Origin of the sequence: Balneatrix alpica DSM 16621 (assembly GCF_000619885.1) — a bacterium.
Classification (GTDB): Bacteria; Pseudomonadota; Gammaproteobacteria; order Pseudomonadales; family Balneatricaceae; genus Balneatrix; species Balneatrix alpica.
Genome location: NZ_JHUZ01000011.1, coordinates 1 through 115,343 on the forward strand (window position 1 = coordinate 1; position 115,343 = coordinate 115,343).

Sequence of the window (115,343 nt, forward strand, 5' to 3'; positions counted from 1 at the left end):
TGGCGTCCCATAGGGGGTTCGAACCCCTGTTACCGCCGTGAAAGGGCGGTGTCCTAGGCCACTAGACGAATGGGACATTCCACACCACAACATCAGCAGCGGTGCGGGCGCGTATACTACCCAGGCACCCATACAGGGTCAAGAGGCAGAACAAAAAAAGCTGTATTTGTTTGCGTTACCCCGCCACTCCCACGCAATCCCACGTCTAGACTAGACCCAATTAGCTGGATGCTATAAAAACACCTATGCTTTATTTGATTTCAGGTATATTGGCGCCCTCTCACTTGTACTGTCTCGAAGTATTAAAGGGTGCAATAGCAAAGCCGATAATGGCAAGACACTAGCCCGGAGTGGATTCACAACACATGAATTCCGCGTATATCGCTGTTCTTATAGTACTAGGCGTACTGGCGCTGGTCGCCATGGCAATGATCGGCCAGTCGATTGAGAATGCCAGACAGCGCAAATTACAGCGCATCATTGCCATCAAAGAGCAAATTCGTCATATCTATGCCGCCGTACAACAAACCCCCAAAGGCTTCCTACCTCCGGCTCTGAAACAGACTTTGCTCCAGCTCGCCATCGTGCGTCTAAATGAGCTGATAGTGCTGGAACCCAAAGACCCATTACATAAATCCATGCTAGGGGAATTGAAGTCCGAATTAGAATCTAGCCGGCAAGAGCCTGACGACCTCTCCCCACCTCCAATCTATTCGCAAAAACAAGCTACACAAATTAAGCGCCAGTTCTCCCAACTGAGTCAGACGCTGAAAAACCTTTATGAGCAACGCCTGATCCCTCCGCCGCAAGCACAGGCTCATATGCAAAGCCTAAAGGTCTACAGCAAGCTGATTTCTCTCGACTTAAGCCTGCTAACTGCACAACAGGTGGATACCCGCGGCAATTGGAAGAATGCTCGCCACATGCTGCTGCAATGTCAGCAAGGCTTGCAACAACTCAGCAAGTTTGTTGATGTCAGTGAGCGCCTGAATGGTATTACCGCCCGCATTCAAGAACTCAATGCCAAGCAAGACCGTGAAGTGCAAGCTAAACAAGCAGCTTTAGAGGCCGAGCTGAAAAAAATCGAAGACGAAGAAAATAAATGGCGAGTTAAGCAGGATTATGAGTAAAGCCTTTGCCGGGCACCCCTGTTGTTACCGCTGCACCCTTCCCCTTAGTCACTGCTGTTGCTTAAGCATTGCACTAGCACCAAGCAGCCTGTGTTGGACACTGCTGACGCACCCGCGTGAGTATCTGCGCCTAGACAATACCGGTAAGCTGGCCAAAGTCGTGCTCCGCTCAGGCTGCCAACGCATACGTTGGCAACGGCAAATGCCGCCCCTTCAGCTACCTCAACCAAGCTATCTGATCTTTCCCAATGAGACCGGTCAGCCTCCCCTCACTTTGGAGCAGATTCCATCCCCTGCTGGGATTAACCTGATAGTGCTGGATGCCACCTGGCAAGAAGCACGCAAAATGTTGCGTCAGAGTACCTGGTTACAACGCTTGCCTCGCTTGCAATTAATGCCTGAACAATTATCTCAATTCCGTTTGCGCCGTCATCAGCAAGCAGGCCACCTGTGCACAATAGAGGCAATGGCCCTTGCCCATTTACAATGGTCCGAGCCCATACAGAGTGCAGCTCTACTTAAGCAGCTTGATCGCTTTCAACACCATTATCAGGCTTGGCAGAGCGGCCATCCTCCTGTAAATAACGCCGACGCTTCTTAGCCGTTAAGCGACTTAAATCCACCAGCACCAAACCATCAATGCAGTAACCGAAGTCAGGATCAACCCCAAAATCGAGAAAACGTACCCCACCCGGCTCACATACCTCTGTATATTGTTTGTACAGTGTCGGCACCGTCACACCTAAATGACTCAAGCGCTCCTTAAGCTCAATAAAATCCTCAGCATAGTTATTGCCACTGAATAACTGCTGCAACCAAACCTCATCTTCTACCTTCCCCACAAAAGGCACCTTTGCCTGAGCTAAATATTCAGGATCAGCAAAGTAGACTTGATAAAAGCGTACCAGTAACTGCCGAGCCATCAGCGGATAAGCCTGACTGATACTGACCGGGCCAAACAGATAACGTACCTGTGGATGATGGCGTAAATAGGCCCCCAATCCCTGCCATAGATAATCCAGACTACGCTTGCCCCAGTACTTGGGCTGCACAAAACTACGGCCCAATTCGACCCCTTGCTCGAAATAAGGCTGCATATCAGGTCGATAACGAAACAGTTGTGCTGAGTACAGCGGCTGACCGCTCTGCAATAACTTACTTACCTCTGCCAGCCGATAAGCACCGGCAATCTCCAGATCTTCCTCGTCCCATAACACCAAATGGCGGTAGTAATGATCAAAACTGTCTAAGTCGAGTTTCTGCCCTGTCCCCTCCCCGACCTGACGAAACGCCAGCTCCCGCAAACGGCCAATCTCTTTCATCACCGGCGAGTCCGGCTGATAGTCATAAAGATAAATTTTCTTACCGTCTGCGGTTTGCCCCAGACAAGGCGCCAATGCCAAGGCTTTCTTGACCGCCTGACGCTGCTGTGGATGGGCAATGGTGTTCTCCGTCACAAATAGTGGCTTGCCCTTTTTACCCAGTCGGTAGACATGTTTTTTCACCAGCTTAGCCACCATTTGATTCGGCAAAGGCAAGGCTCGCAGTTGCTCTATGGGGATGGGCTGACCAACACGCACCTGCAATTCCCGGTTACGCTGCGCAAACATCTCATGGGCCAGCAATAAAGTGGAAAGAGGCTTGTACAACATAGATAAGGCATAGAACATCCAGGAATTACGCCCCTGTACATGCACAGGTAACACCGGCGCATTGGCTTTGCGGGCAAACAATAAGAAGCCAGGTTGCCAGCGGCCATCTTTGATGCCATCCCAACTGGCACGAGATACCTCCCCCGCCGGAAAGACAATCACCGCCTCTTCTCGCTGCAGCGCCTGCAACACACGCTGAATGGAACGCTTATGTCCCTGGGCACTCAGATTATCGATCGGTAAAAACAGAGACTGCAGGGGGCTTAAATGGCTGAGTAAGTCATTGGCCAGAATACGCACATCAGCACGCACCTCGCTAACCAGTTTCAGCAACGCCAAGCCATCTAACGAACCCAAAGGGTGATTAGCAACGATGACCACCCGACCAGTGGCAGGAATATTAGCCTTGTCCGCATGGGAGAGACGGTAACTGAAGTTGAAGTACTCCAATACCTTATCGAGGAACTCAAAACCTCGTAGCCCCTGGTGCTGTTGCAGAAAGCGATTAATTTCCCGCTCGTGAATCAAACCACGTAGCAACACCAGTGAAGGCTGCCGCCACCAGCTGGCCGCTTCGTTAAAGTTGGGATACTTCTGCAGCAAAGCCTGCTCGATGTTGAGCATGGTGTCTCCCCCTGGAAATTTCCGGTTGGAGATCACATTAGAAAGTTAAGATGACATTTTAATGGCCGGTCCCCCGAGATAGACCGACCCAAGACTGGGAACTTTACCGCTGATAACCTGACTAACTTTTTACCTTTGCAGCGCAGCCTGTGCTGCAGCACCCCTGTTCTATTCCCCTTCGAAGCATGGATGACCTGGAACAGGGGTCTTTTTTTAGACCATGAAAACGCCGCTGCCCCATCAAGGGGCAGCGTGCTGTCTAAGCAGGCCGTTAAAAAACCGGCGGTAAACGATTGAGCCAGCGACTGGCTTGAAAGCTATCCTGCCCCAAACCCAGCTCACCATGCTGATAGGCTTTCGCAATGCGGCGGATGGCCAAGGCATGTCCTTGTTCTGCTGCTTTCACATACCAATCACACGCCTGCACAGGATCACAGAATAGGTCTTGATCACCTTCTTCCAGCAGTTTACCCCATTGGTATTGCGCTTTAGCTTCACCCGACTCTGCCGCCAGACGCAAAAAACGGGCACCTTCAGCCCGCGCTTGACGCCCCTGCCCACGAAACCATAACCAGTGACCATATTCACTAGCAGCCCTGGCATGACCACGCTCGGCACACCAATGCATCATTCGCAGTGCCAGCGGCCCCTGTTGATAACGTAACAACAGGCGTGCGAGGGGAAAACTCATACGCGCTAACCAAACTGCCATCCTTCTCTCCCCGTTAGGCAACCCGCGGGTCCGGGTTGCCACGAGAATATAAGATACGCTTGACTCGCTAGCGATGAAAGGGATGATGCCGCGGGCTGGGCCGCTGTGGTGGACGGGACTCCGGGTCCATCCCCATCGCCCGGGCAAAGCGCGCCCGCATCCATTCCATTCGCCGCTCCCGCTCTCGGGCACGCCGACGAGCAAGAAAAACTGAGTACTCGATTACCTGTGCCATAGTCTTCTCCCTCGGGTTTTGCCCGTGCTTTGTTTATGATGAGTGCTGAACAGGCGGAGCGAACACTTGCGCCTTAACTTTCTTATGTTGTCTGTATTCGTAAATCCAATGACCGCTGACGCCCTTCCCATCGAATCTGTCATTCCCGAGTTAGTTAGCCAACTCGAACAACACACCCGTGTCATCTTGCAGGCCGCTCCGGGGGCCGGCAAAACTACCCGGGTTCCGCTGGTGCTGATGGCTCAACCCTGGGCGCAAGGACAGCGCATCCTGCTGCTGGAGCCCCGCCGCATTGCCACCAAGCATGCTGCCGCCTATATGGCACAAAGCCTGGGAGAACCCCTGGGACAGCGTATTGGCTTTCGGGTACGCCAGGAAGCTAAGGTCAGTCAGGCAACCCAGGTAGAAGTCATTACTCAAGGGATCTTGATTCGCATGCTGCAGGATGATCCCAGCCTGGAGGGAGTGGCGGCTGTTATCTTCGACGAATTCCATGAACGTAGTCTGGATGCCGACCTGGGGTTTAGCCTCTGCCTGGATGTACAACGCAGCCTGCGGCAAGACTTACGCCTGTTGGTGATGTCCGCCACCCTGGATACCGGCGGCCTGCGTCAATTACTCGGTACAGACTGCCCGATGCTGGAATGCCCAGGTCGCAGCTGGCCGGTCGAAACCCACTATCGACCGGGCTCAACACAGCAATCTCTGGCGGAGCAAGTGCGCCTCTGTGTGCAGGAAGCCTTAGTCGATGCTCAAGGCGACATACTGGTCTTCCTACCTGGCCAAGCCGAAATTCGTCAATGTGAAGCCGCCTTAGCAGACTTAGCGGTGCAGCTAACCCCCTTACACGGTCAGCTTAGCCTGCCCCAGCAACAACAAGCCCTGGCGGCACGACAAGGCAGTCACCCCAAGGTCATCCTCAGCACCAGCATTGCCGAAACCAGCCTCACTATCGATGGGGTCGACACCGTCATTGACAGTGGCTGGCAACGTTTACCCCTGTTTCAGCCGCGGTTAGGCATGACACGTCTGGTTACCCGCCGCTGCAGCCAAGCCAGTGCAGAACAACGACGCGGACGCGCTGGACGCCAAGGCCCCGGCCGCTGCTATCGTTTATGGAGCCGTGAGCAACCCTTAATCCCTCACCAGGATCCGGAAATTCTGCAGGCGGATCTCGCCCCCTTAGTGCTAGAGCTATTAGCCTGGGGGGTCAAACAACCCCAGCAGCTAGACTGGCTTACCCCTCCTCCGGCCGCGGCCTTTGCTCAGGGGCGTCAACTGCTGATGCAGTTAGCCATGTTGGATGAGCAGGGCAGCCTGACAGCATTGGGACAGCAGGCACAACAACTGGGCACGCATCCACGTTTAGCGGTGATGTTGGTACGCAGCCAAGCATTACAGGCGGAGGGCTTAGCTGCCTGTCTGGCAGCGTTGCTTGAAGAAGGCAGCCAGCAAAGCAGTACCGACATCCGCTCAGCCCTACTGCACCCCAGCCCTTTGCAACGGCAGCAGGCACAACGCTGGGCAGACAAACTCGGCGTGAAGCCAGACTGGCATCCCAGCCCAAAGGTAGGAGAGCTACTCGCACTGGCCTTTCCCGAGCGCATTGGTAAAGCACTGGAGCCTGGACGCTGGCAACTCGCCAGTGGCCAACAGGCCTGGATCACTGAACAGGACAGCCTGGCCCGCCAGCCCTGGATTGTGGCCGTAGAAGTAGATGGCAACCCAAGCCGGGTACGGGTTTATCTTGCTGCCAGCCTAGATGAAAGCGCACTGGCACGGCTGTACCCCAGTAGTCAGCAATGGCAACAACGGGTGGAATGGAATGAGCAGGAAGGCCGGTTACAGGCCTGGCAAGAACAAGCCTGGTTAAAACTCTGTCTGGCGCGCAAACCACTGCCACAGATTCCACCACAACTTAAGGTTCCAGCCTTACTCGATGCGATTCGACGTCGAGGTCTCGGTACCTTGCCCTGGCAGGATACTAGCCGCCAACTGCTCGCCAGACTCAAGCTACTCCAAGGCCATCTGCCTGACTGGCCCTGCTGGGATGACGCCAGTCTGCTCGAACAGTTAGAGGATTGGCTGGCCCCCTACTTGCAAGGGATGCATCGTCTACAAGATCTTAACAGCCTGAATCTGCCCGGCCTGCTACTCAACCGCTTAAGTTGGCAACAGCAGCAGCAACTTGAAGAGTGGGCCCCTAGTCATTTTCAAGTACCCAGCGGCTCCCGCATTGCCATCGACTACCAGGCAGACCCTCCTGTGCTGGCAGTCCGCCTACAGGAAGTCTTTGGCCTTGAGCACACCCCCAGTGTCCTCAAAGGTCGGCTACCCCTGTTATTACACCTTCTCTCCCCTGCCCGCCGGCCCATTCAGATCACCCAGGATCTGGTTAGCTTTTGGGCCCAGGGCTACCACCAGGTACGTAAGGATTTAAAAGGGCGCTACCCCAAACACTACTGGCCAGACGACCCCTATCAGGCAGAGGCGATTAGCGGTGTGCGACCACGTCGTTAAAAACGCCTAAGGGCCAGACGATAAAGGCGCCACTGGGGCGCCTTCACGAAGCTATTAACCTGTTGCCACAGGTCGGCCAGGATCCTGGCACCATTCACTCCAGGAGCCCGGATAAAGACGACTGCCACTCAAACCGGCATGTTCCATAGCCAGCAGGTTATGGCATGCCGTGACCCCCGAGCCACAGTAGTGCACCACCTCCTTCGGGCTACGCTCCCCTAGTAATTGCTGCCATTCAGCGCGCAACTGATCGACACTCTTAAAGCGCCCATCGGCTTGCAGATTAAGCTGCAGGGGCCGGTTTAATGCCCCCGGGATATGACCTGCCACCGGATCAAGCGGCTCCACCTCACCACGGAAGCGTTCAGGGGCACGGGCATCCACCAGCATCCAGCGCTGCTCTTTTAGCTGTGCCAAAACTTCCGCTAGGCTCCGTTGGCCCAACAACGCCGCCTGAGGTTGAAAATCACTCTGCACACAGGGAGGGATTTCCTGCTGCTGCGCAGCGGATGCGGTTAACCAGGCTTGCCAGCCGCCATTGAGTACCGCCACCTTGGCATGCCCCAGCGACTTTAACAGCCACCATAGCCGCGCTGCCATCGCGCCCCCCATATCGTCATAGGCCACCACCTGGGTATCCGCACGGATTCCCCATTGCTGTACCCTGTGCAAAAAGTCACTTGGCTGCGGCAAAGGGTGACGACCACTACCTGGAGTTAACGGCCCGGACAAATCCTGATCAAGGTGAGCATAGCGTGCGCCAGGAATATGCCCCTGCTGGTAAGCCCGCCGCCCTGCTTCGGTATCGGTCAGATTAAAGCGGCAATCCAGGATGCACCAATCCTCATGCTGCAGATGGGCCTGCAGGGTACTCACATCAATCAGGGTATGGGGGTTCATCTCACACCTCCGCCAACCAAGCCTGGACTAATTCCAGCTTCAGTTTCAGCGCCTTCTTGTCCTTCTTGCTGGCCGCTTCCAGCTCCTGCTGCAGCAGCTCCTGCAGTTGCTCCAGGGTTAAGCCCTGCTGTTGCTGACGCACTCGCAGCTCAGCGCCAGCCTCCGCTTTGGCCTGTTCTTCACGCTGACGGGCAATCTCTTGCGCCCGGGCTTTACCCGCTTCCAGCTTCTCCAGCTCCTCTTCACTCAACTCTTTTTTACTGTCCCGGGTTTGCTCGCTGTGCTGACGCAACTGACGATTGAAGGCCTGTAAACCCACCGCCTCACGTACCTGCTCCAGGAAGGGAGTCGCAATAGCACGGGCTTTTTCCGCTCCCTGTAACAACACCTCCTCCAAATAAGCCTGATCAGCCATCAAGCGCTGGTACTCCTGACGTGGCCCACGTAGCTGTGCGTCAAGGAATTCAAACAACTCCTGCTTCAGGCTGCCCCAGGCAATGCCTTCGGCAAAACGCTGACGCATCTGCTCACGTTCCGCCTGGCTGGCAAAGGCAGCGTAAATTTCATACAGGGTGCTGCTATCCGGATCTTTAGGTTCACCCGGTTCACGGGAGTCGGTTTTAATCTGGGCAACCAGTTTGCGTAGCTCATCCGCTTCACAAAACAGTGGAATCGTATTGTTGTAGCTCTTGCTCATCTTGCGGCCATCCAGGCCCGAGAGCACCGCGACCTCATCACTCACCACCGCCTCAGGCAGGGTAAAGAGGGGGGCATAGGTGTGATTGAAACGCCCGGCAATATCACGAGCCATTTCGATGTGCTGAATTTGATCCTTACCCACCGGGATTTGCTCAGCGTTAAACATCAGGATGTCCGCCGCCATCAGAATCGGGTAGGAGAACAGCCCCATGGTCACCCCATCATCCTGATCTTCTTTGCCAGCCTGGGTGTTGTCATCGACGGAGGCTTTATAGGCATGGGCACGATTCATCAGCCCTTTGCCGGTCATGCAGGTGAGGATCCAGGTGAGCTGCGGAATCTCAGGAATATCAGACTGACGATAAAAGGTCGCTACCTTAGGATCCAATCCCAACGCTAACCAGGTGGCAGCAATTTCCTGACGCGAGCGAAATACCCGTTCAGGCTCGTGGCATTTAATCAGCGCATGGTAATCCGCCAGAAAATAAAAGGAGTGCACATCCTGATTACGGCTGGCATCAATAGCCGGGCGAATCGCCCCCACATAGTTACCAAGGTGGGGGGTGCCTGTAGTGGTAATACCGGTCAGAACACGAGTCTTCTTAGTCATCCTGTCACTCTGCAGACAAAGAGGCGAATAGGTAAAACGGGCTAACGCAATACACACTCAGCATATTGCGAAGGCAGCCGAGCTTGGCAAAAAGTCGTTAAGCCTTGGCGTTGTTCCGGCTTTTTGGCAAGCTTGCCCATGGTTTAAACGCGCCCAGGCTACTCTTATAGCCAGACCCACTTCGCTCGTTCATTGGTTTATTGCTTCGGGGCTGGCAGAGTAGCACACTCGGGCAGCTGGCGAGAAATGCCCTTAGTCAACAATAGGACGCTCCGCTCATGGACACCGCACAACTGGCTTCATTGATACTGACAGCACTAGCCTTAGTACTTCTGATTTGGATTAGCCTGAAAAGCCGTCCGGGCTCTCCCAAGGAATGGTTAGCCACTCTGGCAACTTGGTTGCTCGCCCTGGTGATAGGACTGGTCGCCTATAGCGCCTTGCAACTGCTACTCGATAGCCAGGGTAAAAGCCTGCCGGATCTTGCCATCCCGGTGGTGATCATCGCCGCCGCCCGTTTGAGCCTGCGCTGGGCACCACTGTGGGTCAATAAACCCAAGCTGTAACCCCCTTTGCTTTGCCACTAAGCGTCCCCAAATAAGTAGCGAGCATCGCCACGAAAAACCGTCATCGCTGGTTGTATAAGTTCACCAACAATGGCGCTTAATCGGCGGTAATGCTCGCTATCCTACGTAAGGCATCGGAATGCAATCCTGACCTTTTAACGGGAGGCAAAATGGACACTACCCCTCACACGCTGAGTACACTCTTTGCCCAGCTTGGACTCGACTCCAGCAGCCAGGCCATCAATCAATTCATTCGTCAGCAAGGCCCACTACCAGATGATCTGCCACTGGAACAAGCAAGTTGCTGGAACCCTGCCCAAGCACGTTTTATCCAGGAAGCCCTGGCGCAAGACTCCGATTGGAGTGAAGTAGTCGATGAGCTCAATGTATTAATGCGTCGTCGCCATTAAGCGCTATCAAGTCACCTGAGAGAAGCCTGTCCACTGGCTTCTCTCAACACTGCCAGCCCCTTCTGAGTGCTGACGCAGCCTTACCCTGGCCTCCACTTAACACTCTAGGTAGACTGCTGCTTCACTCAGATGGAGCCCTGTTATGCTTGCTGTGATTTCACCTGCCAAAACCCTGGATTTCGAGACACCGGCTCACACAGCCCATTGCAGTCAACCAGACTTTCTTAACGAAGCCAGTGACCTGATTGAGCAACTACGCCCCCTCACCCCCGCACAACTGAGCCAGTTAATGAGCCTGAGCGACAAGCTCGCTGCTCTCAATGTCGCCCGTTATGCCAACTGGCAACTGCCCTTTACTCCAGCCAATGCCAAACAGGCCGTATTGGCATTTAAAGGAGACGTTTATCAGGGATTGGATGCCGCCACGCTAAATGAGGAGGAGCTTGCCTATGCGCAGCAACACTTGCTGATACTGTCCGGGCTCTATGGCTTGCTACGCCCCTTGGACTTAATCCAGCCCTACCGACTGGAGATGGGAACCGCCTTTGCCAATTCCCGTGGCAAAGATCTTTATGCCTTCTGGGGCAAGCGTCTGACCGAGGCCCTGAACCAGCGTCTGCAACAGCAGGAGCAACAGGTCCTGATCAACCTGGCTTCCAATGAATACTTTAAAGCCATCCAGCCTAAACAACTGCAGGGGCGTTTAATCACCCCCGTCTTTAAGGATCGCAAAAACGGCCAGTACAAAATCATCAGCTTCTACGCGAAAAAAGCCCGCGGGCTGATGTGCCGTTATCTGATTGAGCAACGTCCTGACCGGGTCGAAGCCCTGCAAGACTTCAATTACCAGGGTTACTACTTTAGCCGTCAAGATTCCCAGGGGGATACCTGGACCTTCCTGCGGGAAGAGCAAGACTCATAGCTCCACCCCCATGGCCAAAAAACAACAGCCCCGCTTAGCGGGGCTGTTGTTGATTTCTAGCTGGTGAGCTTAACAGCAAGCCGATCTCAGTGCTGCTGAATCCCTTCGATCTGCCAGGCACCCTGGGCATTATCCAAAGGCTTGCTCAGATGCCACACTTCACTGAACTCTGTCGTTGGCCCCTGTTGCTCTTCACGTACCCAGCCGGAGAACTGCAGGCTGACCACCGCCATGCCATTGACCTCCTGGTAGTTGATCAGATCCACCATCACGGACTCAACATCGGTATGTTGGGGACCGGCTAAAGCCTCACGCTCGGCTTTCAACTGAGCAAACAGCTCCGGGGTCATGTAGTCCGCCAGGGTGGCATAGTCTGCCTGATCCCAAGCACGCTGCAGCTGACGGAAGTGGTTACGCGCCTCTTCCAGGAAAGCGTCTTTTTTAAACCAAGCCGGGGTTTGGATATCAGTGGCCAGCTCGGCCATCAGACCTTGCTCCCCATTACCAAAATGGCCAGCACGCATGGCAGGGCTACTCTGGGGTTCAGGCGTAGCAGGCTGCTGATAGGGCTGAGCGGCCCCCGCGCCAGCATAAGCAGGCTGAGCTTGTTGCGCCGCCGCTGCCTTACGCTTAAACAGGCGGAACAGCACAAAAGCAATCACGGCGATAATCAGAATATCCATCAAGCCGATACCGTCGAAAGCCCCACCGAAGAACAGTGCTCCCAACAAACCACCCGCCAGCAGTCCCCCCAGCATACCGCCCATCAAACCGGACTTTTTCGGTGCTGCAGTAGCGGTGTTAGTCGGAGCAGCGGTCGGCTGGCTGGCTTGTTTCGGTGCATAGGTCGGCTTCGCCGGAGCAGAGTAGCTCTTACCAAAACTTTTGCCGCCACCAAGTTTGGCTGCCTCCACAGGTTGCAGACCCAATGTCAGCAGCAAGCACAGGCTGGAAAACAGGGTTACAAGCGCACGCATGTATTTTTTCTCCTCAAGCGTTGATCGCACCAATATAGGGCCAGCCCTGGCCAATAAAAGTTACGGTTGGTTTCAGCACCTCGCGATCCTCTGCCAATTCACTAGCGCTCATGCAAGCTGTCCTGGCGATACTTCAGCAGCGGCGACAGGAAATACTCTATCACCCGGCGCTGACCGAGATGAATTTCTGCGCTCAGGCTCATCCCCGCTGCCAGCGGTAACCATTGCTGATCCGCATTGATGCCGGTTTGCAGAAGCTGTATCCGAGCGGGGTAAACCAAACCATAGCGTTCGTCCTCACTGGCATCCTGGGCGATTGATTGCACCCGCGCCTCAACCAGACCGTACTTGGTAAAGTTGTAGCTATCGACCTTCAGTTTGACACTTTGCCCCTCGCTAACGAAGCCACGGTCCTGATTGCGAATCCACACCTGAGCCTCCAGCTCCGCCGCCTGGGGAACAATCTCAAGTAGCACCTGGGCTGGACTGACGACCCCACCCAGCGTGAATACCTGCAGATTCTGCACCGTACCTGCCAGAGGTGCCACTAACCGATAGTGGGCCAGGCGCTGCTGCAATTGCTGCCACTGCCGTTGCAGGCTTTGATATTCGGTGCTGCTTTGCTGCAGCTTGGCCAAAGCCTGGCTACGCTGCTCATGGATTAAAGCTTGGCGTCCGGCCTCATTGGCTGCCTGAGCGGCCTGCAACTGCTGTAAACGGGTCGCACTGGCCGCCAGCCCCTGTTCCAACTCCACTTGCTGCTGACGCGCCTGCAACCATTGGCTGCGGGCGGCCAGCTGCTGTTGTTGCAGCTTCTGGTAAGCCGCCACCTGCTCATTCACCAGCTCCAACAGGCGCCGATAGCGTTGCTGCTCCAACAACTCCTGCTGATATTGGCCCTGCAAACGCAGGGCTTCCTGTTGATGGCGCGCCAGGGTGGCCTCATAGCCCTGACGTTGTTGCACTAACTGGTAATAATGCTGCTGCTGTTGCGCCTGACTCGGCCCCTGTAAACCCGCAGGAACTCCTGGCCAATGCCAGTGTTGCAGCTCAATCTCCGCTCCCTGACTAAGCCAGCTCACCCAAGCCTGCTGCCGCGCCTGCTCCAGATAGGCCTGTTGCCAGAGCAATGCCAAACGTTGCTGTTCCAACACAAGTTCATCGCTGTCCAACTGCAGCAACAGCTGTCCAGCCTGCACCTGCTGTCCCTCCTTCACCCCAATTTCCACTACCTTGGCGCTGACTAGGGACTGAATCTGCTGCACCCCCTGGCTCACCCGAATCTGCCCAGGTGCCTGGGCATAGATATCCAGCCTGCCCCACCAGGCCCACAGCAGGATCAGGGTAAAAATCACCATCAGAGTCCACATCAAGCCACGTCCAAGTGGCGAAGGCGGGCGCCGCTCCAGCTCCAGCGCGGCGGGTAAAAAGGCATAAATCTCCTCCTCACTCAGGCCCTGCCGCTGCCGCCCACTGAGAATCAGCCGAGGCTTCATGCCAAGCCCTCCGCGACAGGAGGAGCAGACCACTCCGGCTGCTGATAGGCATACAGACGGGCATAGTAGCCCTGACTGGCCAGCAACTGAGCATGGGAACCCTGCTCGACTAAGCGCCCCTGTTCCAGCACCAGGATACGACTGGCCTGGCGCACGGTGGACAGGCGGTGGGCAATAATGAATACCGTACGCCCCCGGCAGATTTGTGCCATGTTGTCCTGGATTAAACGCTCACTTTCATAATCCAGAGCGCTGGTTGCCTCATCCAGAATCAGGATGCGGGGGTTGCCAATCAGCGCCCGCGCCAGGGCTAGTCGTTGACGTTGGCCACCGGACAGACTGGCCCCCTGCTCCCCCACCTGGGTGTCATAGCCCTCGGGCAACTGGCAGATAAACTCATGGGCGCCAGCCAGCTTGGCCGCCTCCATCACTAACTCCAGGGGTAAACTGGGATCGGCCAGGGCGATGTTGTCCTTGATACTGGCGTTGAACAGACGATTTTCCTGCAACACCACACCAATCTGACGCCGTAGCCAGGCAGGCTGCAGCTGGCTGATATCCTGCCCATCCAGCAGAATACGGCCAGACTCCGGCAGATACAGGCGTTGAATCAAGCGCGCCAGGGTACTCTTACCTGAGCCTGAGCGGCCGACAATGCCTATCACTTCTCCCGCCTTGACCCTAAGGCTAAAGTCCTGCAATGCCAGAGGGCGATCCGGGCTGTAACGGAAGTTCAGCTCACTAAACTCCAACTGTCCCAACATCTGTCGCGGCACCGCTTTATTCGCTTGCAGGCTGGGCTCGCAGGGGGTGTTGAGAATGTCCCCCAGCCGCTTGACCGCAATCCCCGCCTGCTGAAAGTCCTGCCATAGCTGCACCAGCTTTAGAATGGGATTACTGATTTGTCCGGCCAGCATATTAAAGGCAATCAGCTGGCCAATACTGAGTTCGCCCCCCATCACCAGCCGGGCGCCCTGCCAGAGGATCAGAACCGTCACCACTTTATTGATCAGCAACGCACTCTGGCTGGCAATATTGCCCAGGTTGGCTGCCTTAAAAGAAGCGCTGACATAGGCGGCCAGTTTTTCCTCCCAACGCTTCTGCACCAGTGGTTCCACCGCCAGGCTTTTTAAGGTCTCAATTCCCGCCACACTCTCAGTGAGAAAAGCCTGGCTGGCAGCGCCATGCAAAAATTTGTTATCCAAGCGTTTGCGCAGCAACGGTGTGATATACACGGACAACAACAGATAGGCCGGGATTGAACCCGCCACAATCAAGGTCAGAGTCGGGCTATAGACATACATCACCGCAAAAAAGACCAGGGTGAAGAACAGGTCTATCACCAAGGTCAACGCTGAGCTGGTCAGGAAATGACGAATGCTATCGAGCTCACGCACCCGGGCCACGGTGCTACCAATCTGCCTGGCCTGAAAATAGGCGATGGGCAAATGCAGCAAGTGTTGAAACAGCTGGGCCCCCAGGGTGACATCGACTCGGTTGGTGGTATGGCTGAATAAGTATGTGCGCAGCCCGCCCAGCACCACCTCAAACAGCGATAGCAACAACAGCCCCAATGCCAACACATCCAGGGTGGTCAGGCCCTGATGCACCAGTACCTTATCCACCATCACCTGAAAGAACAGTGGCGTCAGCAGGGCAAACAGCTGCAAAAAGAAGGAGGCCACCAGCACCTCTGCCAAAGGGCGGCGATACTTTAGCAAAGCCGGCACAAACCACCCCAGACCAAAGCGCCCTTCCGCTCCGGCTAGCCAGGCGCGTCGACTCAGCAATAGCACCTGCCCCGTCCAGATTTGTTCCAACTCCGCTTGATTCAGGGTATGGCTGACCGGCAGTAACGGATCTTTCAGCAGTACCCTATCCTCACCACAACGGGCCAGAATCAGATAACGCCCATCCTGACAGGGTAGGATCGCCGGCAGGCTGAGTTTGGCCAAATCCTGCCAAGCGGCCCGAACCAGGCGGGCTCGCAGTTTCAAGCGTTTAGCCGCAGCTAAGAGGTCTGCCTGACTGGCCTGCGCCGAGCCTAGGCCACAGTGGTGCTGCAAACTTGGCAGGTCCGCCGCCACCTGATGATAGCGGGCCACCAATACCAGTGCCGCCAAGCCAGAATCCGGCTGACCCGCAGGCGATGAAGAGGTCATGGAGCCACCTTGTTGTTATTGTTGGAGGCTCCTGAAACTACTGAGAATGGCTCTTATTGCTCAAGGTAAAAAACGGTCAATTTATCCCTTGGGCTGAGTCATATTGTTAGTCTTACGCTGGGCCCAGTGGTGGGCCACCCAGCGCCATACATAACCACTGGCTCCCTCATAACCATCCCGTACATAGCGCAGCACGTTGTAGTTACAGGCAGTCCACTGCATCAGATTAGCCACCTGTAGCTGCCCACAGAACAGCAGCTGATCACCCTCCTGCAACAGGGTCAGCTCCCCCGGTAACAGCTTGTAGGTATTGCCACGTTTGAGCATCAACGGAAAAGCCCGCAGGGTTTTGCTACGATCGCGGGGGTCTTTGTAAAACAGGTTCAGTTTGACCTCTTGCCCTTCCTGCAAGGCCAGCCAGAGTGCGGGACTCTCCTCCTCCGTGACCGTTAGCGACCAGCTCTCCAGCTCATTGTCCCCTACGGTTTCACGCATCCGATTCACCAGGGTATGGGCCCAAACATCATCCCGTCCCTCCAACTGCTGTAAAAACTCCACCAGCAACGGCGTTTTGATCAACAGCATGATCTTATTGGCGATGATGCGGCTGGGCTCCATCACGTAGTCTGTCTTGGCGGCTTTAAACACCATGGAGTTGGCGGTTTGATTCTGCCGTGCCACCGTAATCAACTTGGCATTAAGTTGACGAGCCGTGAGGATAATCGACAGGTTATTCGCATCACTGGCGGTACCGGCAACAATGCCAACGGCATAGTCAGCCCCTGCCTCCTGTAGGGTGACCGCCTCGGTGCCCAGTCCCAGGATCATATTGTCGGTCTGGCCAAATTTGGCCGAGTCCTCGTCCACCACCACCATATCCACATCCATTGCCTGCAGATGGCGGTGTAATGCCTGACCAAAACGACCATAACCACAGATCACCCAGGTACCCTGAGTCGGGCGGGTCATCGCCAGGGCAGAACGGTGACGAGGGTTGACCAGCCAGTCGTATACCAGGTGCTTATATGGCGCTTGCAAGGCCATCGCCAGGTACTCAGCAAAGGACTCGAAGGGATCGACGATGTGCTCGGTACCAAAGGAGGCCAGGTTATCGCTAATACTGCGCGACTCCGCTCGGCTGATAACCACCACCTCCGGTGCCAGCAATTTGGAGGCGATAGCAATAGCGAGGTTGATTTCATCGTCATCGGTCAAGGCCAACACACCGATGCAGTGGGGGTGCAGCAAACCCGCATCCTGTAATACCTCAGGCTCGGCGGCATTTTCACACAGGCCCGGCACCGGCATGGGTAGCGTATCGGTTTCCAGGGTCTGAATCGGGCTGAGGTTAGCATCCACCACCACCGCCTGAATTCCCCGCTGTGTGAGCTTCGACACCAGCAGCTGGCCGGTCGTGCCATAACCGCAAACCAGATAGAACGGCTCCTGAATAGCGGCCACTGCCCGGCGAAAGCGCTGACGTTTAAGTAGACGAAGAAAGCCTGGGTCCTGTAACACCGTCAACATGGTGCCAATGCCATACAACCAGGCAATGACCGTGCCGTAGATCGTAAAGGTGGCCCAAAAACGCTGCCCATCGGTAAAGGCATAGGGAATCTCACCAAAACCGATGGTGGAGCCCATAAAGCTGACGAAATAAAACGCATGGAAAAAGCCCATGCGCCAGGGCTGCCCCTGATCATCCTGCCCTGGAATTAACACAAACCCCAGAATAGAGATGGAATACACCACGATCAGCGTGATCAGCGGCCATCGCAGCCGCCGCAACACCACATAGAAAACCGAATTAAGTGGATTCAACGGCGCACCATTACAGTTTCAACCATCAATAAGATGACCGAAGTCAGGTTGGCCAGCAGGGCGCCTGCTGCCATCGACACCACACTGGCGGTCACTTCCGATGTCATCCCCACCTCGGTTACATAGAGGGCAAAGCCCCAGATCAAGGCGGCTATCACCAGCTGCAAGTCGGCCACCAGGCTGGTTGCCAGCAACACCGCCCCAATATGAGTGCGGTCACCAAACTTCAGCACCGTGGCAATCAGGCTCACCACGATGGCGGCAAACAACTCATAAGCATTGTGGTGCGTAGGGTCGGTAATTTCCCCCAGCACAAAACCAAAGTTGAGGGTCAACGCCAATACGATAAAAAAGGCAAAAACGACTTTTTCCCGATTCATTCTTTGCTTCCTAACCAAGCTGATGGTCTGTCTATGCTCATCATGGCTATAGACACACTCCCGATCCCTCGCCAGTATAACCCCAGGCCGTGGCGAAACCGCTAGCGCCGATAACGCCATTTCTTACTCAGGCCCTGCGCTCTTACTTTCAGGCCTTTACCCTTTTATTTGCGGTGTCACCGCATCAGCCAGGAGGAAGCCTGCATGACCGCCCCCGCTTCGGCACTTATTCAACAATTGCTGACCCGTCTACAACAACTTCAACCCGATACGCTGCTCCATATTAGTCCCACTCCCCATGCCGAACTGGCCACGGCACTGGCTAACCAGGGCGCAGATTATCAACAAGTCAGTGCCGAGCAATTACTCCACGCCCCCCAACAAATTGCCCCTGCCACCCTGGTACTGGTCAGTGAAAGCCTGGAACAACTGCCACCAAGCCAGGGTCGACAGCTACTCGGTTTACTGCGCAACTACCATGCTCGCCACCTCTGGGTACTCTATCGCCCCACCGCCAATCCTTGGGTAGCAACGGACTTCTATGCCTTGGCACTGCAACAGGAGGCCGAGTTCAGCAGCGAACAGGGTTCACTGTTTTGGTACAGCTACGATGTCCACACTTACAACCATGTCCGCAGCTGGAATAATCCAAAAAACTGGGCCAATCCACAAAATTGGGGCAAGTACTGGTGGTGACCTCAAGCCTCGGCTTAGCTACCATAGCGCTTTTATTCGATAGCCCTTTATCGAGGGTTCCTTGCCGGTTCCTTATCGATAACATTCAGGTACTCTCATGAGCCAAGCGCGTAATCAACGCTATATGAAAATTGCCTCTGCCTGCCTGCAGGCACTGAAAGAGGTCGCTCCTGGCGAAAGCCGGGAAAAACAAATTCAACGTGTCTATGCAGCCATTGATGAGGCCTTCCAGGCTGCCAATCAAGACTACGCTCAACAACTCACCCAAAGTTTGGTCGTGCTGGAACAAATTGCCCGTTTAGGTGATGACGAACTGCATAAAGCACGTGAGCTGGCACGCGCTGCACTCCCCCAGCGGCACTAATCCATGGCTGGACGCCTGAGTCAGGGCAACCTGTATCAACAGACTGGCTTACCCGCGCCCCAAGCCTTGGGGCGCCCGCTAGAGGCCAGCTATAATCTCAGCCCTTACCAATGGCTGGCCTTGCAGACTGCCACAGACACTTTGGTCGCGGCACACTGGGGGCTCGCGCCATCTTGGATCAAAAATCTACGCCAGGCACCCTTTACCGCACGCAAAGAATCCCTGGCGGATAACGCTCTTTTTCAGCAACCACTACAACAACAGCGCGGTTTATTACCCCTGCAGGGCTATTACGACTGGCTCCATGCCAAGGGTAAGCGCTGGCCAGTATTTATCAGCAGTCCAGAGCACCCTGTACTTTATGCCGCGGCACTGTGGCAATGGTATCGGCTGGCCGATGTCGCCTATCTCACCTGCGCCCTCATCAGCGTGCCGGCCAACCCTTTTCTCGGTCAGTTTAGTCAGCGTATGCCCGCTTTACTGGATCCCACCGAGCATAGCCGTTGGCTAGCAGCCGACACCCCCGTTGAGCAGTGCCTGGCCCTACTGCAACCCTACTCTGCTACCCTGCAAGCATGGCAGGTTGACCCGCAAGTGAACTCTCACCACTTTCAAGGGTCTAGATGTATCGTCCCCCAGGGACGAGTCTTCATTGGTTAACCTTGCGTTGCGCAAAGGAGGCGTATGCACACTTTAGCCCGTTTTGCCGTTACCCTGTTGTGGCTGCTTAGCCTTAATGCACTGGCTGCCCCCATCAAACAAAGCCCAAACGATAACCGCAGTTATCACAACCTCACCCTGGCTAATGGCCTGCAGGTTCTGTTGATTAGCGACCCCGCCACCGACAAGAGTGCAGCGGCAGTCGATGTTAGCGTTGGCAGTGCCGATGAACCGGACGCCCTGCCTGGCCTGGCACACTTTTTAGAGCATATGTTGTTTCTCGGCACTGACCGTTACCCTCAAGCCGGAGAATATCAAAGCTTTATCAGCCGTAATGGCGGTAACCACAATGCCTATACCGCCTTCACCCATACTAATTACTTTTTCGATATTGACCCTCCCCAGCTCTACCCTGCTCTACAACGCTTTGCCCGCTTTTTTATTGCTCCGACTCTTGATCCAACTTACATTGAGCGCGAAGTCAAAGCCGTTGATTCCGAGTACAAAGCCAAAATCCGTGAAGACGGCCGTCGTCTGTATGAAACCCAACGCCTAACCTACAATCCGGCCCATCCCGCCAGCCGCTTTAGCGTAGGCAGCCTGGATACCCTTAAAGATCAACCCCAGCTCAGCCTGCAGCAGGCACTGCAGGATTTTTATCAGCAGCATTATCGTAGTGAGCGGATGCGCTTAGTCATCCTCGGCCGCGAGCCCCTTGAACAGCTCAGCCAGTGGGCCAGCGAACTCTTTGCCGAAGTCCCCCAGCAACAACAACCTTATAACCGCAGCCTGCCTCCTCTTTATCTACAGCAGCAACTGCCACAGTTTTTGCAACTGCGCCCTTTGAAGCAAACCCGCAACCTGATCATCAGCTTTCCTTTACCATCACAACTCAAACAAGAGGCCAACAAGCCCCTGCAATATATTGCTGCACTGCTGGGTGACGAAGGCCCTGGCAGCCTGCTGGAAGTGTTTAAACAACAAGGCTGGGCTACCTCACTCAGTGCCGGGGCCGGCTACTATGAAGAGGACGCCAGCACCCTGCAATTGAGCCTCGAACTCACTCCCGCCGGCGTCCAGGCTCAGCCACAGCTATTGGGGTTAATCTTTGCCTATATCGATCTCATTAAACGCGAAGGGGTCGAAGCCTGGCGCTATCAGCAGTATCAGCAGCTGGCTGAAATTGACTTCCGCTTCCAGGAACGCACGCCTCCCATGCACTGGGTCAGCTACCTCGCCCGCAAGCTACACGACACTGAGGCAGAGGATATTCTCTATCGACCCTATCAATTCGCCGGTTTCCAAGCAGCTGAGATTCACGCCTTATTGCAACAGCTGCGTCCCGAGCAGGCCAGTGTGCTGCTGATGGCGCCAGAAGCCATCACTGAACAACAGAGTGAGTGGTATCAAGTCGACTACCAGCTACAACACAAGGCTCAGCTCGACATCAGCACAGAGACAGCACTCAACAGTCAATTAGCTCTGCCTGCGGCTAACCCCTATATTCCCAACGACTTTACCCTTGTCACGGGCAGCAGTGATGAAAAGCCGCGCCTGCTACAGCAGCAGCCAGGCTTTCAGCTATGGCATGCCAGCCAAACGCGCTTTGGTGCCCCTAAAGCTGATCTCTACCTCAGTTTGCGCTCGCCGATCGCCAATGCCAGTCCGCGCCATACCCTGCTGACTGAGTTAATGATTCGTAGCATCAAAGATCACCTTAATGATCAGATTTACCCTGCATTGGAGGCCGGCCAGGAGGTCAATTTCTATCGTCACCTACGCGGGGCCACCCTCAAAATATCCGGCTATCACGATAAGCAGCCACTTCTGCTTGGCACGCTGCTCAGTCAGATGACCACACAACCGAGGGATGCTCGCCGCTTTTTACGGATTAAAAAGGGGCTGCAGGAAGACCTGCTCAATGCTTATCAGCAAGCCCCTTATCAGCGCGCACTTGGCAGCTTGAGCAGTCAGCTATTGCCGAACAACTGGGATGAAGGGCAATTGCTGGCGGTACTGGCGGAACTGAATCTCAGCGACTTGCATGACTTTATTCCCCAATGGTGGCAAGCCCTGGATGTATTAATGCTCAGCCATGGCAATCTGACGGCGGAACAAGCACAAAGTTTAGCCGGGCAAGTACAGCAACATCTGCTCAACCGGAGTCAGGCTGTTACGGTGCCTCGTGCACAGTTACGGCAATTATCACCCGGGCATGACGAACTCATTGTGCAATACAGCCCTCATGCGGACTTAGGTGTGAGCTGGTACTGGCAAGGACAGGATGACAGCATCGAGAGCCAGGCCCGCCTGGCTCTCCTGGCACAATTGCTGGAGGCACCTTTCTATACCGAGATCCGCACCGAGCAACAGTTAGGCTACATTGCTTTTGCCTCTGCCTTCCCACTGCTTGATCACCCAGGGTTGAGCTTTACCCTACAAAGCCCTAATGCCAGCCCAGAGCAGGTTAATCAGGCTTTTCGTGGATTTTTGCAGCAGTTTCAGCAGCAGTTGCAGCGTCTGCGGGCAGAGGATCTACGCCCCTATCAGCAGGCTCTGATCAGCACCCTGCTGACACCCGCTACTCAGTTAGGCGAATTAAGTGAAGAATATTGGCGGGAGCTGGATCGTCAGGCCTACGACTTCTCCAGTCGCGAGAAGCTTGCCGAAGCGATTGCCAAGCTGACTCCGGCAGAGTTACGCCACACTCTGGCGCAACTGTTGGCAGCGAATCAGCAGCGCCTCATCAGGGTCGAGGTGCGGCCACAATCGTAGTGGGATAGAGGATCGCCTTAGTCGATTTCGGCCCCGCCGCAATCACTAAGGCCTCCTCCGTAGCCACGCTATTTGGCTTCATTTTTGCCGCTGCAGGGATCAATAGTGCTTCTGTCGGCGCCTGCTTCCTCACCGATGCCGCAATGATCGCAGCAGCCTCTGCTTCAACAGGCAGCGAGCGTGCAGCGGCAATCACCACCGCTTGCTCACTTACGGACGTTTTAGCCGGTGCTGCAGGTATCAACACGGCCTCTGGCTGAGGACTGACCAAGCTCTGCACTGCGACTACAGCAGCCTGTCCGGCTTGGCTGCCAACACTAGGCTCAGCGATCTCCGCTTGCACGAGAATCGGCCAACATAAAAGCAGGCCAGTTGCCGTCCTGCAGGTATTGCTCCAGCTGCTCTGCATACTTTGCTAATGCCTCCTGTAGCTCAACCGCCAACTCATTGCTGTCGGCCAGCTGTTGTAACTGCTGGCGAAAATCCTGCAGGGTTAAGGCTTCGGCTCGCCCATCCAGCAAACGCTCACGACAGTGAGCTAGCCATTGACTCTGCTCTTGTTGATCCAGGCTGGCCGGATAATTGCGTCCGCGATACCGAAACAGCATCTCTTCCAGCCGCCCATCTTGAAACGGCCAACTCTGTTTAAGCTGACTCACCTCGCTCACGATAATCTGCTGCAGTATGCGCCGATCAGAATCCGGTAAAAAACCACCTGAGTACAACAGCAGATCCGGATCGCTTGGCCGCTCCAGCTCACTCGCCTGTTGATAAAGCTGTTGTAGCTTGGGCTGCCAAAGCTGCCGATGCTGACGCAGCCAGGCAAGATTATCCTTTAACTCAGCTTCATCCAGTTGCAGTCGGCTAAGAATGCTCTTATTCACGCCTAATAACATAGGGCTACGGTTGATATGCAGGCTTTTCAAGCCCGGACGCAACTCATCTTCAGCCAACTGATCCTTCGGGGTGTATAGTCGGCGGCGCAGCTCATCCACCTCCAGCTCAGCTAACATGGCAGCCGGCTGACTCAAATCCCATAACACTACAGCATTATTGTTGCCAGGCTGGGGCAGCAGCGGCACCACGACAGCACTGTGCAAACGGCTACCGGGAAAACGCCCCGAGACATGCAATAACGGCTTCAGCGCACGATAGTCAATCATCGCTAATACCTGCTGTTTTTGCCGTAATGCCAAGCAATAAGCAAAAAGCTCAGGCTGACGTTCTTTCACCAACTTGGCCAACCCGAGCGTCGCCCACACATCGCTCAAGGCATCGTGTGCATGGCTATGTTCAATACCATTAGCGGCGCTTAAGCGTTCCAGGCGAAAACTGGTTTGCCCATCCTGTTGCGGCCAGTTGAGGGTGTCAGGCTTTAACACATGCACCAGACGTAACATATCCAGCACATCCCAACGTGAGCAGCCCTGACTCCACTCCCGCCGATAAGGATCACGCAGATTGCGATACAAACTATGGCGCGTCACTTCATCATCGAAACGCAACGAGTTATAGCCCACACCGCAGGTGCCCGGCTGGCCTAACTCTTGCTCAACCCGGGCAATAAACTCTGCTTCAGGCAAACCCTGTATCCATGCCTGTTGAGGAGTAATACCAGTAATGGCGCAGGCTTGTGGCTGAGGTAAGTAATCCAGCGCAGGCTGGCAATACCACACTACCGGTTCGGCGATAGGGTTTAATTCCGCATCGGTACGCACCCCAGCAAACTGGGCAGGACGATCACGGGCAGGGTCGATACCAAAACTCTCATAGTCATGCCAAAAAAAGCTAAACTCAGCCATGTTTCCTCATCTCGCTCATCCCTACCTGGCCATCACTATTCCGCAAAAGCGGCACCTTATCAAACTTTCCGCCTATGCCAAACAAGGGTACAATGATGCCCCCTTGAACTTGGTGGCCGAATGCACCGGCAGCGCACCAGGTCTTCCTTTTCGCCTACTCGGTTGCAGTTTGAAGCTTATGTTCGCGCGTTTTTTTCGACCCAAATGGCAGCACGCCAAAGCAGAAGTACGCCTGCAGGCCGTTCAACGGCTGAATCCCGAAGCAAGCGCCGATCAGCAAATCCTAGTTGAACTCGCTCGCGGTGATAGTGCCGGTACCGTACGCGGGGCAGCGATTGAGCGCCTTACCCAGCCTCAGGCACTATTGCCTATTGTGCGGGGTGAACAGGATCCGTCCATCCGTCAACTGGCCCTACGCCAGCTGGCAAAAACCCTCAGTCAAAGTGAGTCCCCTGATAGCCAACTGCTTGAGCAAATCACCCAACAGGACTTACTAGTGCATTTGGCACTGCATGCCCATAGTAACCCCTTGCGTCAGCAAGCCTTAAGTAAGCTACAGGAAGATCAGGATCTCCTTACCCTAGCTTGCAGTACCTTGCCAATAGAACTGCGAGTTCAGGCAGCCGAACGCATCCAGGGCCGTGAGGCCATTGAGCAACTACTTAGAGAGACCCAGAACAACAAGCGTCTGCAACGCTTAGCTCGGGATAAGCTCACTCGTTTAAAAGAAGCAGAGAAAGCCCAGCAGCAACTGCAGCAGCAAGCTGACAACCTATGCCAGAGCCTTGCTAGCCTGAGCCGTACTCAGTGGTTCCCTCACTATGGCGCCAAGTTGGAAGGACTTAAGCAACAGTGGCAGCAACTTCCTGCCGAGGCACTGGCCAGCAACTGGCAGGAGCGTTTTCAGCAGTTAGTTGCAGCATGCGAACAGCAAATTCTTGCGCAGCAGGCGGCAGAAACCGCCCGACTGGCCGAACAGCAGGCTGCCGCCGCTGCACAACAGGCCCGGGAACAACAACAGCAAGCCCAACATGCCTTCTACCAGCAGCTAAGCGCCCTGACAGAGTTGGATCAGCCACAATTGGCTGAGTGGCAACAGCGCTATCTACAACTCAGCACGGCCTGGCAGGAGTTGCAAACCGAGCCCGCCGAGCCCGAGTCGCTACGCCAAATCGCGCTCGCACTTGAGCACTGGCAACAATACTTACATCTGCAAGAGGCGCTGGCCGCTGCGCTGCAGCAGCCTGAAGTCGATACCCTGCTGCAGTTACGCAAACAACTGCAATGGCCGACCAAGCTGGCGCAGCCTGCTCTGCTGCAACAACTCGAGCAGCACCTGCAGCAACTCCAACAGCAACAGCGCCAGGCCCGTCAGCAACAGCGTCAGGGACAACAGCAACTTGAAGCCAAGCTGGAACAGATGGCACGCCACCTCCAGGCCGGGCGCAGTAAAGCCGCCAGCCGTATTGGTCAACAACTGCAACAACAACTCAGCGAGGGTGAATCCTTTCCCCTTGCTCTGCAACACCGTTTGCAGCAGCTTCAGCAGAAGCTACAGGAACTACTGGATTGGCAAGGCTTTGCTTTAGTACCGAAAAAGCAGGAACTAATCGCTGCGATGCAGGCACTGGCAAGCCAGCCACAGGAACCAGCACAGCAATTGCAACGTATCCGCCAGCTCAATCAAGAGTGGAAAGCCCTGGGCTCTGATCCTTCTCCCCAGGCGCAAACTCTGTGGCAGGCATTCCGTGAAGCAAGCGATGCGGCCTACGCTCCTTGCCAAGAATATGTACAGCAGCGTGAGCAACAAAAGCACGCTAACCTCAGTATTCGCCAACAACTGTGCGAGCAATTACAACAGTTTTTAAGCAGTGACCAACCTGCACAGGCGAGCTTGGAGTTCCTCGAGCAACTGCGCCAAACTGCACGTAACCAGTGGCAACAAGCGACTCCGGTAGACAAGGAAGCCGCTGCCCAGTGCCAGCAGCAGTTTGACCAACTGATGGATCAGTTATCGCAGCAGATCAACGCTGGCAAGCGTGACATTGAGCAAGCTAAAACTGAACTGCTAGCGGCAGCGGAAGCCTTGCTCGACTGGGAGGATGTACAAGCAGCCACTCAGGAAGCCAAAAACATTCAACAGCGCTGGAGAGAACTCGGCCAGGGACGCCGACGCCAGGAGCAAGCACTCTGGGCCCGCTTCCGCCAGTGCTGTGACCAACTGTTTGCCAAGCGCGATGAAGTGCGCCAACAACGCCGCCAAGAGCGCCAGGCCCAGCAGGATCAAGAAAGCCAAGAAGCCATCCAGTTACTTAAGCAGCTACAACAACTCCAGCAGCAAAGCAGCCTGAGTGAAGAACGCCTAAACGAGTGCTTAAGCCGTTGGCAACAATTGCCAAAGCGTTTACAGCAACAACATAGCGAGGCCGCTGATTTAATTCAGCAGCTGCAACAACAACTGGTCAAAGCAAGCTATCAACCTTTACTGCAAGCCTTAGAGCAAGCCTACGCAGTCCTGCCTCAGCTGGAACGTCTAGAATGTGGCGAAGAGCCGGACGCAACGCTGACACAGGATGCTCTCCCCGAAGCGCTGCTATCCCGCTACCTAAGCGCCCGTGAAGGCCATAGCGAATTACGCATGCAGATGCAGCAGCAAGAACACCGCCTGCTTTGTATTCGCATGGAATTGTTGGCGGGCGTTGACAGCCCTGCACAAGATCAGAACTTACGCATGCAATATCAACTTGCACGCCTGCAAGACTCAATGGAACAGGGTCATAAGGATACCACTCCGCTCTGCGTACAAATGTGGGAACTGGAATTGGAATGGTTAGCTGCCGGCCCCTGTGCCGATGACAGCCTTCCAAAGCGCTTCCAACAGGCACTCAGCATTGCCCGCCAGCGCTATTAAAAGCCATCTACCCAGTAACGATCCAGTAACGAAAAAGGGGCCACATCATGGCCCCTTTTTATCTCTGTCCAGCCCGCTTAGAACATGTGCTGGCCGCCATTGATGGCAATGTTAGAACCTGTGATATAGCCAGAGTGATCACTACAGAGGAAGCTCACTACCTGGCCAATCTCTTCTGGTGTCCCCAAACGACCGACAGGAATGTCAGCAACAATTTTCTCCAAGATTTCAGGAGCAATTTTTGCAACCATCGGCGTCATCACGTAACCAGGAGAGACGGTATTCACCGTCACCCCCTTACGCGCAACTTCCTGGGCCAACGCTTTGGTAAAGCCATGAATCCCTGCTTTAGCGGCAGAGTAATTTGCCTGACCAAACTGTCCTTTCTGCGCATTCACAGAAGAGATATTAACGATACGCCCCCAACCGTTTTCGATCATGGAGTTGATCACCAGGCGGGTCATATGGAACATGGAGTCAAGGTTAGCAGTCAGCACTTCATTCCACTGCTCCCAACTCATCTTGCGGAATTGGCCGTCACGGGTAATCCCCGCGTTATTGATCAGAATATCGACATCCCGTCCTGATACCTCACGAATCTCCTGAATACAGCGCTCACAAGATTCGTAGCTGGTCACATCACCGTAGGCAACATCGATATCAAAGCCCAGCTCACGCTGCTCCTGCTGCCAAGCTTTCGCTTTCTCGTGATTTCCCCCGCTGTTATAGCCTGCAAATACATGGTAACCCTGGCGTGCCAACTCCTGACAAATAGCACTACCAATGCCCCCTGTCCCCCCGGTAACTAACGCGACTTTTTTAGTCATGCCCTTTTCTCCTTTTTCGTCCGTTATTGGATGTTGTAGCAAACGCGGCAGCGCTCACTCCCTTTCTTGGGCTTGTTTTAATCGTTGTTGTTATAGCAAGGCATTATTATAGTTTTACTACTAATGTAGCCGATCCAGAGAATTACGAAAGCACCTTGTCAGTCTCGTCCCGAGACCCTATTCGCTAGGTCAATGGATCATAAATAGCATAAGCGCCTTGGCTTGTATTTTGCTTACTTTGTCGTACCCTGAACATTCGCCTTTGTAAGCACGCTTTGACGGAGTATTAGATATGGATTTTGCCTCCCTGTTAGGCATTATCTCAGGCTTAGCCCTGATCGTTTCCGCAATCTACCTGGGTGGTGACTTTAATATTTTCATCAATATTCCCGGCTTAATGATTGTGGTCGGCGGCACCATTGCTGCCACCCTACTGACTTTTCAGTTCAAGGATGTGCTGTCCGCTTTTCGCGGTGCTTTCATTGTTTTCAGCCAAGATCGCACCAAACCCCAGGAAATGATCCACACCATGCTGGAACTGAGCAAAGTCAGCCACCGTAATGGTTTGTTGGCTTTAGCTAATGTTGAGACCGACTCCAAATTTCTTAAACGTGCCTGCAATCTGATTGCCGATGCGGCCACCGAAGACTTTATCCGTCTTACTCTGCAAACCGAAATTGACTCTCTCATGGCACGTCACTACGTTGTGCAGGACATCTTTCGCAAGATGGCAGGCTATGCCCCAGCCTTCGGCATGCTCGGCACCTTGATTGGCTTGGTACAAATGTTGGCACAACTGGATGATCCCGACAGCATTGGCCCCGCAATGGCGGTTGCCCTGTTGACGACTTTTTATGGTTCAGTTATGAGCACCATGTTCTTCCTACCCATCGCAGGCAAGCTGAAAGCCCGTACTCTGCTGGAAGTACAAAACCTGGAAATTATTCGGGAAGGTGCCATTAGCATTCTGGCCAACGACAACTATTTGAATGTCTATGAGCGGCTGTCCTCCTATATTCCCGAAGCTCAGCGTCAGCCTATCAATTTCAATAAGAGCAGCTAGCCATGTCCAAACGCGACCTGATGGAAGAAGAGGAAAGCCAGGGCTGGCTGGCTACCTACGCAGATTTAATGAGTCTGCTGCTGGTATTCTTTATTTTACTGTTCTCCATCTCCACCATTCAGATCGAACGCTTTAAGGAGGTCTTTACCTCGGTGCGCTTTAGCCTCACTCAGGCAGGCAGCACTAATGCCATTATAGAGCTGCCACACGAGGCTCCCACGGAGCGTAAACCCATTCAGAAAGAAGATGTCATCCTGCCACAAACCCAGGAAAACCCTGAGATTCAGGCAGTGATGCAAGAACTGTCAGAGATTATCAGCACCCCTGAGCTCTCTAAAGAAGTGAAGGTGGTACAACAGGATGATCGTCTGCATATTCGCGTTAATGGCCATGCGTTGTTTGAGCCCGGCTCGACCGACCTGTCCTACGAAGCAGATCCAATTCTGGAGGCGCTGGTAAAAGTTTTCTCGCAACATCCGGAGTTCCAAATCAATATCCAAGGGCATACGGATAATCAACCCATCTTCACCGATAAGTTCCCCTCCAACTGGGAATTGTCCGCTGTCCGCGCCACCACCGTACTGCGCTATTTTGCCTATGAAGGATTAGATGCAAAACGCTTTAGCGCCACTGGTTTTGCCGACTCACGCCCCCTTACGACCAACCAAACTCCGGAGGGACGCGCAGAAAATCGCCGTGTAGAGTTTGTTCTTGAACGAATTCGGGCCCAGTGACCATGTTTACCTATAACGAACCAGAAGAGCAGCGGCGCCGCCATTATCGAGTGCTGATTCGCCCGGGGGATGAGCTTAACCTGCGTATTGCCGATGAGCGGCTACAACTGCGAGATATTTCAGCGGGTGGATGCTCCTTTCGCCAACCGGCGGTTATCCCTTTGCGTCAGGGACAGCGCATTAAAGCCAGGATCAGCAGCAAGCGGCACCCAGACCTGGAGCTCAAATTGGAGCTGGAGTTATGCCGCCTGCAACAAGGGTATTGGCACGCTCGCATCCTCACCAGCAATGGCAAAGACTTTAACTTGCTATGTGCACTATTAAACGAAGTGCAGCAAGAGCATATTCGCCACGACCAACAGCATTCGAACTCACCCAACTAACGCCCGATACGTCTAACGACGATAGGGACACAGGCACAAAAAAGCCCCGACAAGCGGGGCATTTTTGTGTGTCTCTGGCATTTCGCTTACGGCAGCATAAAACCACGGATAGCGAAGAAGATAAAAGCAGCCAACAGCGCAGAAACAGGAACAGTAATGATCCAGGCTGCCACAATTTTGTAAATTGCAGAGCGCTTCACCAACTCCCGCTTAGTCGCCTTTTTCAGCCCTTTGATTTCCTTCTTATTCAGCAAAGAGTCACCAGACTGAGCTTTCAGCTCACGCAGCATTTGTTTCTTTTCACGCACATCCGCCTGTTCAAAACGCTGCAAGAAGGCATCAACATCCTCCTGGCTAGCATCCTGGTGATGCAAGTGAATCTCACGGACCATATCTTCGTAAGAAGTTTTCAAATACTCACGTAAGAAGCCCACGCCAAACACTGCACCCACAGCAATATGAGTGGAGCTAACAGGCAGGCCTAGCTTACTCGCTACAATGACGGTCAAAGCAGCAGACAATGCGATACAGTAAGCTCGCATCTTATCCAGCTCAGTGATCTCGCTTCCTACGGTTTTGATCAGCTTAGGACCGTAGAGCGCCAGCCCCACAGAAATACCTAGCGCACCAATCAACATCACCCAAAGGGGAATTCCAGCCTTTTCAGTGATGGCACCATGTAACAATGCCTCATTGATCGCCGCTAATGGACCAATCGCATTAGCAACATCGTTTGCACCGTGAGCAAAGCTGAGTAGCGCAGCAGCAAAAATCAACGGGATATTAAACAAGTTATTTATGCTGTCTTTATTGTTGGCCATTTTGCTGGAGGCCTTACGGATCATCGGACGTACCAGCATAAAAATGATCCCTGCCAGCACAGCACCAATAATCAATGCCTGACCAAAATCCAACTTGATTAGATTCTTTGTGCCCTTCAACAGCAGATAGCTGCCAAATGCCCAAGCCATCACCGTAACCAACACAGGCACCATGGTATTAGCAGCCGCCAACATATCTGCCTTATAGGTAATGGTACGCTTGATCAGGTAGAGGAAAGCCGCAGCAATCACACCGCCAAGCACGGGGGAAATCACCCAGCTGGCCGCAATGCCACCCATTTGGCTCCAGTTTGCTACTTCCATACCACCAGCAGCCACCCCTGCACCCAACACACCACCAACAATAGAGTGGGTGGTAGAGACCGGAGCACCAATAGCTGTGGCCAAGTTCAGCCACAGAGCACCTGCTAACAAGGCTGCCATCATGGCCCATACAAACAGATTCACATCACCAATTTTGCTCGGTTGGATGATGCCATTCTTAATGGTGCTAACGACTTCACCACCAGCAATTAAGGCGCCTGCAGCTTCAAAAATCGCGGCGATCAGAATCGCGCCTACCATGCTCAGGGCTTTGGAGCCCACAGCAGGGCCAACATTGTTTGCCACATCGTTGGCACCGATATTCAGTGCCATATAAGCACCAAACACCGAGGCGACGATCAACAAGCCACTATGGCTGGCGATCTCTGCTGCCTGTCCCTTGGCAACAAAATAAACTAACAGAACAAAGAGTACTGCCGCGCCTAGGCGCATGAGTTCTCTGGATAGACTATTCGTCGATTTCACAATAGTGCTTGGAGATTCCATGCAGTCGTTTCCTATGCATGTTGATCGGGACACTCCAGTCATCAAAGCGTAAAAAGCTTGTCATGCTGAAGTCACACGGCGGCACATTGTACACGTTTGCCCCCGCATAGGCTATGCGGGGGCGGGGGGAGAAAATCGCGTTTTTACTCAATGACCAAGAAGGATTTTCTGTATATCTTTCAATGCCTTGGCTTCTAATTGGCGTACACGCTCAGAAGAAATATCGTAGCGATCGGCCAACTCTTGCAGCGACATTTTATTATCGGTCAACCAGCGCGATACGATGATGTCACGGCTGCGCGGCTCCAAGGTCGCAAGAGCATTCGCCAGTGCTTTAGAGCTTTCTTTGCAGCTACGTTCTTCAGTGAACATCCGCTCTGGACTGAACTCACTGCTCTCCAGACTGCGTACTGTATCACCGTCAAAACCATCGTCATCTCGCCCTTCGTCGAACTCGACATAGCTCATGTCTTTGCCTTTCAGACGTAGCTCCATCTCCTTCACCGCTTCACGGGAAACCCCTAAGCGTTCGGCAATATCATCGACTTCTGCTTCTGACAGAGACACGCCCTTAAACTCTGCGCGGAGTTTGAAGAACAGTTTGTGCTGCTCTTTATTGGTCGCCACATTCATGATGCGCGAGTGCTTAATCACATATTTGTGAATCTCCGCACGAATCCAGTAAGCCGCAAAGGTCGACAGACGGATGTTACGGTCAGGATCATGACCTTTTAGCGCCTTCATAAGCCCTGCCGTGCCTTCCTGAATCAAGTCAGCGATAGGAAGACCATAACCACGATAGGAGTATGCGATCCAAATCACGCTTTTCAGGTTCGCTAACACCAGCTTTTCAATGCTTTCTTTATCATTGAGCTTGCTACGGCGACTCAGCTCTAACTCTTCCGCCTTAGACAATGACTTAATCGCATTGGCTTTGTGAATGAAATGGTGAATATCGCGCCCCGGGGAAAAAATTGATGTACCCATGTCGCACCTCCTCCCAGCGTCAGCTCTTGATTGATGAGCTTGCGCCTGCTTATTGTCGTGGTACTGATTGCAGACCGACTACCCTCTGGTCTTAGTCTGTATTCAGCAAGTTCCGGGCCAGTTTTTTGTTATTACCCGATTCCTTTGTCTTGATACTCCAGATCTTCTCTTTTGGATCAACATCCACCTAAGAAGTTCCTACAGTATTCAGGACCGGCTTGAGTATCAGCTTAGCGCACAACTGGGATAAGTGTCACAAATGTCACGTCAAAAAATGACGTTTTTCGACCAAAGACGGCAGGCTTCTTGCAAAAAAGCATTCGCATTTTGCAAAAAGCAAAGTGCAATCAGCGACTTTTTGCAGATTGCAAAGGGATAAAAACGAGAATATCTATCATTTCGTAACCCGCTGCGCTTGCACTCCGGCGACCAAACCCAGCAGGATAAACGCCCCACCAATAGCATGGTAAAACTCAAAAGCTTCGCCCAGCAGCCACGTCGCTAATACGCTACCAAAAACAGGCATCAAGAAAATAAATAGGCTGGCAATCCCTGGACCGAGCATGGCAACGCCATGATTCCAGAACAGATAAGCCAAAACAGAAGGAAAAATCCCCGTATACAGAATGACCCCCACACTCCCCCAGTGTACTTGCATCAACTGGCCCTGGCCCCACTCCCATAGAAACATCAGCGCTAGCCATGGCAATCCCAGCCATACCATAACCCCCAGCAGCACCAAAGGAGGTAGCAGCAAAGACCGCTTACGTAGCAGTACTGAATACAGCGCCCAACACCCTACGGCCAAGAGCATCCATAAATCCCCTTGAGTAAAGGCCAACTGGGTTAGCACCTGTACATCACCTCTGGAGATCACCAACAGCATACCAGCTGCACCGAGCAACATACCCAGCCACTGTAGTGGTAAAGGACGACTGCCCAGGATCACCCATGCCATCAGCAAAGTGCTGAGCGGGATAAGGGTATTCATTAAGCTAGTATTGATCGCTGTTGTGGTTTGCACCGCAACATACAGAATTGTGTTGTAAGCCGTAACGCTGAGAATGGAGAGCAGCAACAACCATGGCCATTGCTGACGAATCTGCGGCCAGTGCTGCTTTGCTCCTGACCAAGCAAGGGGTAATAAAATCAGCGCGGCGGTTGTCCAACGCCAAAACGCAAGTGTAAGAGGGGGAATATCACCAACAACGGCGCGTCCAACAATCGCATTCACCGCCCAAAACAAGGTCGTCAGTGTCAACCCTGCCACCGCCATTCCATAGCCCTTGGACATCAAACCTCCTCAACCGGCCAGGGTTTTAACCATCTCTAAATAACGTACGTCCAGGGTTTTACGCTTTGTTGCTAGCTCCTGCAAGGGGACTACGACTACTTGATTATCCCGCACCCCCAACATAATCCGATCATGTCCGGCCAAAAGATAACGAACCGCTTGTTCACCTAGCATCGAAGCCAGCACCCTATCATGACCGGTGGGCCGCCCTCCTCGCTGAATATGCCCCAACACACAGACACGTGAAGGATAACCGCTACCCGCCAGACGCTCGGCTAGTTGATAAGAGTTACCTTCTTTTGGCCCTTCGGCGACCACCAGAATGCTGGAACGTTTACCACGCTGACGGGAAGCCGCCAAGCGCGCTACCAGATCGGCATAATCCAGTGGCTGCTCAGGTGAAATAACGCCCTCTGCTCCCCCTGCCAAGGCCACCTGAACCGCAATGAACCCAGTGTTTCGGCCCATTACCTCCACCAGGAAGAGTCGATCAAGGGCATCAGCCGTATCACGAATACGGTCAATCGCCTCTAACGCTGTATTCACAGCCGTATCAAAGCCGATCGTATCTTCCGTACCCCAAATGTCATTATCGATGGTGCCTGGTAAGCCTATTACCTTGATTCCCTGCTCCTGGGCCAACAGATGTGCCCCCGTGAGCGAACCATCCCCACCTATCACCACTAATGCATCCACCCCCAACTCACGCAAATACTCTGCTGCCTGAGCACGTCCAGCTGGATGACGAAAGTCTTCGCAGCGGCCCGTCTTCAAAAGGGTGCCACCACGCTGAATGATATTACCGACAGAGGCCATATCCAGACTAAGGGCTTCTCGCTCAAACAGACCAATATAACCATGCTGAATACCGATCACCTCTACTCCAGCCGCAAGTGCAGTACGCGTTACTGCACGTACAGCCGCATTCATCCCTGGCGCATCGCCTCCACTCGTTAACACCGCAATACGTTGCAGGTTGGTATTTTGTGCCAGTGCCTGTAATCGCCACATTGTTGCTCACCCTTCCCCTGCTGACTCTTACCGCTGGAAACCTAAACTTTGGCATCACCGCCTAAAAACAGTGACACACGCAAAGCTTCTCACTATACACTCTTACCCCATTAAGCAAGGCGCCCATATGGCAGCCTTAACTAGCTTCCTTATTCGTTTTGCAAGAGTACGCCGGATGAGTCACTCAGGTCACCCCCTCCCCTCGCAACCACTATGGAGCTTAGTTGATGGACAGCCCCAGGCCGCTCCAGCAGCTGAACACCTAGCTCAGCACCGCAGCCTTTTAGTCTCGGTGCCAGGAGCCTTTACCCCAACTTGCCACAATCGACATCTGCCCGCTTTGGCAGCAGCCTGGCCAGACCTGCAAGCGGCTGGCATCACGCAACTCTTTTGCATGGCCGCAAACGATGCCTTTGTGATGCAGGCCTGGTTAACCAGTCTCGACTTAGGCATTCCCATCCAGGGCCTATCTGACCCTGATGCTCAATTTGCCGAGGCGCTTGGTCTCGCCAGTGATGCGAGCCAACGAGGTATGGGCAAACGCGGTAAACGTTTCTGCTTATTGGTTGAACAAGGCTTGATACGCCACACCTGGATAGACGAGCCAGGTCAATTTGTACAAACCCATCCAGATACTATTCTGCAGTGGCTTCAGACCCATCAGAACCAGCTCACCTGACTCCAATCCAGTCGCCACAACCGCCCCCAACTGTTTGCACTGGGGGCCTCATGCGCCATCAATAAAGTGGCCAACAGCAGCAGTAAAGATGCCCCTGGCTGAGTAAAATCAGTCAGCTTTGCCGCACTGCCCCAAGAGCTTTTTAAACGTGCCCCCATTAAATCCACGCTATAACACTCATCCAGCAGCAGATGAATACTAGCGCCAAGCCAGATGAAGGCAGCGACACCCCAGGCAACCTTTGCGCCTGTATTAAGCCAGATATAGCTAAGCCACAAGCCAAGCAAGGCAAAGAAAGCATTGGCCAGCCATGAGTGCAATATGCCTCGATGCACTGTAAAACCAGCAAACACCCACAAACCTAGGTAGCGCACCAGCACAAAGCCAAGTGCCGCCAATAACCAAAGGCTGAGAATCCCCAACTGGCTACTACCGCCAACAATAATCAAACAGGCGGCCACCACCCCTAAACCGGAAAAGAGCCACTCCAAGGCAATCGAGTTATCTGAGTCGATATCCGGTAGTAAACCTGCCACACTGCCTACCACCCAATAACCCAAGGCTTCAGTAACACTCGCTTCATCTAAACTGATAAGCGCTGTGCTGGCTAACCCACTCACCAGCGTCGCCCCTAACAAATGTGTTTTAAAATCTGCCATAGAACCCTATACATATTGCGACATGGAAAAATGCTATGCCTTTGATTTACCTGATTTTATTCCTAGTGGTCGCTGCCTGGCTATGGCAAACACTAAGACGACTGCCGCCACAACAGCGCAGAAAGCGTATTGGGTTGGTTTTACTAAGCCTGCTTGGCGCCCTCGTCGTTGTTCTCGCCCTAACCGGGCGTCTGCCCCTGATATCTGCTGCCATTGGCGTGGTGCTACCCTGGCTTGCCCGTTTCTGGCCAACCTTGCTGAAATGGCTATTTGTCTCCTGGCGTAAACGTCAACAGACCAACCGTCTGATTCAATTACAGCATGATGCCAACAGTGGCGAGTTGCGAGGGATGATTCTGCACGGCCCCTGGCAAGGCCGTGAGCTGGCCAGCCTAAATCGGGATGAGTTCGCGACCTTACTACAACAATGCCAACAGCAAGATCCATTAAGTGCTGCACTGATGCGCCAATGGTGGCATCTGCAACATGGACAGGCCTGGGATCAGCCTCCCCCCGGCCAGGCCTCTAGCCAAATGGATGAAGAGCAAGCCCGTGCCATTCTCGGCTTGGGGACTGACTGGACCGTTGAGCAAGTAGAGCAGGCCTACAAGCGCCTGATTGGACGCCTACATCCCGACAAAGGAGGGAGCGACTGGCTAGCCAGTCGCATTAACGAAGCCCGCGATTGGCTCATCCAGCATTCAAAACGACGATAGTTCATCAGGGTTCGTGTAACGCTTACGTCGCTGCGCCTCTTGCTGCTCTTTCGTCAGCACCTTAGCTTTCGGCAGGACACCACTCGTCTCAGGAGCAGGACGGCGAAACTCATTTAAGTAATAACTTAAAAGCTGTGGGCACGTGCCTTGTCGCACCTTGCCCACCTGCCCATAATTTTTCGCTTTGATGTACTCGCCCAATGCTGACTCATCCACCAGGACCCACTCACGTATCTGAGTCACATCCGCTAGCAGCTTTTTCGCTGTCAGAGCGCCATCTTTAAGCACGCATTCACTCAAACGGTTAATTTGCTCCAGATAGCCTTGGCGTTCTGCCAACTCTATCTGAGCATCGGCTACGCCTGTATAGAGCTTTGCTACGGCTAGCAAGGTGTCACGTAAACGGGTGCGTTCATGACCATACCAGGTTAGCCGAATCTGTCGCTCCACCTGATCATCCAAACCATTTCTATTGATATCCTGACCGGCTAACGCCACTGAATCAGGGAGGTCGGATTCTGTCTGTACAGACACGCCAGGCAAATCTTTGAGCTCCTCAATGGATATAAGCTGCTCTGCCTCAGTCTTAATCGGAGCCCAACAAAGCATCATAAGTGTGATAACTGCGCTATACCTCACCGGGTGACCTCTATCAGGAGCAGATGGATAAGATTAAGATAACGCCTATGCACGCAGATACCCAATCCCCAACGGCAGGATATTTTGTCGTTGACCGCAATGGCAGCATTCTGACGTGGTCAGAGGAGCTAACGCTGATTACAGCACGCGAAGCATCCTTGTGCCTTGGTCAACGTCTCACCGCTTTATGGCCTGACTTGCTCCAGGCTCCTGGCTGGCAGCTTCCCTTTAACACCCTGGCTTACTATCCCCTCGCGCAACTTAACACTCTCACTTTCAAGCGCAGCGCCTTGGGACAAAATAACTGGCTGATTCGCATACAGACTGGTGCCCGCAAATTACCAGAATGGTTTGACCTGCCCCTCGCCGCTGCTTTGATTAGCTGTCAAGGTGAGCTACTGCAAGCCAATCCAGCCTTCCATCAATTAGCAGACAATATTGGCAGTCCTGCTCTACAGCTACTGCCGGAACAGTTGCCCAGCATAGATGCATTGGCCTCACAGCAAGACCGCATTCTTGGTAGCCACACCCTTCGCTGGGTGATCTTCCCCAATCCCCCGCATTTACTAGGCTTTGTAATAGACATCAGTGAGCACAGCTTCTATCGTCATCTGCTTGAGCACTCGGTGGATGGCATCTACCAAACCAGCCGCTCGGGCCAAGTGCTCTATGCCAATCAAGCACTTCTGGATCTCTTTGGCTTCAGTTCACTGGAAGATATGCAGTCACGCATTCATCATGTTGCCCAGGATTTATACATCAATCCGGAAGATCGGCAGCGCTTCGTTTCTCTGTTAGAACAGCGAGGCTTGGTCAAAGCCTTTGACTGCCAAATGCGTACCTACAATGGCCGTTTGATCTGGCTGCGGCAAAATGCCCGTGTCATCCGCGACAAACATGGCCAAGTGGAGCACATTGTCGGCACCATTGCTGATATCAGTGAACAGAAACAAGCTGAACTCGCCTTGCGTTATGCAGAAGAAGAGTTCCGTTCTCTCTATGAAAATGCGGTGGCAGGATTATTCCGCTCCTCTCTGAAAGGCTACTTTCTCAGCGTCAATCCAGCGATGGCAAAGATGTTGGGGTTCAGCTCCCCTTTAATGTGTATCCGCCACTACACCAACCTCGCCAAACAACTGTATGTGCAACCCGACCAACGGCGTGAAATGTTACGTAAGCTGGCTAAAAACCAGGATGTACGTCAGCTTGAAGTAGAGATTTATCGAGTCGACGGTACGCCGATCTGGATTCAACAAAATGTCCGACTGGTTCGTAATAGCGAAGGAAAACCGCAGTATATTGAAGGCTCTGCCATTGACATCACAACCAGCCGCCACGCGCAGGAATATATCTATCGCCTGGCCCATCACGACAGCCTGACCCAGCTGCATAACCGCTTAGCCTTTAGCCAGAAGCTGGAACAACTCCTGAGAGAATATAAACCTCAACAGCATACGGGGTTCTACCTGCTTATGCTGGATCTGGATAACTTTAAAGATATTAACGATACCCAGGGTCATGCCTTTGGCGACCAACTGCTACAAGTGATCGCCAGCCGCCTGCAGAGTCTCAACCCAACGCCACTACAAATTGCCCGTCTGGGTGGTGATGAGTTTGCCTTGCTGGTTCCGGCCAATATTCAGTCGATTGAAGACTTCTGTCAGCACCTGCTCGATCAGATCCATCAACCGTTACAGCTCGGCGGCCAAACGCTGATGATTAGCGCCAGTATTGGCATCACCCGCTTCCCGCTGGAAGAACATGATGACAGCAGCCTAGGCAACCTACCTCAGCTATTGCTACGACGGGCAGACTTAGCGCTCTACCGTGCCAAAGATGCAGGGCGTAATGGCTACTGCCTGTTTAATCGACAGCTGGAAGAGCAAACCCTTGCCCTCAAACAACTAGAGCGTGATCTGCAGCAGGCACTCCAGGACGACGACCAACTATTTTTAGTCTTTCAACCGCTAGTTAATGTTCACAATGGCCAACTCAATGGCGTCGAAGCACTTCTACGCTGGCAACACCCAGAGCTCGGCTTGGTCTCTCCCGCCCACTTTATCCCAGTAGCAGAGCAATCAGGCCAAGGCTTAGCACTGGATACCTGGGTACTGGAGCAAGCCTGTCGGCAAATACAGCACTGGCAGGAACGGGGGATTCCCCTTTGCATTAGCGTCAACCTGTCCGCACTGCAGTTCTCTAGCATGGATATTTGCCATCAAGTTGAACAACTGCTGCAAACTTACGATATCGACCCTCGCTATCTCGCCTTGGAGATTACCGAGAGCATGGCCATTGCCAACCCCCACAGTGCAACCCGAGTACTCCAGGAGCTACGCCGGCTAAAAGTGAATGTCATCCTGGACGACTTCGGTACCGGTTATTCCTCTCTTAGTTACCTACAAGATTTGCCCGTCACTAAAGTCAAATTGGATCGCACTTTTATTGCTGGCATTACCCAAGATCGCCGCCAACATGCCTTGGTCGCGTCGGTCGTCAATCTTGTTCACAGCCTTAACCTGCAACTGAATGTGGAAGGTGTTGAGCAAGAGACTCAGTTCCTCACGCTACAAAAACTACGGGTAGATGAAGTACAAGGCTTTTTGTTTAGCAAACCCTGTACCGCTAAAGACTTAGAGCATCACTGGTTAGCAAGCGATGGCTGGCAACCCTGCGCGCTGGCTTCACGACTGGGTATTAACGCCACCCTATCTCTGCCGCTGTCTGAGCACCCATAACCACCTGTTGTAAAGAGCGCGGGATGACTGCTTGCCGCTCCCCCAGCGCTATACGCCCAGCCATTATTTCCGCAGCAGGTTGGGGGTAGAGTGGCTGCTGCATGGCATTGGCATAACCCACAGGAAAAAGTGGCAGCAAGCTCTGAGGGTCATACTTATCCGTCGCACCCAGGGTATGCAGTAACTCATGTACCAACACGACAACATTACTGCCATGCATATCTGAACTGGCAAAACCATGCACCACTCCCATACCAACCCCTTTTAGACCATAGGAATGGGGTACTTGAGAGTGTTGTTTTGGGTCAACCAATAATAGATACATGCGAATGTCCGCCCCCTTGGCCTCGGAACCATGCCAAAACTGCCACCAGCGTAAACGCAAACTCCAGCTCATGACTGCCAATGGGGATTGGGAATCGGGGGCTGGGGGAGGGAGTACCCTTAACGGCTCACCCAAGCGGAAACGCACTGGCAACCAAGCCGACCCTCCTTTGTACTGCTGCCATGCCTGACTAAAAAACGCTTCCCCCGGCTGCCAAGGCAGAGCAGACAACTGCTTGATATATGCCTCAGCCGCCTCACTTTGATCCAGATTAAAAGGATGGATCTGCACCCATACCGGTCGCTGCCACTGCTGTAGGCGATAAAGCTGCCAGTAACTCCCCGACCACACCACCAACAATAGAATCAAGAGAAACGATATCCGTAGCAGTCGCCCTAAGCTCATAGGTTATTTTTCATCCACATCTGGCCATTTAAAACAAAGTTGTCTATTATCTTGATCACCCTAACATCCCCAACTTTTCATCCCCCGCTGCAAATCGGGGGATTTTCTTTTCCGCCCTTAGCAAGAAGATGATTATTTTAATCACCTCTCTCGCCAACAAGTTTCAAATAAAACTTTATCACTCTTCATTTTTAGCCCACCTCAAGCATTGACCTTTCCAGCAAACACCCTTAGGTTTTTGACAGGCTTCACAAGAGCCCAATGTCTTTGCAGTAGCGGCCTATCCGGCCTGACACATAACAACAACAAAGCGGTGATCCCGCTTAAGGACACGACATGAGCGTTTTCTCTCATTCCGATTTTGCCGGGCATGAACAAGTCGTTTTTTGCCACGATCGCCACAGCGGTCTACGCGCCATCATTGCTATACACAACACTAAGTTAGGCCCTGCACTGGGCGGTTGTCGCATGTACGCCTACCCCAGCGAGGCCGATGCCCTTACCGATGTGCTAAGGCTTTCAGAGGGGATGAGTTACAAATCGGCTCTAGCGGGACTTCCCCTCGGCGGAGGCAAATCCGTCATTATTGGTGATCCCAAAACCGCCAAAACCCCCGAACTGTTACAGGCCTTTGGTCGAGCATTGGAGCAACTCGGCGGACGCTATATCACCGCAGAAGACTCCGGCACCAGCGTAGCGGATATGGCCACGATTGCCAGCCAAACTCGCCATGTGGTTGGTCACATGAGCGAACACGGCAGCCATGGCGACCCTTCCCCCAGCACTGCGTATGGCACTTTTGTCGGCCTACGCTACGCCGTACAGCGACACCTGCAGCGCGACTCTCTGCAAGGGGTAAAGGTGGCAATCCAAGGCTTAGGTAACGTCGGCATGCGTTTAGCTCGCCTACTACACGAAGCCGGCGCCGAACTGTGGGTCACAGATGTAGACAGCACACGCCTGCAACAGGCCCATCAAACCTTTGGCGCCAAACTAGTTGATCTGCAGCAAATACACGCCTGCCCAGTCGATGTCTTTGCGCCTTGTGCGCTTGGCGGCGCAATCAACCCTCACACATTGGAACAGCTACAAGCCAAGGTGATTGCTGGTGCTGCAAACAATCAACTTGCTCAAGCAGAGCTAGGCCAGACATTGCATCAACGAGGGATTCTGTATGCACCGGATTACGTTATTAATGCCGGGGGCATCATCGATGTGTGCTACCAGCATCAAGGCCACTATGATGCTGGCAAAGTGCGTACTCATGTTGAGCAGATTGAGCACACCCTCAAACATATCTTCGATCTGTCTGAGCAGCAGCAACGCCCCACCAATTTAGTGGCCGATGAGCTGGCTAAAGCCAAAGTGCTCGGCTAAGCCCACTACAACGTAGTCTATTCTCAGGGCCAAGCCACGCTTGGCCCACCCTCCCTGCTCTGCGACAATAGCGCCTGCCACCGTGAGCCGAGCCCTATTGCTATGAATTTGATCCTGCTACAGCCTAGCGACTTTATTGCCAGCCAGCGTGTCCGCTTACAGGGACGCCGCTTGCAGCACGTACTCGAGGTACACCAGGCAGAGCTGGGGCAACGCTTGCAGGTTGGTTTAATCAATGGCCCAACGGGCTTAGGCACCGTGCTCAGCCTCAACCACGACTCGCTAGAGCTCGAGGTTGAGCTCAATACCCCTGCCTTGCCGCCACTACCCTTGACCCTGATACTGGCATTACCGCGCCCAAAAATGTTGAAACGCATCCTGCAACACTGTACCAGCCTGGGAGTACAGCGCTTGGTTTTGCTCAACGCCTACAAGGTAGAAAAAAGCTATTGGCAGACTCCCATCCTAGAAGCAGCTTCAGTGCAGGAACAAATGATCCTAGGTCTAGAGCAGGCGCGTACAACCTTCCTTCCCGAAGTCATGCTTCGTAAGCGCTTTAAACCCTTTGTAGAAGATGAGCTGGCCACCCTAGCAGCAGACAGTCAAAAATTGGTTGCCCATCCTTATACTGAACATGCTTGCCCAGCCAACCTGCAACAAGCATGCACTTTGGCAGTGGGACCAGAAGGCGGGTTCATTAACTATGAGGTTGAAAAGCTGCAAGAACAGGGGTTTCAGGCAGTGCACCTAGGCCCGCGTATTCTCCGCGTTGAGACTGCTGTCCCCGTCCTTATCAGTAAACTCTATTACTGATTAAACCTGGGCCAACAAACGAGACTCCTGCACTTCCCGCAGTACCGGATGCATCGACAGCAACCCTAATTGCGCCATATCCGGCTGATGGGCTGCACGGCCAGATGAAGAAGATTGAGGGCGGTGCTCTAACCAGCTCAACATCATTCCCCACACTCCCGCCTGCCCCTGCTGCAACGCTTGTCCTAACGCCTCTGCCACGGGAGCGGTATAGCCCTGCAAGGCATCAACCGGCTCTTCTGCTTGCTCCTGTGGAGGAGCTTTGTGCAGTTCCTGCGCTTGGTTTTGCCACATCGCCAACAGCCAAGCGAACTGCGCCCCACTCCCCTGCTGCAGTGCTTTGCCCAGGGTACGCTCTGCTGCTTCTACACGAGATAATGCGATAGGGTTTAAATTCGCCATCTAGCCCTTGCCAAGCTGATTCAAGTTCCTATGATTATCGGCCTCAACCCGTCAGGCTTAAGGGATACTTATGCACAAACCTCGCCCCAGCCGCCCACGCCCCAGCCCCTACATCACCCCCGCTGGAGAACAAGCACTACGAGCCGAACTCCATCACCTCTGGCGCGTCAAACGCCCTCAGGTAACCCAAGCCGTGGCTGAAGCAGCTGCGCTGGGAGACCGTTCAGAAAACGCGGAATACATCTATGGCAAAAAAATGCTGCGGGAAATTGATCGACGAGTGCGCTTTCTACAAAAGCGTCTGGATGAGCTCACAGTGGTACGGAAACTTCCGGATGATCAAGAGCGCATTTTTTTCGGCGCCTGGGTCGAGCTGGAAGACCAACATGGCACGAGCTATCGCTATCGCTTAGTAGGCCCAGACGAGGCCGATACCAACCAGGGACTTATCTCAATCGACGCACCTTTGGCTCGCCAATTACTGAAAAAAACTTATGGCGACCGCATTCGCATGGGACAGGAAGACAATCTCAAAATTTATGAAGTCGTCGACATCGAATATCAGCCCCTGGAATAAGGGGCCAACTCTCTCAACATGAGAAAACCTAACCGCTAAAAAGCAAAAAACCGGCTAAGCCGGCTGGAATTCTCACTTGATGATGGTGGGTCGTGTAGGATTCGAACCTACGACCAATTGGTTAAAAGCCAACTGCTCTACCGACTGAGCTAACGACCCAAAGCGAGGTAATCAAATTGTTTAGACTGGTGGGTCGTGTAGGATTCGAACCTACGACCAATTGGTTAAAAGCCAACTGCTCTACCGACTGAGCTAACGACCCATGGCTCCTCGAGCTGGACTCGAACCAGCGACCAACGGATTAACAGTCCGCTGCTCTACCGACTGAGCTATCGAGGAACACTTCTCTCGAAATGGCGGAGGAAGTGAGATTCGAACTCACGGTGGGTTTCCCCACGGCGGTTTTCAAGACCGCTGCCTTAAACCACTCGGCCATCCCTCCGGTTTCGAGGCGTGCATAATAATGGTTTTTTTTCCCGAGTCAACTACTTAAGCCACTGAATCTTAAAAAAATTAACATCGCCAACCGAGATAATCGCTTAGTAGTTGCTGTAACTGCGGAACTTTCAACGGTTTTTCAATGAAGCCATTCATTTTGGCGGCTTTACAGAGCTTGCGCACTTCCGGCGAGTCCGTTGCCGTCAGCGCAATAATTGGAGCCCGAGTCAGGGCAGACAGACGCATCGCATTCGCGGCTTCCGCCCCCCCCATTACCGGCATTTCCAAATCCATCAGCACCATTTCCACCCGGTTTTGCCGCAGCGCTTCCAATGCAGCCTCGCCATGCTCGGCGACAATAACCTGCACCCCCAAGCTCTTTAGCATCTTGGCGTAAAGCAAACGGTTGGTCTGATTATCTTCCACCAGCAATATACTTGGCATAATTGAGCACACATCTATTGAGTGAATTCGGCCTCTAACCAACTTGTAAGAGCAAAAAAGCAGCTGCACCATACAACCACTTGATGATGACGGCAAAGGGTAAACAAATGGCAGCCAATTCACCCTCCTGGCAAGCAGTAATCGAACACATGAATGCAGACCACGCAGACGCACTCCTGGCCTATGCCCAGCACTACGGCCAACGCCCCCAGGCTCAGCAGGCCACGTTGATTAATATGGACCTTGAGCACCTGGAACTCCTGGTGGATGGAGAAAAACTCCGCATCCACCTCATAGCGCCTCTTGCCAGTCTGAGCGATGCACGTCCGGTACTGGTCAAAATGGCCATTGAGGCACGCTCCGCACTTAACGAACAGCACGTGGAAAAGCACGTTCAGCAATAGAGACGTTAAGCATTTTGCTCTATAGTGTCGGCCTCATTGCAGACAGGAAATTACCGTGGCTATCCGTCAACTGACCCTGCATGCCTTTCACAAGGCTGAAGATGGCGAAACCCGCCTGATGCCTAGACAGGCTCCCATTCCTGCCACCCCCGCGGTGGAACATTTAATCTCTGATCTCAATCGTCAGTTACTGAGCAAAGCCGGTCGCCATTACGGCTGCTTTCAAAAAGACTCCGAGCTTTATCCTTTCTCGCGTTGGCTGCAGGAACACCACCAAGGCGGTCTGGAATTTATGCCGCTGACCTTTCAGGCCGTGACACTTTTCAAGCGTGAGCTGGATCAAAGCGAACAGGCTATTCAGGGCTATTTGTTATTTGCCCGCTACGACCAGCCTACCAGCGAGCACTTTCTAGTTGCTCTGCTGCAACAAGCTGAGGCAGTGACCGTTAATGACGAGCTGGAGTTGACTCCATCTCAGTATTTAGACCTGGGCAAGATTCAACTTGCTGCCAGTATTGATCTGAATGCCTGGCAAGAGGGCTCTCAGCGCTATATCTGTTTTATCCAAGGACGCAGCCAACGCCGACTCGCCGAGCACTTTGGCCATTTTATTGGCTGCCTGCCTTCTGTTGATCGGGAGGAGCAGACCGAGCAGCTGCTTGAACAGGTCACCAAGTACTCCCAACAATTGCCAGAACCTCAACAACTAGCCAGCCGTGCAGCAGTTTATGAGTATTGCCTTGAGCAGGAAAAACTGGCGGAGCCCGTCCGCATTGATGAGCTGGCCAAAATCATCAGCCCTCAAACTCCGGACGATTTCACCGACTTTGTAGCTAACCAGCCACAGCCGCTACCGGAAGAAATACTGCCGGAACGGCAGGCACTACGCCAACTGATCCGCTTCAGTGGACGCAGTAGTGAACTGATGCTGAACTTTGCGGCCGAGCGCCTGGGTAAAGACATCCATTACGACCGCCACACCGATACCCTGACCATTCAAGGCTTACCCGAGGCACTGCGCCATCAATTACTACGCGCCCTCGCCAGCCCCGCACGAGACGAGTAATGATGAAGTATCTCACCCTGGTGCGTCACGCCAAATCCTGCTGGAAGAATCCGCTTCTAAAGGATCATCAGCGCCCACTTAATCGCCGTGGAGCCGAGGACGCCCCCAGGGTGGGACGTCATATTGCAGAACAAATAAGCCAGGGAATGCTGCCCAGCGTTGACCTTATTCTACATAGCGATGCTCTGCGCACCTGTGCCACCGCCAAGCTTTTAGCCAATGAGCTGGGCCTACTGCCACAACAGCTACTGGCCTCTCCAGCCCTATACGAGTGCAACGGTGAAACACTGCTGAATCATATCCGCTTGACACAAAACAGCATCCAACACCTGCTCGTGGTTGGTCACAACCCAGGATTGATGGAGTGCTATGAAGAACTCTCTGACTTTCGCCGGGACAAATTTCCCACCGGGGCCGTTCTGCACCTCGCCTTGCCACTCTTAGAAGACTGGCAACAACTGCAATCGGGCCAAGCCGAGGTGCGGCAGTTTATCCGCCCTAAATCGCTACCATGATCAGTGATCCGTTTTTTTATCTTTGTGCCATTCCCGCCGTCATTCTTTTTGGTATTGCCAAAGGTGGCTTTGGCGGCACCCTCTCTATCGTTGCCGTGCCCTTGATGGCACTCGCAGTACCGCCAGTGGTGGCCGCCAGCATCCTACTGCCGATTCTGTGCGTCATGGACATTCTTGCTGTGCGCGCCTTCTGGCAACACTGGCACTGGCCAAACCTACGGGTTCTGCTTCCCGCCGCCCTGCTCGGCATTCTGCTTGGCACCCTGAGTTTTCGCTATTTCAGCGAAGGCCAGATTCGCATACTGATTGGCGCCATTGCTGTTGCTTTTGTACTGCACTATTGGTTGAAACCCCAACAAAGCCCAGCCTCACCAGTCAAACCCTGGAGCGGCCGTTTGTGGGGAGCAGTTGCAGGCTTCACCAGTTTTGGTATCCATGCCGGCGGCCCACCCCTGAGCATCTACCTGCTACCACAGCGCTTGCCACCCAAACTCTACATGGGCACCTGCGCAATCTTCTTCATGGTGGTGAACTACACCAAGCTGATTCCTTACTTTTGGCTAGGTCAGCTTACCAGCACCAATCTAATGACCTCGCTGGTGCTACTTCCTCTTGCCCCGCTGGGTATCCGCTTGGGCTATTGGCTACTGCACCGCATTGACCCGCAGTGGTTTTATCGCATTATCTACTTCTTTCTGTTGTTAACGGGCTGCAAACTGCTCTACGAAGGATGGCTCTCATGGTAAAGGACTCCCTCCAGCTCTATCTGGATACCCTGGTTTTCACCGCAGACATCGTCACCCCTATCTTCATCCTGGTTTTTCTTGGTGCACTACTAAGGCGCCTTGCCATCGTCGACGATGCATTTGTTGGCACAGCTTCCAAGCTGGTATTTAATCTCACCCTACCGGTGTTGGTGTTCATGAGCATCAACAAAACCGATATCGCCGCTGTCCTTAATCCTGGCACCCTGATCTTCACTGGCATCGCCATTCTGTTGCTCTTTGTGCTGCTATGGTTCATCACTGGCCTTACAGGCATGGTGGCAGCAGATCGAGGTGCTTTTATCCAAGGCAGCTTTCGTAGCAACTACGGCATCATTGGTCTCGCTGTAAGTTTCAATTTATTTGGCACACCAGGGCTGGCCCACGCCTCCTTACTGCTTGCCTTGGTCATCCCGTTATTTAACGTCCTTTCTATTGTTGCCCTCTCCTTGGGGCAACATCAGCAAGACACACCTGGGCCCGGCATTTTTAAGAGCATTCTGACCAATCCTTTAATTATTGCCGTACTCCTGGCCTTGCCCTTAGCCTGGTTAGATATTCATCCTCATGCCCTGCTACAGAAATCCGCCAACTATATCGCCAGCATGACGCTCCCCCTGGCCCTACTAACCATTGGCGCATCTTTAAAACTCAAAGAGTTAAGAGCATGTTCAGGTCTAGCCCTACACGCTTCCGCGTTTAAATTGGTGTGGATGCCACTGCTTTGCCTGCCAGTTGCCTATTGGATAGGCTTTAGCGGAGAGGATATGACGATGCTTTTTGTCTTACTTGGCTGCCCGACTGCCGCCGCCAGCTTTGTTATGGCACGAGCCATGGGAGCCAATGCGACACTAGCAGCCAGCATTATCTTAGTCACTACGTTGGGATCTGTTGCCAGCCTAAGTACAGGTATTTATCTGTTCAAACTGTGGCAGTGGATTTAAAGCAGGAGAAATAAAAAGAAAGGAGATGATGAACTGACCTTAGGCGGCCAGTTCAGCAAGGGACTTGTCGAGTGCCTCGACAGCCTTCATTTCCAGTGCGTTCAAACGCAGCTGCTCGTTACATTTACTGATCATATAGCGGCGCTCTAAACGATCTAACACAGACAGGTAATCACGCTCGCTTTTAGGCAGACGGCTTTCCAGATGAAGAGCCTTTACACGACGGCCGAGTTCGAGTGCATGGTGCACCGGGGTTTCGACTTGGATATGCATAGTGGTACCTCCTTTATGTATCCTCGGTCTATCCTTGGCCCATTCTTAACCAATGGGTCAAATCTGAATATAACACGCTTTCTATTAATGTCGACACTTTTATCTGCGATGAGTCATTAGCAAATCTGATGTGGCGACCCTCGCTTTACCAGTAATCTAAGGGCTCCCTGTGAAGATTCAATGACACTCAGAGCACATTATGGATAAGGACTATCGTGACGGTACTTTCTTTGCCCTGGCCGCCTTCGGCTTTTGGGGGCTAGTACCCATTTTTTTTAAGCAACTCGCCAGCGTAGGCCCATGGGAAATCCTTGCCGACCGGGTGTTCTGGTCATTTATTCTGCTTATGCTATGGCTGGCCGTAAAAAGCCAATGGCTCGAAATCAAAGCCGCTTTAACCGACCCTAAACAGCGCCTACTGCTGTTTTGCTCGGCCTGCGTTATCGCCGCCAACTGGGTAATCTTCATCTGGGCCGTCAATGCCGGCCGCATCCTTGAAACCAGTCTGGGCTACTACATCAACCCCTTGCTCAATATCGTGCTAGGCATGGTGTTTTTCCAAGAGCGGCTACGCCCTCTGCAATGGCTGGCCGTGGCCCTCGCCGTAATCGGCGTCAGCTATCAGGTGATTGAACTGGGTCATCTACCCTGGGTATCTCTGGCCCTGGCCTTCAGCTTTGGTATCTATGGCTTGCTACGCAAGAAGACGACTGTCAGTGCCGTTGCAGGTCTGAGCGTAGAGACCCTTCTGCTTAGTCCCTTGGCCCTGCTGTATTTAGCCTGGCTGGGTTGGCGCGGCGATTGGGGCTTCAGCGACACCGATCACTGGCTCAACTTTTTACTGATCAGCACAGGCTTGGTGACTACTCTGCCACTGCTATGGTTCACAGCGGCAGCGCGACGTCTCCCGCTGTCTACCCTTGGCTTTTGGCAGTACTTAGGACCGACACTCTCGATGCTGATCGCCGTCTGGGTGTATGAAGAAACCTTTGGCCCCGCGCGCCAGGTCACCTTTATCATTATCTGGATTGCCTTGGCGATCTTTACCCTCGACAGCTGGCGTTACGCCAGCCAGCAACGTCGTATCCGGCGACAGCAACTCGCCGCCCTATCAGCAGAGGGATAACATGCAATGAAGTGGCCTTGGCAAGCGCCTCACCCGGATGAGTGGCAACAATGGCTCAGCAGCGATGATCTGAACAGCCTCAAAGCGCAACAGCGTCATCTATCATCGCCTTGGCAACCCCAGGGACTAGGCTTGCAAGCACTGACATTGCTGGCTCAAACTTGCAGCCAGTGGCTGTTGCATCATTACCCTCCCAGCTCAACTGAGTGGCCGGACATTGCTCGCCATTGCTTAAGCTTACCCCAGGCTGTACAGCCTTTAAGTTGGCTCCTTGAGGCGGGATTGGATGCCAATCTGGTTCTGGAGGGCATGCCACTTTGCCACCACTGCCTGGCGCAACAGCCAGCAGAGCGCTGGGCATTGTTATTAAACCGCCTACAACAATATGGGGCAGACTTACAAGCCAAGACAACCACTGGAGAAGACTTACTCAGTCAGGTACTCAAGCAGGACCAACGCGACTGTATTCGTCTGTTGATTGAAGCAGGTTGCCCTATTAACGAAGTCAGTGGAGCCAACCCTGAGGCTCTCGCCCTGGCCAAACGTTGTCAGGAGGATATTCGGGTACGCCGCTTGATGCTTGGGCAACCCTGAGTTACCCGCTTACGTTCTTAATCAGGTGCAGGATACAAAAAGGGGCGTCTGTGCGCCCCTTTATCTTCCTAGCGACAAGAGCAGGTGTTATCCACGCCCTAAGCGCAGGCGCTCATACTCTATTTTGGGACAACGATCCATCACCACTCGCAAACCAGCCTCTTCTGCTTTTGCGGCCGCTTCTTCATTGACGACGTCTAATTGCATCCACACCACTCGCGCGCCGATCTCAATGGCCTGTTCGACGACTTCCATCACCGTCTCTGAGCGGCGGAATATATCCACCATGTCCACCGGCTCACCGATATCTGCCAAGCTGGCAAATACCTCCTCGCCTAAGATTTCCTTACCCGCTTCATTCGGATTTACCGGTATAACCCGGTACCCCTTATGCAGCAGATACTTCATGACTGTGTAGCTGGGACGCTCCGGGTTTGGGCTAGCCCCTACCAAAGCAATAACACTGACCTCTTCCAGAATATCGCGGATTTCTTCATCTGCGTATTTCAGGCTGGCTACCGCGCCCGTCATGGGGACTCTCTCCTATTATGTCTCACTCGTTGTCGGGTTGAATGTGATGCGTACTGCAGACCGGACAGGCTGGGTCCCTACGTAACTTAAGCTTGCGCCAGTCCATCGTATTGGCATCCAACAGCAATAAATGGCCCGCCAGGGAAGCTCCCTGGCCAGCCAAAATTTTCAGGGTTTCCGTGGCTTGCACACTGCCAATCAACCCCACCACGGGGGCAAGCACGCCACTTTCAGAGCAGCTCAACTGCTCGTCATCCCCTATTTTGTATAAACATTGATAGCAAGGCTCGCCCGCTTTTGCCAGAAACACGCTCACTTGGCCTTCCATGCGGATCGCCGCTCCCGAAACCAAGGGGGTTCCTGCTGCCATGCAAGCCGCATTAAGGGCAAAACGAGTAGTAAAGTTATCGCTACAATCCACCACCACCTGCGCCTTGGCCACTTCAGCCTGGAGAGCCTCTGCAGTTAAGCGCTCAGCGCGGGTATGAATACGCACTTGGCTATTTATCTCACGCAGCGCCTGGGCCGCAGATGCGACTTTAGTCTCACCCACACGTGCCTCGGTATGCAGCACCTGACGCTGTAAGTTGCTCAGCTCAACCTGGTCATCATCCACCAGCACCAGCTCACCCACTCCGGCCGCCGCCAAATACAAGGCCACCGGACAACCCAACCCACCTAAACCAATGATGAGTACCCGTGCGGCGCAAATACGCTCCTGCCCTTCCACATCAATATTGGGCAACATGATCTGACGGCTATAACGCAGTAGCTGCTGATCAGTAAGTTCCTGCATGCCAACACCCTCCACTTACCCGTTCATGACCGGCCAGATCACACCAACTCTGCACCTGGACAAAGCCCGCCTGCTGCAATAAGGCCCGTACCGCGCCAGCCTGCTGCCAGCCATGCTCCAGCAGCAACCATCCCTGCTGCTGCAAATAACCAGGAGCCTGCTCAACCAGGGCCCGAAGATCCGCCAATCCCTGTTCTGCCGCAACCAAGGCAGTGCTGGGCTCAAAACGCACATCACCCTGCTGCAAATGAGGGTCATCCGCATCAATGTAAGGTGGATTACTGACAATCAGAGCGAACTGACCCTGCACTTGATCAAACCAGTGGCTCCGATAAAAACGTACCGGCAAGTTCAAGCGCTCAGCATTACGTTGGGCCAAGGCCACTGCCGACTCTTGCCAATCCACTCCCTGCACCTGCCAGGCTGGACGCTCGCTGGCTAAAGCCAACGCGATTGCCCCTGTTCCAGTCCCCAAATCCAGCACAGCGCCATGTGGCTCAGGCAGCGTGAGGGATAATGCCACCTCAACCAGGCGTTCCGTATCCGGACGAGGAATCAGGGTACAGGGCGCAACCTCTAATGGCAGCGACCAAAACTCCCGCCAACCCAATAAGTAAGCCACAGGCTCACCCTGACGACGCCTGCTAATCCAGTGCTGATAACGCAGCCAGTCCGCCTCCGTCAAAGTCTGTTCCGGGAAGGCAAATAAACGTGAGGCTGCCACCTGGGCAGCCTCCTGCAATAACAAACGGGCATCCACTGCAGGAGACTCACCACCTTGCAGTTGCTGAGTTCCCCAGTGTAGCGCCTCAGCCAAACTAGGCATTATTGCTCCGCCAGGGCAGCAAGTTGCTCGGCCTGATACTCATGCACCAAAGGCTCCAGCAACGGGCGCAAATCGCCGTTCACAATTTCGTCCAAACGATACAGCGTCAGGTTAATGCGATGATCGGTTACACGCCCCTGGGGATAGTTATAGGTGCGAATTCGCTCCGAGCGATCACCACTCCCCACCAAGAGGCGACGCTGATCCGCCTGCTCATTAGCCTGCTTGTCCACCGCTTGCTGTTTCAAACGCGAGGCCAGCAGCGACATCGCCTTCGCGCGGTTTTTGTGTTGCGAGCGTTCATCCTGACACTCCACCACTAGGCCGCTGGGTATATGGGTAATACGGATAGCCGATTCTGTCTTGTTAACGTGCTGACCACCTGCCCCCGAGGCGCGGTAGGTATCGACGCGCAAATCCGCGGGATTGATATCCACATCCCCGACTTCAGCCACCTCAGGCAAAATAGCCACCGTACAGGCTGAGGTATGTATACGCCCCTGAGACTCTGTAGCAGGCACCCGCTGCACCCGATGGGCGCCGGACTCAAACTTAAGCTGGCCATAGACATTCTGTCCCGCTACCCGCGCAATCACTTCTTTAAAGCCACCGTGTTCGCCTTCATTGGCACTCACCAACTCCACCTGCCAGCCCTGAGTTTCGGCATAGCGGCTATACATGCGGAACAGATCCCCCGCAAAAATAGCGGCTTCATCACCACCGGTACCGGCACGTACTTCCAGGAAAATATTCCGGCTGTCATTGGGGTCTTTCGGCAAGAGCAGTTTCTGCAGGCTGACCTCCAACTCCCCTAACTGCTGCTGGGCCAGAGCATATTCCTCTTCAGCCAGCTCACGGAGCTCAGGATCACTGTCTTTTAACATCTGCTGGGCGGTGCTGGCATCCTCCTGCACCTGGGTGTAGCGCTTAAACTCAGCTACCACCTGCTCCAGCTCGGCATACTCCTTGGAGTACTGGCGGAAACGCTGCTGATCAGCGATAACATCCGCCTCTCCCAGCAACATGCCCAACTCCTCAAAACGCTCTTGCAAGCCTTCGAGTTTGGCTAAGATTGACGCTTTCAGCATAGATTTTTATTCAGACTTGGAAGGTTTATCAGCCAGTGCATACAGATGTTGTGCTGCCAGCAGAATCTCTGCCTGGCCCTCTGCACTGGCTTTTTTGAGTTGCACACTCGGCGTGTGTATCAGTTTATTGGTCAGCCCGCGGGCTAACTGGGTCAATACTTGCTGGGGATCCTGCCCCCGTTCTAATAGGCGTAATGCCTTCGCCAGCTCTTGTTCACTCAGCGACTCAGCCTGGCGACGTATCGCTTTCAGGGTATCCACCGCATCCCGGGCCCTTAGCTGTTCTAAAAACAGCTCAGCACCCTGCATTACCAGTACTTCAGCCTCGGAGGCTGCGTCACGGCGTGCCTGCACCCCCTGCTCAACCACCTGCTGCAGATCATCCACGGTATAGAGATAGACATCTTCCAGCTCGGCGACTTCCGGCTCAATATCGCGGGGAACCGCAATATCCACCATAAACATGGGCCGGTAACGCCGCTTCTTCAGCGCCCGCTCCACCGCGCCCTTGCCCAACACCGGCAAAGGGCTGGCAGTTGAAGCAATAATAATATCGGCCTGGGGCAACACTTCCGCCAGATCCGTCAGAGGCACCGCCTGCCCACCGAGCTGCTGGGCCAAATGCTGGCCACGGCTCAGGGTACGGTTGGCTACCGTAATCTGGGTAATACCCGCCTCACGTAAATGGCGCCCCACTAACTCAATCGTCTCCCCGGCCCCAATGAGCAGAGCCTGATTTTCACTGAGATTAGAAAAAATACGCTGGGCCAGATTCACCGCTGCATAAGCGACCGATACAGGGTTCTCCCCGATAGCCGTCTGACTACGCACTTGCTTGGCGACATTAAAGGATTGCTGAAACCAGCGACTCATTTGGCTCCCCAAAGAGCCGGCATCCTGCGCCTGGGCAAAGGCGGTCTTCAACTGCCCTAAAATTTGTGGCTCGCCCAACACCAAGGAGTCCAGGCCGCAAGCCACACGCATCATATGACGCACCGCATCCCGATCCCAATGGACGTAGACCGAACGCTGTAACTGTTCAAAACTCACTTGATGGTAATCAGCCAGCCATTGCAACACTTGGCGGCTATCGCGGAAGGGGGTGACGCCATAGATTTCAGTACGGTTACAGGTAGAGAGAATGGCGGCTTCGCTCAACGCGCCCTGCATGCGCACCTGAGCCAATGCATAAGACAGTTCCTCTGTGCCAAACGCCAGTTTCTCGCGCACGTCCACAGGGGCGGTCTTATGATTGATACCCAATGCCATTAATGCCATAGACTGCTGCATACCGCAGGTTACCACTCTCACCTAAACCGTAGAGCCGGTTACACTCTACTACAAAACCTATTTGCCCCTTGCTGCCCCGAGAAGCATGGAGCAATATAAGGACTTCAAGCCCTTGAGGGCGACGTTATTGTAACCAACCCGCCCTATCCAAAACAGACTTCATGCCAAGATCCGCTGCCTTTATTGCGTTAACCCTGACATTAATCAGTGGTTGTGCCAACCTGGAACGCACCCCCAGCCACCGTGCAGATGCACAGTCCCTGGCTGAACCTCGGCTGTATTCGCTGCTCGTGGCCGAGTTGGCAACCCAACGTAACCAGCCCGACCTTGCCCATCAACACTATCAGCAACTGGCCAAGCAATTGCGCCGCCCGGAACTAGCCGAACGCGCCACCTACCTGGCCCAATACCTGGAACTTGAACAAGATGTCCTCGACAACGCCAAGCTCTGGCTGGAGCTAGATAACCAAGCACTGGAAGGCGCACAGATTTTACTGGATGCCCACCTGCGCCAACACCAGTTTGCCGAAGCCCTGGCCCTACTGAAAGGTTTTGATTGGCGGGCAGATACCAATCTATTTCTGCAGCTTCTGGCGCGCACTGAACAGCTCAAACCACCACAAACTGAGCTGATGGACAGTCAGCTGGAACAGTTACTACCCAGTGACAATCCTTACTACTACCTGACCAAAGCCCTGCTAGCGCGCCAAGAGTTACGCTGGCAAGGCGCCCACCAGGCGCTGGATCAAGCACTCCAGCTTGAACCTGGCCTAGAACATGGTTTGCTACTAAAAGCTGATACCCTGCTGCGCCAAGGTGCCTATGCCGAGGCTGAACGTTTTATTCGCAGCACCCTCAAGCGTCAGCCCAACACCCAATTGATGGACATGCTGGCCCGCTCACTGCTGGCTGATAACCGCCCCCAGGCGGCGGCAACAGCACTACAGGAGCTGATCAAGCTACAACCCGATAATCTTGAAGCCCGCTTTATGCTGGGGCGTACCTACCTGCAACTGAAGGACTACCCCAAGGCCAAGGCACGCTTCATGGAACTATGGGAGATGCTGCCCGACCGCTCCCCCATCGCCTTTTACCTTGGTTACCTGGCGGAACAGCAAAACCAAACATTTGAAGCCATGCGTTATTACCGTGAGGTGCAGCGCGGCGATGAAGTCCCCGCCGCCAAGGCACGCCTCCTGCAACTGATGCAGCAACAGCAGCAGGGCGATGATATCCCCGATATGCTCAACCAAGCCCGCAGCCAAGCGCCGGAGCACCGTGTCCAGCTTTATCTGTTAGAAGGCGACTGGCTGCGCAACCAAGCACGTTATCAGGATGCACGCGATCTGATGGGGCGCGCCCTCAATGAAGAACCCAACAACCTGGAACTCCTCTACTTCCGCGCCATGTTAGGGGACAAAGATGGCAATCTTGAGGCCATGCTGCGCGACCTGCGCACCCTGGTACAGCTACAGCCTGACAATGCCCAGATGCTCAATGCCCTCGGCTACACCCTGACCGATCGCACCGATCAGCATCAAGAGGCTCTGACCCTCCTACAACGCGCCCATGAGCTAGAACCACAAGACCCCGCCATTCTCGACAGCCTGGGCTGGGCCTATCACAACCTCAAACGCCCACAAGAAGCCCTCCCTTATCTGGAAGCCGCCTACCAAGCCTTTCCCGATCCGGAAGTAGCTTACCACTATGGCGTGGTCCTGCTGGAGCTACAGCAGAGCGAGCAGGCTCTGCAAGTGTGGCATAAGGCGCTTGAGCAACAGCCAGATTACCAACCCATTTTGCAAGCCCTGAAAGCCTACCATGCACAACCTTAAATATTTGGCCCTGGCCTTTGCCCTGCTATTTCTCAGCGCCTGTAGCCAACTGCCCCAACGCCAGCTACAGCCTGCGCCGCAACTCCCCTGGCGAGTAGCCCTGCAAGAGTTAGCCCACTGGCAGTTAGAGGGCAAAGCCGGGCTGCAATCAAAGCAAAGCTATAACAGCCTGACCCTGACCTGGCTGCAGCAAGCCTATGCCTACCAGGTGCAAATCAGCGGCCCGCTGGGGCAAGGGCAAATGCAGATTGAAGGCACCCCAGAATTAATGCTGCTCAGCAGCCCCGAAGGGCGTTTTGTCTCGGAAGATCCTGCCGCTCTGCTCCTGGAGCGTACCGGCTGGCCACTACCGATTAACGAACTGCCCCACTGGGTCAAAGGCCTAGCCGCACCTGGCGGCCAGCTGCTCGGACAAACTTTTGACGAACAAGGACGCCTGCTCAGCCTGGAACAAAACGGCTGGCAGATTGAGTATCAGGACTATCTGCAAGTTGACCAATTATGGCTACCGCGCAAACTCCAACTGCGCCGCGATGACTGGCAACTCAAACTGGTGATCAAGGACTGGCAACTTGCCAATCCGAGCTGATCATTTGACAACCACGACCACAATGTGGAAAATCTGCCGCGCTTTTTCAGGGGGTATGGCCACGCGATGTTCAGTCAAAATGCAGAGTTTTCTCTGCCCGAACAGGCCAAGGTTTCCACATCCTGCCAGCGTGAAGGTAGCAGCGTGTCTAAATTAATGGTCTTTACCGGGAACGCACACCCGGAACTCGCCCGTAAAGTTGTTGACCAGCTGTGTCTCCCCCTCGGAGATGCCGATGTTGGCCAATTTAGCGACGGCGAAATTGCCGTGCAAATCAATGAAAACGTTCGGGGTAAGGACTGCTTTATTATTCAGCCCACCTGCGCCCCCACTAACGACAATCTGATGGAAGTGATCCTGATGGCCGACGCCCTGCGCCGCGCCTCTGCTCAGCGTATCACCGCCGTTGTTCCCTACTTCGGCTATGCCCGCCAGGATCGCCGCCCCCGCTCTGCCCGTGTTCCTATCAGCGCCAAAGTGGTTGCCGATATGATGGCCGGTGCAGGCATTGACCGGGTGCTGACCGTTGACCTGCATGCTGAACAGATTCAAGGTTTCTTCGACATTCCGGTGGATAACGTTTTTGGCTCCCCGGTACTGATCGAACACATCCAGCGGCAAAACTATGACCACCCCATCGTGGTCTCTCCCGATGTCGGGGGCGTAGTCCGTGCTCGCGCCGTTGCCAAACAGCTGGATACTGACCTGGCCATCATCGACAAGCGCCGCGAAAAGGCCAATGTTGCCCAGGTCATGCACATTATCGGTGACGTACGTGGCCGCACCTGCATCCTGGTGGATGACATGTGTGATACCGCCGGCACCCTGTGCAAAGCCGCTGCCGCCTTGAAAGATCATGGCGCCAAACGCGTACTGGCCTATGCCACTCACCCCGTGCTATCAGGCCCGGCTGTCGACAACATCACCAACTCCGTACTGGATAAACTGGTAGTCACCGACACCATCCCCCTGACCAAAGCCGCTGCTGCCTGCGAGAAAATTGAACAGCTAACCCTGTCCAATATGCTCGCCGAAGCCGTGCGCCGGGTATGCAACGAAGAATCCATCAGCGCCATGTTCCGCTAAGCGGAGCCTGACGCCGGATAGGGCAGCTGCCCTAGATAATCTGGCCCAATACCAGATTAAACGACAGCCAGACACTGGTCGCGGTGCGCTGGCTGTTTAGTTATTTTACTGAGGAAAAAATATGAGCAATTTCACTCTGAATGCCAAAATCCGCGAAGTAGCAGGGAAAGGTGCGAGCCGCCGCCTGCGTCGCGAAGCCGACACCGTTCCTGCCGTTGTATACGGCGGCAACGCTGAGCCTGCCCGTCTGGCCATCGACCACGACGAGCTGCTGCACCTGTCCGAAGACAACCAGTTCTTCTCTAGCCTGATCAACCTGAATGTTGATGGTAAAGAAGAGCAAGTCATCATCAAGGACCTGCAGCGTCACCCCGCCAAGCCCGTACTGCTGCACGCTGACTTCCAGCGCGTAAGCGCCGATCGCAAGATCAGCATCAAAGTACCTGTGCGCTTCGTTAACGAAGCTGCCAGCCCCGCTGCCAAGCAGGGTGGTAAGGTGTTCACTCTGGTGAACGAAGTGAAGGTTCTGTGTCTGCCCTCCAAGCTGCCTGAGTTCGTTGAGTGCGACCTGAGCGAAGTACAGCTGGGTCAAAACCTGTACCTGTCCAGCATCAAAGTGCCTGAAGGCGTTGAAGTTGCTGCACTGCGTCTGGGTAAAGACCACGACCAGGCCATCGCTCGCGTTGTAGCTAAGCGTAAGTAAGTTACAGGCTTATGAGCGAGCCGGTTCAGCTGATCGTTGGCCTGGGTAACCCAGGCTCACAATACGCCCGAACCCGGCACAATGCAGGCGCCGACTTCGTGTCGGCGCTTGCGTCTTTGTGCCACTGTGACCTGCGTGCCGAAAGCCGCTTCCATGGCCTCTACGGCAAAGCCAACTGGCACGGTCACACCCTGCACCTGCTGATCCCCACCACCTACATGAACCTAAGCGGCCAAGCCGTACAGGCCGTGAGCAACTTCTTCAAGCTCAAGGTGGATAACCTACTCGTCGTTCATGATGAGCTCGACCTGCCACCCGGCCAGGCGCGCTTTAAGAAAGGCGGTGGCCACGGCGGTCATAACGGGCTGAAAGACATCATCAACAAACTGGGTGGCGCCCGCGAGTTTCACCGCTTACGCCTTGGCATTGGTCATCCCGGTGATGCCAACAAGGTTGCCGGTTTTGTCTTAACCAAAGCCCCCAGCCAAGAATTCGACCTAACCGAACGCGCTAGCGAAGAGGCCCTTGCCTGCTTACCTCTGGCCCTGGCCGGAGACTGGCCGCGCGCCATGAACCGCCTGCATGCGTTCAAACCTGAAGCCTAGTACGTCAACAGGAAACTATTATGGGATTTAACTGCGGCATCGTTGGCCTGCCCAACGTCGGCAAATCTACCCTGTTCAACGCTTTGACCAAATCTGGCATTGCCGCCGAGAACTTCCCGTTCTGCACCATTGAGCCCAATGCTGGTGTCGTGGCGATGCCCGATCCCCGCCTGGACGCGCTGGCCGCTATCGTCAACCCCAAGCGGGTTGTCCCCACCACCATGGAATTCGTCGACATTGCTGGTCTGGTGGAAGGCGCCTCCCGCGGTGAAGGCCTGGGCAACAAATTCCTGGCTAACATCCGCGAAACCGATGCTATCGCCCACGTGGTGCGCTGCTTTGAAGACGACAACGTGATTCACGTCTCCAACAGCGTCAATCCCAAGCGCGATATCGAAGTTATCGACCTGGAACTGATTTTTGCCGACATGGAAAGCTGCGAGAAGCAACTGCAGCGCCTGGTTCGGGCAGCCAAGGGCGGTGACAAAGAAGCCCTAGCCCAAAAAGCCCTGCTGGAAAAACTGATCCCCCACTTCCAGGAAGGCAAGCCAGCCCGCAGCCTGCTGAAAAACCTCGGCGATGATGAACGCGCCCTGGCCCGTCACTTCCACCTGCTGACCAGCAAGCCAGTGATGTACATCGCCAACGTCAGCGAAGAAGGCTTTGAAAACAACCCGCACCTGGATGCCGTTAAAGCCATTGCCGCCGAAGAAGGCGCCATTGTGGTGCCGGTGTGCAACAAGATTGAAGCTGAAATTGCCGAGCTGGACGACGAAGAAGAGAAAATGATGTTCCTCGAGTCCATGGGTATGGAAGAGCCAGGCCTGAACCGCGTGATTCGTGCCGGTTACTCACTACTCAACCTGCAAACCTACTTCACTGCCGGGGTGCAGGAAGTACGTGCCTGGACCGTACGCATTGGTGCCACCGCTCCCCAAGCGGCAGCAGTCATCCACACCGACTTCGAAAAAGGCTTTATCCGTGCCGAAGTCATCGCCTATGACGACTTTATCAAGTTCAAAGGCGAACAAGGCGCGAAAGAAGCCGGTAAATGGCGTCTGGAAGGCAAAGAGTACATCGTCAAAGACGGCGATGTAATGCACTTCCGTTTTAACGTCTAAGCTCACGCCTAGACACAAAGCCCCTTGAGGTACGCTTCAAGGGGCTTTTTCTTTTCCGCCTCCCCTCAATCACACTATACCCAAGATGCACACAGCGTCTCAGCTTGTGCCAGCACCAGCTGGGCGGCCTCTTCTTGCTGATCTGGCGGGTATTTGTATTTGCGCAAAATACGCTTCACCAGCAAACGCAATTTGGCCCGCACGCTGTCGCGATTACTCCAGTCCACCGTGACATTTTGCCTCAGGCTGTCGGTGAGTTCATGGGCGATTTTCGCCAAGATCTCGTCCCCGAGCTCACGCACTGAAGCCTCGTTGTTGGCCAGGGCGTCGTAAAAAGCCAGTTCGTCATCATTGAGCCCTAGCTTCTCGCCGCGCTGACTGGCAGCGGCGAACTTTTTCGCCATTTCGATCAGCTCTTCGATGACTTGAGCCGTTTCGATAGAGCGGTTCTGATAGCGCTTAATCACGCTATCGAGCAGCTCGGAGAACTTCTTCTCTTGCGCTAGGTTGCTGGCGAACTTGCTCTTAATCTCGCCTTCTAACAGCCTTTCCAGCAGCTCTACGGCAAGGTTTTTCTCTGGTAGATTGCGCACTTCGGCAAGAAAGTCGTCATCCAGCAGGCCGATATTAGGCTTATCCAACCCCACGGCGGCAAACACATCCACCACGTCGCCCGATACCACGGCATTGCCGATGATCTGGCGGATGGCCAGCTCGCGCTCTTCATCGGTTTTCTTCTTTGCGCTGATGTCGCGCTTAGTGAGCATGACCTTGATGGCTTGAAAAAAAGCCACCTCTTCACGCACGGCTTTCGCTTCATCCAAGGTGCAGCACAGGGTGAACGCCTTGCTCATGGCCAAGGCATTATCGGCAAAGCGTTTTTTGCCTTCTTTAACCCCCAGCACATGGTTAGCGGCACCGGCCAAAAGCTTGTGCCCACCTGTCAGGAATTCGCTGTAATCGAAGCCATGCAACAAACCGCGCAACACATCGAGCTTCTCCTCCAGCACCGCATAAGCCTCATGGGCATCCACCGTGGGCCTGCCTCGACCTTTGCTGGCTGTGTACTCTTTCAGCGCTGCTTTTAGCTCGTTAGCAATACCGATGTAGTCCACCACCAAGCCGCCCTGCTTGTCTTTAAACACGCGGTTCACCCGGGCAATGGCCTGCATTAAGTTGTGGCCCTTCATGGGCTTGTCGACATACAGGGTATGCACACAAGGCGCGTCAAAACCGGTCAGCCACATGTCGCGCACAATCACTAATTGCAATGGGTCTTGCGGGTCTTTAAAGCGCTTCTCTAGGCGCTTCTTCACTTGGCTGGGGTAAATGTGCGGGCGTAGCAAGGCCTTATCTGAGGCACTGCCGGTCATAACGATTTTTACCGCGCCCTTCTCCGGGTCTACGTCATGCCAGTCTGGCCGCAGGGCGATGATCTCGTTGTACAAGTGCACACAGATTTCGCGGCTCATCGCCACCACCATGGCCTTGCCGCTTTGCGCCTGGTTACGTTCCTCAAAGTGCCTCACCAGGTCAGCCGCAACGCTTTTAATCCTTGGCTCAGCCCCAACCACTTTTTCCAGCGCGGCCCAGCGCGACTTCAGGCGCGACTGCTGGTCTTCTTCCTCATCCTCGGCCAGCTCATCGACCTCCTCGTCGATATGCGCCAGCTCTGCGTCTTTGAGCGACAACTTAGCCAAGCGTGACTCGTAGTAGATGGCCACAGTGGCGCCATCTTCCTTGGCCTGCTGCATGTCGTAGACGTGGATGTAATCACCGAACACCGCACGGGTATCGCGGTCTTCGCTGGATACCGGCGTGCCGGTAAAGGCCACGAAGGTGGCGTTGGGCAAGGCATCACGCAGGTGCTGGGCATAGCCCACCTGATAGCGGGCACTGGCCTCGGCCACCTTTAGGTCCGGCACTTTCAATGAAGCACTAAAGCCATATTGCGTGCGGTGCGCTTCGTCAGCCACCACCACAATATTCGAGCGCTGCGACAACACCGGAAAGGTGTCCTCGTCTTCACCGGGCATAAACTTCTGAATGGTTGTAAACACAATGCCGCCACTAGGGCGATTAGCCAGCTTCTCGCGCAAGTCGCCACGCGTAGCGACCTGCACCGGCTGCTCGCGCAGCAAATCCTGCGACAGCGAGAACACCCCAAACAGCTGGCCATCCAGATCATTGCGATCGGTAATCACCACGATGGTCGGGTTCTCCATCGCTGCTTCCTGCATCACCCGCGCAGCAAAGCAGGTCATGGTGATACTCTTGCCCGAGCCTTGGGTATGCCAAACCACCCCGCCCTTGTGACTACCGCCAGGGCGCGAAGCATTCACTACCTGCCCAATAGCCGCTCGCACCGCGTGAAATTGGTGATAACCGGCAATCTTCTTCACCAGCCGGCCGTCATCTTCAAACAACACAAAATAACGCAGGTAATCGAGCAAAATGGCCGGCTGCAGCACCCCACGCACCAGCGTCTCCAACTCGTTGAACTCACCCAGCGGATCAACCGTTACGCCGTCGATAGTGCGCCAACGGGCAAAGCGCTCAATATCCGCCGACAGCGAGCCCATACGCGCCTCACTGCCATCACTGATCACCAGAATCTCGTTGTAGTGGAAAACGTCTGGAATCTGCTCTTTATAGGTTTGAATCTGATCAAACGCCTTGATCAAATCCGCATGCACATCAGCCGGATTTTTTAGCTCTAACAGCACCAGCGGCAGACCGTTAACGAACAAAATAATGTCCGGCCGACGAGTATGTTTGGGCCCCTGAATGCTGAACTGATTCACCGCCAGCCACTCGTTAGCACGTCCATCTGCCCAGTCGATCAAGCGCACAAAGTCGCCTCGGGTTTCACCGTCTTTCTGGTACTGCACCGGCACACCGCTCACTAATAAGCGATGAAATAAACGGTTGGCCGACAGCTGCACTGGCAGGCCTAAATCGACCACCTGTTTGAGCGCATCCTCACGAGCAGCCAAAGGCACACTGGGGTTTAAACGCTCGACAGCCCTGCGCAAGCGCCCAATCAACAACACATCACGATAACTTGCCCGCTCGGGGCTATCGCCATCATGGGCAATATCAGGCCCATAGAGGTGCGTATAGCCCAGCTCTGCAAGCCAGCCGAGGGTTTCTTGTTCCAGTTGGTCTTCTGTCATTATTCGTCTGCCTTACCTGGCTATGGCTGTTTCATAAGCTTGATCGCTTACTTGTACGGTTACTTGAGCGGTACGGGTGAAAGACAATGGAATATCGGCGACACCAGCACCCATCAGTTGGTCATTCTCTAAATCAAAAGGTAAGGCCCAAAGCTTCATGCCCTGGCCATAATCAAACACCGGTAATGCTTCTTCCAGCCCTGACCAATACGGATATATCAGCACCAGCCCCGGCACCTGGTCGCCTCTTCGGTATTTGTACCCATAGGCAAACAGCTGATAGAAATCGCTTTGACTGAGGTCGTAGTTCTTATCGGGTTTACCGGCATCAATGCGTTTCCACTTGGTGTCCAGAATCCAGCGCTGTTTTCCCCAATCGATCAGCAGATCAGGCTTCAAACAGAACATCCGCCCCTTGCCATGCTCACAGAGATACTCGCGATTGGCTTGGCTAGTTAGCTTTGCTGTCGGCAGTAACTGCTTATGCAACCAACCTTCAACATATTTTTCAAAGAGCTTTTCCATCGGGAACAACAAGCTCATACCGCGCCACGCACCACTCACAGCGATCGGCATCCACTGATTGAGGATCAGCTCGCACCAAGGCTTAATCGGCTGGTAATGCGCCATTAGCCTATCGCGACTCCAGGCGCGTAGGTCTTGGTTAACCTGCCGACTGACGGGTACTTCCGTCAGCATGGCACGCAGTTCATTGGCCAAGCGCCAGTTGGCGGCATCCTGTGTGCTGTTCGCCACTGTTTCCAGCGCCAGCTTGAGCAAGCGATTCTCAGCACGATCTGGGGTAAACACATCATGGCGAAGCTGAAAGTGATGCTGGCGCCCCGGCGGCTGGCGCATCTGCGCCACCACATTGAGCTGGCCGTGCAGAAAGCGCTGTTCTTCCTCGATACGTTGGTAGTCGAAGCGCACCCCGCGCTTCACTAACAAGTCCAGCTCGGCGAGAAACTGTCCCATCACCCACTCACTGAGGGGTGCATCAAACAGCTCTAGACTGGCCAGCGATGCTTCGCGCGGCTTAAGCTGCAAGGCGCTCTGAATCAATTTACGCAGCAACTGGCGGCTCTTGGCCTTAGCCTTACAATCGCCCTTCTCATAGTGCTTAGGCAGAATTTCCAGCCGCGTGCCACAGGGTGTTTCCAACACGCCCACATAGGAATCCCACTTCAGCGCACGCCGTCCTTCTACTTGCAGCAGCGTAACGCCGTTTCGGCTGAAGCTGGCGCTCAATTCACACAGCCACTCGAAGGCACTGTCGCTAATCTGCACACAGTCGAGATCACCCGGCTCAACCTCCGCCGTGGTCAGTCGGGCGTATTCACGCACGGTGACAAATGCGCTCACGCATTCGCCTCCTCTGGCTCCTTGACGGGCCCCTCTGCCTTGCCGTGCACGGCGATAACACCGGCATATGCAGAAACTCGCTGGAACGCCGCCGCATTGATCCGCCAAACCCCACCTTGCGCAGGCACGCTGATGTTGCCAAACAAAGCATCCACATCCTGCTTATCCTGCTCCACGAAACGGTCGGCCGCAGCCTTGCGGTGGTCATTAAGCACCCACTGGATTCGTTGCCAATCCTCGAAGAAATACTCCTGCAGCAGCGGCAGTATCTGATTGCGGAATATCACCTCCAGCTGCTGCAACGAGTCTCCACTCTTGAGTGACATGAAATAGGCATGCCCGAGGCAATGATCACGATCGAGCAGCACCTCGATACGCTGGTTCATCACCGCCAAAAGCTGACCAATGTCGATGCCCTCCACCACCACGCCATTGAGCAAAGAGGGATTGGGCATCATTTCCTCGAAGACAAAGCGGCGACGCAAGGCAATATCCAACCCAGCCAACGAGCGATCAGCCGTGTTCATCGTACCGATCAGATAAACATTATCCGGCACACTGAAACGCTCTTTGGAGTACGGCAAGCTGACCGACAGCGCCTCTGCAGCACCCTCGCGCTTTGAAGCCTCTATCAACGTAATCAGCTCACCGAATATGCGCGAAACATTGCCCCGATTGATCTCATCGATCACCAACACATAGGGCTTTTTCTCATCTGCCGACTTCTCTTCCGCCCCCTTATCCAACCGGCTTCGCAGATAATCCGCAATGCCGCGTACATAACTTTCGCAGTACACTGAGGCAGGCTTTTCACCGCGTAAAAAAGCGCGCACATGCTCGATATTGGCGGGCAGCTCTAAGCCACTTTCCGAGGCTTGCGGCGAACAGGTGAATGTCCCATTGCCCGCTCGATAGCGCACCTCAAAGGCCTTACCACGCACCGTAGTTAGCGTAACGGGCGCCTCACTGACCTCTTCAATAAACACATTGAGCACATCGTCTTCTGTCTGCTCGCCGTCTTGGTGACGAGCGTCATCACACAACAACTTAAAAACGCCAGGCTCAACTTTATAATTCAGCTGTCCACCTTCCGAAACCGCCCGCAAACCTTCTACAAAGTCTTCATAGCTGAAGCTTTGATGAAAGGTGACAAAGCGCACTCGGCCATCCAACGCCAATTGATCGAACGCTTTCTTTTTGGCTTCTCGGCTAGTGTTCACTAACGCCTCAGGCTCCAAAATCTTCAGGGTTTCATCCACAACCGAGAATGTTTTCCCTGTGCCCGGCGGGCCAAAAAGAATCTGATTCAACGGAGTATTCTTAGCGGCCACAGTGACATCTTCCTCTTCTTGCGCTTCACGCGTTTCTGCCTTCGCTCCCTTTAACGCCTCTAACAGCTGCCACATCGCAATGTTGTTTGGCAGCACGGCCGCGCCATCTATGTCAGCCAAGCGCATACACGCCATGATTTGCTCATTCAGCCCACACCAACCTGAGCTGTCGACAGCCACAGCTAACTGGAACTGCTCATTCAAGCCACGTAAAAGCCGCTGACAATCATCTGATTTGAGTAAGGTGGTGAAACGTTCCGGGGCAAACGCAGCAAATACCCGATTAATCATCGCAGGGCGATTGGTGCTGAATTGTTTTTTCTCAACGCCTACACTCCAGTCCCGCATCACTTGCGCATAGGTCTGCGCCGTCGGCGCGGCCATGATGCCTTGCGTAATCTCCCTCACAGCCGCTTGCTGGGCCTGCATTTCATCTTTAGAGAACAAGCCAAGTGGCAAACTGGAAACCCCGTTTTCACGCTCCAGCCACAAACGCGTTAACGCCACCTGATCTAAGGGTTTCTCACCACTGCGCAGCGCCTTAGCCAGCGCAGTAATGTCTTGATAAATCGCCAACCAATGTGGGCAAGACTCTTTGCTGTCTGCCGTACTCCAAGCCACGTACTGTTTTAAACTGTGCTGTCCCTCGCCTGCCTGCCAAAGCAGCTCCAGCCGGGCCGCGATGGCCGGGGTAATCTCGACGCCCGAGCTCTGAGGGTTCCAGCGCTGCGTAGGCATAGCCTTGTTGAGCAGCAACATCGGCAACAAGCCGCGGGCACAGTCGGGCCGATGCTCATCGATGCGAAAGCGGATGTAGTTACGCGTTTTGCTCGCGTCCTTCCAGTCGGGCCCGTCATGCGCCCCCTCCGTCACCAGGCCGCGCGCTACGATGCCCCGTGGCTCCTGCCCCAACCGCACCAGATAAACCACATCCCCCGGTTGCGGCTGTTTCGAATGGCAGCTCCAATCAATCTCCTGCCCCAATTCAACACCGGCGTCTCCACCCAGCTTGAAATGCGCCGGGTTCCACGTCAGCAGGTAGCTTGGCTGCCCCGGCTGCACGTCCTGTTCGGACTCGGGCTTGGACGGGCGCAATCCCAGCTCCTCGTTGTACAGCCCACGCATAAATCCATAGGGGCTAAGACCCGGCACCGACTCGCAGGCGAGCAAGTAGTACTCGCGCAGCTTCAGCATGCGCGCCACGGGTTGGTTGCGACGAGGAATGTCCTGTTCCGGGCAGCCTAGCTGCTGCAAGTAGTGGCCCAAATGATCGGAGGATGAAATGGGCAACGTACTGGCGGGGTAATAGCAGGACAGCAGGCGCAGCTTGCGTCCTGCACCGACCGTGACACGTGGCTCTACCCCGGCGCGGCGGTAAATTTCCTTGTCGTCATCCACCCAGAGCAGATCGGCAGGATCGGTTGAAGCGATGGTGCTTTGGATGCTCAGCGTGTAGCGCAGCGCCTCTTCATCACCGAGATCCAGTAGGCGGCGATTCTTGTACAGGCTGCCATCCTCCTGAAAATACAGGAGATGGCCCTTGGCGGTGCCGGGCATATAGCGACCTAGCACCGGCACCAGCCCGCGCTCGATCCACCAGCAGAACGAAGCCCCGTCACCCTTGCCCACACAGTATTCATCTAGCGTCAACTGGTTGAGGCGACTCAGGGGGAAGGCTTGCAGAAAATCCCGGTACTCTTGGGAATCCTCGGTGCGCTTTTGAGCAGCAGCGCCTTGCGCCTTCAGGTAGTCCACCAGCCGGGAGAAATCAGCGTTAACACTCAGGCTCATACCGCCTCCTCAATCAGCCCCTCGGCCTCAGGCAAGCGCAGTTGACCAGAGATCAGGCGGGGTAAGAGGGTGTCACGGAGTTGGGTGAGGGTTTGTATCTGCACCCGATTTGCAAGCACTGTTTGATGTGTTGCATCAGCAACATCGGAAAATCGATCAATCATGGCTTTAGGGGGCATAACCACCTTGATAGATCGAAGGTAGCTGACAGGCCTTGCGATTGAGGGAACACCTACCTGGGAGGTATTCGCTAAAAGCTGATGTTGGCCTTGTACTGAGCGAAAGTAGTAAGTGATCCACTCTGGCCGCATTTTTTGCTTATCGCATCGGAGGAAAAACTGTCGCTGCGAAAGCACGTATCGATCGAACCGCGCATGTCTATGTAGCAAAGCTACCTGCCCGATACTGCCCGCGTGAGTAAAAATCACATCACCTTCGAAAACACACGAATTGGATAGCTTTTCCGCATGGCTGTCAGTAATGAAGTTAAAGGTCGAGTCTTCTACAAGTGTCTGCCGGAGGTGTTGTCCACTAATCACAGGGACGCCCTCATTCACGAAGGTTTCGACTTTAATATTCGAGCCAAAAGGCCCCATTCCAACCTTCTCAGAAAAATCTTCAACACTACTGTGCTGCCACCCCTTTGGCACCAAGCCCAGCTCGGACTCTTCGAAGCTGTCGGGGAACAGGGCGGCGGTGGTGGCGTCCATGGCCTCAGGTGCTCGCCCTTCGGCCTTGGCGCGCACGGGGTCGAAATCGACGAACCAGGATTTGAACAACGCCTGGGCGATGGCTTCCAGGGTGGCGTTGGTTTCGCGTAGCAGGGTAATGCGGTCGTCGAGCGTCTCCAAAAAGTCAGCAATCCGCTTCTGCTCTTGAACTGGTGGCAGCAAAATTTCGTGACGCTTCAATTGCCCAAGATTGAAACCTGGTACCGAGCTACCGATGCCATTTTCGAGAATTTCATTTTGCTTAGCGGGTCCAGAGAACACGTAATAGATGAAGCGATTGTCCGCTTTGGCGGGATCAATCGTTAGTTTCATCTGCTTGTTCGAAACGATGTAACTGTCGAATTTCGAGCGACTATCGATCAGACCAACCTGGTTGATGGTGCCCCAGCACGTGAAGACAAGATCACCACGCTTTGCCACAGATCGCTGAAACTCACTTGCCTTCTCATGCGAGACAAAGGCCAAATCAGCATCAATGAGCCTTGTAGATGTATCTGCGCTCAGGTTCGATCCGCGAATGACAGGCACACCTGAATCGACGAAATACTTCGCGCTGATAGCCGATCCAAATGGACCAGTCGCTAGCGCTGTAGAAAAGGGTGCCGCGATCTCCTCGACTCTTGCTAAACGCCACTCAGAACTCATACCCCAGCCCCCCCAGCTTCTGCCGAATCAACTGATCGAGCTCTGCGCCCTTCTGCATTTGCTCACCCAACTGCTGGGTCAGCCGCTGCATCTTCTCGGCAAAGGCTTCGTCATCATCCTCCACCTCTTCGGCACCGACATAGCGGCCCGGCGTCAGCACATGACCATGCTCGGCAATTTCCGCGAGGGTGACGCTGCGGCAGAAGCCGGGGATATCGGCGTATTCGCCAACCTGCCCGTCTTCGGTCGCTCCCGGCATCCTGCCTTCCGCGACACTGGCACTTCCCTGTGCGACGTCCAACGACTCACCACGCCAGGCGGCGACGGTCTGGGCGATGCGTTCAATATCGGCATCGCTCAGTTCGATCTGCACCCGGCTAACGCGGGTGCCGAGCTTGCGCGCATCAATAAACAGCACCTGGCCGCTGCGGTCGATACCGGCGCGGCTCAGGGCATGGCGCTTGTCCTTGGCGAGGAACCATAGGCAGGCGGGAATCTGGGTATTGAAGAACAGCTGGCCGGGCAAGGCGACCATCACTTCCACCACATCGGCCTCGACCATGGCGCGACGAATCTCGCCTTCGCTGTTCTGGCTGGAGCTCATCGAGCCGTTGGCCAGCACGATGCCGGCACGGCCATTGGGCTTTAAGTGGTAGAGCATATGTTGCAGCCAGGCATAGTTGGCGTTGCCCTGCGGTGGCGTGCCATAGACCCAGCGCGGGTCGCCGTCCAGGCTACCGTGCCACCAGTCGCTGATATTGAACGGCGGGTTGGCCAGGATGAAATCAGCGCGCAGATCACTGTGCTGGTTACGCACAAAGGTGTCGGCTGGCTCTTTTCCTAAGTTGAAGTCGATGCCACGAATGGCCAGGTTCATCGCCGCCAAACGCCAGGTGGTGGGGTTGGACTCCTGACCATAGATGGACACATCGCCCAGCTTGCCGCCGTGGGCCTCGATAAATTTTTCGCTCTGCACAAACATGCCGCCGGAACCGCAGCAGGGGTCGTACACCTTGCCATGGTGGGGGTTGAGCACCGCCACCAGGGTTTTGACGATGCTGGCCGGGGTATAGAACTGCCCGCCCTTTTTGCCTTCGGCGCTGGCGAACTGGCCGAGAAAGTATTCGTACACTTGGCCGAGCAAGTCGCGGGCTTTGTGGGTGTCGTCACCAAAGCCGATGGTGGAGATCAAATCCACCAGCTCGCCCAGCTTGCCGTCCGGCAACTGCGCGCGGGCATAGCGCTTGTCGAGGATGTTCTTCAGCCGAGGGTTTTCTGCCTCGATGGTTGCCAGGGCATCGTCGATGCGCTTGCCGATATCCGCCTGCTTGGCAGCGGCGCGAATGGACTCCCAGCGCGCCACTTCCGGCACCCAGAACACGTTGACCTCGCGGTAGTAGTCGCGGTCTTCCAGCTCGGCATTCAGCGCTTCTGGGTCGTCATCACCCAGGTAATAGTCGTCGTTTTCGTCGGTGAGCTTGCGCGCAAGCTCCACGCGGCGGCCAGCGAAACTGTCGGAGATGTACTTGAGGAAGATCAGCCCCAGCACGATGTGCTTGTACTCGGCGGCGTCCATATTGGCGCGCAGCTTGTCGGCGGTGGCCCAGAGGGTTTTCTTCATATCCTCGATGCCAGTGGCCGCACTGCTGCTGGCTTTGCCAGCCTTGGCGGTTGGTTTAGCCGCCGCTGCCTCGCCGGGCAATACGCGCCGCACCGCACCGCCACGGCCCCGGCCTTTTTTGAGCAGGCCTTGGGCTAACAGGGCTTCACGGGCGCTTTCAAAGTCGGCCTCGCTAAGGCCAGGCTGGCTGCTTTGCAGGGCACTGAACAAGGCTTGGTTGCCCATGCTGCTGCCATCTTCGGGCAGCGCTGCTAACAGCGCTTGCGACACATCATTCATCAACAATATCTCCACTCGCCTGTAGCGCCGCTACAGGCTTTAGCTAAAGAGTGCTGACAAGGAGTCTGGTTGGGATTGGCTAGCAAGACGCACCTTGCGGCGCTGCGGTCTGGTGGGCCATCCCTGGATACTACGACCTGCCATTTTGCGATGTTCGTCACCTTAGCCATTGGCATCGCCCAGGTAAACCCAGCACCAGTGTTTTTTCTCCCTGCTGCTTGCTCTGTTGAAAGTGGCTGCTGCTTTATATTATCCAAGGCATGGATTTAGCCAAGATATGCAAGCCTCCAAACGCACACGCAGAGCAACACCGACCTTGCTGGCGTGTTGTTGGAGCTTTACCCCACCTTTACAGAGTTTTTACCCTGGCCTGACAGCCTGCCGCATCCGGCTTAGCTAAGCTTGTTTTATCCAGCGGCAACTTTAGCAAGGTAGAAATAATGACGGACAGCGCACTCGCCCTGCAGCGTTTTGGTTATGGTTTACGCTTGGGGCAAACAGGCCCCAGCGGCGCTGATCAAGCCGATTACTGGCTACAGCAGCTGCGTTAATGCCGCGTTTATTCCCAGGCTAAGCATGCTCCTTAACTAAGGCTTTCATTTCTTGCTTTAGCCAGAGTAAAGCCGGCTGCCGCTCCTGCAGTGGGTGCCAAACGCAGTTAAGGTGATAAGGCGGCACGGACTCCGGCAACTGCAGGTATTGCAGCGGCCAATAGCCCGCTAACATGGCGGCCACCTTGCTTGGCAGCACTAATAAGTGATCGGTTTGGCTGACAATCGCCGCAGCCGACATATAGCTCTGGCTGTTAACCGAGATATTGCGGGCCAAGCCCTGACTATGCAGATAGCGATCCAGGCTAGCCTGGGAGGTGCCCAGGGGGGAATGAAACACATGGGGCATCTCGATCAATTGCTGCAAGTCCAAGCGATCCTGTTGCAGCAGCCCTTGCCGTACCAGACCGGCCAGGGGTTCTTCCAGCCAAGTTTCTTTACCCAGGTAGCCAGGCACCTGCATGTATTCATCAAACCCCAGCACCAGGTCGATCTCCCCCGTGGCCAGGGCCTCCTCCGGTAAGCGATCACGCAGGATACTGATTTCAATGTGCACATCAGGAGCTTGACTGCGCAGGCGTTTAATCAGCGGGGGAATCAACACACACTCAACATAATCCGTGGTGCAAAGAACAAAGCGCCGTTTGGAATGGACTGGATCAAAATCCTCCTCATCCAACAGTTGCTGCTCAAGCAGCAATAACGCCTGCCGCACCCCCGGATGCAAACGCTGGGCGCGCGGGGTGGGTAACATGCCTTGCGGGGTCCGCACCAGCAGAGGATCATTGAAAAATTGACGCAGTCGCCCCAAGGCATGACTCATCGCCGGCTGGCTGATAAACAGTGCCTCAGCCGCACGTGTCACACTGCCCTGGGTCATCAGGGCGTCAAACGCCAGTAATAGGTTGAGATCGAGCTGGTGTAGCTTCATCCATATTCACCTCATTTATGAGCCAATCCATCCTATTCATTTGATGGATAGGGATGCAAGCCTCTACACTAGCGCCCTATAAATAGACGTTGCCTTGTGCAACCCACCCGACTTGTTCGGCAGCTTGCCTGCCCAGGGAGAAAAGCATGACTCGTAAAGTGAAGGTCGCCGCCACTCAGATGGCTTGCAGTTGGGATATTCCGGCCAATATCGCCCGTGCCGAAAAGCTGGTACGTGAAGCGGCTGCCCAGGGCGCGCAGATCATCCTGATTCAGGAGCTGTTCGAAACCCCCTACTTCTGCATCGATCAAAGCCCAGAGCACTTTGAACTGGCCCAGGTATTTGAAGAAAGCGAGCTGATTGCTCACTTTGCTGACTTGGCAGCGGAGCTGGAAGTGGTGCTACCGATTTCCTTCTTCGAGCGTCGCGGCAATGCCCACTACAACTCGCTGGTGGTGATTGATGCCGATGGCACCATTGGCGAAGTTTACCGTAAGACCCATATTCCCAATGGCCCGGCTTACCAGGAGAAGCAATTCTTCACCCCTGGCGATAGCGGCTTTATCGTCTGGGAAACCCGCTATGCCGATATCGGCGTTGGTATCTGTTGGGACCAGTGGTTCCCGGAAACCGCCCGCAGCCTGGCATTACTGGGTGCTGAGTTGATTTTCTTCCCCACGGCGATTGGCTCCGAGCCCGCTTACCCGGAAATCGACTCTCAGCCACACTGGACCCGTGTGCAACAGGGCCATGCCGCCGCCAACCTGGTGCCGGTGATTGCCTCCAACCGCATCGGTACCGAGGCCAGCAAGCATATCGACGGTCTGGAAATGACCTTCTACGGTTCTTCTTTTATCGCTGATCAAACCGGTGCCTTGGTTGCCCAAGCCGACAAAACCAGCGAGTGCGTACTGGTACACGAATTTGACCTGGATGCCATTCGCAAACAGCGTCAGGCCTGGGGCTTGTTCCGCGACCGCCGTCCGGAAATGTATGATGCCCTGCTGACCTCCGATGGCGAAACCCGCTGGTAAGTGACTCTTGTGACCAGGGCCGATGGCTCTGGATAAGGACAGAATATGAGTAGCACTCCTACTACACCGCAAGCCGATGGCTTCAGCATGCCGGCAGAATGGGCTGCGCAGCAGGCTGTCTGGATGCTCTGGCCCTATCGCCCAGATAACTGGCGTAATCAGGGCTTGCCCGCCCAACAGACCTTTGCCCAGGTCGCTGCCGCTATTAGCGCCGTCACCCCTGTGTGGATGGGTGTTCCCGCTGCCCATATGGAGCAGGCGCGCGCCATCATGCCCGCTGGGGTCAAGCTGGTGAGTATTGAAAGCGACGATTGCTGGGCGCGGGACACCGGCCCCACGGTGGTGACCCACTCCTCCGGTGAATGCCGTGGCATTGACTGGGGCTTTAATGCCTGGGGCGGCCATCAAGGTGGCCTTTATGCCCCCTGGGACAAAGATGAGCGCGTTGCCCAGCAGATGCTGGCCGCGCACGGCTTTGCCCGTTATCAGGCGCCCTTGATTCTGGAAGGCGGCTCTATCCATGTTGATGGCGAAGGCACCTGTCTCACCACCGCTGAGTGCCTGCTCAATCCCAATCGCAATCCGCACCTGAATAAGGAACAGATTGAAGACTATCTGCGCAGCTACCTCAATGTCAGCCAGTTCATCTGGTTAGATGAAGGGGTCTACATGGATGAGACTGACGGCCATATCGATAATATGTGCTGTTTTGCTCGCCCCGGTGAGGTCATTCTGCATTGGACCGATGATGAGCAAGACCCTCAGTACCCACGCTCCCAGGCGGCCTATCAGGTGTTATCGCAAGCCAAGGATGCCCAGGGTCGCTCGCTGAAAATCTGGAAGATGCCACAACCCGGTCCTCTATACTGCACAGAAGCGGAAGCTCAGGGAGTGGAAGTGGGCACTGGTGTGCCCCGCCGGGCGGGTGAACGCCTAGCCGGCTCCTACGTCAACTTCCTGATCACCAATGGCCGGATCGTGTTCCCCTTGCTGGACCCGGCTACCGATGACCAGGCTGCGGCGCTGCTACAGGAAATTTTTCCTGAGTATGAGATTGTCGGTGTCCCTGCACGGGAGATTCTGTTAGGGGGCGGCAATATCCATTGCATCACCCAACAGATTCCGGCTTAAGCCTGCTATCTATTACCCCCGCTCTGCGGGGGTAATTATTTGCATGATTCGATAGTACAGAAGCAATTGACAACCCAGGAAAGACAAGGAATAATTCGCGGCCTCGAATCGCTCCAGGGCGTTTGGATCAAGCTTTTAATCAGCCAATCCAACACTAGCTCCTGACAGCAAAACAGAAATAAAGACTTTGATTTTCTTAAAATTTCTGTATAATTCGGGGCGTTTTTGCAGGGGTGTAGCCAAGCGGTAAGGCAGCGGGTTTTGATCCCGTCATGCGTAGGTTCGAATCCTTCCACCCCTGCCATCGGCAATGTAGCTCAGCCGGTTAGAGCGACGCACTCATAATGCGTAGGTCACTGGTTCGACTCCAGTCATTGCCACCATGTAACAGGGGTGTAGCCAAGCGGTAAGGCAGCGGGTTTTGATCCCGTCATGCGTAGGTTCGAATCCTTCCACCCCTGCCATCGGCAATGTAGCTCAGTCGGTTAGAGCGACGCACTCATAATGCGTAGGTCACTGGTTCGATTCCAGTCATTGCCACCATAACAGGGGTGTAGCCAAGCGGTAAGGCAGCGGGTTTTGATCCCGTCATGCGTAGGTTCGAATCCTTCCACCCCTGCCACATGCTCCCTCTTATCTTCGCTTAATATTCTCCAAGCAAAACACTGCAAATAGTCCTTGCTATCTTCCAGCATGACTCACTGATTTCTGCTTCCTTTTCATCTGCAGACCTCCCTGTCCGCTTATCCTACAGCGCAAAGACTACTTATCCTTAGCTGGGAAAGGCATCCCCGGGAAAGGCGTCACCTTTGACTCCCCATCACGAATCTTGCTCACCCCCAGCTGCGCTACTTCATCAATACGAATCACCGCATGCAGTGGGATATAGCTACGCTTCACCTCAGCAAACTCCGCCTTGAGTTTCTCTTCCGCCGGATCAACCAATACTTGGCTGCGCTCACCAAAGACAAATTCCTCCACCTCCAGGAATCCCCAAAGGTCACTCTGCCCCACCGAACGAGCAAAGAGTTCATAAACCTTATCCTGGTTATGGAAAATCACCCGATATACCGCTTTTTTACTCATAGCCTTTCTTACTTCACCAACCTGGGTTTGCAGCCTACTACTGCTTAGGCGCGCATTATACGCCCCGGCCTGCAAGCGGTCAGCGTGCTATTTTTTGCCCACCAGGATGGCTATAATGGCCGGCTTAGTATTTAGCCAGCCCCATGGGGTGTCAGAGAGTTCATGTCCAAGAAGGTTTTTATTCAGACCCACGGTTGTCAGATGAATGAATATGACTCTTCACGCATGCTAGACCTGCTGCGGGAAAGTCATCATATGGAAGTCACTGATAACCCCGAGGAAGCAGACCTACTGCTGCTCAACACCTGCTCGATCCGTGAGAAAGCGCAAGACAAGGTGTTCCATCAGCTGGGGCGCTGGAGAAAACTCAAGGAGAAGAATCCAGAGCTATTAATCGGTGTGGGGGGGTGTGTCGCCAGCCAGGAAGGGGACGCCATCCGTCAGCGCGCGCCCTACGTTAACCTGGTGTTTGGCCCCCAGACTCTGCACCGTTTACCCGAGATGGTTGATGCCAGCCTCAAATACCAAGAAGCCCAGGTAGATATCAGCTTCCCTGAGATCGAAAAGTTTGACCGCCTTCCTGCCCCGCGGGTAGAGGGTGCGGAAGCCTTTGTATCGATCATGGAAGGCTGCAGCAAATACTGCACCTTCTGCGTCGTACCCTATACCCGTGGTGAAGAAGTCAGCCGCCCGGTAGAGGATGTGCTCAGTGAAATTATTCACCTGGCCGAACAAGGGGTACGTGAAGTCAACCTGCTAGGCCAGAATGTCAACGCCTATCGCGGCCAAACCGCCGATGGCGACACTGCCGATCTGGCAGAGCTGCTGCACTATGTGGCGGCCATTGAGGGCATCGACCGGATTCGCTACACCACCTCTCATCCGGTTGAGTTCTCCGACAGCTTGATTGAGGCCTATGCCGAGATTCCGGAGTTGGTCAGTCATCTGCACCTGCCGGTTCAAAGTGGTTCCGACCGTATTCTGGCGCTGATGAAGCGCGGCCATACCGCCCTTGAGTACAAATCCAAGATTCGTCGCCTGCGTAAAGTCCGCCCCGATATTTCCATTTCTTCTGACTTTATCATCGGCTTCCCCGGCGAAACCGAAGCAGACTTTGAAGCCACGATGAACCTGATCCAGGAGATCGGCTTCGATGCTTCCTTCAGCTTCGTCTATAGTCGCCGCCCTGGCACACCAGCATCGGATTACCCGGATGATGTCCCCGAAGAAGTGAAAAAGCAGCGCCTGAACATTCTGCAGAGTCGTATTACCCAACAGGCGATGCAGATCAGCCGTCGCATGGTGGATAGCACCCAGCGTATTCTGGTTAGCGGCTACAGCAAAAAGGATCCCGGTCAACTGCAGGGGCGCACCGAGAATAACCGCGTGGTTAACTTCCGCTGTGACAACCCTGACCTGATCGGCAAATTTGCCGAAGTACGTATTGTCTCAGCCTACGCCAACTCCTTGCTTGGCGAGCTGATCAGCTCCGAGCTGGATGTACGCCACTAACGCCATTCACGGTCTGGGTCTCCTTTCTACCCAGACCGTACTCGCTTTAGGCACAAGGAATCCCATCGTTGACTAGTGAACTCCACGCCACCACCAGCCTGCACCTGGAGCCAGAGCAGGCGGAATACCTGGCCAATCTCTGTGGTCAGTTTGACGAACACTTGCGTCTGATTGAGCGCCGCCTGAATCTGACCATTCATAATCGCGCCTTTCATTTCCAACTCTCGGGTGGCGAACCGGCCAGCCTGGTTGCTGCCGAGCACATGCTCCGCCAGCTCTATCGGGAAGCAGCCAACGGCACCCAGATCACCGCTGATCTAGTGCATCTCTATCTGCAGGAAACCGGCATTGAAGCCCAGGTGCTGTCAGACAAAGTCATGCCGGATGGTGAGCATGAAGAGGTGGTGATCCGCACCCGCAAGGCGTTGATCAAACCCCGTGGCGAAAATCAAAAAGGCTATGTCAAAGCGATTCGCAGCCACGACATCAACTTTGGCATTGGTCCAGCCGGTACTGGTAAAACCTATCTGGCGGTAGCCTGTGCCGTGGATGCCCTGGAGCGGGAAGAAATCAGTCGTATCCTGCTGGTACGCCCAGCGGTGGAAGCAGGGGAAAAGCTCGGCTTCCTGCCGGGAGATCTGGCCCAGAAGATCGATCCTTATCTGCGTCCGCTCTATGATGCCCTCTATGAAATGCTGGGCTTTGAAAAGGTTGCCAAACTGATTGAGCGCAATGTGATTGAGGTCGCCCCCCTAGCCTATATGCGTGGCCGTACCCTCAACCACTCCTTTGTCATCCTTGATGAAAGCCAAAATACCACCCGCGAGCAGATGAAGATGTTCCTGACCCGTATCGGTTTTGGCTCCACCGCGGTGATCACCGGTGACATCACCCAGGTCGACCTGCCCAAAGGCACTCCCTCGGGCCTACGCCATGTGTTGGATGTGCTGGATGGGGTCAAAGGCATCTCGATTACCCACTTCAAATCCAAGGATGTGGTGCGTCACCCCTTGGTACAGCGCATTGTCGAGGCCTATGACCGCTTCGAGCAAGCCAATAATGGTGGTCAATAATGGAACTCTTCCTTGACCTGCAACTGGCCTGCGAAGCGGACAACCTCCCCACACAGGCTGACTTTGAGCGTTGGTGTGAGCAGGTGCTGGCGGAGCGCCTGGATGAAGCCGAGCTGACTATTCGTCTGGTAGAGGTGGAAGAAAGCCAAGCACTAAACCGCGATTATCGCGGGAAAGACAAGCCGACTAACGTCTTGTCTTTCCCATTTGAAGCCCCACCTGGGGTTGAGTTATCTTTACTTGGAGACTTGGTCATCTGTGCCGAAGTGGTGGCTGCCGAAGCCGCCGAGCAGGGCAAGCCCCTCGCTCACCACTGGGCGCACATGGTGATTCATGGCCTCCTGCATCTGCTAGGCTACGATCATATTGACGAGCAAGAAGCAGAACAGATGGAGGGACTGGAACGAGCCATCCTGGCTCAGTTGGATATCCCAGATCCCTATGCTTTGGACGAGTAGCGAGACTCTATATGCAAGAAGACCGATCGGGGAGTAGTAAGTCCTGGTTGGAACGTCTGGCGCAAGCCTTTAGTGATGACGATCCCCGGGACAGAAGCGAACTGCTCGAAATCCTCCGCAATGCCACCCGAGCACAACTGATTGACCATGACGCCCTGCAGATTATTGAAGGCGCCATGCGAGTGGGTGACATGCAAGTGAGGGAAATTATGATTCCACGCTCCAAGATCACCGTCGTGAATATTGACGAATCTTGGCAGCAATTCCTGCCACGTATCATTGAAACCGCCCACTCCCGTTACCCGGTCATTGGCGAAAACCTCAATGATCTGCGCGGCATCCTACTAGCCAAAGACCTGCTCAAGTGCCTGCTGGATGGCGGCCTGGATAATCTCAACCTTGAGTCTATCCTGCGCCCCGTGACGGTGGTACCGGAAAGCAAGCGTCTGAATGTGCTACTCAAAGAGTTTCAAGATAGCCGCCATCACATGGCAATGGTCGTGGATGAGTACGGCAGCACCGCCGGTCTTATCACCATTGAAGATGTGCTAGAGCAAATCGTTGGTGACATCGAAGACGAGCATGATGCGGAAGATCCAGAAGAAGCGCACATCAAGTCGATCGGTAACGCCCAGTTTATCGTCCGCGCCCTGACCCCCATTGAAGACTTCAATGAATTCTTCAAGGTCGAGTTTGCCGATGATGAATACGACACTATCGGTGGTCTGGTCACCCAAACCTTTGGCCGCATGCCACAACGGGATGAGACCGTCACCATCGAGGATTTCACCTTTAAGGTACTGAGCGCGGACAATCGCCGTATCCGCCTCTTGCAAGTGTCCCCTCCCAAGCCTTAAGGTGTGAAGCGCCCGGGCTCCATGTAGCCCGGGTACGGTGACCGGAAGGTTCCGTTCAGGCATTCACCCGGTATGGATAACCCTATGCATCCGACCCTGCACCAGCGCCTGCAAGGCCCTCAGGGCGCCCTTCTCTGTCTGTTAGCGGGCCTCATTTACCCCCTGGCTTTTGCTCCCTTTAGCCTCTGGCCTCTGGCCTTTATTAGCCCCATGTTACTGCTAGCCGCCCTGGTGGCCAGCCCCAGCCCTCGCCATAGTGCTCTGCGCGGCTGGTTATTTGGCCTCGGGGTGTTTGGCTTTGGTACCTCCTGGGTCTGGATCAGCATGACCCGCTATGGCGGCACTCCCCCTGCCCTGGCCACCCTGCTCACAGCATTATTCTCAATGGCAATGGCCTTGTTTTTTACCCTCTCCACCTGGCTATTCCATCGCTTACGCGGCCAACGCCTGCTGTATTTGAGCTTTCCTGCCATCTGGGTCGGTCAGGAAGTCTTACGCTCTTATCTGTTTGGCGGCTTTCCCTGGTTGCTCAGTGGCTATGCCCTACTGGATACCTGGTGGCAGGGCTGGGCTCCGGTGGTGGGCATCTATGGCCTGGGCCTGATTACCAGCCTGGCGGCGGTGACACTGTATTACTGGGCGCGTGCCCCCCGGCAGCAACTCAGCTCCTTATTGTGGCTACTCCCCCTGGCACTCTCGGGCCTGGCCCTGCAACAAGTCAGCTGGACCAGCCCCAGCAGCAAGCATCCTTTACCGGTGCGTCTGGTACAGGGCAACGTCGATCAACAGATCAAATGGAATGAAGAACAGTTACTGCCCACCCTGGAGCACTATGAACAGCTGACCCGGCAGAACTGGCAACAGCCGCGCTTGGTGGTCTGGCCGGAGACCGCGGTACCTGCCCTGCTCAACAGTATTTATCCACGCCTGGAACCTTTTGCCGGCCAGCTCTATCAGCGCCATAGTGCGCTGATTACGGGAGTCCCCACCCGCAGCGAAACAGAAGGCGAACGGCGTTTCCATAACAGTCTGGTAGTGCTGGGCGAAGGCTTAGGGCTGTACCATAAGCGCCACCTGGTACCCTTTGGCGAGTACGTGCCGCTGGAACAATGGTTGCGTGGGGTGATTGCCTTCTTTGACTTACCGATGTCCGCCTTCAGTGCCGGAGCCCCTCAGCAGCCACCGCTAGAAGCAATGGGCTATCAGATTGGCGCCAGTATCTGCTATGAAGTGGCCTACCCGCGTCTGATGCGTCAGAGCGCCCTCAGCGCGGACCTGTTGCTGACCGTGAGCAATGACACCTGGTTCGGCGACTCCTTAGCCCGCTATCAACATTTGCAGATTGCCCGTATGCGCGCCCTGGAAAGTGGCCGTCCGCTGATTCGCGCCACTAACGACGGCCTCACCGCGGTGATTGATCACCAGGGTCAAATCGGCGCCCAGCTCGCGCCCTTCAGTCCCGGCATTCTTGATGCGGTGATTGAGCCCCGGGCGGGGTTAACCCCCTACATTCGCTGGGGCGACTGGCCAATCTGGGCCCTTGCCACCCTGTTATTGCTGCTGAGTCGCTGGCCTCGCCGCCCGCGCACTTAACCGTCACAAACCATAAAAAACGCCACAAAAAAGCCCGACCTCAAGAGGTCGGGCTCAACATGGCACCCTGATCAACAGAGTTCATTGCAACGACAAATCCCAGCACCTGCAACTATCAGCAGGGATGCTTACGCAGCAGCGGCTCACACACAGCCCCATCGGGTAGAAAGAGATGGGCATGCTGGAGATCAATACCGATACGGTAGCTCTCCCCTTCCTGCACACTCGCATTTCCCGAACGGCGCACGGTCAAACCGGCCTCACAGCCGGGAGCATCCAGATAAATCAGGGTCTGATCACCTAAGCGCTCCACCACATTAACCTGCCCCGACAGGCTGTACTCCGAAGCCTCCAGGCTAACAAAGTGCTCGGGGCGCAAGCCCAGTAGCGCAGCCCCACCTTGACTTAAGTGGCTGCCATCCACTGCTAACGGCAGAATCTGTCCATCCGGCAGGCGCACCTGCACACCACCAGCATCAATCTTCTCCACCTGCACCTGGATAAAGTTCATCATCGGCGAGCCAATAAAGCCGGCAACAAAACGATTGGCGGGATAGTGATACAGCTCCAGCGGCTTGCCCACCTGGGCAATACGTCCACTATCCAGCACCACGATCTTATCCGCCATGGTCATCGCTTCCACCTGATCATGGGTGACATAGATCATGGTGGCCTGCAGTCGCTTATGCAGCTTGGCAATCTCGATCCGCATCTGTACCCGCAGGGCCGCATCCAGGTTAGACAGCGGCTCATCAAACAGAAATACCTGGGGTTCCCGCACCATGGTGCGACCAATGGCCACCCGCTGCCGTTGACCACCGGATAAGTCCTTGGGTTTTCGGGCCAGCAAGTGGGTCAGTTGCAGAATCTCCGCCGCCTGTTGCACCCGTTGGTCAATCTCCGCCTGCTTGACCTTGGCCAGCTTCAAACCAAAAGCCATGTTCTCCGCCACGCTCAGGTGCGGATAAAGCGCGTAAGACTGAAACACCATCCCCACCGAGCGCTCCATTGGCGGCTTATCGTTCACCCGTTCGCTGCCGATATAAAGATCGCCGGAGGTGATATCTTCCAGTCCGGCAATCACCCGAAGCAGGGTGGATTTGCCACAGCCAGAAGGCCCAACAAAGACCACAAACTCACCCTGCTCAATCTCCAGATTAATGTCCTTAGAGATAGGGATCCCGTTGTAGCTCTTGCAGATATTCTTCAGTCTTACACTCGCCATCTTGTTCTCACTTCTTATCTTGGCGCCAGGCTAAGGCGTGTTATTCGGCCAGGCTAACAATGGCCACCCCAAATGCAGGCAGGTTAAGCTGCTGTCCCTGCAATTTGCCCGTCACACAGGCCGGCAAATCAGAGAGGTTGCTCACTGCTTGGGTTAACGCCCAAGTCTGTTCCTGCTCGGTAAAGTTCAACGCCACCAGCAAGCGCTGGCCAGCCCCTGCGCGCTGATACAGCAAGCAGCCCTCGGGAGCCGCCAGGAACTGAATACCACCCTGAATCAGGGCGGGCTGTTGACGCCGCCAGGCCAGAAAATCGCGGTAGGCATTTAACACCGAATCCGCCACCTGATCCTGCTGATCCACCGCCAACTCCAGATGTGAACTCACCACTGGCAACCAGGGCTCTGCCTGGGAAAAGCCGGCATGGGGTTGATTAGCCTGCCAAGGCATTGGTGTGCGGCAACCATCCCGCCCTTTAAATTCCGGCCAGAAACGAATGCCGTAGGGATCCACCAGCTGATCAAAGCTCAACTCGGCTTCCGGCAACGCCAACTCCTCTCCCTGATACAGACAAACACTGCCGCGCAGGGTAAGTAATAACTGCATAAAGAGTTTGGCTTGAGCGGGATTCGCCGAGTTCAGTCCCCAGCGGCTCATCACCCGTACCACATCGTGGTTACCGCTTGACCAGCAGGGCCAACCATCCCCCAACCCCGCTTCAATGGTTTCGATGGTATGGCGAATAAAGGCCGGACTGCATTGCTCGGTAAGGAAATCAAAGGAATAAGCCATATGCAGCTTATCGCCCCCAGAGGTGTACTCCGCCATGGTGCGCAGGGAGAAGTCACAACCAATCTCTCCCACCGTGGTACTACCGGGGAACTCATCCATCAGTGCCCGCACTTGCTGCAGGAAGCCGATGTTCTCCGGCTGTGTCTTGTCATAAAGATGGCGTTGATAACCATAAGGATTATCAGGGCGCACACCGATGGCACCACTGCGGATCTCCTCATTGGCCGGATTCGAACGCAACAACTTGTCGTGGAAGAAGAAGTTAGCGGTATCCAAACGGAAACCATCCACCCCTCGCTCCAGCCAGAAGCGCATCACATCCAGCATCGCCTCCACCACCTGCGGGTTATGGAAGTTCAAATCCGGCTGACTGGAGAGAAAGTTATGCAGGTAATACTGCTTGCGACGGCTATCCCAGCTCCAGGCCGAGCCGCCAAACACTGACAACCAGTTATTCGGTGGCGTGCCATCGGCCTGAGGATCGGCCCACACATACCAGTCCGCCTTGGGGTTATCACGACTGCTACGGCTTTGCTCAAACCAGGGATGCTGATCTGAGGTGTGACTCAACACCTGATCAATCACCACCTTCAGGCCACGCTGATGGGCCTGTTGCACCAGGTTATCGAAATCCGCCAGGGTGCCGAACAGGGGGTCAATATCCTTGTAATTGGAAACGTCATAGCCAAAATCGCGCATGGGCGAGGTAAAGATCGGCGAGATCCAGATGGCATCCACGTTCAGCCCGGCGATGTAATCGAGCTTAGCGGTAATACCGGGCAAATCCCCCACACCGTCGTTGTTTGCGTCCATAAAAGAGCGTGGATAGATCTGGTAGATCACCCCACCACGCCACCAGTCAAGGTTAGCCTTATCCATAATAGAACCCAGTTATCATGCTTGTGTGGCGTCATCATGAGCCAGTACGAGGCGCCTCACATCCTCCCGAGCCAAAGCAGGTTTGGGCGTAGGGGGGTGGAGGGCACGGGGGGCGTAGAGGGGCGTAGCAGCCCCTACTCCCCCTGAATTTTACTGAGCAGATCGCGCGCCAGGGCAATCGCCTCGCTGCGCTGAGTGATATTAAGCTTCTGATACAGACTGCGAATATGCGTTTTGATAGTGGTGGCAGCCACCTTGAGATGGTCGGCAATTTGCTCGTTACTGAGCCCGGTGTGGATCAGACTCAACACCTGCCATTCCCGCCGGGTTAAGGGTGAGGTGCGAATCAGCTCCGGTACGTCCGGACGGTTGATAATGTCCTGAATCACCGCCTCATCCAGATTAATTCGAATCGCCCGACTAAAGTCCCGCTGCTGCTGAGCCTGCTGCACCAAACGCTCGGCACGGTGGCGCGCCAGCTCATCCAGGTTGCCCTGCTGCAGCAAGGCTTTGAGCAGCATAATCAAGGGTTTACCCATCCGCAGGAAGCTGCCGAGGGCACCGGTTTGTGAGGCTAACTGCAAGGCTTCGGCCAGGTAGGCCAAGGCCGCTTCACGGCGATCCTGCTGCCAGGCACACTGGGCCTGGTAAATCAGATTGCGATTTTGATCCATCAGCAGCCCCTTTTGCTCAGCTTGGGCCTGAATCTGCTCCAATAGCTGCTGGGCTTCGCTCAATCGTCCCAGGCTTAAACAAGCCCTTACCCGATTGCGGGCATTACACTGGGTAAAGTGATTGACCGCCTCCTCCGCCAAAGGCGGCGCCAGGGTTAACCAATGGGAGATAGCATCCTGATCCTGCACCGCTTCCCAGTAACTCAGCAGGGTGGCATGGGCATTGGCAGTCCAGTCACTGTGATACTCACCGCTGGCCAGCATACGCTGGATTTTCTCCACATAGTCGGCACAGATCGCCTGCTTGCCACGGCTCTGGGCAATCTTGCCCAAGAGGGCATAGTTTTGCAGAAACCAGTGTTCCTCACGCCCTTCCATAATCTCCATCGCCCGCAGGGTGGCCTGCTCGGCGGTATCCAGGTTTTGCCATTCCCACAATACCTGGGCACGAATGCGATAAATAAACTCCAGGATCGGTAAGCGCTGAACCTGATGTTCCTGAGCATAGCTCAGTGCTTTTTCCTGCAGGTTATAGGCTTTTTGCAGGAAGCCTTTGGCGATCTGAATTTCAGATTGCTGAGCCAGGGTCCAGAGCACAATCTGGTGAGCATCCTGGCTGCGGGCCAGCTGCTCGGCTTCCTCCATACGCTGACGTGCTTCCTCCAGCTCACCACGGACAAAGGCCGCTTCCCCCAGCACTGAACAGGCCGCCGTACGTGAAGAACGCATATGCTCTGGTTGTTGTGCCAGGGCGCGGGTAGCGAGTTTGATGGCTTGTTCGGTGTGGCCCTGATTCATCGCCACCTGGGCCCGCACCGCACTGAATTCGGCCTCGATACTCTCCCACTCCTCAGGCGAACAGCGCTGCTTCAAGCTCTGCTCGCCACGTTTGAGGAGTACCTCCACATCATCGAAGTGATACTGGGCCTGCAGGCTCCAGGCCTGCAATAACGTCAAAATAGGGGTGGCAGCGATCTGCTCCGGCGCCAGGGCATCAAGGCAGCCCTGCAGCACTTTAAACTCCGCCTGACGATAAAAGTGCCGCCCCCAGCTCAACAGCAGCTGCAAAATCCGCTCGGAGTCCTGGGCCGCTACCGCATGGCGGGCTGCCTCCTCTGGCACCCCCTGTACCAACCAGGCATCCGCCGCCCGTTGATGCAACCAGCGCAGACGCTCTCCCCCCAGGTGATGCAACTGATGCTGGAGAAAGTTGGCAAAGATCTGCTGGTAGCGGTACCACTGCCGTGCATTATCTAAAGGACGAATAAACAGCCCCAGGCGCTCCACCTGTTCCAGCTGACTCTGGCCAAAACGTCCTTCACTGACCTGACTCACCATGCTGGCATTAAAACGATCCAGCAAACCGGTGCAGAGTAGGAAGTCCCGTAGCTCCTCCCCCAGGCCGGCAAAGGCTTCTTCCTCAAGAAAGTCACGGATATAGCTATTGCCCAGGCTTAACTGCTCGGAAAAGGCATCGAAGCCCGCTTTAGTGGGAGCGCTCTGCACTGCCAATTGCAGTGCCGCCGGCCAGCCCTCAACCCGACGGTTTAGACGCTGAATCTGCTCACGGCTCAACTCATAGGGCAGACGCTGTTGGAAAAACTCCTGCGCCTCCTCATTGCTAAAAGCCAGGGTGGTCGCATCAATCTCCAACAGCTGACCATGCACCCGCAGTTGAGCAATGCCGATCGGCGGCAAGGTACGGCTAGCTATCGCCAAGGTTAAGGCCGGGGGACGATGCTTAAGCAGGAAGCGAATGCTCTGATGAATCGCCTCTGCCTGAATCAGATGGTAGTCATCCAACACCAACAGAACCGGATTACGTAAACCTGCCAGCTCATTGAAGGCATGGGTAAAAAGTTCCTCCAGGCTGGCAAAACGACGCTGGTGTGCCAGCTCCAGGGTAACCGGCAAACCCTGACCACAGGCCTGGTGCAGACTGGAAAGTAAGTAAAGACCAAAGCGCTCAGCGTCATTATCGCTCTGGTCCAGGCTATACCAAGCGACTGGGTGATCCTGTTGGTCAGCCCAGCCCGCCAACAGGGTGGTTTTACCCGAACCCGCCGGCGCCCGCACCAGAATCAGGGCGTGATGCCCCAACTCCGCTTGCAGGATGTCATCAAAGCGGGTCCGCCATAACCAGTCATTGTGCAGTTCCGGCAGCTGAATTTTAGCCGGGATGAGTAACGCTTCAGGCACCCTTTCACTCCAGTTATCCCCAGGGGAGGTCCTGAGTATAGCCCTGTCCGCCGGGTAACTACCACGGGCCTGGGCCTGCAGTGCCTGACCAATAAAACTGGCGCTGGGCGAGACGGCTTCCGTCTGCCTAGGCCAAACGGAAGCGCCTGGCTTGTTCACGGAGTAACTCCACTCGTTGGGCCAACTGTTGGCCTTCGCTTAGGTAACTTTGCGCCTGCTGACGGATTCCGCCGATGCGCTCGCTCAGGTTGTGGATACTGTGGTCAATGTTATTAGCAGCCTGTTGTTGCTCGCGGGAGCCCTGGGCAATGGCCTGGTTGCCTTCACTAATGCGGGCTACCGCGGCACTGATATGAGCCAACGCCTCGCTGGCCTGTTCCGCCTGAGTTCGCCCCTGTAACGCCAACTTGCGACTGCTATTAATGGCTTCGGCCGCTGCTTGGGCATCCTGTTGCAGACTCTGCACCATCTGCTGGATTTCCTCGGTGGAGCCTCCCGTACGCTGAGCCAGGCCACGCACCTCATCAGCCACCACGGCAAAGCCACGCCCCTGCTCACCGGCTCTGGCGGCTTCAATCGCCGCATTGAGGGCCAACAGGTTGGTTTGCTCGGAAATACCGCGAATCACATCCAGCACCGAACCGATCGACTGGGAGCGCTGCGCCAGGCGCTGCATCACTTCGCTGGCGGCATCCACCTGGGCCGCCATATTGAGCATCGCTTCCACACTGGCACGAATAATCGCCGCCCCCTGCTCAGTCGCGCTGCTGGCCTGCTCGGCACTCGCCAGGCAATGCTGGCCCTGATCGGCGATCACCTGGGAGGTAGCACTGAGTTGACCACTGGCGCTGGCGACCTGCTCGACTTCAGCATCCTGGGCCTGAACCAGCTGACCTATCCGCTCCCCCGCCGCCACACTGTGACGGGCGCCCTCACCCAGCTCCTCGGCCAGCCGCTGCAAGGTCTCAATGATGCTGGCAAAGCTGTCCTGCATTTGATTAAACGCCCCCGCCATTTGCCCCAGCTCATCCCGCCGCGATACCGGCATGCGCAGGCCCAGGTGTTGCTCGGCACTACTGCGCTGTAACACCGCAGCGAAGGCTCGCAGCGGCTGCATCACCATCCGATTCAGCAAGGCTCCCAAGGCGAGTGCCAGAACCAGAGCGATCACTCCCGCTGCCACGAGCCAGCCCAATCCTTGCTGCAGCAGAGTGCGCACCTGCAAACTCAGCTGAGCCACCTGCTCACTGGCCTGCAGGGCCTGCTGCAAACGTTGGTCGAGGCGCTGGCGCGCCTGTTCCGCCTCTTGCCCAAGGCGCTCACGCAGGCTGAGCAGTTGTTGCTGCATCAACTGCGCCTGCTCCCTCGCCCCGGTCAACAGGGAGGCCCCCAGAGAAGAGCCCTTGCGGGAGAACTCCAGCGCCTTAGGCATCATCTGCTGATACTGACTCAAGGGCTGCGCCAGCGTCTGCAGATCAGCCGCCAATTCAGGCTGCAACAGGGCCTGTTGCCACTCCTGTTGCAAGGCAGCGAGCTGCGCATTACCCGCCTCTTCCGACTCCAGCAAGCTGGTCAGGCCGGCATCCAGATGCAGTGCCAACATGGTGGACAAACGGGTTTGCAGTGACTGCACCAAGGCTAACTGCCCCTGCAATTGCTGCTGGCGTTGCAACGCCTGGGTCTGCTCACCTAGCGCCTGCTGCTGCAGCATGACCTGGCGCTCCTGACTCTGGGCTGCGGCGCCAATGCTGTGCTGCAACCCGCCCTGGCTCAGCAACAGCAGCAGGATCAACAAGACAAAGACCAGGCTCAGGCCCCAGATTTTGGCGGCGAGGGAAGCCCTGACCTGCTGCCTGGGCAGCAAGCCGAATTGAGCGGATGACATAGGGGGAACTCCGTTAGCCTTTGACACCACCAGCGGTCAAACCACTGACTATCCACTTCTGGCAGTAGAGGAATATCAACGTAATCGGCAAACCAGAGAGCACCGCCGCCGCGGCAAAGTCGCCCCAGAGATAATTCTGTTTATAGAGATATTGCTTGGCTCCCACCGCCAGGGTGAGCTTGTCGACATCGTGGAGCAGCACCGATGCGATCGGGTACTCGGTGATGGTACCGATAAAGGCCAGGATAAAGACCACCGCCAGAATCGGCACCGACAGGGGTAGCAGTATGTAGAGGAAAGCCTGCCAGGTGGTGGCGCCATCGACAATCGCCGCCTCCTCCAACGAACCATCGATGCTTTCAAAGTACCCCTTGATGGTCCAGATATGCAGGGCTACTCCCCCCAGAGAGGCCAACACCAGAGCACCATGGGTATTCACCCCCAACCAGCTGACATACTGCCCCAGCTGATCAAACAGGGCATAGATCGCCACCAGCGACAACACCGGCGGAAACATCTGAAAGATCAGCATGCCATTAAGCAGCAGGCTTTTACGGGCAAAACGCATGCGGGCAAACGCATAGGCCGCCGTGGTGGAGAGCAGCAGAATAAAGACCGAGGAGATAAAGGCGACCTTCACCGAGTTCCACAACCATAACAGCACTGGAAAAGGTGGCTGGGCTACGCTGCCATCGGCATAGGTATAGGGAAAGCCCAGCGCCAACGCCCAGTGCTCCAAGGATGGATTCTCCGGCAGCAGGCTGCCGGTGGCGAAGTTACCGGTGCGAAAGGAGATGGAAATCACCATCAACAACGGAAACAGAATCAAGGCGATAAACCCGAGCAGGCCCAGGTGGGATAGCCAGACCCGATACTTCACAGAGCGGGGTTGTACCATTGCCATCTTATTGAGACTCCCTGGTTAAACTTGGACTTTGCTGATTTTCAGATTAAGCAGCGCCAAGGCGCCCACTAACAGGAAAATCAGGGTGGAAATCGCCGCCGCTAAGCCAAAGTCCTGGCCGGAATCCTGGAAGGCAATGCGATAGGTGTAACTCACCAGCAAATCCGTCATGCCGGCGGGGGTGGTCGCGCCGATAATGTCGGGACTGCCTTCGGTCAGCAGGGCAATCAAGACAAAGTTATTGAAGTTGTAGGCAAAGCTGGCGATCAGCAACGGCGTCAGCGGTTTGATAATCAACGGCAGGGTAATCTTGAACAGATTATCCAGCGGGCCGGCGCCATCCATCGCCGAGGCTTCATACAAATCCTGTGGGATCGCCTGCAACAGCCCCATGCACAACAGCATCATGTAGGGATAACCGAGCCAGGTGTTGACGATGATAATCATGCTACGGGCCAGGGTCGGGTCACTAAACCAGTCAGGGCGCAGGCCAAACAACCCCGATAGCAGCATGTTGATCTCGCCAAAGTTCTGATTGAACAAGCCCTTGAATACCAGAATGGAAATAAAAGCAGGTACGGCATAGGGCAGAATCAACATCACCCGATAGAAGCCTTTGCCACGGATCAGCTCCCACTGCATCAAACTGGCCAGGGTCAGCCCCACCGCCAAGGTGAAGAGTACCGTCAGGGTGGAGAACATCAGGGTCCAGACAAAAATCTGCAAAAAAGGCTCGCGAATACTGGTATCCGTCACCACTTTGACAAAGTTACGCCAGCCCACATTGACGGCAAAGCCCGGCGCCACCGTGCTGCCATCTGCCTTCTGGTAAAAACCCAACTCGAAGTTAGGGCTGAGTACCTCACCGGTCTGCTGATTTTGCAGACGACCATCCTCCAGCAGGGTATAAAGCGCTGAGACCTCGGCAAAACTGCGCAGGCCATTCATCTGCAGCTGACGCTCAGCCAACTGCAATCGCAGACTCTGGAGTTCTTTTTTACGGGCGATGATATCGCGGATCGCCAGAGGAGCCTGGGGTTGCAGGCTGCTTTGCTGTAGCTGCAAAGTGAGGGGGGCCTCTGTTTCCAACGGCAGCTTAAAGGTCGGGCTTTGATAACGCTGGCCATCCACATCGCTCAGTACCAGCTGATAGTGCTCACCCTGCTGATAGAGTTCAAAGCCCAGACTGGCGCCCTGGGTGTAAGTTTGGCTCAGGTGATATTTTTGTACGCGCTCCAGATCCAGCAGGTTACTGGCACTGTAGTTGGTAAAGCCGATACCGATGGTGTACAGCAGCGGGAAGATAATAAACACCAACATCCCGGCAATCGCCGGAAAGACATAGCGGTGTGCATAGAGCTTTGGATGCACAAACACCCAGGTTGCTCCACCTACCACTACCAACACCAGCACGGCAAAGGCCAACTGCTGCTGGGCATACAGCGCCACCACCAGATAGAGGGCAAATAGGTTAACCAGCGCCAGGCTGAGCATTTTGGTCACTGAACGGGCAGGCGCTTGTAAGCGGGCCGGCAGTAAGGAAAAGGGATTCAGGGTCGCAATCATGGCAGCTAATCAGGTGAAGGCAAACAACAAGGGGAGCCCGGGGCTCCCCCACCAGCATTAGCGGGCAATCCGCTTCGCGGCATCCTGCAGCGCATCTTCCACTGACTGACGGCCACTGGTCAGGTTTTTCAAGGCCGGCTCCATGGCTGCCCAGAACGCGCCCATTTCAGGAACGTTCGGCATTAACTGCCCGGCCTCAGCATTGGCAAAGGTGGCGGCAATATTGGCGTCTGCGGCTAACTCCTGCATGAATTCTTTATGCGCCACCGCCCCCAGGGGAACGTTGTCGTTAATGGTTTTCAAACCATCCAGGGTCAACATGTACTTTTCGATAAACTCCACTGCCAAGTCTTTGTTAGGACTGGACGCGTTTAACGCCGCTGCCAGTACCCCGGTAAAGGCCTGTCCTGGCTTGCCATTAATAGAGGGGATCGGCGCGACACCGAAGTTAATGCCGCTCTTCTTCAGGTTACTCCAGGCCCAGGGGCCGTTGATCACCATTGCCACCTCACCCTTATTGATCGCCGCATCCATCACGCCATAATCAGCGCCCTTGGGCATCACCCCCTCTTCAATCAAGCGCGACAGCATCTGTGCTCCCTGCAACGCACCTTCATTGGCGACGCCGGTATCTTTCACGTCATAGCCGCTATCGGTTTGCTTGAAAGCATAGCCACCATTGGCAGAGAGCAGGCCCCAGCTGAAGTAGGTATTGTTGTAATCCCACAGGATGGCACTCTTGCCCTGGGCTTTCAGGGTTTGGTCGAGGGCAAAAATATCTTCAAACGAACTGGGCGGAGTGCTGATCAGGTCTTTGTTATAAATCAGACCCACCGCCTCCACTGCGATCGGATAACCATAGGTTTTACCGTTGATACTCACCGCATCCCAAGTAAAGTCGGCGACGGCACTTTTTACCTCAGCACTGGGTTCAACCGGGGAGATCAGACCACTGGCCACCCACTCACCAAAACGGTCATGGGCCCAGATAAAGATGTCAGGACCATTGCCAGTGGCGGCGGCCTGCTGGAACTTATCGGTGACCTTGTCGGGGTGCTCAACTTGCACAGGGATACCGGTTTCTGCGGTGAACTTCTCACCCACTTTGGCCAGGCCGTCATAACCCTTGTCACCACCAATCCAGATCACCAGCTTGCCTTCTTCAATAGCAGCCTGTGCCTGAGTGGCAAAACCCATTCCTAACATCACGCCTAGCGCCAAGGGCGCAAGTACCATCTTCTTCATTGCATCAAGCCTCTGCGTTGTTCTTTTGTTGAGGTGTACAGGATGCTTTGTCCCGTGATAGCGATGATCACTAAAGGCGTCTGCCCAAGCATCCTCCCCTGCCGCAGGGGATGGGGCGTAACCCCTGGGGCGTAGGGGGAGGAGTAAAACCCTACCCAATTGCGCCTGCCACAACGCCTGACTCTGTGTTTGACTGAGGCCGTTAGCAGCCAGCCTAAGGCTTCTTAATCCATTTACCCAAGCCATTTTTAACCCGACTCTAGCCATCACAGGAGACAGTATGCCCACGCCCTTTCCCCGCCTGACTCTGTGCAGCTTACTGCTTTGCCTACCCGGAATCAGCTTTGCTCTTGATCCCGCCTGTCAGCCCTGGCAAGGCGAGCAACTGCGTATCGAGGTGGCCGACACCTTTGCCGAAGGCAGTTGGGTCAGAGACTTTTACTCCGGCCAGCGCCTGCAGGTCAATCAAGGGGCAGTCAGCCTGGTGCCCTCCGCCAGCGGCATCGTACTACTGGAGCAGGATAGTCCCCCCGCCCCCTGGTTCGACTGGCGTAATGCCAGTGTCTATTTTGTGATGACAGACCGCTTTTATAACGGCAATCCTGACAACGATCAGAGCTATGGCCGCCGTGGCGATGGACAACAGGAAATCGGCACCTTTCATGGCGGCGACCTGGCTGGCTTAACCGCCAAACTCGATTATTTGCAGAGCCTTGGCATCCAGGCACTGTGGATCAGCTCACCGCTGGAACAAATCCATGGCTGGGTGGGGGGTGGCGATAAGGGGAACTTCCCCCACTATGCTTACCATGGCTACTACCCCCTCGACTTTACCCGCCTGGATGCCAATATGGGCCAGCCCGATGAGCTGCGTGCGCTGGTAGAGGGTGCCCATCAGCGCGGTATCCGCGTGCTCTTCGATGTGGTGATGAACCACAGTGGCTATGCCACGCTGGCGGACATGCAAAGCTTCAATATTGGTGGCTTACGTAAAGGAATGGAAAAGTATCTGCCCCCACGCTGGAGTGACTGGCAGCCTGAGCCCTGGGACAACTGGCATGGCTATCACGCTCTTATAGATTACGACCATCCGAATTGGCAACGCTGGTGGGGCAAAGACTGGGTACGGGCTGGTATTGCCGATTACGACACCCCGCCCAGCATCGGGGTGGATGAGTTGCAAGGCTCCCTCAGCTTTTTACCTGACTTTAAAACAGAGAGCCCTCAGCCGGTCGCATTGCCGGCATTTTTGCAGCACAAAGAGGACAGCGCAGCCAAACCCCTGGCAGACGCCCGGGTACGGGACTACCTCATTCACTGGTTAAGCCAATGGGTTCGAGACTATGGCTTGGATGGCTTTCGCGTCGACACCGCCCGTCATGTGGAGCTAAGCAGCTGGCAAGCCCTTAAACAACAAGCCAGTCAGGCAAAAGAAGAAGCCAAGGACGGCTTAGCCGGCCCCTTCTGGATGGTGGGCGAAGTCTTTGGCGCCGGCCCCGAGCAAAACGCCTATCATCAACATGGCTTTGATGCGCTGATTAACTTTGAGTTTCAAGCTAAGGCCCTCGCCGCCAGCCACTGTTTGGCCGAACTGGACTCCCTCTATCAGGACTATGCCCAGCGCTTTGCCTCAGGCCATAACGCTTTAAGCTATGCATCCTCCCACGATACTCAACTTTTTACCCAAGCCAGCCAGGGAGACCTAAAGCTACAACAGGGCTTAGCCAACGCCCTGCTGCTCAGCCCCGGTGCCGTACAGATTTATTACGGCGATGAGAGTGCACGCCTGTTCGGTGCCACCGGCTCGGATCCCTACCAGGGCACACGTTCCGACATGAACTGGGATGACTTACAGCAACCCGCCTACCAGGCCCTGCTACAACACTGGCAACGCCTGGGGCAATTCCGGCAACGCCACCCGGCTATTGGTGCTGGTCAACACCGCCGCCTGAGCCAGGTGCCCTATGTCTTTAGCCGTGAACTAACAGAAGACGGCCGGCAGGACAAAGTCATCATTGCCTGGTTAAAGCGTTAAGGACATTGGCTGTTTAATGGGGCAACAGCTGCCCCGGTCCAGAAACGACTACGCCCCCAACAGGGGGCGTAGAGCACAAATGGCTAAGCATGTAGCCTAGTTAAACAGGTCCTCACCGGAGAGACCTTGGCGCTCAACGATATCTCTCAACTTGCGCAGCGCTTCAACCTGGATTTGTCGCACCCGCTCGCGGGTTAAGCCAATTTCTTTACCGACTTCTTCCAGCGTGCTCATCTCATAACCACGCAGCCCAAAACGCCGAGCCAGGACTTCACTCTGCTTTTCCGGTAACAGGGATAACCAGTCTTCAATCGAGCCATTTAAATCCTGCTGTTGCAGCCAGGACTCAGGATCAGCCGCCTCTTGATCAGCCAGGGTCTCCAACAGAGGCTTATCCGAATCTGGAGCCAGGGTGGTATCCACCGAGGTAACCTTTTCATTCAAGCCCAGCATTCGCTCTACGTCCTCAACCGGACGCTCCAGCTTAATGGCAATTTCTTCGGCGGTAGGCTCATGGTCCAGTTGGTGAGCAAGCTCCCGCGCCGTACGCAGGTAGATGTTAAGCTCTTTGACCACATGGATAGGTAAGCGAATAGTGCGGGTCTGATTCATAATTGCCCGTTCGATTGTTTGCCGTATCCACCAGGTTGCATAAGTGGAAAAACGAAAACCTCGTTCGGGATCAAACTTCTCGACTGCACGAATCAGGCCTAAGTTGCCTTCTTCGATCAAGTCCAATAAGGAGAGGCCGCGATTCAAATAGCGCCGGGCAATTTTCACCACTAAGCGCAAATTGGATTCAATCATGCGCTTACGTGAAGCTTCATCGCCCCGTAAGGCTCGGCGGGCAAAATACACTTCCTCTTCTGCCGTTAGCAGCGGAGCAAAGCCTATTTCATTCAGATACAGCTGGGTAGCATCCAACTGACGTTTATGATTACGGGAGGCACTGAGTTCAGGCGGTAAACCTAAACCGGTATATTCCTCTTCTTCCGTTTCTTCAGCTTGTTCTGTTAGAGCTTCCAACTCAAATTCTTGGACGTCCATCATGTCCATCTCCAGATCTTTTTCGATCATGGGCTGTCACCTAAGTGTTGTTATTATTATGGCCAGCTTGTTCTTAGCGCTTGAGCTTTTATGCTCCTTTAACGTCTGGGCAAATACTGCAGCGGATTCACTGGCTGCCCATCGCGTCTGATCTCGAAATACAGCTTGCCTTGTCCTGCTTCGGCTTGCCCCATTTCGGCGATCTGTTGTCCCGCTTTCACCTGCTGCTGTTCTTTGACCAGTATGCGGTGATTGTGAGCGTAAGCGCTAAGGAACTCCTGATTATGGTTGATAATCACCAAATTAACATAACCACGCAGGCCATTACCAGCGTAAACCACCACCCCATCGGCAGCTGCTTTCACTGGATCCCCTTGTTTACCTGCAATATTTATACCCTTATCGCTATTACGATTTGGTGAAAAAGTATTCAAGACTTTTCCCGATGCAGGCCATTGCCACTGCACACTACCAGTCGCCACAGGTGTGCTCGACTTCGCCGCAGTTTTACGACTACTGCTTGTATTGGCTGCCTCCTGGCGTGAGCTCGCTGCTTTACTGTTCGTGTTAGCAGTCGTGGTGGCTCGGCTAGCGGTGCGACTCGCCGGGGCATTTGCCCCTCCCTGGTGCAGTTGCAAACGCTGACCGGCATAGATGGTATAAGAAGGCGCTTTAATGCCGTTGACTTGCGCTAACTGGCGATAGTCCAGGCCATAACGATAAGCAATAGAAAAAAGCGTTTCACCTTTTGCTACCACATGTTCACGCGCCTGGATAATTTCCACCTTACGCTGGGGCGTTGCCCCGAGATCCTGAACCGGGGCTTGAAAGCTAGAGGTTGAACACCCCTGCAACAATGCCAATCCGCCACCCACCAGCATCAACTGCCAACGCATCTTAATGCACTCGCTTGTTCGCCACCCAGGCGATGATCACTACCACCAACATTCCCACTGCAAATGCGAGGGAAACCTGCCCAAACATCGCCACCTGCCCTGTCATGCTTTCATACACACCAGGCAGCACATTGTCCTGCAGCAAGGGCAAGGATTGCCCATGCTCATCAATACGATAAACCCGCGTCACTTTCCACGGCCAAACCTTACCTAACGCCCCCAGCATAAAGCCTGTCAGCATCGCTAAAGTCACAGCGCGATGGGTATGCAATAACCAATGTAATAATCGAGAAAAAGCTAATAGCCCAACAATACAACCTGCAGCAAAAACCATCAGCGTGTCTAATTGCAGTTGTTTAACCGCATGAATAACAGGTTGATAAAGCCCCAGCAATAACAGTAAAAAGCTCCCGGATATGCCAGGCAAAATCATGGCGCAAATCGCAATAGCACCACCAATAAATAGTGTGACAGGCGTTGCCTCCAAATGAATGGCAATACCCTGAGTAGCCAACCAGCCAATAAGAATACCGAGTAATAGTCCGGCATAGGTATCCCGTTGCCAATGCGAGACCTGACGACTGACCAACCAACTGGAGGCCAACACCAAGCCCATAAAGAAACTCCAAAGAATGGCGGGATAATGCTCTAGCACCCAGCTAATCCCTTTTGCCAAGGTAAACACGCTGGTTAAGATGCCGGCTAATAGGGTCAAGAGAAACGTTAAATTAGCTTCTTGCCAGGTTGCACGCCAACCCTGCTTAGGTAATGACCAAAGTAAGCGTGGATGAAGATTTCTCAGAGTGAGAATAAGCTCATCATAAATACCAGAAATAAATGCAATCGTGCCGCCGGATACGCCGGGGACAATATCTGCTGCCCCCATTGCCATCCCTTTGACAAATAGCAGCAGACGCTGAGTCCAGGTTGAGATCATGGTTTAACTAACGTTGTAAGCCTTTAACCAGAGGCACGAAACGCACGGCCTCCAACACTTCTTCCTGTATTTGCCCATCGACCTTGGTGTAACGATGCAACACCTGAGCCTCTTGCGGCCCTAGTGGAATCACCAGGCGCCCTCCCTCGGCCAGTTGTTCAAACAACTCTGGCGGAACGCGCTCAGGAGAGGCCGTCACCAAAATACCATCGTAGGGTCCCTTATCCGGCCAACCCATACCGCCATCTGCATGACGCAAAAAGACGTTATAAATCTTCAGTGCATTGAGACGGTGACGGGCACGATCATGGAGCGGACGAATGCGCTCCAGACTATATACATGCTCTACCAATTGCGCCAGCACCGCCGTTTGATAGCCAGAGCCGGTGCCTATTTCCAGCACTTTACCTAAGCGCCGTCCTTCGACTAAGCGCTCAGTCATGCGAGCAACAACATATGGCTGAGAGATCGTCTGCTGATAGCCTATTGGCAAAGCAGTATCCTCATAAGCGCGGTGAGCCAGGGCCTCGTCGACAAAGAAATGGCGTGGCAGGGTGCGGATCGCATCTAACACTTCCCAATTGCGAATATCCTGCTCAATCAAGCGGGTTACCATACGCTCACGGGTGCGTGCCGACGTCATACCTATACCGTCCAGCTGATGCTCTATCACAGGCTCATTCTCACCTCTTCTGTTGCTGCCCTAAGGATTATGCAAGAAAGGGCTGCTGCTGCACAGTGCAGAGTTCACGGATCACCGCAGTAGCAAAGCTGCCACGGGCCAAACTGAAGCTCATTGACAGGCTATCCGCGTCCAGTTGCCAGCTTAATTGCTGAGGAATACTCACCAGCGCACGCCGCTCCTGTTTCAAGCCTGCATCCAGCAGTCCCTGTAACCAAGCTGAATATTGCTGGCAAATGGCGGTCTCTAAGGCGAAAACCGCCCCCTCACTTTGACTATTACCACTACCAGGCAAGGGTGCGGTGGGATAAATATCAAGCTGCTGATTACGACTAATCACACTGTCATCTAACTCAGCAACAGCAAAAATACTTTGGGTACCGGCCAGCATGGCCACATCACCTACTTGCAACTGCTGCCAACTACCCTGGCGCACTCGCTCAGCCAAAATCTGATTAAACAAGTAACTACGCACAGCGGAGAGTACCAGCCCACGCTTATGTCGCGATAAGCGGGTTAACTCACCGGCAAACAGGGGGGTTGCCAGGCTAAGGTTGTATCCATCCCGGCCAAAGCGCTGCTCGCCAAAATAATTAGGCACGCCATGCTGTAATTGAGCCAAACGCTGCTGCAAAGTTGAGAGGTCACCCTGTAACTCGCGTAAGCAGATGTGGAAACGATTACCTTTGTGCACGCCTCGCTTCAGTTTGCGCGGGTGACGATGTTGGCGCAGCACCTTTAATTCAGGCCGCTCAAGTAGTGCTAACTCAGGATCGGCTTTACCAGGCAGGTGCAGGCTAAACCACTGCCGGGTGACGGCGTGCTTATCTTTTAAACCAGAGAAGCCGATGGCATGAAAAGGCAAATGTGCCCATTTCCCCAGGCATTTGACTACTTCATCAGTGTTCAAGCCGGTTTTTTCGATATACAACCAAAGATGCTCGCCCTGACCTTCAGGCTCAAAGTCGAGCCATTCTTCGACCACAAAATCAGCAGCACTGGATTTTAACTGTGCCTGGGCACAGGGCCCTCCCCAGGCATAAGGCCAATTTAAATCAATCATGAGGGGGGCTGGGTTCCACTAAGAGAAAATAGGTTTCATCCTGGCGCACCATCCCTAGCTCACTACGGGCACGCTCTTCAATCGCTGCCATCCCTTGTTTAAGATCGGCGACCTCTGCTTCCAGCAGACGATTACGCTGTGCCAAGCGTTCATTGAGCGCTTGTTGCTCGGCAATTGCTTGCTGCAACTGCCAATTGGCAGTCAGGCCACCTTCACCCCACCAGAGGCGATACTGCAACCCTGCCAAAATAACTAACACCACCAACAAAACTTTATTCATAGCGCTGGATTCACGACTGGGTGACCAGGGACAAAAGGGGGAGCCACGCTCCCCCTTTGATTCATCCGCTAGCTCACACTAGCAGGATAAGTATGACCAAATACGGTCAGAACTTGTGGATCCGTCAAACTTACGCCTGACCTTTGATCTCAACACGCCCACGGTATACCGCTTTGCTACCTAGCTCTTCCTCGATCCGCAGCAGGCGGTTGTACTTAGCCACACGGTCTGAGCGGCACAGAGAGCCAGTTTTGATTTGACCTGCCGCTGTTCCCACCGCCAAGTCAGCAATAGTGGTATCTTCGGTTTCACCAGAGCGATGCGAAATCACCGCGGTGTAGCCAGCATCCTTGGCCATTTTGATCGCATCCAAGGTCTCAGACAGCGAACCAATCTGGTTGAACTTGATCAGAATGGAGTTACCGATACCCTTTTCGATTCCTTCTTTCAGGATCTTGGTATTAGTCACAAACAGGTCATCGCCCACCAACTGTACACGCTCACCCGCCAGTTTGGTCAGGGTTGCCCAGCCGGCCCAATCAGACTCATCCATACCGTCTTCGATGGAAACGATGGGATACTTCTGGCTCAGCTCATTCAGGTAGGCCGCAAAACCAGCAGAGTCAAATACCTTGCCCTCGCCAGCCAAGTTGTACTGGCCTTCCTTATAGAACTCGGAAGAGGCGCAATCCAGTGCCAGGGTGACATCTTCACCCAGCTTGTAGCCCGCACGCGCGATCGCTTCCTGGATCACCACCAGAGCCTCCTCGTTGGAACCCAGGTTAGGCGCAAAGCCACCTTCATCACCAACGGCGGTATTCAGACCACGCTCTGACAATACCTTTTTCAGCGAGTGGAAAATCTCTGCTCCACAGCGCAGGGCCTCAGCAAAGCTACTCACGCCGACAGGCTGAACCATAAACTCTTGGATATCGACGTTATTATCCGCGTGCTCACCACCATTGAGGATGTTCATCATCGGCACCGGCATGGAGAACTGACCAGGAGTGCCATTGATTTCAGCAATGTGTTGATACAGAGGAATCTTTTTCGCTACCGCAGCGGCCTTCGCACAAGCCAGAGATACTGCCAGAATAGCGTTCGCACCCAGCTTGGATTTGTTCTCAGTACCATCCAGCGCCAACATAATGTTGTCGATTTCACGCTGGTTAGTCGCATCTTTACCCAGCAGGGCCTGACGGATTTCCGTGTTTACGGCAGCAACGGCCTTTAACACCCCTTTGCCCAGGTAACGGCTTTTATCACCATCACGCAGCTCCAGGGCTTCACGGGAACCAGTTGAGGCTCCAGAGGGGGCGCAAGCGCTACCAAAAGCCCCACAGGCCAGCACTACATCGGCCTCAACGGTGGGGTTGCCACGGGAATCCAGTACTTCGCGGGCTTTGATGTCAACGATTTGGGACATACCAATCTTTGCTCCGTTTAGAGTCGTTATTCGCTTGCACCCCAGGGTGCAAACCCTTACTTACTGCTTACCAGCCTGGCGCAGTGCAGCTTGGATAAAGCCAGTGAAGAGCGGGTGACCATCACGGGGGGTCGAAGTAAATTCCGGGTGGAATTGACAGGCGACAAACCAGGGATGATCAGGCACTTCAACCACTTCAACCAAGGCACCGTCCATTGAACGGCCAGTGATTTGCAGACCAGCTTGGGTCAGGTCTTCCAGGTATCCGTTGTTAAATTCGTAGCGATGACGGTGACGCTCAATAATCACCTCATTGCCATAGCAGGCTTGCACACGTGAGTCAGCGGACAGGCGACATTCCTGTGCACCTAAGCGCATGGTGCCACCCAGGTCTGATGTCTCGGTACGCTTGACGACATCACCTTCAGGGGTGGTCCATTCCGTGATCAAAGCGATCACCGGGTTCTCACACTGGCGCTGAAACTCTGTACTGTTAGCGTTGTTCAAGCCTGCCACGTTACGGGCATATTCGATCACCGCTACCTGCATACCCAGGCAAATGCCCAGGTAAGGAATCTTGTTAGTGCGGGCATATTCGACGGTTTTGATCTTACCTTCGACGCCACGCTCACCAAAGCCCCCCGGAACCAGAATCGCCGCCACGTCCTTCAGGCAATCGGTGCCTTCCCGCTCGACCTGTTCGGAGTCCACATAGCGGATGTTGACCTTGGTGTTGGTATGCAGACCCGCGTGCTTAATCGCTTCAATCAGCGACTTGTAAGCATCCAGCAGATCCATGTACTTGCCCACCATAGCGATAGTCACTTCGCCGGCAGGTTTCTGCTCACGCTCAACCACCCAATCCCACTCACGCAGATCTGCAGCCTCTGCCTGTAAGCGGAACTTGTCCACCACGATTTGATCCAGCCCCTGCTCATGCAGCATGCGTGGAATCGCGTAGATACTCTTCGCATCTGGCAGACTAATGACCGCACGTTCTTCCACGTTGGTGAAGAGGGCAATCTTGCGACGCTCAGGCGCCTGAATAGACACTTCTGAACGGCATACCAGGATATCGGGCTGAATACCGATAGAACGAAGTTCTTTAACCGAGTGCTGAGTCGGCTTGGTTTTGGTTTCACCTGCCGTAGCAATGTAGGGCACCAGGGTCAGGTGCATAAACAGCGCCCGCTCACTGCCTAACTCCACCCGCAGCTGACGAACAGCCTCAAGGAAGGGCAGCGACTCGATATCCCCCACCGTACCGCCGATTTCCACCAAGGCCACGTCCGCGCCCTGGGCGCCTTCGACCACTCGACGTTTAATTTCATCGGTAATATGGGGAATCACCTGTACGGTACCACCCAGGTAATCACCACGACGCTCTTTGCGCAGCACGTGCTCATAGACACGGCCTGTGGTGAAGTTATTGTTCTGGGTCATCCGGGTGCGGATAAAGCGCTCATAGTGGCCAAGATCGAGATCAGTCTCCGCACCGTCATCGGTAACGAAAACTTCCCCGTGCTGGAAGGGACTCATGGTCCCGGGATCCACGTTGATGTATGGATCCAGTTTCAGCATGGTCACCTTGAGACCCCGGGCTTCCAGAATCGCGGCCAAAGAGGCGGAGGCAATGCCTTTCCCCAATGAGGACACGACGCCGCCCGTGACGAAAATATAGCGCGTCATTGAAAACCTGTAGCTTGCGTTTTTTGGGAATAGAGGAAGACGACGATGTCATCAAGATGGGCTGTCAGCTTACCAGAAAGGCTTCGCCCCAACAACGCAAGATCACATCAATCTCCATTCCAATTCACATCCAGACACTGCCAATGCAACCACCAACCCGGCTGTTGGGCCTGGGCCTGCCATCCCTGTGCTAAACGCTGGCCTACTGCCACCAGGGTTTCATCGCAATATAACAGCGGCACCTGAGCCCGTCGCCAAGGCGGAATCCCCTGGCTTTGCAGGAAGTGTTTGACGCTGACAGGGTGCTGACACCCCACCGGCTGCCAAGTCTCCCCCCCCTGACGAAAGCGAATCTGCCACTGCCCAGGCTGCTGCCTGACCCCCCGCCCCTGACAACTCTCTGCCAGCAGACGCCCACCAGGCCAGGACTGCATAAGCTCTGGCTGCCAGGTAAAAGGAGCTGGAGCAACCAGACTGCTAGTCTCCAGCAAAAAAATACCCTGGCGATAGCGCTTCAGGCTGGCACCAGGCCAGTCCAGGCTGGGGCAACGCTCCTCCGCTGCCGCCAGCCAAGACGGCAAATTTGCTAACACCCGCTCAGGGGGCGGCAACATAGCACGCTGGCGACATAGATAACGCAACAGATTATGCTGACGACGGCATGACAGCGTCATAAAGCCCGCTTTATCCAGCGCCAACCCAGAGGCCAGTTGCTGATAATCCTGCTCTGCCACCTCATCCAGCAACGCCTGACTTTCGCGGCAGGCCAGGGCACTGCGCCCCGTGCGCTGCAACAAATCTGGCCAGCGTTGACGCAGCAACGGCACCACCTGATGGCGCAAATAGTTACGATCAAATACCTCACTGGCATTGCTGGGATCTTCACACCAGCTCAGCCCCCAGGTTTGAGCATAAACCTCTAACTGTTTTCTACTGAGGTGCAACAGGGGACGATATAACTGGGCCCTAGCCAGCGAACGCTGCTCCGGCATACCAGCCAGCCCCTGCGGTCCACTGCCACGTAACCAGCGTAATAATTGGGTTTCCAGCTGATCATCGGCATGTTGCGCCAACCATAACTCATCCCCGCCGCGCAGGTTTTCCGCAAAGCATTGATAACGGGCTTGCCGAGCTGCCGCCTCCACGCCCTGGCCATCCTTCTTTACTTCAACCCGAAAAGCACGATAGAGCACCCCAAGCGCTGCGCACTGTTGCGCCAGCTGACTTTGCCAAGCATCTGCCTGGGATTGCAGCTGATGATTGACATACCAGGCCTCAAGGTTAGGCAAATGTCCCTGCTGCTTAAGACGCCAAGCCAGGTGCAGCAGCACGCTGGAATCGAGTCCGCCGCTCAGAGCAATAATAATGCGCTGCAGAGGCAGTTGTTGTAGTCGCCGCTGTTGCTGTACCAACCAAGTATTCATTGCACAGATAAGACAGATCGAAGCCAAGAGGACAAAAAAGGCCGGGTGAGATGCCCGGCCTTTTTCCTGTCGCGGTGATTATTCACCGACACCAAAGCTCATTAAACGCTCGTAACGCTGCTCCAGTAACTCATCCTGGCTCAGCCCACGTAACTGCTCAAGATTCTCTTTCAGCGCCAGCTTCAAACTAGCCGCCATCATCTGCGGATTACGATGAGCACCACCCAGCGGCTCACCAATCACCTGATCAACGAAGCCCAGCTCCTCCAAACGACGCGCAGTCATCCCCATCGACTTGGCTGCTTCAGAAGCCTTCTCTGCGCTCTTCCACAGGATAGAAGCACAGCCTTCCGGGGAAATAACCGAATACACCGAGTACTGCAGCATCAACAGACGATCGCATACACCAATCGCCAGCGCACCGCCCGAACCACCTTCACCAATGACAGTGGCAATAATGGGGGTTTGCAGACGTGACATCACCGCCAAGTTAAAAGCAATCGCTTCACTCTGCCCCCGCTTTTCGGCGTCGATGCCAGGGTAAGCTCCTGGGGTATCAATAAAGGTCAAAATCGGCATCTTGAAGCGCTCGGCCATCTGCATTAGACGCAGAGCCTTGCGATAGCCTTCAGGGCGCGGCATACCAAAGTTACGCCGTACTTTCTCTTTTACTTCCCGGCCTTTTTGATGGCCAATGATCATCACCGGTTCATCATCCAAACGCGCGACCCCACCCACGATGGCCGCATCATCGGAAAAGTGACGATCACCATGCAGCTCATCAAAATCAGTAAAGACATGCTTGATGTAATCCAGCGTGTAGGGACGCTGAGGATGACGAGACAGCTGGACAACCTGCCAATCACTGAGATTCGCAAAAACCTGCTCAGTCAGTTTGGCATTCTTTTCTTCCAGCTTGGTGACTTCCTCACTGAGGTTGAAGTCGTTACTGCTGACCAGACGCAGCTCATCAATCTTGGCCTGTAGGTCTGCAATAGGTTGTTCAAAATCGAGATAGTTCGGGTTCATTGCTCGCTTCCGCTCGTATTGCCCGCAGTTATAGTGCCCTAAAGTGTACAGGGCTCCGGGCGTAGGGGGCCTAGCCTAACTGGGTGCTTACCATACGCGTTTAGGACTTTTTAGTCGAGTTTTTCTCAGGACAGCCTTACGCCTGATAGACCAGACGTACCTGCTCCCGCCCATATTGGGCCATCAGCGTATAAAGTAGCTCATCGGCTACTTTCACCCGCCAATTTTCGCCACAGATCAGGCGCGCTTCAGCATCTTGATGCTGATAGTGAATACGGATCTGATTCCCCTCACTCTGTTGATAAGGAGCCAGCATTGCCTGCAAACGCTTAACCGCGGCAGCATTGATATCCTGCCCCCGCAATTTAAGCTCCAGCCACTGTGCATAACGTGCCCGTGCCTCATCCATCGCCAACAGACGCTTGGCTCGCACCCGAAAACCGCCATTAAAGTCATCCACACTGACCTCGCCCTCCACCAAAATCACCGCATCCTTACCCAGCAATTCACGGTATTGGTAGTACAGCTCACCAAATAAGGACACTTCGACCCGGGCCGTGCGATCGTCCAGACTCACAAAGGCTAACGTTTCACCTTTTTTACTCTTCATGGTGCGCACCCCTACCACCAGACCCGCCAGCATCTGCTCGCCGCGGCTGGGTTTAATATCCTGCAGACGATTGCGCACCATACCTTTGAGTTCATGCTCATAGGCGTCAATGGGGTGGCCAGTAACAAACAGGCCCAGGGTTTCTTTCTCCCCATTTAAGCGTTCTTTATCAGGCCATTCCTGGATTTGAGCATAGGCTGCATAGACGTCTTCATGGCTGGCAGCAGGCACAACTTCACCAAAAAGATCAAAAATACCCGCGTCGGAATTACGGGCAGACTGATCAGCAGCCTGCAACGCATCGCCAATTGCCTCCCACAGGATGGCACGGCTCGGGCCCAGCTTGTCCAGTGCACCAGAGCGCACAAGCGCCTCCATAACCCGTTTGTTGAGTTTTTTAGCACCCACTCGCTCACAAAAATCGAAAATATCACGGAAGGGGCCACCTTCTGTACGGGCAGCCACAATTGCCTCAATCGGCCCCTCCCCTACGCCCTTGATTGCCCCCAGCCCATATACCACCCGCTGCTGATCATCGACCGTGAACATGAACTCAGACACGTTCACATCCGGCAGAATTAACGGCAGCTTCATCTGCCGACACTCTTCGATCAGGGTGACAACCTTATCCAGGTTATGCATATCCGCCGACAGTACCGCTGCCATAAAGGGGGCGGGGTAATGCTGCTTAAGCCAAGCGGTTTGATAGGACACCAACGCATAGGCGGCAGAGTGCGACTTGTTAAAGCCATAACCCGCAAACTTCTCTACCAGATCAAAGATATTGCCTGCCAAATCGGCATCAATATTGTTGGCGGCACAGCCTTCCAAGAACACCGAACGCTGCTTGGCCATTTCCTCCGGTTTCTTTTTACCCATGGCACGGCGCAGTAAGTCCGCACCGCCCAGGGTATAACCCGCCATGATTTGAGGAATCTGCATCACCTGCTCTTGATAGAGGATGATGCCGTAAGTAGGCTCCAGCACCGGCTTCAAGCTTTCTAATTGATAGTCCGGATGAGGCCAGGCCATTTCCGCACGACCATGCTTACGATTAATAAAGTCATCCACCATCCCTGACTGCAACGGGCCTGGGCGGAACAATGCCACCAAAGCGATAATATCTTCGAAGCAGCTGGGTAGCAGGCGCTTGATCAGCTCCTTCATCCCCCGGGATTCCAACTGGAATACCGCCGTCGTTTCCGCCTTTTGCAGCAAACGATAAGTCGCAGGGTCTTCCAGGTCGATATGGTTAATGTCGAGTTCGTCTAATCCCTTGGCCTGACGCTGACGATTAATCGTCTTCATCGCCCAATCGATAATGGTCAGGGTACGCAGCCCCAAGAAGTCAAACTTAACCAGTCCGGCTTCTTCCACATCATTTTTATCGAACTGCGTGACCAAACCTGTGCCATCAGGTTCACAGTACAACGGAGCAAAGTCAGACAGCTTGGTCGGTGCTATCACCACCCCACCTGCGTGCTTGCCCACGTTGCGGGTGATCCCTTCTAACTTGTAGGCCATCTCCATAATTTCTTGCGCTTCTTCATCATTCTCGACGAACTCACGCAAGGCAGGCTCCTGTTCCCAGGCCTTACTCAGGGTCATCCCCACTTCAAAGGGAATCAACTTAGACAGCTTATCCCCCAGGCTAAACGGCTTACCCTGCACCCGTGCCACATCTCGCACCACCGCTTTGGCGGCCATGGTACCGAAGGTAATGATCTGGGATACCGCATTACGACCATATTTATCGGCTACGTAATCAATAACGCGGTCGCGGTTGTCCATGCAGAAGTCGATATCGAAGTCAGGCATGGAAACCCGCTCAGGGTTGAGGAAGCGCTCGAACAGCAGGTCATAGGCCAGGGGATCAAGATCGGTAATTTTCAATGCATAGGCTACTAACGAACCCGCCCCCGAACCTCGTCCCGGACCAACAGGGATGCCGTTGTCCTTAGCCCACTGGATAAAGTCCATTACGATCAGGAAGTAACCCGGAAACCCCATCTGAATGATGGTATTCAATTCAAACTTTAAGCGATCAATATAGGTCTGCCGCCTCTCCTGGTAATCCTCCGCCTGGGGGTCCAGTAGATGCTTAAGGCGATCCTCCAATCCTTCCATCGACACCCGCTCAAAGTAACTATCCAGGGTCTCCCCAGCCGGAATGGGGTAATCGGGCAGGAAGTATTTGCCCAGCAGAATCTCAATATTGCAGCGACGGGCAATCTCGACACTGTTGCTTAGCGCCTCTGGCACATCGGCAAACAACTCTGCCATCTCCTCCGCTGAGCGGAAGTATTGCTCGGCAGAATAAGTACGAGGACGACGAGGATCATCCAGCGTCATGCTCAGGTTAATGCTGACGCGCGCCTCGTGGGCTTCAAAATCCTCTGCATGAATAAACATGACGTCATTGGTTGCCACCAGGGGCAACTGCAAACGCTCGGCTAAGGCCACACTGGCATGCAGACAGGCTTCATCCCCCGGTCGTCCGGTCCGCTGAATTTCGAGATAATAACGCTGCGGAAAGGTAGTGGCCCAAAAGTTTACTAGACGCTCAGCTTCATCCAATTTACCGCCTAGCAACGCACGGCCCACTTCACCTTGGGACGCTCCACTCAGGGCGATCAGTCCTGCCGAAAACTCCGCTAGCCAAGCGCGTTTAATATAAGCACGGCCATCATGCTGGTTGTGTTGATAGCTATGACTGATCAGCTCACGCAGATTGGCATAGCCCTGGCCATCCATTACCAACAACAAAAAACGCGAAGGGGCATCACTCAGTTCATCAGCATCCAACCACAGGTCAGCCCCACAAATGGGTTTAACACCTGCCCCCTTGGCGGCTTTAAAAAACTTCACCAGGGCAAATGCATTCGACTGATCGGTTAAGGCGACAGCCGGCATCTGCGCGGTTTTCGCTGCATTGACCAGCTCTTTGACCCTGACAATGCCATCAACCAGGGAGTACTCCGAGTGCACGCGCAGGTGAATAAACCCAGGTGTATTCATGCTCAAACCTTTTCTTGCTCGACTTGATATAGCTTGCCTTGCTCCAGACAGGCCTGCACAGGAGCAAAACTACGCCGATGCTGAGGAGTCACCCCATACTGACGCAAGGCAGCAAGGTGCTGGGCGGTGGGATAGCCTTTATGACGATCGAAACCAAATTCAGGATAACGTTGATGCCATTCCAACATACTGCGATCACGACTCACTTTAGCGAGAATTGCCGCCGCACTGATACAGGGCACCTTGGCATCCCCTTTCACCACAGGCTCAGCCGGGCAAGGCAGCAAGGGACAACGATTACCATCCACCAGAGCATAGTCCGGTAGGTGTCGAAGCCCTTGTACGGCTCGTTGCATGGCTAGCATAGATGCTTGCAGGATGTTCAGCTGGTCAATTTCTGCCACCGACGCAGAGGCAATGGCAAAGTCCAGAGCCTCTGCCTGAATTTGGGTAAACAGTGCTTCACGCTGCCGTTCACTTAGCACTTTAGAATCGGCCAAGCCGGCTATTGGCCGCTCCGGGTGTAAGATCACCGCTGCTGCCACCACATCACCAAACAGAGGGCCCCGCCCCACCTCATCAATACCAACCACTAATCCGCCTTGCCACTCAAACCCTAACTGCATGACGACTCCAATAATTTGGCAATCGCAGCGGCAGCCGTTTTGCCCCCGCCTTGACGTAGCTGTTGGTGCAGTTGTAAAAACTGCTGCTGCAAAACATGCCGTTCTGACTGATGCTCCCCCTCCAACCAATGCAGTGCTTCGTGAGCCAACGCTTGGGGAGTAACTTCATCTTGCAAAAGTTCCCGCACGAGAGGACGAGGAGTAAGCAGGTTCGGTAAGGCAATATGAGGCACCTTAACCAGGCGTTTCAAAATGCTGAATGTCCAGCTTGCCATCCGATACGCAACTACCATTGGCCGCTTACAGAGCGCCGCTTCCAGGGTAACCGTACCTGATGCCAGCATTAGCATATCGGCTGCCTGCATCGCCAGCTGTGACTTCCCTGTTGCAAACTGACAAGGCAAATCAGCCAGCAAGGGCCGTAAAAACTCCTCCCCCCATTGGTTGGCGGGCGCCAACACAATTTGCAACTCCGGCTTCGCCTGCTTGCATAGACGCGCTGCTTCAATAAAAGCAGGGCCTAACATACTCACTTCGCTACGACGACTACCAGGCAGCAGCGCCAACACAGGCCCCTCTGCCAAACTGAGCTGTTCACGTGCAAGACTTTGCTCAGGCTGCCAAGGTAACTGTTCAGCGAGTGGGTGTCCGACAAAACAGACAGGCACTCCAGCTTGCTGATAAAAACGCGCCTCAAAGGGAAATAACGTCAGCATTAAATCAATAGAACGCTTAATGCCTTTTACCCGTCCTTGTCGCCACGCCCAAACAGAAGGGTTCACGTAATGAACTGTCTTGATCCCCACGCGATGCAAGCGTTTGGCCAGGCCCAGATTAAAATCCGGGGCATCGATCCCGATAAAAATATCAGGAGGCTCAGCATGCCAACGCTTAACCAGCGCCTTACGAATCCCGAGCAGCTCCGGCAGATGTTTCAGCACTTCGACCAAGCCCATCACACTGAGCTTTTCCATTGGGAAGAACGACGTCATCCCTTCAGCTTGCATGCGCGGCCCACCGATTCCTTCAAACTCAGCATGGGGATATAGAATGCGCAAGGCCGACATTAAGTCGGCCCCTAGGATATCACCGGACAACTCGCCGGCTACCAGTGCAATCCGTAACGGTTTCGCCATTAACGGACAATCCCCCGACTGGAGAGACGAAGCGAGTCTAACAACAAGCCCAGCTCTGGTGTATCGGTCAATTGCGGCTGTAAACGGGCCAAAGCCTGCTCAACGGTCAGCCCCTGTCGATAAATAACCTTGTAGGCTTGACGTAATACACTGATGGCCTCTGCACTAAAGCCACGCCGTTTCAAGCCCTCCACGTTGATGCCATGGGGTTTAGCCGTGTTACCGTTCGCCATGATATAAGCAGGTACATCTTTTAAGACAACCGAGCCTGCTCCCAACATCGCATGGGCACCGATATGGCAAAACTGGTGCACACCGGTCAACCCACCGAGGATCGCCCAATCACCAACATGCACATGTCCAGCCAAAGCAGCATTATTGGCAATAATAGTGTGATCTCCAACCACACAGTCATGAGCTACATGAACGTAAGCCATGAGCAAGTTGTGGCTGCCGATACGCGTTACCCCTTGGTCCTGAACCGTTCCACGATGCAGGGTACAGCCTTCACGGATAACGTTATAGTCACCGATCTCTAGGCGGGTGGGTTCACCTTTATACTTTTTATCCTGACAGGCTTCACCAACTGTGGCGAACTGAAAAATCTGGTTATGTTTACCAATACGGCAGGGGCCTTTGATTACCACATGGGAAGCCACTACCGTACCTGAATCTATCTCGACATCTGGGCCGATATAGCTCCAAGGGCCCACTTCTACATTAGCGGCCAGTTTCGCTCTGTCGTCTACGATAGCGAGAGGATGTATCAATGTCAGACTTCCCTAACTGCACAGGTAATAATGGTGGAAGCCACTTCCTTGCCATCAACGAGTGCCTGGCAGTCAAATTTCCAAATATTGCGCTTTACCGACATGATGTTGGCATGCAACTCCAACCGATCACCCGGTACAACAGGCTTTTTCAAGCGTAGTTTTTCAGTACCAACGAAATAGTAAATCGCCCCATCCTGAGGACGCTTATCGATCATTTTGAAACCCAGAATACCGGCGGCTTGCGCCATGGCTTCGATGATCAGCACCCCAGGCATGATGGGATGATCGGGAAAATGGCCAGTGAAAAAAGGCTCATTAACCGTCACGTTCTTATAGGCACGAATAGCGCTGCCGCAGATATCCTCTGGATCAGCTGACGGTGTGATTTCCACTACCCGGTCAACCAATAAGAAGGGATAACGATGGGGCAGGTATTCCCTGATCTCGTTAATTTCCATCATCAAGTGAGCCTTTTTCGTTTTGAGTCCGTAACAGTTGTTTTTCCAGCTGCTGCAAGCGTCTGGCCAAATCATCCAGGTTGCGGAAGCGGGCCACGTTTTTACGCCATTGTTGGTTAGAGGTCAACGCCGTACCTGAAGAATAAATACCAGGCTCACGGATAGAGGCACTCACAAGACTCATTCCCGTTACATGGACACGATCTGCAATTTCCAGATGACCAGCTACGCCTACTCCGCCTGCCAAGGTGCAATAACGTCCAATCACTGCACTCCCAGCAATACCTACGCAGCCCGCAATGGCTGTGCCTTCACCAATCTGAACGTTATGAGCAATCTGAACCTGGTTATCGACCTTGACCCCAGCTCCCAGACGGGTGGGTTCCAACGCGCCACTATCAATTGTCGTATTGGCGCCGATCTCGACATCATCTTCAATGATGACACCACCTAACTGCGCAATCTTGATCCATTGCCCTTGGTGCTGAGCAAAGCCAAAGCCATCGGAGCCGATCACCGCACCGCTATGAACAATACAACGTGCGCCTAAACTCACTCGGTCATATAAGGTAACCCTTGCCTGTAGGCGGGTTCCTGCACCAATGTGACACTCACGCCCCACAACACTTTGTGCGCCGATCTCAACCCCTGCTTCTAGTACAGAACCGGCACCGACCACTGCACCTGGGCCAATCACGACTCCTTCACCCAGGCGCACATCCTCCGCTACCACAGCTGTAGGATGCACACCCTGCTGGGGAGCATACTGAGGAAGGAATAAATGAGAAACCTTTGCATAACCTAGATAAGGGTTGTCCAGTACCAAAGCTGGCACTGGACACTTATCTTGATGCTCGGCAGAGAGAATCACTGCAGCTGCATTTGTCTCGGCCAAATCACGCACATACTTAGGGTTAGCTAAAAAACTCAACTGATGAGCCTGAGCAGTCTTCAGTGTGGCTAAACCAGCGACTTTAAGCTGTCCATCCCCATGCAGGGCTGCACCCAGAAAATCAGCCAGTTCAGCCAGGGTATAAATGCGTGAAGCCAAATTAATGCCCTATTATTTGGACTTGTTAAGCTTATCAACCAGCAGTTTGGTCATGTCTGCTTCAGGGCCAGAAAACACCGTGGCCTGCTTGTTCAGGATAACCTTAATGCCTTTCTCTTCAATAATCTGGCGAATCAGCTTATCCAGTAGAGGACGATTGCCCTCCAAAAACTCCTGCTGACGCTCTGCCCGACCAGACTGAACCTTTTGTTGCAAGAAGCGGTACTCTGCCACTTTATCCTGCAGCTGCTGCTCCAGCTTACGCCGCTCATTTTCACTCATGACTGAGCCGTCTTTCTGCAGCTTCTGCTGAGAAGACTGAATTTCACGGGCCAGCTTTTCCAAACGATTTTCGCTTTCAGAAAATTCCTGATCCATTGACTTCATAAAGGCTTTTGCCTTATCGGAGCTGAATAGTGCCTGAGGCACATCCAGCACCACCACATCCAATGCTTGTGCGATAGGCGCACAGGCCAGCCCTATGCCTAACAGGCAGGCACTTGCCCAGGACTTCATGACATCAGCTCCTCAATATTAGAAGGTTTGCCCCAGAGAAAACTGGAAGCTTTGCTTACGATCTCCAGACTGTGCATTGAGTGGTTGGGCCACAACAAACGTCAGCGGAGCAAAACGGGTGAGCCACATTACGCCTACACCAGTTGAATAGCGCAATTGACCAAAATCTATATCACGACTGCAATCTGCGTTAATACTGCGATCACATTTAGTGTCATAGACATTACCTACATCAAAGAAGACTAAGCTACGGAATGAGCTCTTATCCTCAAAGAAAGGTACTGGAAAAATAAACTCTGCCGTGCCGGCCACCTTCACGTTACCCCCAACAGAGTTACGATCGGTGCGACTGCCATCACAGGGCGTATCTGTTCCTTTGATGCAAGGAGTTCCTTTCGGACCCACTGTCCCTGTTTTAAAGCCTCTTAGTGAACTAATCCCACCTAGATAATAGTTCTCATAAAAAGGCAGCTGTCCCTGGCTGATACCATCGCCATAGCCAAGATTGGCTCCCAGATGCAGCGCATAGCCTTTCTCGCCGATGGGGAAATAAATATCGCCTCGATAGCCCAGCTTGTAGTACTCCAATGAACTGCCAGGTAACGCAACATCAATACCCGCCCGTTGATAAGTACCCGCCGTAGGCATTAAACCATTGTTCAGGGTGTTACTAACCCAGCTGACGTTACCCATAAACTGGTCGTAGCTATCACCATTATTCTTGGTGAAGTTAATAATTTCACGAATAGGGGATGGCCCCAGCTTGATACCGATA

General features: G+C 54.4%; 101 protein-coding genes and 10 tRNA genes (1 of these 111 running past the window's edge). 46 read left to right on the top strand and 65 right to left on the bottom strand.

Annotated features, from left to right (window positions below; all coding sequences use genetic code 11):
- Positions 1-76 (bottom strand) — tRNA-Glu (locus tag Q334_RS0104045).
- 289 nt (positions 77-365) lie between these two features.
- On the opposite strand from Q334_RS0104045, the gene Q334_RS0104050 reads away from it, so the two are divergent.
- Together Q334_RS0104050 and Q334_RS0104055 are read left to right on the top strand one after the other, a co-directional pair.
- A complete protein-coding gene (locus tag Q334_RS0104050; RefSeq protein ID WP_155888951.1) occupies positions 366-1,130 on the top strand; it encodes a hypothetical protein in 765 nt (254 codons plus the stop codon).
- A complete protein-coding gene (locus Q334_RS0104055; RefSeq protein ID WP_027312095.1) occupies positions 1,123-1,731 on the top strand; it encodes a tRNA-uridine aminocarboxypropyltransferase in 609 nt (202 codons plus the stop codon). The genes Q334_RS0104050 and Q334_RS0104055 overlap by 8 nt, the downstream gene beginning before the upstream one ends.
- Here the strand turns inward: Q334_RS0104055 and Q334_RS17940 are convergent.
- The 3 genes from Q334_RS17940 to Q334_RS20400 form a co-directional block, all read right to left on the bottom strand.
- Complete coding sequence (locus Q334_RS17940) at positions 1,649-3,406, bottom strand: GNAT family N-acyltransferase (protein WP_051527508.1); 1,758 nt, start codon at positions 3,404-3,406, stop codon at positions 1,649-1,651. The two genes, Q334_RS0104055 and Q334_RS17940, sit on opposite strands and share 83 nt — an antisense overlap.
- A gap of 271 nt (positions 3,407-3,677) precedes the next feature.
- Positions 3,678-4,118, bottom strand: coding sequence for a tetratricopeptide repeat protein (locus tag Q334_RS17945; protein ID WP_035460775.1), 441 nt, complete (start codon positions 4,116-4,118; stop codon positions 3,678-3,680).
- Positions 4,119-4,185: 67 nt separating this feature from the next.
- A complete protein-coding gene (locus Q334_RS20400; RefSeq protein WP_155888952.1) occupies positions 4,186-4,353 on the bottom strand; it encodes a hypothetical protein in 168 nt (55 codons plus the stop codon).
- A gap of 108 nt (positions 4,354-4,461) precedes the next feature.
- Between Q334_RS20400 and hrpB the strand changes: the two genes are divergently transcribed.
- Positions 4,462-6,873 (top strand): ATP-dependent helicase HrpB, encoded by a 2,412-nt coding sequence (gene hrpB, locus Q334_RS0104070; protein WP_027312096.1) that lies wholly within the window; start codon positions 4,462-4,464, stop codon positions 6,871-6,873.
- 54 nt (positions 6,874-6,927) lie between these two features.
- Here hrpB and Q334_RS0104075 read toward each other — a convergent pair whose 3' ends face one another.
- Together Q334_RS0104075 and Q334_RS0104080 are read right to left on the bottom strand one after the other, a co-directional pair.
- Entirely contained in the window at positions 6,928-7,773 is an 846-nt protein-coding gene (locus tag Q334_RS0104075) for a sulfurtransferase (RefSeq protein ID WP_027312097.1), read from the bottom strand.
- Position 7,774: 1 nt separating this feature from the next.
- Entirely contained in the window at positions 7,775-9,082 is a 1,308-nt protein-coding gene (locus Q334_RS0104080; protein ID WP_027312098.1) for a tryptophan--tRNA ligase, read from the bottom strand.
- 278 nt (positions 9,083-9,360) lie between these two features.
- Here Q334_RS0104080 and Q334_RS0104085 point away from each other — a divergent pair, with 278 nt between their 5' ends.
- From Q334_RS0104085 to yaaA, 3 genes are all read left to right on the top strand, one after another.
- Positions 9,361-9,648 carry a hypothetical protein gene (locus Q334_RS0104085; RefSeq protein WP_027312099.1) on the top strand — a complete coding sequence of 96 codons (288 nt, stop codon included), beginning with the start codon at positions 9,361-9,363 and terminating at the stop codon, positions 9,646-9,648.
- Between the two features lie 170 nt (positions 9,649-9,818).
- On the top strand, positions 9,819-10,058 hold the full coding sequence (locus Q334_RS0104090; protein ID WP_027312100.1) for a DUF2789 domain-containing protein: 240 nt from the start codon (positions 9,819-9,821) through the stop codon (positions 10,056-10,058).
- Positions 10,059-10,200: 142 nt separating this feature from the next.
- Positions 10,201-10,980, top strand: a complete 780-nt coding sequence (yaaA, locus tag Q334_RS0104095; protein ID WP_027312101.1) for a peroxide stress protein YaaA — start codon at positions 10,201-10,203, stop codon at positions 10,978-10,980.
- 86 nt (positions 10,981-11,066) lie between these two features.
- On the opposite strand, the gene Q334_RS0104100 is transcribed toward yaaA, so the two are convergent.
- From Q334_RS0104100 to Q334_RS0104125, 5 genes are all read right to left on the bottom strand, one after another.
- A complete protein-coding gene (locus tag Q334_RS0104100; protein WP_027312102.1) occupies positions 11,067-11,957 on the bottom strand; it encodes a Tim44 domain-containing protein in 891 nt (296 codons plus the stop codon).
- 101 nt (positions 11,958-12,058) lie between these two features.
- Positions 12,059-13,453 carry an HlyD family type I secretion periplasmic adaptor subunit gene (locus Q334_RS0104110; protein ID WP_027312103.1) on the bottom strand — a complete coding sequence of 465 codons (1,395 nt, stop codon included), beginning with the start codon at positions 13,451-13,453 and terminating at the stop codon, positions 12,059-12,061.
- Positions 13,450-15,615, bottom strand: a complete 2,166-nt coding sequence (locus Q334_RS0104115; protein WP_027312104.1) for a type I secretion system permease/ATPase — start codon at positions 15,613-15,615, stop codon at positions 13,450-13,452. The genes Q334_RS0104110 and Q334_RS0104115 overlap by 4 nt, the downstream gene beginning before the upstream one ends.
- 81 nt (positions 15,616-15,696) lie before the next feature.
- Complete coding sequence (locus Q334_RS0104120; RefSeq protein ID WP_027312105.1) at positions 15,697-17,436, bottom strand: potassium channel family protein; 1,740 nt, start codon at positions 17,434-17,436, stop codon at positions 15,697-15,699.
- Complete coding sequence (locus tag Q334_RS0104125; protein WP_027312106.1) at positions 17,433-17,816, bottom strand: DUF6394 family protein; 384 nt, start codon at positions 17,814-17,816, stop codon at positions 17,433-17,435. The genes Q334_RS0104120 and Q334_RS0104125 overlap by 4 nt, the downstream gene beginning before the upstream one ends.
- A gap of 204 nt (positions 17,817-18,020) precedes the next feature.
- On the opposite strand from Q334_RS0104125, the gene Q334_RS19830 reads away from it, so the two are divergent.
- From Q334_RS19830 to Q334_RS17955, 4 genes are all read left to right on the top strand, one after another.
- Positions 18,021-18,512: a DUF6231 family protein gene (locus Q334_RS19830; protein ID WP_051527509.1), complete on the top strand. Its 492-nt coding sequence runs from the start codon at positions 18,021-18,023 to the stop codon at positions 18,510-18,512.
- 97 nt (positions 18,513-18,609) lie between these two features.
- Positions 18,610-18,876: a hypothetical protein gene (locus tag Q334_RS0104135; RefSeq protein ID WP_027312107.1), complete on the top strand. Its 267-nt coding sequence runs from the start codon at positions 18,610-18,612 to the stop codon at positions 18,874-18,876.
- A gap of 3 nt (positions 18,877-18,879) precedes the next feature.
- On the top strand, positions 18,880-19,536 hold the full coding sequence (locus tag Q334_RS0104140) for an SOS response-associated peptidase (RefSeq protein ID WP_027312108.1): 657 nt from the start codon (positions 18,880-18,882) through the stop codon (positions 19,534-19,536).
- 24 nt (positions 19,537-19,560) lie between these two features.
- Entirely contained in the window at positions 19,561-22,311 is a 2,751-nt protein-coding gene (locus Q334_RS17955) for an insulinase family protein (RefSeq protein WP_051527510.1), read from the top strand.
- On the opposite strand, the gene Q334_RS0104150 is transcribed toward Q334_RS17955, so the two are convergent.
- Both Q334_RS0104150 and sbcB read right to left on the bottom strand, forming a co-directional pair.
- Positions 22,283-22,654 (bottom strand): hypothetical protein, encoded by a 372-nt coding sequence (locus tag Q334_RS0104150; protein WP_027312109.1) that lies wholly within the window; start codon positions 22,652-22,654, stop codon positions 22,283-22,285. The genes Q334_RS17955 and Q334_RS0104150 overlap by 29 nt on opposite strands.
- On the bottom strand, positions 22,635-24,113 hold the full coding sequence (sbcB, locus tag Q334_RS17960) for an exodeoxyribonuclease I (RefSeq protein WP_051527511.1): 1,479 nt from the start codon (positions 24,111-24,113) through the stop codon (positions 22,635-22,637). Before sbcB ends, Q334_RS0104150 begins: the two co-directional genes overlap by 20 nt.
- 178 nt (positions 24,114-24,291) lie before the next feature.
- On the opposite strand from sbcB, the gene Q334_RS0104160 reads away from it, so the two are divergent.
- Complete coding sequence (locus tag Q334_RS0104160) at positions 24,292-27,024, top strand: DUF349 domain-containing protein (protein ID WP_162157415.1); 2,733 nt, start codon at positions 24,292-24,294, stop codon at positions 27,022-27,024.
- A 77-nt stretch (positions 27,025-27,101) separates the two neighbouring features.
- Here Q334_RS0104160 and phbB read toward each other — a convergent pair whose 3' ends face one another.
- A complete protein-coding gene (gene phbB, locus Q334_RS0104165; protein WP_027312111.1) occupies positions 27,102-27,851 on the bottom strand; it encodes an acetoacetyl-CoA reductase in 750 nt (249 codons plus the stop codon).
- A 292-nt stretch (positions 27,852-28,143) separates the two neighbouring features.
- Between phbB and Q334_RS0104170 the strand changes: the two genes are divergently transcribed.
- Genes Q334_RS0104170 through Q334_RS0104180 form a run of 3 tightly spaced genes read left to right on the top strand, consistent with a single transcriptional unit; the run spans position 28,144 to position 30,031 of the window.
- A complete protein-coding gene (locus Q334_RS0104170; RefSeq protein WP_027312112.1) occupies positions 28,144-28,914 on the top strand; it encodes a motility protein A in 771 nt (256 codons plus the stop codon).
- Between the two features lie 2 nt (positions 28,915-28,916).
- A complete protein-coding gene (locus Q334_RS0104175; protein ID WP_027312113.1) occupies positions 28,917-29,648 on the top strand; it encodes an OmpA/MotB family protein in 732 nt (243 codons plus the stop codon).
- 2 nt (positions 29,649-29,650) lie between these two features.
- Positions 29,651-30,031: a PilZ domain-containing protein gene (locus Q334_RS0104180; RefSeq protein WP_027312114.1), complete on the top strand. Its 381-nt coding sequence runs from the start codon at positions 29,651-29,653 to the stop codon at positions 30,029-30,031.
- Between the two features lie 86 nt (positions 30,032-30,117).
- Here the strand turns inward: Q334_RS0104180 and Q334_RS0104185 are convergent, their stop codons facing one another.
- The 4 genes from Q334_RS0104185 to pfkA form a co-directional block, all read right to left on the bottom strand.
- Positions 30,118-31,629: an inorganic phosphate transporter gene (locus tag Q334_RS0104185; protein ID WP_245593657.1), complete on the bottom strand. Its 1,512-nt coding sequence runs from the start codon at positions 31,627-31,629 to the stop codon at positions 30,118-30,120.
- A gap of 201 nt (positions 31,630-31,830) precedes the next feature.
- The gene (locus tag Q334_RS0104190) at positions 31,831-32,670 is read right to left on the bottom strand and encodes an RNA polymerase factor sigma-32 (protein WP_027312116.1); all 840 of its coding nucleotides are present in this window, start codon (positions 32,668-32,670) and stop codon (positions 31,831-31,833) included.
- Positions 32,671-33,064: 394 nt separating this feature from the next.
- Positions 33,065-33,964, bottom strand: a complete 900-nt coding sequence (locus Q334_RS0104195) for a DMT family transporter (RefSeq protein ID WP_027312117.1) — start codon at positions 33,962-33,964, stop codon at positions 33,065-33,067.
- A 9-nt stretch (positions 33,965-33,973) separates the two neighbouring features.
- Entirely contained in the window at positions 33,974-34,975 is a 1,002-nt protein-coding gene (gene pfkA, locus Q334_RS0104200; protein WP_051527512.1) for a 6-phosphofructokinase, read from the bottom strand.
- 175 nt (positions 34,976-35,150) lie between these two features.
- On the opposite strand from pfkA, the gene Q334_RS17965 reads away from it, so the two are divergent.
- Positions 35,151-35,654 carry a redoxin family protein gene (locus tag Q334_RS17965; RefSeq protein ID WP_051527513.1) on the top strand — a complete coding sequence of 168 codons (504 nt, stop codon included), beginning with the start codon at positions 35,151-35,153 and terminating at the stop codon, positions 35,652-35,654.
- Here Q334_RS17965 and Q334_RS17970 read toward each other — a convergent pair.
- The gene (locus tag Q334_RS17970; protein WP_051527514.1) at positions 35,636-36,313 is read right to left on the bottom strand and encodes a metal-dependent hydrolase; all 678 of its coding nucleotides are present in this window, start codon (positions 36,311-36,313) and stop codon (positions 35,636-35,638) included. The two genes, Q334_RS17965 and Q334_RS17970, sit on opposite strands and share 19 nt — an antisense overlap.
- A 35-nt stretch (positions 36,314-36,348) precedes the next feature.
- Here Q334_RS17970 and Q334_RS0104215 point away from each other — a divergent pair, with 35 nt between their 5' ends.
- A complete protein-coding gene (locus Q334_RS0104215; protein ID WP_027312119.1) occupies positions 36,349-37,029 on the top strand; it encodes a J domain-containing protein in 681 nt (226 codons plus the stop codon).
- On the opposite strand, the gene Q334_RS0104220 is transcribed toward Q334_RS0104215, so the two are convergent.
- Entirely contained in the window at positions 37,015-37,563 is a 549-nt protein-coding gene (locus tag Q334_RS0104220; RefSeq protein ID WP_155888953.1) for a hypothetical protein, read from the bottom strand. The two genes, Q334_RS0104215 and Q334_RS0104220, sit on opposite strands and share 15 nt — an antisense overlap.
- A gap of 152 nt (positions 37,564-37,715) precedes the next feature.
- Between Q334_RS0104220 and Q334_RS0104225 the strand changes: the two genes are divergently transcribed.
- A complete protein-coding gene (locus tag Q334_RS0104225; protein ID WP_027312121.1) occupies positions 37,716-40,406 on the top strand; it encodes a putative bifunctional diguanylate cyclase/phosphodiesterase in 2,691 nt (896 codons plus the stop codon).
- Here Q334_RS0104225 and Q334_RS0104230 read toward each other — a convergent pair.
- Positions 40,366-41,136, bottom strand: coding sequence for a hypothetical protein (locus tag Q334_RS0104230; RefSeq protein ID WP_027312122.1), 771 nt, complete (start codon positions 41,134-41,136; stop codon positions 40,366-40,368). The two genes, Q334_RS0104225 and Q334_RS0104230, sit on opposite strands and share 41 nt — an antisense overlap.
- A 336-nt stretch (positions 41,137-41,472) precedes the next feature.
- Between Q334_RS0104230 and Q334_RS0104235 the strand changes: the two genes are divergently transcribed.
- Complete coding sequence (locus Q334_RS0104235) at positions 41,473-42,513, top strand: Glu/Leu/Phe/Val dehydrogenase dimerization domain-containing protein (RefSeq protein WP_027312123.1); 1,041 nt, start codon at positions 41,473-41,475, stop codon at positions 42,511-42,513.
- 102 nt (positions 42,514-42,615) lie between these two features.
- On the top strand, positions 42,616-43,326 hold the full coding sequence (locus Q334_RS0104240) for a 16S rRNA (uracil(1498)-N(3))-methyltransferase (RefSeq protein WP_027312124.1): 711 nt from the start codon (positions 42,616-42,618) through the stop codon (positions 43,324-43,326).
- Here the strand turns inward: Q334_RS0104240 and Q334_RS0104245 are convergent, their stop codons facing one another.
- On the bottom strand, positions 43,327-43,728 hold the full coding sequence (locus tag Q334_RS0104245; protein ID WP_027312125.1) for a hypothetical protein: 402 nt from the start codon (positions 43,726-43,728) through the stop codon (positions 43,327-43,329).
- A gap of 70 nt (positions 43,729-43,798) precedes the next feature.
- Between Q334_RS0104245 and greB the strand changes: the two genes are divergently transcribed.
- A complete protein-coding gene (gene greB, locus Q334_RS0104250; protein ID WP_027312126.1) occupies positions 43,799-44,305 on the top strand; it encodes a transcription elongation factor GreB in 507 nt (168 codons plus the stop codon).
- 83 nt (positions 44,306-44,388) lie between these two features.
- Here greB and Q334_RS0104255 read toward each other — a convergent pair.
- The 5 genes from Q334_RS0104255 to Q334_RS0104275 form a co-directional block, all read right to left on the bottom strand.
- Positions 44,389-44,464: transfer RNA gene (locus Q334_RS0104255), tRNA-Lys, on the bottom strand.
- 27 nt (positions 44,465-44,491) lie between these two features.
- A tRNA-Lys gene (locus Q334_RS0104260) sits at positions 44,492-44,567 on the bottom strand.
- 1 nt (position 44,568) lies between these two features.
- Positions 44,569-44,644, bottom strand: a tRNA-Asn gene (locus Q334_RS0104265).
- A gap of 15 nt (positions 44,645-44,659) precedes the next feature.
- Positions 44,660-44,747: transfer RNA gene (locus Q334_RS0104270), tRNA-Ser, on the bottom strand.
- A 71-nt stretch (positions 44,748-44,818) separates the two neighbouring features.
- Positions 44,819-45,187: a response regulator gene (locus Q334_RS0104275; protein WP_027312127.1), complete on the bottom strand. Its 369-nt coding sequence runs from the start codon at positions 45,185-45,187 to the stop codon at positions 44,819-44,821.
- Between the two features lie 107 nt (positions 45,188-45,294).
- On the opposite strand from Q334_RS0104275, the gene Q334_RS19835 reads away from it, so the two are divergent.
- The 5 genes from Q334_RS19835 to Q334_RS0104305 are packed head-to-tail and all read left to right on the top strand — an operon-like array spanning position 45,295 to position 48,880.
- Positions 45,295-45,591 (top strand): DUF2470 domain-containing protein, encoded by a 297-nt coding sequence (locus Q334_RS19835; protein ID WP_162157416.1) that lies wholly within the window; start codon positions 45,295-45,297, stop codon positions 45,589-45,591.
- A 55-nt stretch (positions 45,592-45,646) separates the two neighbouring features.
- Positions 45,647-46,657, top strand: a complete 1,011-nt coding sequence (locus Q334_RS0104290; protein ID WP_027312128.1) for a nucleoid-associated protein — start codon at positions 45,647-45,649, stop codon at positions 46,655-46,657.
- A complete protein-coding gene (locus tag Q334_RS17980) occupies positions 46,657-47,172 on the top strand; it encodes a SixA phosphatase family protein (RefSeq protein WP_051527516.1) in 516 nt (171 codons plus the stop codon). The genes Q334_RS0104290 and Q334_RS17980 overlap by 1 nt, the downstream gene beginning before the upstream one ends.
- Positions 47,169-47,918 carry a sulfite exporter TauE/SafE family protein gene (locus Q334_RS0104300; protein WP_027312129.1) on the top strand — a complete coding sequence of 250 codons (750 nt, stop codon included), beginning with the start codon at positions 47,169-47,171 and terminating at the stop codon, positions 47,916-47,918. The genes Q334_RS17980 and Q334_RS0104300 overlap by 4 nt, the downstream gene beginning before the upstream one ends.
- Complete coding sequence (locus tag Q334_RS0104305) at positions 47,912-48,880, top strand: AEC family transporter (RefSeq protein WP_051527517.1); 969 nt, start codon at positions 47,912-47,914, stop codon at positions 48,878-48,880. Before Q334_RS0104300 ends, Q334_RS0104305 begins: the two co-directional genes overlap by 7 nt.
- Positions 48,881-48,919: 39 nt before the next feature.
- Here Q334_RS0104305 and Q334_RS0104310 read toward each other — a convergent pair whose 3' ends face one another.
- The gene (locus Q334_RS0104310; protein ID WP_027312131.1) at positions 48,920-49,153 is read right to left on the bottom strand and encodes a hypothetical protein; all 234 of its coding nucleotides are present in this window, start codon (positions 49,151-49,153) and stop codon (positions 48,920-48,922) included.
- A 199-nt stretch (positions 49,154-49,352) separates the two neighbouring features.
- On the opposite strand from Q334_RS0104310, the gene rarD reads away from it, so the two are divergent.
- Both rarD and Q334_RS0104320 read left to right on the top strand, forming a co-directional pair.
- Entirely contained in the window at positions 49,353-50,279 is a 927-nt protein-coding gene (gene rarD, locus Q334_RS0104315) for an EamA family transporter RarD (protein ID WP_027312132.1), read from the top strand.
- A gap of 6 nt (positions 50,280-50,285) precedes the next feature.
- Positions 50,286-50,873 carry a hypothetical protein gene (locus tag Q334_RS0104320; RefSeq protein WP_027312133.1) on the top strand — a complete coding sequence of 196 codons (588 nt, stop codon included), beginning with the start codon at positions 50,286-50,288 and terminating at the stop codon, positions 50,871-50,873.
- Positions 50,874-50,960: 87 nt separating this feature from the next.
- Here the strand turns inward: Q334_RS0104320 and Q334_RS0104325 are convergent, their stop codons facing one another.
- Genes Q334_RS0104325 through hemA form a run of 5 tightly spaced genes read right to left on the bottom strand, consistent with a single transcriptional unit; the run spans position 50,961 to position 55,404 of the window.
- A complete protein-coding gene (locus tag Q334_RS0104325; protein WP_027312134.1) occupies positions 50,961-51,404 on the bottom strand; it encodes a CoA-binding protein in 444 nt (147 codons plus the stop codon).
- 22 nt (positions 51,405-51,426) lie between these two features.
- Positions 51,427-52,200 carry a HesA/MoeB/ThiF family protein gene (locus Q334_RS0104330; RefSeq protein ID WP_027312135.1) on the bottom strand — a complete coding sequence of 258 codons (774 nt, stop codon included), beginning with the start codon at positions 52,198-52,200 and terminating at the stop codon, positions 51,427-51,429.
- Positions 52,184-53,026 carry a peptide chain release factor N(5)-glutamine methyltransferase gene (gene prmC, locus Q334_RS0104335; protein ID WP_027312136.1) on the bottom strand — a complete coding sequence of 281 codons (843 nt, stop codon included), beginning with the start codon at positions 53,024-53,026 and terminating at the stop codon, positions 52,184-52,186. The genes Q334_RS0104330 and prmC overlap by 17 nt, the downstream gene beginning before the upstream one ends.
- Positions 53,026-54,111, bottom strand: coding sequence for a peptide chain release factor 1 (gene prfA / locus Q334_RS0104340; RefSeq protein WP_027312137.1), 1,086 nt, complete (start codon positions 54,109-54,111; stop codon positions 53,026-53,028). The genes prmC and prfA overlap by 1 nt, the downstream gene beginning before the upstream one ends.
- A 9-nt stretch (positions 54,112-54,120) precedes the next feature.
- Positions 54,121-55,404, bottom strand: a complete 1,284-nt coding sequence (hemA, locus tag Q334_RS0104345) for a glutamyl-tRNA reductase (protein WP_342667433.1) — start codon at positions 55,402-55,404, stop codon at positions 54,121-54,123.
- A gap of 161 nt (positions 55,405-55,565) precedes the next feature.
- Here hemA and Q334_RS0104350 point away from each other — a divergent pair, with 161 nt between their 5' ends.
- The 6 genes from Q334_RS0104350 (at position 55,566) to ychF (ending at position 61,343) form a co-directional block, all read left to right on the top strand.
- Positions 55,566-57,239, top strand: coding sequence for a tetratricopeptide repeat protein (locus Q334_RS0104350; protein ID WP_027312139.1), 1,674 nt, complete (start codon positions 55,566-55,568; stop codon positions 57,237-57,239).
- Entirely contained in the window at positions 57,226-57,828 is a 603-nt protein-coding gene (lolB, locus tag Q334_RS17985) for a lipoprotein insertase outer membrane protein LolB (protein WP_051527518.1), read from the top strand. Before Q334_RS0104350 ends, lolB begins: the two co-directional genes overlap by 14 nt.
- A gap of 144 nt (positions 57,829-57,972) precedes the next feature.
- Positions 57,973-58,914, top strand: coding sequence for a ribose-phosphate pyrophosphokinase (locus Q334_RS0104360; protein ID WP_027312140.1), 942 nt, complete (start codon positions 57,973-57,975; stop codon positions 58,912-58,914).
- 121 nt (positions 58,915-59,035) lie between these two features.
- On the top strand, positions 59,036-59,617 hold the full coding sequence (locus Q334_RS17990; RefSeq protein ID WP_035460778.1) for a 50S ribosomal protein L25/general stress protein Ctc: 582 nt from the start codon (positions 59,036-59,038) through the stop codon (positions 59,615-59,617).
- An 11-nt stretch (positions 59,618-59,628) separates the two neighbouring features.
- Entirely contained in the window at positions 59,629-60,222 is a 594-nt protein-coding gene (gene pth / locus Q334_RS0104370; RefSeq protein WP_027312141.1) for an aminoacyl-tRNA hydrolase, read from the top strand.
- A gap of 20 nt (positions 60,223-60,242) precedes the next feature.
- Positions 60,243-61,343: a redox-regulated ATPase YchF gene (gene ychF / locus Q334_RS0104375; protein WP_027312142.1), complete on the top strand. Its 1,101-nt coding sequence runs from the start codon at positions 60,243-60,245 to the stop codon at positions 61,341-61,343.
- Positions 61,344-61,417: 74 nt separating this feature from the next.
- Here ychF and Q334_RS0104380 read toward each other — a convergent pair whose 3' ends face one another.
- The 6 genes from Q334_RS0104380 to Q334_RS0104410 form a co-directional block, all read right to left on the bottom strand.
- Complete coding sequence (locus tag Q334_RS0104380) at positions 61,418-64,519, bottom strand: type I restriction endonuclease subunit R (protein WP_027312143.1); 3,102 nt, start codon at positions 64,517-64,519, stop codon at positions 61,418-61,420.
- 12 nt (positions 64,520-64,531) lie between these two features.
- Positions 64,532-65,881, bottom strand: coding sequence for an McrC family protein (locus Q334_RS17995; protein ID WP_035460780.1), 1,350 nt, complete (start codon positions 65,879-65,881; stop codon positions 64,532-64,534).
- On the bottom strand, positions 65,878-69,003 hold the full coding sequence (locus Q334_RS20530; protein WP_245593658.1) for an AAA family ATPase: 3,126 nt from the start codon (positions 69,001-69,003) through the stop codon (positions 65,878-65,880). Before Q334_RS20530 ends, Q334_RS17995 begins: the two co-directional genes overlap by 4 nt.
- Positions 69,000-70,379, bottom strand: a complete 1,380-nt coding sequence (locus tag Q334_RS20500) for a restriction endonuclease subunit S (protein ID WP_027312144.1) — start codon at positions 70,377-70,379, stop codon at positions 69,000-69,002. The genes Q334_RS20530 and Q334_RS20500 overlap by 4 nt, the downstream gene beginning before the upstream one ends.
- The gene (locus Q334_RS0104400) at positions 70,369-72,279 is read right to left on the bottom strand and encodes a class I SAM-dependent DNA methyltransferase (RefSeq protein ID WP_027312145.1); all 1,911 of its coding nucleotides are present in this window, start codon (positions 72,277-72,279) and stop codon (positions 70,369-70,371) included. The genes Q334_RS20500 and Q334_RS0104400 overlap by 11 nt, the downstream gene beginning before the upstream one ends.
- A gap of 570 nt (positions 72,280-72,849) precedes the next feature.
- Positions 72,850-73,761, bottom strand: coding sequence for a LysR family transcriptional regulator (locus Q334_RS0104410; RefSeq protein WP_027312146.1), 912 nt, complete (start codon positions 73,759-73,761; stop codon positions 72,850-72,852).
- A 146-nt stretch (positions 73,762-73,907) separates the two neighbouring features.
- Between Q334_RS0104410 and aguB the strand changes: the two genes are divergently transcribed.
- From aguB to Q334_RS0104445, 7 genes are all read left to right on the top strand, one after another.
- Positions 73,908-74,795, top strand: coding sequence for an N-carbamoylputrescine amidase (gene aguB / locus Q334_RS0104415; protein ID WP_027312147.1), 888 nt, complete (start codon positions 73,908-73,910; stop codon positions 74,793-74,795).
- 45 nt (positions 74,796-74,840) lie between these two features.
- Entirely contained in the window at positions 74,841-75,926 is a 1,086-nt protein-coding gene (gene aguA, locus Q334_RS0104420; RefSeq protein WP_027312148.1) for an agmatine deiminase, read from the top strand.
- A 229-nt stretch (positions 75,927-76,155) separates the two neighbouring features.
- Positions 76,156-76,230 (top strand) — tRNA-Gln (locus Q334_RS0104425).
- Positions 76,231-76,232: 2 nt separating this feature from the next.
- Positions 76,233-76,309: transfer RNA gene (locus Q334_RS0104430), tRNA-Met, on the top strand.
- A gap of 6 nt (positions 76,310-76,315) precedes the next feature.
- Positions 76,316-76,390: transfer RNA gene (locus tag Q334_RS0104435), tRNA-Gln, on the top strand.
- 2 nt (positions 76,391-76,392) lie between these two features.
- Positions 76,393-76,469 (top strand) — tRNA-Met (locus tag Q334_RS0104440).
- A 4-nt stretch (positions 76,470-76,473) separates the two neighbouring features.
- Positions 76,474-76,548 (top strand) — tRNA-Gln (locus tag Q334_RS0104445).
- A 140-nt stretch (positions 76,549-76,688) separates the two neighbouring features.
- On the opposite strand, the gene Q334_RS0104450 is transcribed toward Q334_RS0104445, so the two are convergent.
- The gene (locus Q334_RS0104450; RefSeq protein ID WP_027312149.1) at positions 76,689-77,012 is read right to left on the bottom strand and encodes a DUF1820 family protein; all 324 of its coding nucleotides are present in this window, start codon (positions 77,010-77,012) and stop codon (positions 76,689-76,691) included.
- Between the two features lie 162 nt (positions 77,013-77,174).
- Between Q334_RS0104450 and miaB the strand changes: the two genes are divergently transcribed.
- The 5 genes from miaB (at position 77,175) to lnt (ending at position 82,505) form a co-directional block, all read left to right on the top strand.
- Positions 77,175-78,524, top strand: a complete 1,350-nt coding sequence (gene miaB, locus Q334_RS0104455; protein ID WP_027312150.1) for a tRNA (N6-isopentenyl adenosine(37)-C2)-methylthiotransferase MiaB — start codon at positions 77,175-77,177, stop codon at positions 78,522-78,524.
- Between the two features lie 68 nt (positions 78,525-78,592).
- Positions 78,593-79,597: a PhoH family protein gene (locus Q334_RS0104460; protein WP_051527519.1), complete on the top strand. Its 1,005-nt coding sequence runs from the start codon at positions 78,593-78,595 to the stop codon at positions 79,595-79,597.
- A complete protein-coding gene (gene ybeY, locus Q334_RS0104465; protein ID WP_027312152.1) occupies positions 79,597-80,055 on the top strand; it encodes an rRNA maturation RNase YbeY in 459 nt (152 codons plus the stop codon). The genes Q334_RS0104460 and ybeY overlap by 1 nt, the downstream gene beginning before the upstream one ends.
- A gap of 11 nt (positions 80,056-80,066) precedes the next feature.
- On the top strand, positions 80,067-80,912 hold the full coding sequence (locus Q334_RS0104470; RefSeq protein WP_027312153.1) for an HlyC/CorC family transporter: 846 nt from the start codon (positions 80,067-80,069) through the stop codon (positions 80,910-80,912).
- Positions 80,913-80,996: 84 nt separating this feature from the next.
- On the top strand, positions 80,997-82,505 hold the full coding sequence (gene lnt / locus Q334_RS0104475; RefSeq protein ID WP_051527520.1) for an apolipoprotein N-acyltransferase: 1,509 nt from the start codon (positions 80,997-80,999) through the stop codon (positions 82,503-82,505).
- Positions 82,506-82,620: 115 nt separating this feature from the next.
- Here the strand turns inward: lnt and malK are convergent, their stop codons facing one another.
- The 7 genes from malK to malE form a co-directional block, all read right to left on the bottom strand.
- A complete protein-coding gene (gene malK, locus Q334_RS0104480; RefSeq protein ID WP_027312155.1) occupies positions 82,621-83,730 on the bottom strand; it encodes a maltose/maltodextrin ABC transporter ATP-binding protein MalK in 1,110 nt (369 codons plus the stop codon).
- A 40-nt stretch (positions 83,731-83,770) separates the two neighbouring features.
- Positions 83,771-85,399 (bottom strand): alpha-glucosidase, encoded by a 1,629-nt coding sequence (locus Q334_RS0104485; protein WP_027312156.1) that lies wholly within the window; start codon positions 85,397-85,399, stop codon positions 83,771-83,773.
- Positions 85,400-85,533: 134 nt separating this feature from the next.
- Entirely contained in the window at positions 85,534-88,431 is a 2,898-nt protein-coding gene (gene malT / locus Q334_RS0104490; RefSeq protein ID WP_245593659.1) for an HTH-type transcriptional regulator MalT, read from the bottom strand.
- Positions 88,400-90,157, bottom strand: a complete 1,758-nt coding sequence (locus Q334_RS18005; protein WP_035460789.1) for a methyl-accepting chemotaxis protein — start codon at positions 90,155-90,157, stop codon at positions 88,400-88,402. The genes malT and Q334_RS18005 overlap by 32 nt, the downstream gene beginning before the upstream one ends.
- A gap of 13 nt (positions 90,158-90,170) precedes the next feature.
- Entirely contained in the window at positions 90,171-91,061 is an 891-nt protein-coding gene (gene malG, locus Q334_RS0104500; RefSeq protein WP_027312158.1) for a maltose ABC transporter permease MalG, read from the bottom strand.
- Positions 91,062-91,079: 18 nt separating this feature from the next.
- Entirely contained in the window at positions 91,080-92,627 is a 1,548-nt protein-coding gene (gene malF, locus Q334_RS0104505) for a maltose ABC transporter permease MalF (protein WP_081414339.1), read from the bottom strand.
- Positions 92,628-92,684: 57 nt separating this feature from the next.
- Entirely contained in the window at positions 92,685-93,872 is a 1,188-nt protein-coding gene (malE, locus tag Q334_RS0104510) for a maltose/maltodextrin ABC transporter substrate-binding protein MalE (RefSeq protein WP_027312160.1), read from the bottom strand.
- Positions 93,873-94,152: 280 nt separating this feature from the next.
- Here malE and Q334_RS0104515 point away from each other — a divergent pair, with 280 nt between their 5' ends.
- Positions 94,153-95,907 (top strand): alpha-amylase, encoded by a 1,755-nt coding sequence (locus tag Q334_RS0104515; RefSeq protein ID WP_027312161.1) that lies wholly within the window; start codon positions 94,153-94,155, stop codon positions 95,905-95,907.
- Between the two features lie 96 nt (positions 95,908-96,003).
- On the opposite strand, the gene rpoS is transcribed toward Q334_RS0104515, so the two are convergent.
- The 18 genes from rpoS to bamA all read right to left on the bottom strand — a co-directional run.
- Positions 96,004-96,984, bottom strand: a complete 981-nt coding sequence (rpoS, locus tag Q334_RS0104520) for an RNA polymerase sigma factor RpoS (RefSeq protein WP_027312162.1) — start codon at positions 96,982-96,984, stop codon at positions 96,004-96,006.
- A gap of 68 nt (positions 96,985-97,052) precedes the next feature.
- Complete coding sequence (locus tag Q334_RS0104525; RefSeq protein WP_027312163.1) at positions 97,053-97,850, bottom strand: peptidoglycan DD-metalloendopeptidase family protein; 798 nt, start codon at positions 97,848-97,850, stop codon at positions 97,053-97,055.
- Between the two features lies 1 nt (position 97,851).
- Positions 97,852-98,787, bottom strand: a complete 936-nt coding sequence (locus Q334_RS0104530) for a DUF368 domain-containing protein (protein WP_027312164.1) — start codon at positions 98,785-98,787, stop codon at positions 97,852-97,854.
- A gap of 7 nt (positions 98,788-98,794) precedes the next feature.
- Entirely contained in the window at positions 98,795-99,430 is a 636-nt protein-coding gene (locus tag Q334_RS0104535) for a protein-L-isoaspartate(D-aspartate) O-methyltransferase (protein WP_081414340.1), read from the bottom strand.
- Positions 99,431-99,497: 67 nt separating this feature from the next.
- Complete coding sequence (gene truD / locus Q334_RS0104540) at positions 99,498-100,532, bottom strand: tRNA pseudouridine(13) synthase TruD (RefSeq protein WP_027312166.1); 1,035 nt, start codon at positions 100,530-100,532, stop codon at positions 99,498-99,500.
- Positions 100,525-100,812: a cell division protein FtsB gene (ftsB, locus tag Q334_RS0104545; RefSeq protein ID WP_027312167.1), complete on the bottom strand. Its 288-nt coding sequence runs from the start codon at positions 100,810-100,812 to the stop codon at positions 100,525-100,527. Before ftsB ends, truD begins: the two co-directional genes overlap by 8 nt.
- Positions 100,813-100,942: 130 nt before the next feature.
- Positions 100,943-102,238 (bottom strand): phosphopyruvate hydratase, encoded by a 1,296-nt coding sequence (gene eno / locus Q334_RS0104550; RefSeq protein ID WP_027312168.1) that lies wholly within the window; start codon positions 102,236-102,238, stop codon positions 100,943-100,945.
- Between the two features lie 60 nt (positions 102,239-102,298).
- Positions 102,299-103,927: a CTP synthase gene (locus Q334_RS0104555; protein ID WP_027312169.1), complete on the bottom strand. Its 1,629-nt coding sequence runs from the start codon at positions 103,925-103,927 to the stop codon at positions 102,299-102,301.
- Between the two features lie 107 nt (positions 103,928-104,034).
- Positions 104,035-105,351 (bottom strand): tRNA lysidine(34) synthetase TilS, encoded by a 1,317-nt coding sequence (gene tilS / locus Q334_RS18010; RefSeq protein WP_081414341.1) that lies wholly within the window; start codon positions 105,349-105,351, stop codon positions 104,035-104,037.
- A 78-nt stretch (positions 105,352-105,429) separates the two neighbouring features.
- Positions 105,430-106,380 (bottom strand): acetyl-CoA carboxylase carboxyl transferase subunit alpha, encoded by a 951-nt coding sequence (gene accA / locus Q334_RS0104565; RefSeq protein WP_027312170.1) that lies wholly within the window; start codon positions 106,378-106,380, stop codon positions 105,430-105,432.
- 136 nt (positions 106,381-106,516) lie between these two features.
- The gene (gene dnaE / locus Q334_RS0104570; RefSeq protein ID WP_027312171.1) at positions 106,517-110,008 is read right to left on the bottom strand and encodes a DNA polymerase III subunit alpha; all 3,492 of its coding nucleotides are present in this window, start codon (positions 110,006-110,008) and stop codon (positions 106,517-106,519) included.
- 2 nt (positions 110,009-110,010) lie between these two features.
- Positions 110,011-110,634 (bottom strand): ribonuclease HII, encoded by a 624-nt coding sequence (gene rnhB, locus Q334_RS0104575; RefSeq protein WP_027312172.1) that lies wholly within the window; start codon positions 110,632-110,634, stop codon positions 110,011-110,013.
- Positions 110,625-111,770 (bottom strand): lipid-A-disaccharide synthase, encoded by a 1,146-nt coding sequence (gene lpxB, locus Q334_RS0104580; protein WP_027312173.1) that lies wholly within the window; start codon positions 111,768-111,770, stop codon positions 110,625-110,627. Before lpxB ends, rnhB begins: the two co-directional genes overlap by 10 nt.
- Entirely contained in the window at positions 111,770-112,540 is a 771-nt protein-coding gene (gene lpxA, locus Q334_RS0104585) for an acyl-ACP--UDP-N-acetylglucosamine O-acyltransferase (RefSeq protein ID WP_027312174.1), read from the bottom strand. The genes lpxB and lpxA overlap by 1 nt, the downstream gene beginning before the upstream one ends.
- Positions 112,541-112,542: 2 nt before the next feature.
- Complete coding sequence (gene fabZ, locus Q334_RS0104590) at positions 112,543-113,004, bottom strand: 3-hydroxyacyl-ACP dehydratase FabZ (RefSeq protein ID WP_027312175.1); 462 nt, start codon at positions 113,002-113,004, stop codon at positions 112,543-112,545.
- The gene (gene lpxD / locus Q334_RS0104595; protein ID WP_027312176.1) at positions 112,991-114,052 is read right to left on the bottom strand and encodes a UDP-3-O-(3-hydroxymyristoyl)glucosamine N-acyltransferase; all 1,062 of its coding nucleotides are present in this window, start codon (positions 114,050-114,052) and stop codon (positions 112,991-112,993) included. The genes fabZ and lpxD overlap by 14 nt, the downstream gene beginning before the upstream one ends.
- A gap of 12 nt (positions 114,053-114,064) precedes the next feature.
- Entirely contained in the window at positions 114,065-114,568 is a 504-nt protein-coding gene (locus tag Q334_RS0104600) for an OmpH family outer membrane protein (protein WP_027312177.1), read from the bottom strand.
- A gap of 18 nt (positions 114,569-114,586) precedes the next feature.
- Positions 114,587-115,343: the final stretch of an outer membrane protein assembly factor BamA gene (gene bamA, locus Q334_RS0104605; protein WP_027312178.1), read on the bottom strand. Its footprint extends 1,598 nt past the window's final position; 757 of the gene's 2,355 nt are visible here — the last part of the coding sequence; its start codon lies beyond the right edge, outside the window — the gene reads right to left on this strand; the stop codon is at positions 114,587-114,589.

Excerpts from the sequence above, each read along its gene's own strand:
- Q334_RS0104050 (WP_155888951.1), top strand. The coding sequence starts at position 366 with ATGAATTCCGCGTATATCGCTGTTCTTATAGTACTAGGCGTACTGGCG.
- Q334_RS0104055 (WP_027312095.1), top strand. The coding sequence starts at position 1,123 with ATGAGTAAAGCCTTTGCCGGGCACCCCTGTTGTTACCGCTGCACCCTT.
- Q334_RS17940 (WP_051527508.1), bottom strand. The coding sequence starts at position 3,406 with ATGCTCAACATCGAGCAGGCTTTGCTGCAGAAGTATCCCAACTTTAAC.
- Q334_RS17945 (WP_035460775.1), bottom strand. The coding sequence starts at position 4,118 with ATGGCAGTTTGGTTAGCGCGTATGAGTTTTCCCCTCGCACGCCTGTTG.
- Q334_RS20400 (WP_155888952.1), bottom strand. The coding sequence starts at position 4,353 with ATGGCACAGGTAATCGAGTACTCAGTTTTTCTTGCTCGTCGGCGTGCC.
- hrpB (WP_027312096.1), top strand. The coding sequence starts at position 4,462 with ATGACCGCTGACGCCCTTCCCATCGAATCTGTCATTCCCGAGTTAGTT.
- Q334_RS0104075 (WP_027312097.1), bottom strand. The coding sequence starts at position 7,773 with ATGAACCCCCATACCCTGATTGATGTGAGTACCCTGCAGGCCCATCTG.
- Q334_RS0104080 (WP_027312098.1), bottom strand. The coding sequence starts at position 9,082 with ATGACTAAGAAGACTCGTGTTCTGACCGGTATTACCACTACAGGCACC.
- Q334_RS0104085 (WP_027312099.1), top strand. The coding sequence starts at position 9,361 with ATGGACACCGCACAACTGGCTTCATTGATACTGACAGCACTAGCCTTA.
- Q334_RS0104090 (WP_027312100.1), top strand. The coding sequence starts at position 9,819 with ATGGACACTACCCCTCACACGCTGAGTACACTCTTTGCCCAGCTTGGA.
- yaaA (WP_027312101.1), top strand. The coding sequence starts at position 10,201 with ATGCTTGCTGTGATTTCACCTGCCAAAACCCTGGATTTCGAGACACCG.
- Q334_RS0104100 (WP_027312102.1), bottom strand. The coding sequence starts at position 11,957 with ATGCGTGCGCTTGTAACCCTGTTTTCCAGCCTGTGCTTGCTGCTGACA.
- Q334_RS0104110 (WP_027312103.1), bottom strand. The coding sequence starts at position 13,453 with ATGAAGCCTCGGCTGATTCTCAGTGGGCGGCAGCGGCAGGGCCTGAGT.
- Q334_RS0104115 (WP_027312104.1), bottom strand. The coding sequence starts at position 15,615 with ATGACCTCTTCATCGCCTGCGGGTCAGCCGGATTCTGGCTTGGCGGCA.
- Q334_RS0104125 (WP_027312106.1), bottom strand. The coding sequence starts at position 17,816 with ATGAATCGGGAAAAAGTCGTTTTTGCCTTTTTTATCGTATTGGCGTTG.
- Q334_RS19830 (WP_051527509.1), top strand. The coding sequence starts at position 18,021 with ATGACCGCCCCCGCTTCGGCACTTATTCAACAATTGCTGACCCGTCTA.
- Q334_RS0104135 (WP_027312107.1), top strand. The coding sequence starts at position 18,610 with ATGAGCCAAGCGCGTAATCAACGCTATATGAAAATTGCCTCTGCCTGC.
- Q334_RS0104140 (WP_027312108.1), top strand. The coding sequence starts at position 18,880 with ATGGCTGGACGCCTGAGTCAGGGCAACCTGTATCAACAGACTGGCTTA.
- Q334_RS17955 (WP_051527510.1), top strand. The coding sequence starts at position 19,561 with ATGCACACTTTAGCCCGTTTTGCCGTTACCCTGTTGTGGCTGCTTAGC.
- sbcB (WP_051527511.1), bottom strand. The coding sequence starts at position 24,113 with ATGGCTGAGTTTAGCTTTTTTTGGCATGACTATGAGAGTTTTGGTATC.
- Q334_RS0104160 (WP_162157415.1), top strand. The coding sequence starts at position 24,292 with ATGTTCGCGCGTTTTTTTCGACCCAAATGGCAGCACGCCAAAGCAGAA.
- phbB (WP_027312111.1), bottom strand. The coding sequence starts at position 27,851 with ATGACTAAAAAAGTCGCGTTAGTTACCGGGGGGACAGGGGGCATTGGT.
- Q334_RS0104170 (WP_027312112.1), top strand. The coding sequence starts at position 28,144 with ATGGATTTTGCCTCCCTGTTAGGCATTATCTCAGGCTTAGCCCTGATC.
- Q334_RS0104175 (WP_027312113.1), top strand. The coding sequence starts at position 28,917 with ATGTCCAAACGCGACCTGATGGAAGAAGAGGAAAGCCAGGGCTGGCTG.
- Q334_RS0104180 (WP_027312114.1), top strand. The coding sequence starts at position 29,651 with ATGTTTACCTATAACGAACCAGAAGAGCAGCGGCGCCGCCATTATCGA.
- Q334_RS0104185 (WP_245593657.1), bottom strand. The coding sequence starts at position 31,629 with ATGCGCCTAGGCGCGGCAGTACTCTTTGTTCTGTTAGTTTATTTTGTT.
- Q334_RS0104190 (WP_027312116.1), bottom strand. The coding sequence starts at position 32,670 with ATGGGTACATCAATTTTTTCCCCGGGGCGCGATATTCACCATTTCATT.
- Q334_RS0104195 (WP_027312117.1), bottom strand. The coding sequence starts at position 33,964 with ATGTCCAAGGGCTATGGAATGGCGGTGGCAGGGTTGACACTGACGACC.
- pfkA (WP_051527512.1), bottom strand. The coding sequence starts at position 34,975 with ATGTGGCGATTACAGGCACTGGCACAAAATACCAACCTGCAACGTATT.
- Q334_RS17965 (WP_051527513.1), top strand. The coding sequence starts at position 35,151 with ATGAGTCACTCAGGTCACCCCCTCCCCTCGCAACCACTATGGAGCTTA.
- Q334_RS17970 (WP_051527514.1), bottom strand. The coding sequence starts at position 36,313 with ATGGCAGATTTTAAAACACATTTGTTAGGGGCGACGCTGGTGAGTGGG.
- Q334_RS0104215 (WP_027312119.1), top strand. The coding sequence starts at position 36,349 with ATGCCTTTGATTTACCTGATTTTATTCCTAGTGGTCGCTGCCTGGCTA.
- Q334_RS0104225 (WP_027312121.1), top strand. The coding sequence starts at position 37,716 with ATGCACGCAGATACCCAATCCCCAACGGCAGGATATTTTGTCGTTGAC.
- Q334_RS0104230 (WP_027312122.1), bottom strand. The coding sequence starts at position 41,136 with ATGAGCTTAGGGCGACTGCTACGGATATCGTTTCTCTTGATTCTATTG.
- Q334_RS0104235 (WP_027312123.1), top strand. The coding sequence starts at position 41,473 with ATGAGCGTTTTCTCTCATTCCGATTTTGCCGGGCATGAACAAGTCGTT.
- Q334_RS0104240 (WP_027312124.1), top strand. The coding sequence starts at position 42,616 with ATGAATTTGATCCTGCTACAGCCTAGCGACTTTATTGCCAGCCAGCGT.
- Q334_RS0104245 (WP_027312125.1), bottom strand. The coding sequence starts at position 43,728 with ATGGCGAATTTAAACCCTATCGCATTATCTCGTGTAGAAGCAGCAGAG.
- greB (WP_027312126.1), top strand. The coding sequence starts at position 43,799 with ATGCACAAACCTCGCCCCAGCCGCCCACGCCCCAGCCCCTACATCACC.
- Q334_RS0104275 (WP_027312127.1), bottom strand. The coding sequence starts at position 45,187 with ATGCCAAGTATATTGCTGGTGGAAGATAATCAGACCAACCGTTTGCTT.
- Q334_RS19835 (WP_162157416.1), top strand. The coding sequence starts at position 45,295 with ATGGCAGCCAATTCACCCTCCTGGCAAGCAGTAATCGAACACATGAAT.
- Q334_RS17980 (WP_051527516.1), top strand. The coding sequence starts at position 46,657 with ATGATGAAGTATCTCACCCTGGTGCGTCACGCCAAATCCTGCTGGAAG.
- Q334_RS0104300 (WP_027312129.1), top strand. The coding sequence starts at position 47,169 with ATGATCAGTGATCCGTTTTTTTATCTTTGTGCCATTCCCGCCGTCATT.
- Q334_RS0104305 (WP_051527517.1), top strand. The coding sequence starts at position 47,912 with ATGGTAAAGGACTCCCTCCAGCTCTATCTGGATACCCTGGTTTTCACC.
- Q334_RS0104310 (WP_027312131.1), bottom strand. The coding sequence starts at position 49,153 with ATGCATATCCAAGTCGAAACCCCGGTGCACCATGCACTCGAACTCGGC.
- rarD (WP_027312132.1), top strand. The coding sequence starts at position 49,353 with ATGGATAAGGACTATCGTGACGGTACTTTCTTTGCCCTGGCCGCCTTC.
- Q334_RS0104320 (WP_027312133.1), top strand. The coding sequence starts at position 50,286 with ATGAAGTGGCCTTGGCAAGCGCCTCACCCGGATGAGTGGCAACAATGG.
- Q334_RS0104325 (WP_027312134.1), bottom strand. The coding sequence starts at position 51,404 with ATGACGGGCGCGGTAGCCAGCCTGAAATACGCAGATGAAGAAATCCGC.
- Q334_RS0104330 (WP_027312135.1), bottom strand. The coding sequence starts at position 52,200 with ATGCAGGAACTTACTGATCAGCAGCTACTGCGTTATAGCCGTCAGATC.
- prmC (WP_027312136.1), bottom strand. The coding sequence starts at position 53,026 with ATGCCTAGTTTGGCTGAGGCGCTACACTGGGGAACTCAGCAACTGCAA.
- hemA (WP_342667433.1), bottom strand. The coding sequence starts at position 55,404 with ATGCAGCAGTCTATGGCATTAATGGCATTGGGTATCAATCATAAGACC.
- Q334_RS0104350 (WP_027312139.1), top strand. The coding sequence starts at position 55,566 with ATGCCAAGATCCGCTGCCTTTATTGCGTTAACCCTGACATTAATCAGT.
- lolB (WP_051527518.1), top strand. The coding sequence starts at position 57,226 with ATGCACAACCTTAAATATTTGGCCCTGGCCTTTGCCCTGCTATTTCTC.
- Q334_RS17990 (WP_035460778.1), top strand. The coding sequence starts at position 59,036 with ATGAGCAATTTCACTCTGAATGCCAAAATCCGCGAAGTAGCAGGGAAA.
- pth (WP_027312141.1), top strand. The coding sequence starts at position 59,629 with ATGAGCGAGCCGGTTCAGCTGATCGTTGGCCTGGGTAACCCAGGCTCA.
- ychF (WP_027312142.1), top strand. The coding sequence starts at position 60,243 with ATGGGATTTAACTGCGGCATCGTTGGCCTGCCCAACGTCGGCAAATCT.
- Q334_RS0104380 (WP_027312143.1), bottom strand. The coding sequence starts at position 64,519 with ATGACAGAAGACCAACTGGAACAAGAAACCCTCGGCTGGCTTGCAGAG.
- Q334_RS20530 (WP_245593658.1), bottom strand. The coding sequence starts at position 69,003 with ATGAGCCTGAGTGTTAACGCTGATTTCTCCCGGCTGGTGGACTACCTG.
- Q334_RS20500 (WP_027312144.1), bottom strand. The coding sequence starts at position 70,379 with ATGAGTTCTGAGTGGCGTTTAGCAAGAGTCGAGGAGATCGCGGCACCC.
- Q334_RS0104400 (WP_027312145.1), bottom strand. The coding sequence starts at position 72,279 with ATGAATGATGTGTCGCAAGCGCTGTTAGCAGCGCTGCCCGAAGATGGC.
- Q334_RS0104410 (WP_027312146.1), bottom strand. The coding sequence starts at position 73,761 with ATGAAGCTACACCAGCTCGATCTCAACCTATTACTGGCGTTTGACGCC.
- aguB (WP_027312147.1), top strand. The coding sequence starts at position 73,908 with ATGACTCGTAAAGTGAAGGTCGCCGCCACTCAGATGGCTTGCAGTTGG.
- aguA (WP_027312148.1), top strand. The coding sequence starts at position 74,841 with ATGAGTAGCACTCCTACTACACCGCAAGCCGATGGCTTCAGCATGCCG.
- Q334_RS0104450 (WP_027312149.1), bottom strand. The coding sequence starts at position 77,012 with ATGAGTAAAAAAGCGGTATATCGGGTGATTTTCCATAACCAGGATAAG.
- miaB (WP_027312150.1), top strand. The coding sequence starts at position 77,175 with ATGTCCAAGAAGGTTTTTATTCAGACCCACGGTTGTCAGATGAATGAA.
- ybeY (WP_027312152.1), top strand. The coding sequence starts at position 79,597 with ATGGAACTCTTCCTTGACCTGCAACTGGCCTGCGAAGCGGACAACCTC.
- Q334_RS0104470 (WP_027312153.1), top strand. The coding sequence starts at position 80,067 with ATGCAAGAAGACCGATCGGGGAGTAGTAAGTCCTGGTTGGAACGTCTG.
- lnt (WP_051527520.1), top strand. The coding sequence starts at position 80,997 with ATGCATCCGACCCTGCACCAGCGCCTGCAAGGCCCTCAGGGCGCCCTT.
- malK (WP_027312155.1), bottom strand. The coding sequence starts at position 83,730 with ATGGCGAGTGTAAGACTGAAGAATATCTGCAAGAGCTACAACGGGATC.
- Q334_RS0104485 (WP_027312156.1), bottom strand. The coding sequence starts at position 85,399 with ATGGATAAGGCTAACCTTGACTGGTGGCGTGGTGGGGTGATCTACCAG.
- Q334_RS18005 (WP_035460789.1), bottom strand. The coding sequence starts at position 90,157 with ATGTCATCCGCTCAATTCGGCTTGCTGCCCAGGCAGCAGGTCAGGGCT.
- malG (WP_027312158.1), bottom strand. The coding sequence starts at position 91,061 with ATGGCAATGGTACAACCCCGCTCTGTGAAGTATCGGGTCTGGCTATCC.
- malF (WP_081414339.1), bottom strand. The coding sequence starts at position 92,627 with ATGATTGCGACCCTGAATCCCTTTTCCTTACTGCCGGCCCGCTTACAA.
- malE (WP_027312160.1), bottom strand. The coding sequence starts at position 93,872 with ATGAAGAAGATGGTACTTGCGCCCTTGGCGCTAGGCGTGATGTTAGGA.
- Q334_RS0104515 (WP_027312161.1), top strand. The coding sequence starts at position 94,153 with ATGCCCACGCCCTTTCCCCGCCTGACTCTGTGCAGCTTACTGCTTTGC.
- rpoS (WP_027312162.1), bottom strand. The coding sequence starts at position 96,984 with ATGATCGAAAAAGATCTGGAGATGGACATGATGGACGTCCAAGAATTT.
- Q334_RS0104525 (WP_027312163.1), bottom strand. The coding sequence starts at position 97,850 with ATGCGTTGGCAGTTGATGCTGGTGGGTGGCGGATTGGCATTGTTGCAG.
- Q334_RS0104530 (WP_027312164.1), bottom strand. The coding sequence starts at position 98,787 with ATGATCTCAACCTGGACTCAGCGTCTGCTGCTATTTGTCAAAGGGATG.
- Q334_RS0104535 (WP_081414340.1), bottom strand. The coding sequence starts at position 99,430 with ATGACGTCGGCACGCACCCGTGAGCGTATGGTAACCCGCTTGATTGAG.
- truD (WP_027312166.1), bottom strand. The coding sequence starts at position 100,532 with ATGATTGATTTAAATTGGCCTTATGCCTGGGGAGGGCCCTGTGCCCAG.
- ftsB (WP_027312167.1), bottom strand. The coding sequence starts at position 100,812 with ATGAATAAAGTTTTGTTGGTGGTGTTAGTTATTTTGGCAGGGTTGCAG.
- eno (WP_027312168.1), bottom strand. The coding sequence starts at position 102,238 with ATGTCCCAAATCGTTGACATCAAAGCCCGCGAAGTACTGGATTCCCGT.
- Q334_RS0104555 (WP_027312169.1), bottom strand. The coding sequence starts at position 103,927 with ATGACGCGCTATATTTTCGTCACGGGCGGCGTCGTGTCCTCATTGGGG.
- tilS (WP_081414341.1), bottom strand. The coding sequence starts at position 105,351 with ATGAATACTTGGTTGGTACAGCAACAGCGGCGACTACAACAACTGCCT.
- accA (WP_027312170.1), bottom strand. The coding sequence starts at position 106,380 with ATGAACCCGAACTATCTCGATTTTGAACAACCTATTGCAGACCTACAG.
- dnaE (WP_027312171.1), bottom strand. The coding sequence starts at position 110,008 with ATGAATACACCTGGGTTTATTCACCTGCGCGTGCACTCGGAGTACTCC.
- rnhB (WP_027312172.1), bottom strand. The coding sequence starts at position 110,634 with ATGCAGTTAGGGTTTGAGTGGCAAGGCGGATTAGTGGTTGGTATTGAT.
- lpxB (WP_027312173.1), bottom strand. The coding sequence starts at position 111,770 with ATGGCGAAACCGTTACGGATTGCACTGGTAGCCGGCGAGTTGTCCGGT.
- fabZ (WP_027312175.1), bottom strand. The coding sequence starts at position 113,004 with ATGATGGAAATTAACGAGATCAGGGAATACCTGCCCCATCGTTATCCC.
- Q334_RS0104600 (WP_027312177.1), bottom strand. The coding sequence starts at position 114,568 with ATGAAGTCCTGGGCAAGTGCCTGCCTGTTAGGCATAGGGCTGGCCTGT.